The organism is Embleya sp. NPDC020886, from assembly GCF_044333915.1.
Lineage (GTDB): Bacteria > Actinomycetota > Actinomycetes > Streptomycetales > Streptomycetaceae > Embleya.
In genome coordinates, this window is the sequence record NZ_JBIRRX010000013.1 from 1 (window position 1) to 106,127 (window position 106,127).

The 106,127-nt window shown below is 72.1% G+C and carries 88 protein-coding genes; 48 read left to right on the forward strand and 40 right to left on the reverse strand.

What is annotated here, in order from left to right:
• Positions 1 to 741: 741 nt before the first annotated feature.
• Both ACH4U8_RS34475 and ACH4U8_RS34480 read right to left on the reverse strand, forming a co-directional pair.
• Complete coding sequence (locus ACH4U8_RS34475; protein ID WP_360309591.1) at positions 742 to 2,103, reverse strand: HAMP domain-containing protein; 1,362 nt, start codon at positions 2,101 to 2,103, stop codon at positions 742 to 744.
• A 164-nt stretch (positions 2,104 to 2,267) separates the two neighbouring features.
• The gene (locus tag ACH4U8_RS34480; protein WP_360309589.1) at positions 2,268 to 2,945 is read right to left on the reverse strand and encodes a response regulator transcription factor; all 678 of its coding nucleotides are present in this window, start codon (positions 2,943 to 2,945) and stop codon (positions 2,268 to 2,270) included.
• 85 nt (positions 2,946 to 3,030) lie between these two features.
• On the opposite strand from ACH4U8_RS34480, the gene ACH4U8_RS34485 reads away from it, so the two are divergent.
• Complete coding sequence (locus tag ACH4U8_RS34485; protein WP_395782374.1) at positions 3,031 to 3,618, forward strand: hypothetical protein; 588 nt, start codon at positions 3,031 to 3,033, stop codon at positions 3,616 to 3,618.
• A gap of 32 nt (positions 3,619 to 3,650) precedes the next feature.
• On the opposite strand, the gene ACH4U8_RS34490 is transcribed toward ACH4U8_RS34485, so the two are convergent.
• The 4 genes from ACH4U8_RS34490 to ACH4U8_RS34505 are packed head-to-tail and all read right to left on the reverse strand — an operon-like array spanning position 3,651 to position 7,348.
• Complete coding sequence (locus ACH4U8_RS34490) at positions 3,651 to 4,325, reverse strand: hypothetical protein (RefSeq protein WP_395782375.1); 675 nt, start codon at positions 4,323 to 4,325, stop codon at positions 3,651 to 3,653.
• A gap of 55 nt (positions 4,326 to 4,380) precedes the next feature.
• The gene (locus ACH4U8_RS34495) at positions 4,381 to 5,070 is read right to left on the reverse strand and encodes a lactate utilization protein C (protein WP_395782376.1); all 690 of its coding nucleotides are present in this window, start codon (positions 5,068 to 5,070) and stop codon (positions 4,381 to 4,383) included.
• Positions 5,067 to 6,611 (reverse strand): lactate utilization protein B, encoded by a 1,545-nt coding sequence (locus ACH4U8_RS34500; protein ID WP_395782377.1) that lies wholly within the window; start codon positions 6,609 to 6,611, stop codon positions 5,067 to 5,069. The genes ACH4U8_RS34495 and ACH4U8_RS34500 overlap by 4 nt, the downstream gene beginning before the upstream one ends.
• On the reverse strand, positions 6,608 to 7,348 hold the full coding sequence (locus tag ACH4U8_RS34505) for a (Fe-S)-binding protein (protein ID WP_360309579.1): 741 nt from the start codon (positions 7,346 to 7,348) through the stop codon (positions 6,608 to 6,610). Before ACH4U8_RS34505 ends, ACH4U8_RS34500 begins: the two co-directional genes overlap by 4 nt.
• A gap of 227 nt (positions 7,349 to 7,575) precedes the next feature.
• On the opposite strand from ACH4U8_RS34505, the gene ACH4U8_RS34510 reads away from it, so the two are divergent.
• Together ACH4U8_RS34510 and ACH4U8_RS34515 are read left to right on the forward strand one after the other, a co-directional pair.
• Positions 7,576 to 8,295, forward strand: coding sequence for a FadR/GntR family transcriptional regulator (locus ACH4U8_RS34510; RefSeq protein WP_360309577.1), 720 nt, complete (start codon positions 7,576 to 7,578; stop codon positions 8,293 to 8,295).
• A 188-nt stretch (positions 8,296 to 8,483) separates the two neighbouring features.
• Complete coding sequence (locus tag ACH4U8_RS34515) at positions 8,484 to 9,671, forward strand: phytanoyl-CoA dioxygenase family protein (protein WP_360309575.1); 1,188 nt, start codon at positions 8,484 to 8,486, stop codon at positions 9,669 to 9,671.
• 30 nt (positions 9,672 to 9,701) lie between these two features.
• Here the strand turns inward: ACH4U8_RS34515 and ACH4U8_RS34520 are convergent, their stop codons facing one another.
• A complete protein-coding gene (locus tag ACH4U8_RS34520) occupies positions 9,702 to 10,106 on the reverse strand; it encodes an STAS domain-containing protein (RefSeq protein WP_360309573.1) in 405 nt (134 codons plus the stop codon).
• Between the two features lie 281 nt (positions 10,107 to 10,387).
• Here ACH4U8_RS34520 and ACH4U8_RS34525 point away from each other — a divergent pair, with 281 nt between their 5' ends.
• Positions 10,388 to 12,121, forward strand: coding sequence for a SpoIIE family protein phosphatase (locus ACH4U8_RS34525; RefSeq protein WP_395782378.1), 1,734 nt, complete (start codon positions 10,388 to 10,390; stop codon positions 12,119 to 12,121).
• Complete coding sequence (locus ACH4U8_RS34530) at positions 12,118 to 13,113, forward strand: cobalamin-dependent protein (RefSeq protein ID WP_360309569.1); 996 nt, start codon at positions 12,118 to 12,120, stop codon at positions 13,111 to 13,113. Before ACH4U8_RS34525 ends, ACH4U8_RS34530 begins: the two co-directional genes overlap by 4 nt.
• A gap of 25 nt (positions 13,114 to 13,138) precedes the next feature.
• Here the strand turns inward: ACH4U8_RS34530 and ACH4U8_RS34535 are convergent, their stop codons facing one another.
• Both ACH4U8_RS34535 and ACH4U8_RS34540 read right to left on the reverse strand, forming a co-directional pair.
• Positions 13,139 to 14,401 carry a phytanoyl-CoA dioxygenase family protein gene (locus tag ACH4U8_RS34535; RefSeq protein WP_360309567.1) on the reverse strand — a complete coding sequence of 421 codons (1,263 nt, stop codon included), beginning with the start codon at positions 14,399 to 14,401 and terminating at the stop codon, positions 13,139 to 13,141.
• Positions 14,402 to 14,513: 112 nt separating this feature from the next.
• Positions 14,514 to 18,014, reverse strand: a complete 3,501-nt coding sequence (locus ACH4U8_RS34540; protein ID WP_395782379.1) for an ATP-binding protein — start codon at positions 18,012 to 18,014, stop codon at positions 14,514 to 14,516.
• A 326-nt stretch (positions 18,015 to 18,340) separates the two neighbouring features.
• On the opposite strand from ACH4U8_RS34540, the gene ACH4U8_RS34545 reads away from it, so the two are divergent.
• The 3 genes from ACH4U8_RS34545 (at position 18,341) to ACH4U8_RS34555 (ending at position 20,633) form a co-directional block, all read left to right on the forward strand.
• Positions 18,341 to 19,219: an alpha/beta hydrolase gene (locus ACH4U8_RS34545; protein ID WP_360309563.1), complete on the forward strand. Its 879-nt coding sequence runs from the start codon at positions 18,341 to 18,343 to the stop codon at positions 19,217 to 19,219.
• Positions 19,220 to 19,282: 63 nt separating this feature from the next.
• Positions 19,283 to 19,957, forward strand: a complete 675-nt coding sequence (locus ACH4U8_RS34550; protein ID WP_395782380.1) for a peptidyl-tRNA hydrolase — start codon at positions 19,283 to 19,285, stop codon at positions 19,955 to 19,957.
• A gap of 295 nt (positions 19,958 to 20,252) precedes the next feature.
• Entirely contained in the window at positions 20,253 to 20,633 is a 381-nt protein-coding gene (locus ACH4U8_RS34555; RefSeq protein WP_360309559.1) for an STAS domain-containing protein, read from the forward strand.
• 41 nt (positions 20,634 to 20,674) lie between these two features.
• On the opposite strand, the gene ACH4U8_RS34560 is transcribed toward ACH4U8_RS34555, so the two are convergent.
• Positions 20,675 to 21,772, reverse strand: a complete 1,098-nt coding sequence (locus tag ACH4U8_RS34560) for a hypothetical protein (RefSeq protein WP_360309557.1) — start codon at positions 21,770 to 21,772, stop codon at positions 20,675 to 20,677.
• A 106-nt stretch (positions 21,773 to 21,878) separates the two neighbouring features.
• Positions 21,879 to 22,367, reverse strand: a complete 489-nt coding sequence (locus tag ACH4U8_RS34565) for a hypothetical protein (protein WP_395782381.1) — start codon at positions 22,365 to 22,367, stop codon at positions 21,879 to 21,881.
• 487 nt (positions 22,368 to 22,854) lie between these two features.
• On the opposite strand from ACH4U8_RS34565, the gene ACH4U8_RS34570 reads away from it, so the two are divergent.
• The 3 genes from ACH4U8_RS34570 (at position 22,855) to pssA (ending at position 26,451) form a co-directional block, all read left to right on the forward strand.
• Complete coding sequence (locus ACH4U8_RS34570) at positions 22,855 to 24,555, forward strand: amidohydrolase family protein (RefSeq protein WP_395782382.1); 1,701 nt, start codon at positions 22,855 to 22,857, stop codon at positions 24,553 to 24,555.
• Between the two features lie 395 nt (positions 24,556 to 24,950).
• Positions 24,951 to 25,616, forward strand: coding sequence for a phosphatidylserine decarboxylase (locus ACH4U8_RS34575; RefSeq protein WP_360309602.1), 666 nt, complete (start codon positions 24,951 to 24,953; stop codon positions 25,614 to 25,616).
• A complete protein-coding gene (pssA, locus tag ACH4U8_RS34580) occupies positions 25,603 to 26,451 on the forward strand; it encodes a CDP-diacylglycerol--serine O-phosphatidyltransferase (protein WP_360309551.1) in 849 nt (282 codons plus the stop codon). The genes ACH4U8_RS34575 and pssA overlap by 14 nt, the downstream gene beginning before the upstream one ends.
• A 79-nt stretch (positions 26,452 to 26,530) precedes the next feature.
• Here the strand turns inward: pssA and ACH4U8_RS34585 are convergent, their stop codons facing one another.
• Positions 26,531 to 28,786 (reverse strand): ATP-dependent RecD-like DNA helicase, encoded by a 2,256-nt coding sequence (locus tag ACH4U8_RS34585; protein ID WP_379988248.1) that lies wholly within the window; start codon positions 28,784 to 28,786, stop codon positions 26,531 to 26,533.
• 161 nt (positions 28,787 to 28,947) lie between these two features.
• Between ACH4U8_RS34585 and ACH4U8_RS34590 the strand changes: the two genes are divergently transcribed.
• The 3 genes from ACH4U8_RS34590 to ACH4U8_RS34600 all read left to right on the forward strand — a co-directional run bounded on the left by ACH4U8_RS34590 (position 28,948) and on the right by ACH4U8_RS34600 (position 32,262).
• Positions 28,948 to 29,376: an SRPBCC family protein gene (locus ACH4U8_RS34590; protein ID WP_360309549.1), complete on the forward strand. Its 429-nt coding sequence runs from the start codon at positions 28,948 to 28,950 to the stop codon at positions 29,374 to 29,376.
• 184 nt (positions 29,377 to 29,560) lie between these two features.
• Positions 29,561 to 30,898 (forward strand): pitrilysin family protein, encoded by a 1,338-nt coding sequence (locus ACH4U8_RS34595; protein ID WP_360309547.1) that lies wholly within the window; start codon positions 29,561 to 29,563, stop codon positions 30,896 to 30,898.
• A complete protein-coding gene (locus ACH4U8_RS34600) occupies positions 30,895 to 32,262 on the forward strand; it encodes a M16 family metallopeptidase (RefSeq protein WP_395782383.1) in 1,368 nt (455 codons plus the stop codon). The genes ACH4U8_RS34595 and ACH4U8_RS34600 overlap by 4 nt, the downstream gene beginning before the upstream one ends.
• Before the next feature lie 22 nt (positions 32,263 to 32,284).
• Here the strand turns inward: ACH4U8_RS34600 and ACH4U8_RS34605 are convergent, their stop codons facing one another.
• Together ACH4U8_RS34605 and ACH4U8_RS34610 are read right to left on the reverse strand one after the other, a co-directional pair.
• Positions 32,285 to 32,953: a hypothetical protein gene (locus ACH4U8_RS34605; protein WP_360309543.1), complete on the reverse strand. Its 669-nt coding sequence runs from the start codon at positions 32,951 to 32,953 to the stop codon at positions 32,285 to 32,287.
• 77 nt (positions 32,954 to 33,030) lie between these two features.
• Positions 33,031 to 33,456, reverse strand: coding sequence for an ankyrin repeat domain-containing protein (locus ACH4U8_RS34610; protein WP_360309541.1), 426 nt, complete (start codon positions 33,454 to 33,456; stop codon positions 33,031 to 33,033).
• 167 nt (positions 33,457 to 33,623) lie between these two features.
• On the opposite strand from ACH4U8_RS34610, the gene ACH4U8_RS34615 reads away from it, so the two are divergent.
• Together ACH4U8_RS34615 and ACH4U8_RS34620 are read left to right on the forward strand one after the other, a co-directional pair.
• Entirely contained in the window at positions 33,624 to 34,496 is an 873-nt protein-coding gene (locus tag ACH4U8_RS34615; RefSeq protein WP_360309539.1) for an arylamine N-acetyltransferase, read from the forward strand.
• 3 nt (positions 34,497 to 34,499) lie between these two features.
• A complete protein-coding gene (locus ACH4U8_RS34620) occupies positions 34,500 to 35,171 on the forward strand; it encodes an O-methyltransferase (RefSeq protein WP_360309537.1) in 672 nt (223 codons plus the stop codon).
• A 63-nt stretch (positions 35,172 to 35,234) separates the two neighbouring features.
• On the opposite strand, the gene ACH4U8_RS34625 is transcribed toward ACH4U8_RS34620, so the two are convergent.
• Positions 35,235 to 38,033 carry a DUF6493 family protein gene (locus tag ACH4U8_RS34625; RefSeq protein WP_395782384.1) on the reverse strand — a complete coding sequence of 933 codons (2,799 nt, stop codon included), beginning with the start codon at positions 38,031 to 38,033 and terminating at the stop codon, positions 35,235 to 35,237.
• Complete coding sequence (locus tag ACH4U8_RS34630) at positions 38,030 to 39,427, reverse strand: SWIM zinc finger family protein (protein ID WP_395782385.1); 1,398 nt, start codon at positions 39,425 to 39,427, stop codon at positions 38,030 to 38,032. The genes ACH4U8_RS34625 and ACH4U8_RS34630 overlap by 4 nt, the downstream gene beginning before the upstream one ends.
• Positions 39,428 to 39,912: 485 nt before the next feature.
• Between ACH4U8_RS34630 and ACH4U8_RS34635 the strand changes: the two genes are divergently transcribed.
• Positions 39,913 to 40,779: a helix-turn-helix transcriptional regulator gene (locus ACH4U8_RS34635; RefSeq protein WP_360309531.1), complete on the forward strand. Its 867-nt coding sequence runs from the start codon at positions 39,913 to 39,915 to the stop codon at positions 40,777 to 40,779.
• A 51-nt stretch (positions 40,780 to 40,830) separates the two neighbouring features.
• Here ACH4U8_RS34635 and ACH4U8_RS34640 read toward each other — a convergent pair whose 3' ends face one another.
• From ACH4U8_RS34640 to ACH4U8_RS34650, 3 genes are all read right to left on the reverse strand, one after another.
• Positions 40,831 to 41,067, reverse strand: coding sequence for a DUF397 domain-containing protein (locus ACH4U8_RS34640; RefSeq protein WP_360309529.1), 237 nt, complete (start codon positions 41,065 to 41,067; stop codon positions 40,831 to 40,833).
• Positions 41,068 to 41,485: 418 nt separating this feature from the next.
• Positions 41,486 to 41,920 carry an ATP-binding protein gene (locus ACH4U8_RS34645; RefSeq protein WP_360309527.1) on the reverse strand — a complete coding sequence of 145 codons (435 nt, stop codon included), beginning with the start codon at positions 41,918 to 41,920 and terminating at the stop codon, positions 41,486 to 41,488.
• 406 nt (positions 41,921 to 42,326) lie between these two features.
• Positions 42,327 to 43,397, reverse strand: a complete 1,071-nt coding sequence (locus ACH4U8_RS34650; RefSeq protein WP_395782386.1) for a hypothetical protein — start codon at positions 43,395 to 43,397, stop codon at positions 42,327 to 42,329.
• A 211-nt stretch (positions 43,398 to 43,608) separates the two neighbouring features.
• Here ACH4U8_RS34650 and ACH4U8_RS34655 point away from each other — a divergent pair, with 211 nt between their 5' ends.
• From ACH4U8_RS34655 to ACH4U8_RS34680, 6 genes are all read left to right on the forward strand, one after another.
• Positions 43,609 to 44,706: an acyl-CoA dehydrogenase family protein gene (locus ACH4U8_RS34655; RefSeq protein WP_395782387.1), complete on the forward strand. Its 1,098-nt coding sequence runs from the start codon at positions 43,609 to 43,611 to the stop codon at positions 44,704 to 44,706.
• A complete protein-coding gene (locus ACH4U8_RS34660; RefSeq protein ID WP_360309521.1) occupies positions 44,706 to 45,863 on the forward strand; it encodes an acyl-CoA dehydrogenase family protein in 1,158 nt (385 codons plus the stop codon). Before ACH4U8_RS34655 ends, ACH4U8_RS34660 begins: the two co-directional genes overlap by 1 nt.
• 159 nt (positions 45,864 to 46,022) lie before the next feature.
• Positions 46,023 to 48,485, forward strand: coding sequence for a serine/threonine-protein kinase (locus ACH4U8_RS34665; RefSeq protein WP_395782388.1), 2,463 nt, complete (start codon positions 46,023 to 46,025; stop codon positions 48,483 to 48,485).
• A 190-nt stretch (positions 48,486 to 48,675) separates the two neighbouring features.
• On the forward strand, positions 48,676 to 50,271 hold the full coding sequence (locus ACH4U8_RS34670) for an ABC transporter substrate-binding protein (protein WP_395782389.1): 1,596 nt from the start codon (positions 48,676 to 48,678) through the stop codon (positions 50,269 to 50,271).
• Between the two features lie 230 nt (positions 50,272 to 50,501).
• On the forward strand, positions 50,502 to 51,665 hold the full coding sequence (locus tag ACH4U8_RS34675) for an FAD-binding oxidoreductase (protein ID WP_395782390.1): 1,164 nt from the start codon (positions 50,502 to 50,504) through the stop codon (positions 51,663 to 51,665).
• An 89-nt stretch (positions 51,666 to 51,754) separates the two neighbouring features.
• On the forward strand, positions 51,755 to 54,031 hold the full coding sequence (locus ACH4U8_RS34680; RefSeq protein ID WP_395782391.1) for an FdhF/YdeP family oxidoreductase: 2,277 nt from the start codon (positions 51,755 to 51,757) through the stop codon (positions 54,029 to 54,031).
• Between the two features lie 66 nt (positions 54,032 to 54,097).
• Here the strand turns inward: ACH4U8_RS34680 and ACH4U8_RS34685 are convergent, their stop codons facing one another.
• Complete coding sequence (locus tag ACH4U8_RS34685) at positions 54,098 to 55,285, reverse strand: FAD-dependent oxidoreductase (RefSeq protein ID WP_395782392.1); 1,188 nt, start codon at positions 55,283 to 55,285, stop codon at positions 54,098 to 54,100.
• A 108-nt stretch (positions 55,286 to 55,393) separates the two neighbouring features.
• On the opposite strand from ACH4U8_RS34685, the gene ACH4U8_RS34690 reads away from it, so the two are divergent.
• Both ACH4U8_RS34690 and ACH4U8_RS34695 read left to right on the forward strand, forming a co-directional pair.
• Positions 55,394 to 56,602 carry an ATP-grasp domain-containing protein gene (locus ACH4U8_RS34690; protein WP_395782393.1) on the forward strand — a complete coding sequence of 403 codons (1,209 nt, stop codon included), beginning with the start codon at positions 55,394 to 55,396 and terminating at the stop codon, positions 56,600 to 56,602.
• Between the two features lie 9 nt (positions 56,603 to 56,611).
• Positions 56,612 to 57,409: a family 16 glycosylhydrolase gene (locus ACH4U8_RS34695; RefSeq protein ID WP_395782394.1), complete on the forward strand. Its 798-nt coding sequence runs from the start codon at positions 56,612 to 56,614 to the stop codon at positions 57,407 to 57,409.
• A gap of 26 nt (positions 57,410 to 57,435) precedes the next feature.
• On the opposite strand, the gene ACH4U8_RS34700 is transcribed toward ACH4U8_RS34695, so the two are convergent.
• The 7 genes from ACH4U8_RS34700 to ACH4U8_RS34730 all read right to left on the reverse strand — a co-directional run bounded on the left by ACH4U8_RS34700 (position 57,436) and on the right by ACH4U8_RS34730 (position 66,646).
• Positions 57,436 to 58,275 (reverse strand): polysaccharide deacetylase family protein, encoded by an 840-nt coding sequence (locus tag ACH4U8_RS34700; RefSeq protein WP_395782395.1) that lies wholly within the window; start codon positions 58,273 to 58,275, stop codon positions 57,436 to 57,438.
• On the reverse strand, positions 58,272 to 58,616 hold the full coding sequence (locus ACH4U8_RS34705) for a hypothetical protein (RefSeq protein ID WP_395782396.1): 345 nt from the start codon (positions 58,614 to 58,616) through the stop codon (positions 58,272 to 58,274). The genes ACH4U8_RS34700 and ACH4U8_RS34705 overlap by 4 nt, the downstream gene beginning before the upstream one ends.
• On the reverse strand, positions 58,613 to 61,426 hold the full coding sequence (locus tag ACH4U8_RS34710) for a glycosyltransferase family 2 protein (RefSeq protein ID WP_395782397.1): 2,814 nt from the start codon (positions 61,424 to 61,426) through the stop codon (positions 58,613 to 58,615). The genes ACH4U8_RS34705 and ACH4U8_RS34710 overlap by 4 nt, the downstream gene beginning before the upstream one ends.
• Positions 61,423 to 62,838, reverse strand: a complete 1,416-nt coding sequence (locus ACH4U8_RS34715; RefSeq protein ID WP_395782398.1) for a lipopolysaccharide biosynthesis protein — start codon at positions 62,836 to 62,838, stop codon at positions 61,423 to 61,425. Before ACH4U8_RS34715 ends, ACH4U8_RS34710 begins: the two co-directional genes overlap by 4 nt.
• Positions 62,835 to 64,286, reverse strand: coding sequence for a glycosyltransferase (locus tag ACH4U8_RS34720; protein ID WP_395782399.1), 1,452 nt, complete (start codon positions 64,284 to 64,286; stop codon positions 62,835 to 62,837). Before ACH4U8_RS34720 ends, ACH4U8_RS34715 begins: the two co-directional genes overlap by 4 nt.
• On the reverse strand, positions 64,283 to 65,092 hold the full coding sequence (locus tag ACH4U8_RS34725) for a glycosyltransferase family 2 protein (RefSeq protein ID WP_395782400.1): 810 nt from the start codon (positions 65,090 to 65,092) through the stop codon (positions 64,283 to 64,285). The genes ACH4U8_RS34720 and ACH4U8_RS34725 overlap by 4 nt, the downstream gene beginning before the upstream one ends.
• Before the next feature lie 249 nt (positions 65,093 to 65,341).
• Positions 65,342 to 66,646 carry a DUF5685 family protein gene (locus tag ACH4U8_RS34730; RefSeq protein ID WP_360309599.1) on the reverse strand — a complete coding sequence of 435 codons (1,305 nt, stop codon included), beginning with the start codon at positions 66,644 to 66,646 and terminating at the stop codon, positions 65,342 to 65,344.
• Positions 66,647 to 66,781: 135 nt separating this feature from the next.
• Here ACH4U8_RS34730 and ACH4U8_RS34735 point away from each other — a divergent pair, with 135 nt between their 5' ends.
• The 4 genes from ACH4U8_RS34735 to ACH4U8_RS34750 all read left to right on the forward strand — a co-directional run bounded on the left by ACH4U8_RS34735 (position 66,782) and on the right by ACH4U8_RS34750 (position 71,413).
• On the forward strand, positions 66,782 to 67,324 hold the full coding sequence (locus ACH4U8_RS34735) for a low molecular weight phosphatase family protein (protein ID WP_360309493.1): 543 nt from the start codon (positions 66,782 to 66,784) through the stop codon (positions 67,322 to 67,324).
• A gap of 143 nt (positions 67,325 to 67,467) precedes the next feature.
• Complete coding sequence (locus ACH4U8_RS34740) at positions 67,468 to 69,201, forward strand: penicillin-binding transpeptidase domain-containing protein (protein WP_395782401.1); 1,734 nt, start codon at positions 67,468 to 67,470, stop codon at positions 69,199 to 69,201.
• 19 nt (positions 69,202 to 69,220) lie between these two features.
• Positions 69,221 to 70,102 (forward strand): acyl-CoA thioesterase, encoded by an 882-nt coding sequence (locus tag ACH4U8_RS34745; RefSeq protein ID WP_395782402.1) that lies wholly within the window; start codon positions 69,221 to 69,223, stop codon positions 70,100 to 70,102.
• Positions 70,103 to 70,231: 129 nt separating this feature from the next.
• Entirely contained in the window at positions 70,232 to 71,413 is a 1,182-nt protein-coding gene (locus ACH4U8_RS34750) for a hypothetical protein (RefSeq protein WP_395782403.1), read from the forward strand.
• A 20-nt stretch (positions 71,414 to 71,433) separates the two neighbouring features.
• Here ACH4U8_RS34750 and ACH4U8_RS34755 read toward each other — a convergent pair whose 3' ends face one another.
• Positions 71,434 to 71,772 (reverse strand): YkvA family protein, encoded by a 339-nt coding sequence (locus ACH4U8_RS34755; RefSeq protein WP_379989726.1) that lies wholly within the window; start codon positions 71,770 to 71,772, stop codon positions 71,434 to 71,436.
• 18 nt (positions 71,773 to 71,790) lie between these two features.
• The gene (locus tag ACH4U8_RS34760) at positions 71,791 to 73,170 is read right to left on the reverse strand and encodes an NADP-dependent succinic semialdehyde dehydrogenase (protein ID WP_395782404.1); all 1,380 of its coding nucleotides are present in this window, start codon (positions 73,168 to 73,170) and stop codon (positions 71,791 to 71,793) included.
• A gap of 133 nt (positions 73,171 to 73,303) precedes the next feature.
• Between ACH4U8_RS34760 and ACH4U8_RS34765 the strand changes: the two genes are divergently transcribed.
• A complete protein-coding gene (locus ACH4U8_RS34765; RefSeq protein WP_395782405.1) occupies positions 73,304 to 73,639 on the forward strand; it encodes a glyoxalase superfamily protein in 336 nt (111 codons plus the stop codon).
• Positions 73,640 to 74,328: 689 nt separating this feature from the next.
• Here the strand turns inward: ACH4U8_RS34765 and ACH4U8_RS34770 are convergent.
• The gene (locus ACH4U8_RS34770) at positions 74,329 to 74,961 is read right to left on the reverse strand and encodes a TetR/AcrR family transcriptional regulator (protein ID WP_395782406.1); all 633 of its coding nucleotides are present in this window, start codon (positions 74,959 to 74,961) and stop codon (positions 74,329 to 74,331) included.
• Between the two features lie 100 nt (positions 74,962 to 75,061).
• Here ACH4U8_RS34770 and ACH4U8_RS34775 point away from each other — a divergent pair, with 100 nt between their 5' ends.
• From ACH4U8_RS34775 to ACH4U8_RS34805, 7 genes are all read left to right on the forward strand, one after another.
• Positions 75,062 to 75,721: an NAD(P)H-dependent oxidoreductase gene (locus tag ACH4U8_RS34775; protein ID WP_360309478.1), complete on the forward strand. Its 660-nt coding sequence runs from the start codon at positions 75,062 to 75,064 to the stop codon at positions 75,719 to 75,721.
• The gene (locus ACH4U8_RS34780; RefSeq protein ID WP_360309476.1) at positions 75,721 to 76,041 is read left to right on the forward strand and encodes a multidrug efflux SMR transporter; all 321 of its coding nucleotides are present in this window, start codon (positions 75,721 to 75,723) and stop codon (positions 76,039 to 76,041) included. Before ACH4U8_RS34775 ends, ACH4U8_RS34780 begins: the two co-directional genes overlap by 1 nt.
• A 190-nt stretch (positions 76,042 to 76,231) precedes the next feature.
• Positions 76,232 to 77,068 carry an ABC transporter ATP-binding protein gene (locus ACH4U8_RS34785; RefSeq protein WP_360309474.1) on the forward strand — a complete coding sequence of 279 codons (837 nt, stop codon included), beginning with the start codon at positions 76,232 to 76,234 and terminating at the stop codon, positions 77,066 to 77,068.
• 9 nt (positions 77,069 to 77,077) lie between these two features.
• The gene (locus tag ACH4U8_RS34790; protein ID WP_395782407.1) at positions 77,078 to 79,642 is read left to right on the forward strand and encodes an ABC transporter permease; all 2,565 of its coding nucleotides are present in this window, start codon (positions 77,078 to 77,080) and stop codon (positions 79,640 to 79,642) included.
• A 112-nt stretch (positions 79,643 to 79,754) separates the two neighbouring features.
• On the forward strand, positions 79,755 to 80,891 hold the full coding sequence (locus ACH4U8_RS34795) for a sensor histidine kinase (RefSeq protein WP_395782408.1): 1,137 nt from the start codon (positions 79,755 to 79,757) through the stop codon (positions 80,889 to 80,891).
• A complete protein-coding gene (locus tag ACH4U8_RS34800) occupies positions 80,888 to 81,538 on the forward strand; it encodes a response regulator transcription factor (protein WP_360309468.1) in 651 nt (216 codons plus the stop codon). Before ACH4U8_RS34795 ends, ACH4U8_RS34800 begins: the two co-directional genes overlap by 4 nt.
• A gap of 126 nt (positions 81,539 to 81,664) precedes the next feature.
• Positions 81,665 to 83,125 (forward strand): TerD family protein, encoded by a 1,461-nt coding sequence (locus tag ACH4U8_RS34805; protein WP_395782409.1) that lies wholly within the window; start codon positions 81,665 to 81,667, stop codon positions 83,123 to 83,125.
• 30 nt (positions 83,126 to 83,155) lie between these two features.
• Here ACH4U8_RS34805 and ACH4U8_RS34810 read toward each other — a convergent pair whose 3' ends face one another.
• Together ACH4U8_RS34810 and ACH4U8_RS34815 are read right to left on the reverse strand one after the other, a co-directional pair.
• Positions 83,156 to 83,845, reverse strand: a complete 690-nt coding sequence (locus ACH4U8_RS34810; protein WP_395782410.1) for a hypothetical protein — start codon at positions 83,843 to 83,845, stop codon at positions 83,156 to 83,158.
• Positions 83,846 to 83,896: 51 nt separating this feature from the next.
• Positions 83,897 to 84,610 (reverse strand): TetR/AcrR family transcriptional regulator, encoded by a 714-nt coding sequence (locus ACH4U8_RS34815; RefSeq protein WP_395782411.1) that lies wholly within the window; start codon positions 84,608 to 84,610, stop codon positions 83,897 to 83,899.
• 134 nt (positions 84,611 to 84,744) lie between these two features.
• Between ACH4U8_RS34815 and ACH4U8_RS34820 the strand changes: the two genes are divergently transcribed.
• From ACH4U8_RS34820 to ACH4U8_RS34830, 3 genes are all read left to right on the forward strand, one after another.
• Complete coding sequence (locus ACH4U8_RS34820; protein ID WP_379989496.1) at positions 84,745 to 85,065, forward strand: 4a-hydroxytetrahydrobiopterin dehydratase; 321 nt, start codon at positions 84,745 to 84,747, stop codon at positions 85,063 to 85,065.
• A gap of 301 nt (positions 85,066 to 85,366) precedes the next feature.
• The gene (locus ACH4U8_RS34825) at positions 85,367 to 85,879 is read left to right on the forward strand and encodes a hypothetical protein (RefSeq protein WP_395782412.1); all 513 of its coding nucleotides are present in this window, start codon (positions 85,367 to 85,369) and stop codon (positions 85,877 to 85,879) included.
• A gap of 41 nt (positions 85,880 to 85,920) precedes the next feature.
• Positions 85,921 to 86,700, forward strand: coding sequence for an SHOCT domain-containing protein (locus ACH4U8_RS34830; RefSeq protein ID WP_395782413.1), 780 nt, complete (start codon positions 85,921 to 85,923; stop codon positions 86,698 to 86,700).
• Positions 86,701 to 86,743: 43 nt separating this feature from the next.
• Here the strand turns inward: ACH4U8_RS34830 and ACH4U8_RS34835 are convergent, their stop codons facing one another.
• The 4 genes from ACH4U8_RS34835 to ACH4U8_RS34850 all read right to left on the reverse strand — a co-directional run bounded on the left by ACH4U8_RS34835 (position 86,744) and on the right by ACH4U8_RS34850 (position 91,298).
• On the reverse strand, positions 86,744 to 87,778 hold the full coding sequence (locus ACH4U8_RS34835) for an agmatine/peptidylarginine deiminase (RefSeq protein WP_395782414.1): 1,035 nt from the start codon (positions 87,776 to 87,778) through the stop codon (positions 86,744 to 86,746).
• Between the two features lie 233 nt (positions 87,779 to 88,011).
• Entirely contained in the window at positions 88,012 to 89,685 is a 1,674-nt protein-coding gene (locus tag ACH4U8_RS34840) for an urease subunit alpha (RefSeq protein WP_360309597.1), read from the reverse strand.
• 20 nt (positions 89,686 to 89,705) lie between these two features.
• Complete coding sequence (gene ureA, locus ACH4U8_RS34845; protein ID WP_395782415.1) at positions 89,706 to 90,554, reverse strand: urease subunit gamma; 849 nt, start codon at positions 90,552 to 90,554, stop codon at positions 89,706 to 89,708.
• A gap of 126 nt (positions 90,555 to 90,680) precedes the next feature.
• Complete coding sequence (locus ACH4U8_RS34850) at positions 90,681 to 91,298, reverse strand: TetR/AcrR family transcriptional regulator C-terminal domain-containing protein (protein ID WP_360309450.1); 618 nt, start codon at positions 91,296 to 91,298, stop codon at positions 90,681 to 90,683.
• 153 nt (positions 91,299 to 91,451) lie between these two features.
• Between ACH4U8_RS34850 and ACH4U8_RS34855 the strand changes: the two genes are divergently transcribed.
• A complete protein-coding gene (locus tag ACH4U8_RS34855) occupies positions 91,452 to 93,017 on the forward strand; it encodes an APC family permease (protein WP_395782416.1) in 1,566 nt (521 codons plus the stop codon).
• Positions 93,014 to 94,606 carry an amidohydrolase gene (locus ACH4U8_RS34860; protein ID WP_395782417.1) on the forward strand — a complete coding sequence of 531 codons (1,593 nt, stop codon included), beginning with the start codon at positions 93,014 to 93,016 and terminating at the stop codon, positions 94,604 to 94,606. Before ACH4U8_RS34855 ends, ACH4U8_RS34860 begins: the two co-directional genes overlap by 4 nt.
• 78 nt (positions 94,607 to 94,684) lie before the next feature.
• Here the strand turns inward: ACH4U8_RS34860 and ACH4U8_RS34865 are convergent, their stop codons facing one another.
• The gene (locus ACH4U8_RS34865) at positions 94,685 to 95,344 is read right to left on the reverse strand and encodes an HAD family hydrolase (protein ID WP_379989503.1); all 660 of its coding nucleotides are present in this window, start codon (positions 95,342 to 95,344) and stop codon (positions 94,685 to 94,687) included.
• A 208-nt stretch (positions 95,345 to 95,552) separates the two neighbouring features.
• On the reverse strand, positions 95,553 to 96,062 hold the full coding sequence (locus tag ACH4U8_RS34870) for an inorganic diphosphatase (RefSeq protein WP_379989504.1): 510 nt from the start codon (positions 96,060 to 96,062) through the stop codon (positions 95,553 to 95,555).
• A gap of 257 nt (positions 96,063 to 96,319) precedes the next feature.
• Here ACH4U8_RS34870 and ACH4U8_RS34875 point away from each other — a divergent pair, with 257 nt between their 5' ends.
• Both ACH4U8_RS34875 and ACH4U8_RS34880 read left to right on the forward strand, forming a co-directional pair.
• Positions 96,320 to 97,102 (forward strand): enoyl-CoA hydratase-related protein, encoded by a 783-nt coding sequence (locus tag ACH4U8_RS34875; protein ID WP_360309440.1) that lies wholly within the window; start codon positions 96,320 to 96,322, stop codon positions 97,100 to 97,102.
• 192 nt (positions 97,103 to 97,294) lie between these two features.
• Positions 97,295 to 98,728 carry an amino acid permease gene (locus ACH4U8_RS34880; RefSeq protein ID WP_395782418.1) on the forward strand — a complete coding sequence of 478 codons (1,434 nt, stop codon included), beginning with the start codon at positions 97,295 to 97,297 and terminating at the stop codon, positions 98,726 to 98,728.
• 25 nt (positions 98,729 to 98,753) lie between these two features.
• Here the strand turns inward: ACH4U8_RS34880 and ACH4U8_RS34885 are convergent, their stop codons facing one another.
• Positions 98,754 to 99,746, reverse strand: coding sequence for a DUF5996 family protein (locus tag ACH4U8_RS34885; protein ID WP_379989505.1), 993 nt, complete (start codon positions 99,744 to 99,746; stop codon positions 98,754 to 98,756).
• Positions 99,747 to 99,900: 154 nt separating this feature from the next.
• Here ACH4U8_RS34885 and ACH4U8_RS34890 point away from each other — a divergent pair, with 154 nt between their 5' ends.
• Complete coding sequence (locus ACH4U8_RS34890; protein ID WP_360309434.1) at positions 99,901 to 101,001, forward strand: FAD-dependent monooxygenase; 1,101 nt, start codon at positions 99,901 to 99,903, stop codon at positions 100,999 to 101,001.
• A gap of 852 nt (positions 101,002 to 101,853) precedes the next feature.
• Here ACH4U8_RS34890 and ACH4U8_RS34895 read toward each other — a convergent pair.
• A complete protein-coding gene (locus ACH4U8_RS34895) occupies positions 101,854 to 102,834 on the reverse strand; it encodes a zinc-binding dehydrogenase (RefSeq protein ID WP_379989506.1) in 981 nt (326 codons plus the stop codon).
• Positions 102,835 to 102,982: 148 nt separating this feature from the next.
• Here ACH4U8_RS34895 and ACH4U8_RS34900 point away from each other — a divergent pair, with 148 nt between their 5' ends.
• The 3 genes from ACH4U8_RS34900 (at position 102,983) to ACH4U8_RS34910 (ending at position 105,626) form a co-directional block, all read left to right on the forward strand.
• Positions 102,983 to 103,702 (forward strand): DNA alkylation repair protein, encoded by a 720-nt coding sequence (locus ACH4U8_RS34900; protein WP_395782419.1) that lies wholly within the window; start codon positions 102,983 to 102,985, stop codon positions 103,700 to 103,702.
• A gap of 40 nt (positions 103,703 to 103,742) precedes the next feature.
• Positions 103,743 to 104,471, forward strand: a complete 729-nt coding sequence (locus ACH4U8_RS34905; protein ID WP_395782420.1) for a Type 1 glutamine amidotransferase-like domain-containing protein — start codon at positions 103,743 to 103,745, stop codon at positions 104,469 to 104,471.
• Positions 104,472 to 104,699: 228 nt separating this feature from the next.
• A complete protein-coding gene (locus ACH4U8_RS34910) occupies positions 104,700 to 105,626 on the forward strand; it encodes an NAD(P)-dependent oxidoreductase (RefSeq protein ID WP_395782486.1) in 927 nt (308 codons plus the stop codon).
• Positions 105,627 to 106,127: the final 501 nt, after the last annotated feature.

The following is a 106,127-nucleotide window of genomic DNA, read 5'->3' on the forward strand; positions in this document are numbered from 1 at the left end:
GAACTGCTGTGTATATCTCTTTGGCACGTGCTTTCTCTTTCCGGTTTCCTACAACCCTACGCGGGTCGCTGTCCGGAAGATCAAGGGCACCTCAGCACGCCCACACCGAATCCCTCTGGGACTGCCAGGAACAGGCCCGACTCCTCGGCATCGCCCACGCACCCGACAACCCCACAACCCGAAAGCGCATCGCGGAACTACGCGACGACCCGATGGAAGCTCCCGAAGTCCGAGCCGCCGCCGCTGCGGCCCGGCCGGCCACTGCCTGAACCCGTCGCAGAAGCCTGTTTCGACGGGTGTCGGGTTCGTCTCGCCCAGCGGCAACGGTGTACGTCGAGGAGGGGTGGTTCCGATCGTCGTCCACGGGTCGGTCGAAGGTGGAAAAACGTGGTGCCGGAGGACTGCTCCTCGTGGGACTTCGAGAGCGCGACCATGGTCGTGAACGGATCGGGCACGGCATCGAGCTTGGCGAGCCTCCCCGCCCGGAACATGTCATGGAGCGGTTCGACGAACGTGCCCGGATGACGGCGAGGGCGTCGTGGCGGCCCGGGTGTGGCAGCAACGCGCGGTACGCGGCGACCGGCATCAGCGGGTCCGCCGCAGGTGGTGTCGGGACAGCCCATCGTCGATCAAATGCGCGTTGACAACAGCCACTCCCCCGTCCCGACCGTCGACGATCACCCCACCATCGACATGCTCCGCCCCCTCACCCCGCCCCGTCCGTCACCTCACCCCCAACCGTCACCCCACCCCCAACCGTCGCCGCCCGCGTCCGCCCTTGCCCGCTCGGCGGCTGCGGCGCACGATCGCCTCCGTGCGGCCGGCGCCGAGTCGTACGCTGATCTCCGCGCCGCCCAGCACCGAGCGGCCCACGCCGACCTCGCCGCCGGTGGCCTCCGCGAGGCGTCGGACGATGTCCAGGCCCAGTCCCGTGGAGCCCTCGCCGCCGTGCCCGTGGCCGCGCCGCAGCGCGCTCTCCGGGTCGGCGATGCCCGGGCCGCCGTCGGCCACGAGCAGGATCACCGCGTCCCGACCCGAGTGCAGGGTGACCGAGAACGGCACGCCCTCCTCGGTGTGCCGGAAGACGTTGCCCAGCATCGCGTCGAGCCCGGCCGCCAGGTCGCCACGGGGCACCGGGACCCGTACCGGCTGGTCCGCGCCCACCAGTTGCCACGGGCGCACCTCGTCCTCGGCCAGTGCCGACCAGAAGTCCATCCGGTCACGCACCACTTCGGCCGCGTCGCAACCCACCGCCTCGATGCTCGTGCTCGATCGCCGTGCCGTGCGGATCAGTTCGTCGACCTCGCGCTCCAACTGCGCCACCGCGTTCCGGGTCTGTTCGGCCACCGGGTCCTCGCCCAGCGCCGCCGCGTTCAGCCGTAGCGCGGTCAGCGGCGTGCGCAGTCGATGCGACAGGTCGGCAGCCATCTCCCGCTCGTTGGCCAGCAGTTGCTCCACCCGATCGGCCATCGTGTTGAACGATGTGGCGGCCTCCTGGAGTTCGGACGGGCCCTGCGGCGCGATCCTGGCCGCCAGGTCGCCGGTCCCCAACGCGCGGGCCGCCGAAGCCAGGCCCCGCGCCGAGCGCACCACCTGTGCGCCGAGCCGGTCGGCGACCACCACGGAGCCGCCGACCAGGACCACCGCCACGCCGGTGAGCACCATCCACGCGGTATCGACGCCGTGCTCCAGGTCGCCGTCCGGCACATACACCTCGATCACGGTGATCCGCCCCTGGTCCAACAGCAGCGGCTGCAACAACGCCCAGCCGCCGCCCGCCCGGACCCGGAACGACCGGGCCGACCCGCGCGCGGTGGCCACGCTCTGCTCGCTCGCCCGCGGCCGCCCCAGCACCGAACCGTCCGGCAGGTGGATCGCGATCCGACCACTCGAACCGGCCGGCACACTCGCGATCGCCGGCTCCAGCGTCGCCCGATCGGTGGTGATCACCAGCGCCGGCTGCAGCGCGGCGGCCTGCCGCTCGGCGTCGGTGAAGGTACGGTCCGCGGCGATCTCCCGGATCACCAGGACCAGCGGGATCAAAAACGCCAGGGCAACCATCGTGGTGACGGCCAACGAGACCCGCACCAGCGTGCCGCGCACCCCCTTGGGCGCCCGCGGCCGCTTGCCGTCCCGGCCTGCCGAAGCCGGCGTCCGTCCCCCGGAAGCCTGCGCCCGACCCGCCGCACGCGGATCCGGCGCTCCGTCGCCACCCGTACCGCCTGCGCCCGACCCCTCCCCACCCGCCGCGGTCCCCGCGCCCGCCCTCACGCCGGCGGCTCCAGTTTCACCCCGACACCCCGCACCGTGTGCAGATACCTCGGCTCCCGCGCCTTCTCGCCGAGCTTGCGCCGCAGCCAGGACAGGTGCACGTCGATGGTCTGGTCGTCACCGTACGACTGACCCCACACCTCGGCGAGGATCTCCCGCCGCGGCACCACCGTCCCGGCCCGCGCCGCCAGGAACGCCAGCAGGTCGAACTCGCGCCGGGTCAACTCCAACTCGCGGCCGTCCAGTTGTGCCTCCCGGCGCCTGGTGTCGATCAGCAGGCCGCCGACGGTGAACACCTCCGGCGTGGTCCGCCCGCGCGCACGGCGCAGCACGGCCGACATGCGCGCGCCCAGGTGTTCGCCGGAGAACGGCTTCGTCACGTAGTCGTCGGCCCCCGCGTTGAGCAGCCGGACCACCTCGGCCTCGTCGTCCCGGGCGGTCGCGATGATCACCGGGACGTCGGATATGCCGCGCAACATCTTCAACGCCTCGGAGCCGTCCAGATCCGGCAGACCGAGGTCCAGAATGACCACATCGAAAGGGTATTGGGCGACTTCGCGCAATGCTTCGAGAGCCGTTCCGACGCTCCGAACAGCGTGTGAGGACGACGTCAGATAGCGGATCAGCGCCGAACGTACGAATTGGTCGTCCTCGACCACGAGCACCTGTGCCATGGTTCGGAACCGTACCCGTACTCTTCGATCCGGCCGGCCCGGGAGGGGAACATCGGGCCGGATCAGCGGCTGGAGGCCAGAGCACGTGCGCAGAACCGTCACCTCGATCGCGGTATGGCTCGTGGTCAGCGCGATGGCCGTCGCGCTGGCCTGGTGGGGCGTGCGCAGCGTGTTGCGCGACACCGTGTTCGAGCCGCCTCGGGCTCCGACGCTGGCCGCCGGGGACGAACCGCCACCGGTGACGAGTTCTCGGCCACCGACGCCGCTCGCGCCGCCGACGCCGGTCGCGCCGCCGACGAGCGAGGCACCCGACCTGATCTCCGCGGTCAACCGCACGCCGGCGCCGACCACGGCGTCCGCGTCGGCACCCGCGTCCTCCGCCCCGCCGACGCCGAAGAGCCCGCCGACGTCGGTGGTACCGCCGGCCCAGCTTCGGGAGGACCCGCCGGCTCCGGCCGTGCAGAGTTTCGAAGTACGGGGCGGGCGGGCGTCGTTCCGGTACTCGGCCACGAGCGCGACGCTGATCGCCGCAACCCCGAACCCCGGCTGGGCGGTGAAGGTGTGGCCCGGGGACAGGTGGATCCGGGTGGACTTCACCGCCAACCACCGCACCTCGTCGGTGTTCGTGGTCTGGAACGGACACCAGCCGATCGCGTCGACCTACGAGGACTGAGCGGGTCGCCGCCGGGCCCTCGACCCGAACGACTACAGGTCTTCCAGCACCTCGGCCGCCGTCGACCGCAGGCCCCGGGCGGCCCGGGTCGCGGTGTTGTACGCCTCGTCGCCGCGCCCGTCGGTGAACGCGTTGGCCGCCTGGATCAGGCCCTGGGCGCCCTTGAGCACGTCGACCGCCGCCGCGAGCAGCGCCTCGCCGCGTGCGTCCCGGCCGGCCTCGTCCGCCAGTTGGGCGAGTTGCCGGGTGAGCACGGTCAGCCGCATGTCCACCCCGCGGGCGCCGGACAGCGGGGCCGGTCGCGGATCACGCACGCTCGGCAGGCCCTGACGCGGGGTCGGCGCACCCTCCGGCGTCCCGCACAGCGGACACGACTCGCCGAGCGCGAGCAGACCACGCTCGGGGTGCCGGGGGCACGGCGCCGAGCGCGGGCGCGCGTCCGCCGCGTCCCGGGCCCGGCCGCGCCGCCGCCGGTTCTCGCAGAACAGGCACTTGTCCCGGGCATCCTCGTCGACCGGGCCGTACGGGTGTTCGTTGCACAGCGTGGTCGGCGTGGGAGCGGCCAGCCGGCCCAGGATCACGCGCGTGTTCGCCAGTTGCTCGGCGATCGCGTCGTACGCCTCGGGCGGGCTGGTGTTGCTCAGGAGGTCGACCATCTCCATCAGGTTCTTGGTCGACAGGACGAGTGCCTTCGTATCGGGTGCCACGCCTATGGACTGTAAATGATCGGCGGGACATCACCACACCTGAACCGGTGCGGCATCACCGCACGATCAGCACCTCCAGGGTCCTCGGCCCGTGTACCCCCTCGACCCGGTTCAGCTCGATGTCGCTGGTCGCGGACGGGCCGGAGATCCAGGTCAGCGGCCGGCCGGGGAGCAGTCGCTCCAGTGCCTGCGGTACGGACGCGACCACGTCCCGGGCGCGAACCACGCACAGGTGCCAGTCCGGGACCAGGGTCAACGCCCGGCGTCCCTGTCCCGGTCCCGCGTCGAGCACGATCGTGCCGGTCTCGGCGATCGCGACGGCGGCGGCGGTGAGGACACCGTCGGCGGTATCCAGTTCGGCGACGGTGAGGTGGGGAGCGGACTGCTTCGGCCTGTTATTAGTAGGATCATCGGACGATTCGTCGATCGGCCCGTACACCCAGCCGTCCGGCACGCACGTCCCGGGCGCGAGCCCCGCGACCCACTCCGCCGGCAGCCCCGCCGGTATCACCAGCCGACGTGCCCCGCGTCGTTCGACCGCCTGTGCGATCGCGTCCGCGAGTTCGCTCTCGGTGACCTCGTGCACGACGGCCCGATAGTCGCGCAGGTGTTCGGCGAACAGTTCGAGCACGCCCTCGACCACATGTGCCCGTGCGTAGTCGCGCGGAACCGGGAAGACCTCGTCGCGCGGCACGTCCGTCAGCGCCCGCCGTACCCGGTTCAGGATCACCTCGCGCGAATTCATCGGCTCTCCCCCTCGATCTCGTTCGCTTCGGTGCGCGCGGCCGCAGGCCCCGGATCCCCCGGGCCCATGTCCGCCTGCGGCGCACCCGCGGGCCCGCTGCGCTCCCGCACCCACCAGTCCCGGAACGACTCCGCCGGCACCGCCGGGATCGACCGACTGTCCGTCCAGGCCGCGCCCGGGCCCGGGGCCCGCTTGGGGATCAACTTGCGCGAGCGCGCCGCGACCCGCTGTACCCGGCGCAGTCGCCCGGGATCGTCGAGCACCCACTCGGCCGCCCGCATCGCCGTCCGCTCGGCCCGATGACCGCCCCCCTCGACCACCTGTTCGCGCAGATGCACCAGCACCTCGGGAATGTCGATCGCGACCGGGCACACCTCGTAGCACGCGCCGCACAGCGAGGAGGCGTACGGCAGCGACGCGGTCTGCGCGTCCACCTTCGCGGTCGCGATGCCGCCCAACTGCGGCACCAGGATCGCGCCGATCGGCCCGGGATACACCGACCCGTACGCGTGTCCGCCGGTGCGTTCGTACACCGGGCACACATTCAGACAGGCCGAGCAGCGGATGCAGCGCAGCGCCTGCCGACCGGTACTGTCCGCCAGCACGTCGGTGCGGCCGTTGTCGAGCAGGATCAGGTGGAAGTCCTGTGGGCCGTCGCCGGGGGTGACGCCGGTCCACATCGAGGTGTAGGGGTTCATCCGCTCGCCGGTCGAGCTGCGCGGGAGCAGTTGCAGGAACACCTCCAGGTCGGCCCAGGTCGGCACGACCTTCTCGATGCCGACCACCGAGATCAGCGTGTCCGGCAGGGTCAGGCACATCCGCCCGTTGCCCTCCGACTCGACCACCACGAGCGTGCCGGTCTCGGCGACCACGAAATTGGCGCCGGAGACCGCGACCTTCGCGGACAGGAAACGCTCGCGCAGGTGCCGACGCGCGGCCTCGGCCAGCGCGGCCGGCTCGTCGGTCAGACCGGCCGGTGCCGGCACGCCCCATTCGCCCATCTCGCGAACGAAGATCTCCCGGATCTCGGACCGGTTGCGGTGGATCGCGGGCACCAGGATGTGCGACGGCAGATCCTCGCCCAACTGCACGATCAACTCGGCCAGGTCGGTCTCGTAGGCCCGGATGCCCTCGGCGGCGAGCGCCTCGTTGAGGCCGATCTCCTGGGTGACCATCGACTTGACCTTGACCACCTCGGTCTCGCCGGTGGCCCGGACCAGGTCCGCGACGATGCGATTCGCCTCGGCGGCGTCGGCGGCCCAGTGCACGGTGCCGCCGGCGGCGGTGACCGCGGCCTCGACCGCGAGCAGGTGTTCGTCGAGGCGGCGCAGCGTGCGGTCCTTGATCGCCGCGCCCGCCGCGCGCAGTTCGGCCCAGTCCGCGAGTTCGTCCACCACCAGGGCCCGCTTGTCCCGGATGGTGTGGGTGGCCTTGCGCAGGTTGTGCCGCAGTTGCGCGTCGCCGACGGCGGCCCGCGCGGCCTGCGGGAACGGGGGCATGCCGACGAAGGTGGCGCCGGTCGGCGGGACGGCCTTGCTCATGCCGGCTCCTTCTCGGTGGAGGCGAGGATTTCCGCGAGGTGCAGGACCCGCATCCCGGTGCGCTGACGGTCCATCAGGCCACCGATGTGCATCAGGCACGAGTTGTCCGCCGCGCACAACACCTCGGCGCCGGTGCCCGCGGCGTGCCGGACCTTGTCGGCGCCCATCGCGGTGGACACGTCCGGGTTCTTGACCGCGAAGGTGCCGCCGAAGCCGCAACACTCCTCCTCGCCGGGCAGGCCGAGCAGTTCCAGACCGCGCACCTCGCGCAGCAGTGCGGTCGGACGGTCGCCGAGCTTCATCAGGCGACGCGAGTGGCAGGTGGGGTGGTAGGCGACCTTGTGCGGGAAGTACGCGCCGACGTCGGTGACGCCGAGCACGTCGACGATGAACTCGGTGAGGTCGTACACCTTCGGGACCACCGCCGCGACGTCGGCCGCGAGGGTGGCGTCCCGGGCCCGGGCTGCGGCGCGCGGGTGGTTGTCGCGGATCATCGCGCCGCACGACCCGGAGGGGGTGACCACCGCGTCGTAGCCGGCGAAGGTGTCCGCGAACCGGCGCACCATCGGCTCGATCCGCGGGCCGTAGCCGGTGTTCCAGTGCATCTGTCCGCAGCAGGTCTGGGCGAGCGGGAAATCGACCTCGCAACCCAGGCGCTCCAGGAGGCGGACGACGGCCTGGCCGGTGCGGGGGTACAGGGTGTCGTTGAGGCAGGTGATGAACAGCCCGACGCGCATGCGGGCGGCCTCCTTGCGGTGGTGGGATCGGGGGTGGGGTTGATCGGGGGTCGGGGGTCGGGGGTCGGGGGTCGGGGGTCGGGGGGTGGGGTCGGGGCGGGTTGTGGGTGGGTCGACCCGGCATGCGTGTGGTCAGACCACAGTGTGGTCACACGGTATGGGCATGTCATGCTGTGCCACAAGACGTGGGTGTCGGCCCGCGACCTGGATCGCTCCGAGGAGCTTTTGTGAACGACGGCCCGGACTGGCGCCCGGTCAAGCGGGTGCGCGCCTTCGAGGAGGTCGTCGCGCAGATCGAGGAACAGATCTCGACCGGCCGGCTGCGCGCGGGCGACAAGCTTCCGGGCGAGCGCGCTCTGGCCGCCGCACTCGGGGTCAGCCGCCCGTCGGTGCGCGAGGCGATGCGGGTCCTGGAGGCGATGGGCGTCCTGGTCGCGAACACCGGCAGCGGCCCCGAGGCGGGCGCGATCCTGGCGGGTTCGGCGGGGCCGGCGCTGACCGGTGTGCTGGGACTGCACCTGGGCCTGGCCAACTTCGCGGTGGACGACGTCGTGGAGACCCGGTTGTTGATCGAGTCCTGGGCGGTCGAGGCCGCCGCCCGGCACGCGAGCGAGGCCGACCTCGACCGGCTGCGCACGATCGTGGCCGCGATGGACGCGCCGGATCTGTCGGCGGAGCAATTCAACGAGCAGGACACCGAGTTCCACACCGCGATCGCAGAGTTGTCCGGCAACGCGCTGGTCGCCACGTTCATGCGCGCGCTGCGCGACACGGTACGTCGGCACCAACAACGCGCGGTTGCCGAACTGGGACCGGACACCGGCGCGTTGCGTGCGGACCACCACGCGATCCTGGCGGCGATCGAGGCCCGAGACCCCGCCGCGGCAGCGGCGGCGGTGGTCGCACACCTGCGTCGGGCCTACCCGGGAGTGGGGCGGTTGGCGTGAGGGACGGGTCGCGGGGCCGCGCGGGTCGGGGTGTTGCCGCGCGCCGGGGATGAGATTTCGCTGACGGGGCGTCATGTCGCTTGTGGGGCAAGGTGATCCGGGGTGGGGGAAACCTTGGGGCGGGGTGGTGACTCGGTGCGGTTGCGCGGCATACTGCGCGGCAACGTACAGCGCAGGAGGTCGCGAGGATGCTCGGGCACGACCGGATCGACGCGGAGACGTACCATCGGGACATCGTCCCTGGATTGCTCATCGGTGAGGCCGGGAAGCGGGCTGCGGCGGGGTTGGCGGGTCTCGAACCGCTCGGGCTGCGGGTCGGCGAGGGGGCGTGGACGTATCGGGCGCACGACTCGCGGTTGCGAGTCGTGGAGGGCGTCGATGCGGACGCCACGTGCGTGGTGCGGTTGTCCCCCGACGCGTGGACCGACCTGGTCACCCTGTTGCGGACCGCCGCCGCGCTCGCGATCGCGGGCGACGTGGCCACCGAACGAGGCGGTGTGCACGAACTGTTCCGCTGGGAGCCGGTGTTGCGGGCGCTCTATCAGGGGATCGAGATCTATCTGCCGCACGGCACACAGGTGTTCGACCGACACGGTCGATCGGTGGACACGGCCGCCGAACTGACGCTCGATCACTCGGATCGCGAACTCGCCGACCACTTCGAGGCGACCGGGGTGATGCGGGTGCGCGGAGTCTTCTCCGCCGCCGAGATCGCCGTGTTCGAAGCCGAGGTGGATCGACTCGCCGCCGAGGCGCGGCCGGACGACGACCGGTCCTGGTGGGCACAGCGCGAGAGCGGCGAGCAGGTGTTGTGCCGGATCGTCTACGCGAGCGAGCGGTCGGCGCCGATCGGTGCGCTGGCCCACGATCCGCGGCTGGTTCGACTGGCCACGTTGATCCACGAGGACCTCGCGGCGTCCACCGACCGGATGGAGGGCATCTCGGTCCTGCTCAAGCCGCCCGGTCGGCTCAAGGGCCTGGCCAACATCCCGTGGCACACCGACTGCGGGCTCGGCGGCCATCACATCATGTGCCCGTCGGTGGCGATCGGCATCCAACTCACCGGCTCCTGCGCGGAGAACGGCTACCTGGAGGCGATTCCGGGCTCCCAGGGCCGCACCTGCCCGCAGCCCGGCGCCGCCGACCTGGCCGAATTGCCGCACCTGACCGTGCCCACCGAGCCGGGCGACGTGACGGTGCACATGACCGACGTACTGCACGCCTCCCCCGCGCCCTCGGGCGAGGGCGGGCGCCGCACGATGTATGTCACCTTCCATCCACCGACCCTGTTCGAGCACGTCGGGCCGGGCGAGGCGATCAACGACCTGATCCGCAGTCGCAGCGCGAGTGAACTGGAGGCCGGGCTGGGGCGTTGAGCCCGACGGCCGGGGTCGGGGCGGCCCGCCTCAGCGCTGCGGCACGGCGGGAAGCGCGGCGGATTCCACGGATTCCACGCTGAGAATGCGGTCCAAATGGGTGATCCGCAGCACCCGCGCGGGCTGCGGTCCGACGCCGCACACCACGGTGTCGCCGTCGCGGTCGCGCAGGCGGCGGTAGCCGTAGACCAGGCTGCCCAGGCCGGACGAGTCGATGAACGGCACGCCCGAGAGGTCGATCCGCAGGCTGCGCGCGCCCTCGTCGACGAGGCGGTCCACCGCCTGCCGGAACACCGGCGCCGCCGTCATGTCCATGTCCCCCTGCACGGAGACGATGCCGCCGAGGTCGGATTCCATCGTGGTGTGCACGACGCACGGCCTGGCGGAGAACGATGTGTGATCGACGTCGTCCGGTGGGAGATCGTCAAGGCTCATGTGGAGCACTCCACCTGGTCAAGTGTCGGCTCGGTCGCGCGCCGCGCGGCCGCTCGGTACGGTTCGCACGTCTCGGGATGAATCTCCACATCCCTCCCGGAAACGACAGGACCGCATCGGCACACTACTCGTCGCGTCGGCCCGTCGTGGACCGTCTTCCCCTATAGGTGTGATTCCCGCGGAACCCACACCCGGGCGACGTTCCCGGTCGTACCGTGAAGGTTGCGCGAGCGCCGGCCCGAGCCGGCTCGAAACGCACGGACGCAAGGGATTCCGTAGCCATGACCGGACAACGCCCCTCCGGCGACGAGCGGGGCAACAGCAACACCCGGGAGCCGGCCGCCGAGGGGCGGACCAACGGCTTCAAACCGCCACGTGTCCCGGACGAGCCCGCGCCGCCCACGTGGTCGCTCGGCGAGGTGCTCGACCAGAGCGACACCGGCGTGGTCGTCTTCACGCCCGAAGGCACCGTGTGCTACCTCAACGCGGCAGCCGCGCGGTTGCTGCCGGACTGCACCGTGGGCACGGCCGAACCGATGTTGCCCGCGACCGGGACCGGTTGGCAGGGCGAGGTCTTCGAGCGGCGCATGCGCGGCCGGCGGGCGGTGCTGGGCGGCGGCCACTACGTGTGGTACGTACAGGACACCACTCCCGAACGCCGGCGCGAGGACGCGCTGTTGGCCGAGCGCAGGCGCAAGGTCTTCCTCGCCGAGGCGGGCCGCCTGTTGTCCGCGACCACCCACCCGCGCCGGCTCACCGATCTGGTGATCACGCTGCCGGCCCGCGAACTGGCCGACTGGGTGGCGCTGTCGGTGCCGAGCATGGAGGACGGCCGGCTGCGCACCACCTATGCGCCCGCCACCGGCCGCCCGATCGGCCGGGTGACCAGCGGCCTGGGTGCCGCGTGGACCGCGCCGGCGGGCGTCGGCCGGGTGTTGCGCACCCGACGGCAGGAGTTGCACCCGCTGATGGACCAGGCGTTGCTCACCCGACTGGTGCCGGACGAGGCGGTCGCGGATCTGGTCGCGGTGGACGCCCGCTGCGCGCTGGTGGTTCCGGTACCCACCGACGACGACGCACCCTCCGTACTGACGTTCGTGCGCTCGGCGACCTCGGACCCGTTCACCGAGGAGGAGATCGCGCTCGCCGTCGACTACGCCGAGCGGGTGGGGGTCGCGCTGCGCACCTCGCGGCTCTACGTCGAACAGGACCGGCGGACCATGCTGTTGGCCCAGGCGCTGGTGCCCGGTCCGCTGCCGGAGGTGCCCGGCGCGCGGATCGCCGCGCGCTACCGGCCCGTCTCGCTGACCGACGGCCTCGGCGGCGACTTCTACGCCGTGCACCCGACCCCCGTCGACGGCACCTGGGCGTTCTCGATCGGCGACGTGTGCGGACGCGGCACGCCGGTGGGCATGTTCAGTTCGCGGTCGCTGCTGATCCTGCGCACCGCGGCGAGCGCCGGCTGCGCCCCCGCGCATCGCATGGCGCTCCTGGACGCGGAGTTGACCCTGGGCGATCCCTCCCTCGTGCTCACCGCGATCACCGGTGACTGCTCCGTGCGTGCGGACGGTTCGGCGCTGGTCCGGCTGACCTGCGCCGGGCATCCGCCGCCGCTGTGGATGGATCCGGCGGGTCGGGTGCAGGCGATGGCGTTCACCGACCCGCTCGTCGCGGGCATCCCGGGCACCGTGTTCGGCGAGCGGGAGTTGGCGCTGGCGCCGGGCTCGACGCTGCTCCTGTACAGCGACGGGGTCACCGAGGCGCGGGACGCGGACGGCGAGGCGTACGGCGTGCGGGCGTTGCGGCACGACCTGGCGTCCTGCGCGGGCATGCCCGTGGACGCGCTGGTGGCCCGCCTGGAGCAGCGGCTGATGGTGCACCTGGGCGACGCCCCGGTCGTGGACGACGTGGTCCTGCTGGCCATTCACATCCCGTACCGGGACGACGACGAGGCGCTGCCGATTCTGGTCGAGCCCGGCCGCACGGATTCCGACGAACACCCGGATGGCGCATGACGCACGTGGTCCCCGACGAACTCGACCTGTTCCTGGAACACATCGGACGGGCGGACGAGGTCGAGGCGCTGACCCTGGTCCGGAACCTGCTCGGCAAGGGAGTGCCCGGCGACCGGGTGTTGACCGACCTGGTGATCCCGGCGCTGCACACGGTGGGCGAGCGGTGGGCGACCGGCGAATGGACCGTGGCGCGCGAACACGGCGCCTCGCACGTCACCGGTCGGGTGGTGCACCTGATCGCGGACGCGACCCCGCAGCCGCGGGCGGCGGCCCGGGTCGTGGTGTGCTGCGCACAGGGCGACTGGCACGGGCTGGCGTCCACCATCCTGGCCGCGCTGTTGCGGGTGCGCGGCATCGAGGCGATGGTCCTGCCACCGGGCACCGGCGCCGGCGAACTGGCCCGCGTGTTGCCCGACGCGGAGGCGGATTCGGTCGCGATCGGCTGCATGGTCTCCACCGCGCTGCCGGGCGCGCGGGCGATGGTCGAGGTGGCCCGGCGGGTGGGCGTGCCGGTCCTGGTCGGCGGCCCGGGCTTCGGTCCGGACGGCCGGTGGGCGGGCGTGGTCGGCGCGAACGGCTGGGCCCGGGACGCCCGGGAGGCCGCCGACGTGCTGGCGGGCCCGGACTGGCCCACGATCACCACCCCGGCCCCTCGGCTGCGCCACCTCCCGGACGCCGGTTACGACGGCGTCGGTCTGCTGCGCGCCCCGCTGGTCGCGGCGGGCATGGCGGCGCTGGTCCCGATCGAGGGCGAGCACTCGGACACCACGATGCGGGACGGGCTGGTGAGCGCCGTCGACGCGCTCGCGGTCTCGCTCTTCCTGGACGACCAGGTGCTCTTCGACGACTTCACCCGCTGGTTCGCCGACGTGCTGGGTCACCGTCAGGTCTCCCGGGAGGCACTCGCCGCGGCCTACCGTGCCTTCGCCGCCCGCCTGACCCACGTCCCGCGAGCGGGCGCGACCCTGACGGCGGCGCGAGCGGCGCTTTGAGGCGCCCGGTGCGGGCCCGCGTCGCCTACATGCGGGACATGGTCAGCAGATCCCCGCTGCCGTAGCCCGGGATCACCTGCTCGTAGGTTTCGTAGGGGTTGGTCACGTCGAAGATGCGGGGGTTGTCGAACTGCACGTAGAGCGTGCGACGGCGGGACGGGCCGGACGCCGCCGGGCCCGCGTGCAGGCCGCAGCCCATGTGCACGGTCACATCGCCCGGTTCGGTGGTGATGCCGACCACCGGCAGTTCGGCCCACTGGGCCGGGGTGTACCGCTCGTGCGCGACCGTGCCCCACGAGCCGGCCAGCGCGTAGAGCTGGGAGCTGTCCTGGCTCACCGCGTCCAACCGGATCCCCACGTGCACGCGCGGACAGGTGACCGGACAACCGCCGAGGGCACAGTCCTTGTGCCAGGGCAGGTCCGGGATGGACAGCGGTTCGGGCGAGGTGCCGAACTCCTTGAGTACGGCGATCTGTCCGGAGTCGCGGTCGGTCACCGCGACCACGTCCTGACCGGCCAGCCCGCACAACATGCGCACGGTCGGGTCGTCGGCCAGCGCGGCGATCCGCGGCGAGCGCATGCCCAGGTAGGTCAACCGGTAGGGCGCGCGCAATCCGCCGGGGCCGTCCGCCCACAACGATCCCCGGTCGCCCTCGCGGCACAGGCCCCGGATCCGGTCCACCTCGCCCGCCAACTCCTCGACCCGGTCCGCCTCCAAGACCTGACGCACCACCAGATAGCCGGTGGAGCGCAGGAAATGCGCCATTTCGTCGGGGTCGTCGTGGGTGGTGAAGTCACGATGCAGGTCGATCGGGCGATCCGCGAGGTCGCGCAGGTCCAGCGCCGCGGGGTGGTAGATCGGCGTGCCGGAGTACATGCAGCGGATCGCCGGCTCCCAGACGTCCCAGTCGGCGAACCCCCCGCGCACGAACCGCACCGCGTGCGACTCGACCAGGCCCCGGCTGGTGCGCAGTTCGTAGAGGTAGTCCTGCCAGGCACCGGATTCGAGTTCGACCACCAATTCGGCGTCCGCGGTGACCCCGGGCACGATCCGCACCTCGCCGCAGTCCTCGACATAGCTGTACGCCTGACCGTTGGGCATGCACAGCGCGATCGGGGCCCGGCCGGCCACGTCCCAGGCGACCCGTTCGCCCAGCCCGCCCTCCAGCCGACGCGGCAACTCCACCCGATGGAACGATTCGAAGCACACCACCGGCCAACCCAACACACTGAACGTGCCACGTTCGGCGTCGTGCGCCACCGCCGATCCGGCGCCCGCAATCCCCATTGCCCCGTCCTCCCCGTTCCGCACCCGATACACCGACCGGGTCGTCACCAACGGTAGGCAAACAGCGTCAGAACAGCGTCAGAGCAGCGCGAAAGCGCAAGGTGACAGCCAGTCAGCGAAGCGAGGAGACGCCGGTGTCCAGCGGCTCGCCGAGCAGACGCACAGCGTCCCCGAGCGTGCGCTCGGCGTGTCCGGGCAACCCCAACTCCAGACACCGGGCGTAGGCGGCCTCGAACTGCCCACGAGCCGCGGCCCCGTCGCCGACCAGCGCGGCCAGACCGCCGAGCACCCGGCGCACCGGGCCGAGCGAGGAGCCGGTCCAGTCCAGGTGGTCAGCGTACGGGGTCAGCGCCTCGCTCACGAGCAGACCGCGTTCCACATCGCCCAGTTCGATCGCGACCTCGCCCAGCCGCATCAGCGAGCCGGTCCACAGCAGGTCGACCGGGATCGTCGCGAAGCCCGGCACGCACAACGCGTGGAACTCCTCGCGCGCCGACTTGGGGTCCGTCGACGCGGAGGCCGTCCAGCACGCCTGAACCCGCCACCAGGACACGTCCCGCGACCAGTCCGCGGCCACCGCGGCGCGCCGCGCCATCATGCCCAACCGGCCCTGTTCCCAGCGCACCGCCAGGATCTGCGCCAGGTTGAACGAGCGCACCGCCTCGCGCGGCAGCCCCGATCGCCGGGCCAGCCGCAGCGCGTCGGCCAGTGCGTCCCCCGCACGCGCGGTCCGCCCGCGCAGCAGTTCCAGGCCGCAGCGGTAGATCAGCACCTCCCAGGTGAACCACGGATGCCGCAACCGCCGGGCCACCCGCTGCGCCTGCGCGTACTCGCGTTCGGCCGCCGGGATCGCGCCGTGTACCACCAGGTCGTACGCCTGGTTCAAGTGGCTGCGAAACAGCGACTCCTGATCACCGGTCAGCCCGGAGAGCACGGTCAGCTCGCTGCTCATCCGCAGTCGCTCGTCGACCAGATCCGGACCGGACGCGGCCAGGTGGTGCGCCTCCAGGCCCTGCGCCAGCGCATCGTGCGAGCCCGATTCGCGGGCCGCGTCCAACGCCTCGTAGAGCATGGTCAGCCGCGCCTCGCGGTCGTGCCCGAAGGTCAGCGCCACCGCGAGCGCGGCCAGCAGCAGCGAGCGCAGCGCGATGTCCGCGGGCAGGGCCGAGGCGATCGGCAGCGCCGCCAGCGCCTCGCGCAACAGCGCGACCAACTCCAGGTCCACGCCCACCTGGTAGACCTGCCCCAGGCGCACCATGGCCAGGGCGACCCGGCCCAGCCGGCGCGAGTCGGACAACGCCCGGGCCTCCTCGGCGGCCCGGCGCAGCACCTCCCGGCAGCGCCGGTCGCCGCACCGGTCCAGCGCCGCGCCACGGGAGAGCAGCAGGTCGCAGCGGGTCTCCGGGGCGGGGTCGGTCACCATCGGCAGCACCTCCAGGGCCTGCCGGTAGTGCTCGGCGGCAACCTCGAACGCGCCGCCGTCGCGCGCCTCGTCGCCCGCCCGCCAGGCGTAGTCCAGCGCGCGGCGCGCCTCGCCGAATCGGCAGGCCAGGCGGAAGTGGTGGGCCAGTTCCGGCAGATGCGCGTCCCGGTCGCCGCGTGCCTCCAGGGCCAGGCCGACCTTGCGGTGCAGTTGCAGCCGGCGGGCGGTGGGAAGTTCCTGGTAGAGCGTGGAGCGCACCAGCGCGTGGACGAAGGTGAAGCGGCCCGGGCGATCGGTCTCCTCGGCCCGCACCACATGGGCCCGCTCGGCGTCGTCGAGGGCGTCCACGACGGTGTCGAAGCCGCCCGGGTGCACGGCGGCGACCAGGTCGATGTCGAAGGCGGGGCCGACCACGGCGGCCACGGTGAGCGCCTCCAGGGTGGACTGCGGCAGGCCCAGCAGCCGCTGGCGCAGCACGTTGCGCACCCGGCGCGGGACGTCCGCGGGCACGCTCTTGCCCAGTGCCGACCAGTCGCTGACGTCCGCCCACTGGCGCAGCAGTTCGGTGGCCAGCAGTGGATTGCCGTCGCTGAGTTCGCGCAGGACGTGCGCCCGGACGCCCTCCGCGCGCGGCGGCAGCGGGCCGGCCAGCACGTGCGCGAGTTCGACCAGGGCCGCCACATCCAGGCCGCCCAGCGGTACGTGCACCGGGTGCAGGTCGCGGTAGAGGTCGGCGATCAGTTTGGTCATCGGGTGCACCGAGCCGAGCGCGGTGTCGCGGTAGGCGATCACCAGCACTGCCCGGGTGCCGACCAGGGCCCGGGCCACGTGGCGCAACATCAGCATGGTCGAGGTCGAGGACCAGTGCACGTCGTCGAGCAGCAGGACCAGATCGCCCTTGCCGGCCGCGTGCCGAAACACCCCGGCCACCGCCTCGAACAGCCGGTAGCGCTCGGTGTTCGAGTCGGGTGGGCCCTGAGGCTGGGTCAGGCCGGCCGGTGTCAGGGGCAGTTCGGGCAGCAGGCGGTGCAACTCGCCGCCCAGGTCCCCGACCCGCTCGCGCAACTCGTCGGCCGCGACGTCGGCGAGATGCGCGCGCAGCATGGTCACGAAGGGTTGGAACGGTGCCGCCACACCCTCGTCGCTGCGGCCGGTGAGCACCAGCGCGTCGCGGCCGGCGCGGGTGGCGAATTCGCTCAACAGGAAGGATTTGCCGATCCCGGCGTCGCCGCTGACCAGCACCACCCGCGAGCCGACCTCGGCCCCGGTGGATTCCTCCAGCAGGCGCAGTTCGGCCGAGCGCCCCACGATCGGACCGGGCGCGCCGTGCGGGAACACGTCGTGCGCCGAGCGGGTGGGTTCCGGGGCGGGCGGGGTGTCGCCGCCGGGTGCGGGCGAGGCGAAGCGCGCGGCGGGCGCGGGCACCGGCAGCGGTTGCGGGGTGGCGTCGCCGAGCAGGCGCAGGAAGGCGGATTCGGTCTCCGGGGAGGGGCCCACCCCCAGCTCGGTGGCCAGCAGGCGCCGACAACGTTCGTACGCGCGCAGCGCCGCCGCCCGGTCGCCGCCGGCCGCGTGTGCGGTCATCAGCAGGCGGTGGCTGCTCTCCCGGAACGGATCCAGGTCGACGAGTTGGCCCGCGCGAGTCACCGCCGCGTCGGCCCGGCCCAGGTGCAATTCGGTGGTCACCGACACGGCGAGGGCGCGCAGCCGGGCCGAGCGCCAGCGGGTGCGCCGCTCGTTGACCCAGTCGCCGTCCTGGCCGGGCAAAAACGGCAGGGCGAGGATCTCGTGTGCGTCGTGTGCCCGCGATCGGGCCTGGGCGAAGGCGCCGTGCACGGCGAGCGCCTCGGCCTCGATCAGCGCGCTCTCGGCCGCCTCCACGTCGACCTCGGTGCCCTCGGGCAGGGACAACACGTAACAGCCGGCCCGGTGTCGCAGCACCGAGGAGGCGTCGTATCCGGCCTGACCCAGGAAGCCGCGCACCCGACTGAGCACCCCGCGCAGCGCGCCCTCCCACGACTTGGGGGCCTGCTCGGGCCACAGCAGGGCGGCCAACTCCTCGCGCGGCACCGGATGCCTGCGCCCCAGCGCCAGCGCGGCGAACACGAGTTGGGCCTGCGGGCCGCCGAGGAGATCCTCCGCGGCGCGGCCCGCGGGGCCGTCTACGCAGACATGGCCGAGAACACGCACCCGGACCACCATGTGACGGACCCCCCTCCTGCTGTCGTCTTCGCGACAACCGATTCCCCGGCACCGGTCCGGGAGCGGTTCGAAGGACCCCGCGCGCCACATGGTACGAACCGAACGCTTCGACCGGCGGCCAATTGCGCCGGCCCCATGTCACAACCCGGCCAATCACTTGATCCCCACTCGGGTTTCCCGAAGGCTGTCGGCCGCGCCGCACCATCGGGTACGGACTCGGACGGCATCCCGTCACGGGCGTGGAGCACGCGCCGTCGGGGCAGCCGTCAGGTGGACATCGGGCGTGTGGGCACTCGGGGTTGGGAGGGGCACGGATGAGCCTGGATGGTTGGAATCTACCGCCGGTACGCGAGGGACGGGCCGCGTCGGACGAACTGGACGCGCGGCGGCGCGGCACCGCGGCGTATCGCCAGGAACCCGAACCCGGCGTGACGGTGCGTCAGGAGCTGGCGGGCGGTGTGCCGTGCACGTTCCTGGAGGTGCCGGACCCGGCGCTGACGCTGCTGTACCTGCACGGCGGCGGCTACCGGATGGGCGACGCCTCGGGCTGGTTGGGCATCGCTTCGCGGATCGCGCTGGCCGCGCGGGCCCGGGTGGTGGTGGCCGAATACCGCCTCGCGCCGGAGGCGCCGTATCCGGCCGCGCTGCACGACGTGGCGAACGTGTACAACACGATCGTGGCGGCGAGCGAGGACGCGGATCCGGCCCCGTTCGTGGGCGGCGACTCGGCCGGCGGCGGGCTGGCGGCGGCGCTGACGGTGGCGGCCCGCGGCGCCCGGGTGCCGTTGCCGTCCGGGTTGGTGCTGCTGTCGCCGTGGCTGGACCTGACCGTGACCAAGCCCACGTACGACTCGAACGCGGCCACCGACCAGCTGATCTCGAAGAAGTCGATGCGCGAGGCCGCCGAGATCTATCTGCAACTGCACGACCCGGGCGATCCGTTGGCGTCGCCGCTGTTCGCCGACCTGTCCGGCCTGCCGCCGGTGCTGCTGCTGGCCTCCTGCCACGAGGCCCTGCTCGGCGACGCCACCGCGTTCGCCGCCCGGGCCGCCGCGGCGGGAGTCGCGGTCCAGGCCCACCTGGTCCCCGACGTCCCGCACGCCTGGCCCGCGATCGACCCGACCATGCCCGAATCCCAGGAAGCCATCGGCACGATCGCCCGCTTCCTGACCACCAACGCCCTGCCGGCCTAGAAACGAGCGCGGCCTCGGGGCGCCGCCACCCGACCCCCGAGGCCCCGCGGCCACGAACAAGGCATGATCGACCCCGTGAGCACCATCGAATACGTCCTCCCCCTCGTGGCGCACATCGAGAAGGACGACCCGCCGGCCCGCACCGACGCCCTGGAGGCCGCCGCGCGCGCGGTCCTGGTCCTGTTGGCCGACCCGAGGTCCACCGACCCCGAGGGGGAATGGCACGACGTCGTCGAGGCGTGGCAGGGCCACCGCATCCGCAAGGTGGTCCGGCGCGCCCGCGGCGGTGAGTGGCGGCGGGCGAACACCCTGCCGGGCATCACGGTGGCCCACCGCACGGCGGAGGTTCGGGTGTACCCGCCGATTCCGCTCGACGGATGGCCCAAGGACCTGGCCAAGTTGCAGGTCTCGGGCACCGACCTGGCGGAGCCGACCGCGCCGCCGGCCGCCGCGTCCGGGCAGCCCGTGTTGTGGCTGAACCCGACGCTGGAGATGACCGCCGGCAAGGCCATGGCACAGGTGGGGCACGGCAGTCACCTCGCCTGGCTGGGCATGGGCCCGGCCGGGCGCAAGGAGTGGGCGGAGCGTGACTTCGATCTCGCGGTCCGCGTCGCCGAACCCGCCGCGTGGCCCGCGTTGACCACGAGCGGTCGGCCGGTCGTGCGCGACGCGGGTTTCACCGAGATCGCGCCGGGTTCGTGCACCGTGGTCGCGGATGTGCCGTGGACGATCCGCTGAGCGGGTGACGTTGTGTCATCGCGTGGGTCGACGGGGCGGAACAGGCTACTCCGGGGCGGCTTTCGGCGATCCGTGTACGCTGCAAACGAGATCCGTACGTGACCGGATCGTCACTGCTCCGGTTCCCGGGGCCCACTACGGTAGGTCACAGGCCGGGCCCACCACCCGGCTCCCGAGCCACGTGTCCAGGGCCTCCCCGGATCCGTCGGCGCATCCGATGGGGGACGGGGCGCCGATCGTTGCGGGCATCCTGCGTCGGGGCTCAGGACACCATGGGCGAGGGGACTGCCGGCGCGTGACTCTTCAGGTGATCAAGGACGATCTCCAGGGCTGGACCGTGCTGCACGTGCTCGGGGAGGTCGACTACGCGGTCGTGCCCGAGCTGCGCGAACACGTCAGACGCGCGGTCGCCGACGGCGACCACCGGATCGTCCTCGAACTCACCGAGGTGGAATTCCTCGACTCCACCGGCATCGGCACCCTGGTCGCCGCCCGTCGCCTGCTCCGCTCCACCGGGGGCACGCTGCGCCTGGTCATGCCCAGCAACAACGATCACCACGTCAACCGCGTCTTCACCGCCCTGGGCCTGCGCCGCCTCTTCGACGTGCACCCGGACCTGACCGAGGCCCTGTGCGAGGACACCCCGACGGACGAGGACCTCGGCGCCACCGGTTGACCGGCGGGCGAGCCCCGCCGGACCACCCGAGCGTGCGAATCTCAGCGTGGGGTGCGCTTGGTGACCTTGCCCTGGGCGTCCGCTTCGAGGGTGGCTTTGCCCTGCGGGTCGGTGACGGTGACGCGGATGGTCAGGGTGGCGGTCTTGGCGTCGGGCTCGAAGGTGATCCGCCACGAGGTGGGGTCGGGGATGCCGAGCTTGGTTCGCGCCTCGCGCACGAGGGCGGGGAGTCGCTCGTAGGGGATGGCGTTCAGGTCGATCACCGCGCCGGGTTGCGGCGGGGTGCCCAGCACGCCGCGCACGGCCATCAGGTTTGCGTCGATGCTGAGTTCGCTGGCATTGCTCGTGTGCATCCCGGTGATCAGCGAATCGGCGGCGCGCCGCATCTCGCCGGCTTCGAGCATCGACCCCGTCGACGTCCCGGAGACCGTCGAGGTCGACGTGGTGCGACTCTCGGTGGTCGTCGTCGAGGACGACGAGGTGGCCGACTCGGTGGGGCGGTCGTCCTCGGTGAACAGGTCCGCGCGAAAGAGCAGGACCACGACCGCGCCGCCGAGCAGCAGGCCCAGCGTGGCGAGCAGGCAGAACGCGCCCTCGCCGTCCTTCGGACCGGTCAGCAGCGCGGACTCGGGGGCCGAGTCCACCGATTCGTTCGCCGCCCGGCGGGCCCACTCCTCGGTCGGCTTGGTGACGATGGTGACGTCCCACGGTGCGTCCGGGCGGTACTCGACCACGACCACGCCGCGCGGCCGATAGTCGGGTATGTCCACCAGGTTGATGTGCTGGTTGAACTCGACCCGGTATGCCGATCGCTCGTCCGGCGCCACGGTGAGCACGAACTCGACGGGGATGTCCGCCGATTCGCCGCCGATGGCGCGGCGGCTCTCGATCACGGCCAGCGCGAGCCGCGCCGGGACGCGCGGATTGCGCGCGCGACGAAAGCGCCCCGCGACGCCCACGACGACGACGTTGAGCACGAAGAGCCCGACGCCGATCGCGACCACGGACCAGCGTTCGAGGACCGCCCCGACCACGCAGCAGGCCAGCGAGACGCCGATCACGCCCCCGGACAGAAATCCGCCCACCGCGGCCTTGAACCGCACTGCGGCGGGGTTCCTGCGGGTTTCGATGATCGCCATGGCGGCGATTGTGCCGGGCCCGGATGGACGGCGGAAGGCGGCCGGGCGAAATGCGGATCCCGCTTCCCCGGACGTGGGGAGATCCCCCGAATCGGCCGTGCTCGGGTCAGTGCCGGACCGCCTGGCCGATCTCGGCCTTGCTCGGGTCGGTCAGCTTGCGGTTGCTCTTCGCGGTGCCCTTGGCCTGCTTGCCCGCCTCGACCTTGTCGATGTTCAGCACGACCGTGTCCAGCAACTTGCCGCCGGCGTCGCGGAACTCGACCGAGAGCGTGTAATCGGCGGTCTTGGCGGTCTTGTTGTCGACGGTGACCTCGGCGGTGGTGCGATCGCCGTCGGCCCGGATCGGACCGACCGTCGCGTCGGCCGTCGCGTCGAGACCACCCTTGATCTCGGCCAGTTTCGAGGCCGCCGCCGCGCTCGCCGAGGACAGCGCGTCCTTCGCCTTCGCGCCGGCCGAGTCCAGCGCCGACCCGATCGCCGTGGGCACCGAGTCCGCGTTGCCGCCGTCGTTGTCGTCGCCGCACGCCGCCGAGGTCAGCATCAGCGCGGCGGCGATCGACAACGCGCCGACGGTACGACCGTACTTGCTCGCCATGTTCGTTGCTCCTCGCGTGGGGCCGCCGGGCGCGGCGGCGCCCGTGTACCACCAGCACCGCTGTCCGCGTGCCCGGTCGGCTAAACGCCCGACTCGCCCGTTGGGCCGTCGGTGGGACCCCTGCGCCGGACGAGCCGCGACCAGGGCGTCGGCACCGACGTGATCGCCGCCGTACCGACCCTGATCGACCGTCAGGTGGCGGCCGGGCAGGGCAGGGACGCCTTCGCTCGATCTTCGAGAGCATCCGCCGCCCGGTCGACGCCGCCTGAACCCACGACCGCGACCGAGCCCGGTGCCGCCCCCGACCGTGCGCCGGGATCGGGCTTCATCGCGTCCGAGGCGGCCCACCCCTTGAATAGTTCACCAGGTTAAGTTACAACACGTAACGTAAATCCCGAGGAGCGCACCCGGCCCCGAGACTCGCCGTCGGATCGCCCTGCCCGCGTCGGCATCCGCGATCCGGCACAAGTAATAGGGAGAACAGCCCATGGCCGACCTGCTGGTACGCGGAGGCACCGTCGTGGACGGAACGGGGGCGGCCCCGATCCGGGCCGACGTCCGGGTCAAAGACGGAGTGATCGTCGAGGTCGGCCCCGACCTGGCCCCCGGCGGCGGCACGGAGCGGGTCGTCGTGGCCGCCGGCGCCTTTGTCGCCCCCGGCTTCATCGAGGCGCACACCCACGTCGACGGCGCCATGTGGTGGAACCCGGACCTGGACCCGCTGCCCGCCTACGGCACCACCACGGTCGTCTTCGGCAACTGCGGCATGTCGGTGGCGCCGCTGCAGGAGAGCGCGCGCGGACCGGTGCTCGACCTGTTCTGCTTCCTGGAGGACCTCCCGCTCACCGCGTTCCAGGACAAGGTGCCGTGGACGTGGGAGCGCTGGCCCGAGTACAGCAGCGCGGTCAAGGGTCAGGCCGTCTCGGTCAACGTGGCCGGCTTCGTCGGACACCTGACCCTGCGCACCACGGTGATGGGCGCGGAGGCGTCCTGGTCGCGCGCGGCGACGGCCGAGGAGATCGCCGAGATGGCCACACTGCTCGACGAGTCGTTGACTCATGGAGCAATTGGTTTGTCGACCAATGTGTTCGACAAGGATCGTTACCTCAAGCCGGTGCCGACCCGGCTGGCCGAGGACGCCGAGTTCGAGGCGCTCGCCGACGTGCTCGCCCGGCACCCCGGCGCGACGCTCCAGATGATCACCCGGTTCAACGAGCCGGAGAGCATCGACGCCGATGTGGAGCGATTCGCCCGAATCTGCAAGCCGCGCGGCATCCGCGCCCAGTGGACCGCGATCCCGTCCACCGTGCGGGAGGACTACCTGCGCGAACAGACGATCGCCCTGCATCGGCGGCTGCGCGCGGACGGCGTCGACTTTTGGCCCAATGTCCCGCATAAGCCGCTGGAGCCGTTCTTCAACTTCGAGCGCGCCCTCACCTTCCAGCGGGTCGCCGCGTGGAACCACTGGATCAACGGTCCGGCCGAGACCAAGCTCGCCACGCTCGCCGATCCGCAGTGGCGGGCGCAGGCCCGCGAGGACTGGGACAACCGGGTCTCGTCGTCGACATCTCGACTGGATCGCCCCGAGTCGCTGATCTTCGCGATCTCCGAGACCGGTCACGGCCCACTGGACATCTCGCTCAAGGAATACGCGGACCGGGAGGGTCTGCACATCTCCGACGCGTTGGCCACCTGGATCGGCAACAACGGCATCCTGTCCTGCCTGCGCGGCATCCCGGACGAGTTCGACGAGCCGGTCGTGGCCGGTCTGTTCAACGAGCCGCACACACTGACCAACATCAACGACTCCGGCGCGCACCTGCAGTTGTTCTGCGGCTCGGGCGAGAACGTCTACCTGCTCACCCGCTACGTGCGCGACACCGGCCTGATGACGGTCGAGGAGGCCGTGCACAACCTGACCGGCAAACTGGCCGGCTTCTTCGGCCTCAACGACCGCGGTGTGATCGCCCCGGGCCGGGCCGGCGACCTGGTGGTGTTCGCGCTCGACGAGATCGAGGTGCGGCCCGAGGAGAAGCGGTACGACAACCCGGACGGCTCGTGGCGCTTCACCCGCGGCCCGGCCGGCGTCCGGGCCACCATCGTGCGCGGCGTGCCCACGGTGCTGGACACCGAGCCCACCGGGGAGCGGCCGGGCACCATGGTGGGTCTGGTTTCGTCGCAGGACTGACGGAACGTCACATAAGCGCGTTTACCCTTGGGGTACGGCGGTGGGTCGACCGACCTACCGCCGTGTCACGTTTTTGTGACGATCCACCATAGGCACCGTCAAGGGATGCGAGTCGAAGGGACGCTACGGCCAACGTGATCGATGCCACGGACCGCGTACGGGGAGCGGAACGTGCGGCCTCTTCACAGCAGGCATGCGCGGAGGGCAACCTGGTGGACACGGGCAACCGGTTCCACGGCCGAAATAGACTCGAACAGCGTCCGAATTGCGCCGGTTCGAGGGAGACCGGCCCGCCGTGAGCGATCACCGCCGGAAGCGCGATGGCCCTCCGTCTAGGTAGCATCCGCCGAGTGCCGCCCGTTACCGACGGGCACGCCCCCCGACAAAGGTTCTCGATGAGTGACGATTCCCCCTCGCCGGCATCGGCGGGGTTCGCGCCGAGGCAACAGCCACGCCTGGCCAAGGGAGCTTCTCCCTGGCTCGTGCCGACGGCTGTGACCGGCGCGTTGACCGGCTTGGCCGCACTGCGCAACCGGCGCTGGGCCTTCGCGGCCGTGCCGACGCTGGCGCTGACCGGTGGCATGTTGTGGTTCTTCCGTGACCCGGAGCGCACCATCCCCGCCGACGGCGTGATCGCCTCGGCCGATGGCGTGGTCCAAAGCATCGACGCCTGGCCCGACGGCCGCACCCGCATCGCGACCTTCATGAGCCCGTTGAACGTGCACGTGAACCGTGCGCCGCTCGACGGCGTCGTGAAGTCCGTGGAGCACAAAGCCGGCGGGTTCGTCCCGGCATTCAACAAGGAGAGCGAGCACAACGAGCGGGTTGTGTGGATCTTCGACACCGCGATCGGCGACGTGGAGCTGATCCAGATCGCCGGCACCGTGGCGCGGCGCATCGTGCCGTACCTGGAGCCGGGTACCGAGGTGGCCTGCGGTGACCGGATCGGCCTGATCCGGTTCGGTTCGCGCGTGGACGTGTACCTGCCGCCGGGCGTGGAGCCCGCGGTGACCGTGGGACAGCGGACGACGGCGGGAGAGACACGTCTTGACCGGGACTGATTACGACGATACGGCCGACCTGGACGCTTCCGAGCTGAACCTTCTGGGCACCCCCGTCGAGGACGATCCGCAGGCGGCCCTGTCCGCGCGGATCTCGGTGGCGGACGTGCTCACGCTGGGCAACGCGGCCAGCGGGTTCATGGCGATCTACTTCCTCGCCTGTTCGGTGATGGCCGCGCGCGGTGGCGACGTGGGCGTCTCGGCCGAGCGCGGCATGGCCGCGGCCGTGGTGCTGATGCTGATCGGCGCGATGTGCGACCTGTGTGACGGCATGGTGGCGCGCAAGCTGCGGATGTCCTCGCTGGGCGCGCAACTGGACAACCTCGCGGACGTGATCACCTTCGGCGTCGCACCGGCGTTCTTCGTGGTCACGTGGGCGGCGGTGCCGATGAACACCGGGCAGGCGCCCGCCGCCGTCCTGGTGGCGCTGTCGGTGCTGATCGGCGGCGTGTTGCGGCTGGCCAGATTCGCGACCACGCCCGGACGCCCGGGGGTGTTCCAGGGCATGCCCATTCCGATGGCCGCGATGACGGTGGTCTCGATCGTGCTGCTGGACCTGCCGTTCACTCCGGCGGCGGTGCTGATCGTGGCCGTCTCCGGACTGATGGTGAGCCGGATCGAATACCCGAAGCCGCAGGGCAACATGGCGATCCTGGTGATGGCCGGCATCGGCCTGAGCATGAGCTGCCTGATCGCCTGGGCGGCCGACGCGCCGGGCAGCGAGTGGATGCTCAACATGGGCGCCACCACCCAGGTCACCCTGGCGCTGCTGGTGCCCGCGATGGCGATGGCCCGCAAGGGCGTCGAGCGCATCGGCCTGCGGATGATCCGCTAGCCCGGGCGCACCCCGCGTACCGAAACGCCGTCACCCACCGGGTGGCGGCGTTTCGCGTGCTCCGGCCGGCGCGGGCCGGCTACCGGAGCCGGTGCGCCAGTCCGGTGAAGCGTTTGCCCGCCGAGACGGTGCGCACCGCCTGGCCCAGCGCGCGCCGCGAACCGACCAGCACCACCAGGCGCTTGGCGCGGGTGATCGCCGTGTAGAGCAGATTGCGCTGGAGCATCATCCAGGCACCGGTGGTGACCGGGACCACCACGGCCGGATACTCGCTGCCCTGCGAGCGGTGGATGGTGACTGCGTACGCATGCGAGAGCTCGTCGAGTTCGGCGAAGTCGTAGTCGACCTCCTCGTCCTCCTCGGTGCGCACGACCAGCTTCTGTTCTTCGGGAGAGAGCGCGATCACCACGCCGCCGGTGCCGTTGAAGACGCCGTTCGCGCCCTTGTCGTAGTTGTTGCGGATCTGGGTGACCTTGTCGCCGACCCGGAAGGTGCGCCCGCCGAAGCGCTTCTCCGGCAGTCCCTCGCGGCCGGGTGTGAGCGCCTGCTGAAGCAGCAGGTTGAGCGCGCCGGCGCCGGCCGGGCCGCGGTGCATCGGGGCCAGCACCTGGATATCGCGGCGCGGGTCCAGGCCGAATTTGCGCGGGATGCGGCGGGCGACCACGTCGACGGTGAGGGTGGCCGCGTCCTCGGTCTCCTCCGCGGGAAAGAGGAAGAAGTCGTTCAGGCCGTCGGTGATCGGCGGGCGGCCCGCGTTGATCCGGTGCGCGTTGGTGACCACGCCGGACTGTTGCGCCTGGCGGAAGATCTGGGTCAGCCGCACCCTGGGCACCCGCTCGGCCGCGAGCAGGTCGCGCAACACCTCGCCGGCGCCCACGCTGGGCAACTGGTCCACGTCGCCGACGAAGAGCACATGGGCACCCGCGGGTATCGCCTTGATCAGCTTGTTGGCCAACAGCAGGTCGAGCATCGACGCCTCGTCGACGACGACCAGATCCGCGTCCAGCGGCTTGTCCTGGTCGTAGGCCGCGGTGCCGCCGGGCTGGAGCTGGAGCAGGCGGTGCACGGTGGCCGCCTCGCAGCCGGTCAGCTCGGCGAGCCGCTTGGCCGCGCGGCCGGTGGGCGCGGCCAGGATCACCTTGGCCTCGCGCGCGCGGGCGAGTTCCACCACGGAGCGCACCGTGAAGCTCTTGCCGCAGCCGGGGCCGCCGGTGAGCACCGCGACCTTGGCGGTCAGCGCCAGTCGTACGGCCTGCTCCTGCTCGGGGGCCAGTGCGGTGCCGGTGCGGGCGCGCAGCCAGCCCAGGGCCCGGGTCCAGTCCAGTTCGGCGAACGCGGCCAGTCGGTCCTCCCGGGCGCCCAGCAGGGCACGCACCCGGCCGGCGAGGGAGAGTTCGGCGCGATGGAAGGGCACCAGGTAGACGGCCTGGACCGGATCGCCCTGGGTGCCCGAGACGGTGACCGGGCCGGGCAGCTCCTCGCACACCACCCCCTCCTCGGCGACCAGTTCGTTCAGGCAGGTCACCACGAGTTCGGAGGACACCTCCAGGATCTCGACCGCCTCGGCCACCAGGACCTCGGCGGGCAGGTAGCAGTGTCCGCTGTCGCTGCCCTCGGACAGCGTGTACTGGAGTCCGGCCTTGATCCGCTGCGGCGCGTCGTGCGGTATCCCCACGGCCTTGGCGATCGCGTCGGCGGTCTTGAAGCCGATCCCCCACACGTCGGCGGCCAACCGATACGGCTCGGTGCGCACCACGGTGATCGACGCGTCGCCGTATTCCTTGAAGATGCGCACCGCCGGCGACGTGGAGATGCCGATGCCCTGGAGGAAGACCATCACCTCCTTGATCGCCTTCTGTTCCTCCCACGCGGCGGCGATCAGCTTGGTGCGCTTGGGGCCCAGGCCCGGGACCTGGATGAGTCGGGTGGCGTCCTCGTCGATCACGTCCAGCGAGCGCACACCGAAGTGCTCGACGATCCGGTCGGCGGTCTTGGGGCCGATGCCCTTGATCAGCCCCGAGCCCAGGTAGCGCCGGATGCCCTGCACGGTGGCCGGCAGCACGGTGCTGAACGACTCCACCTGGAACTGTTTGCCGAACTGCGGGTGGCTGCCCCAGCGACCGTGCATCCGGATCGACTCGCCGGGTTGGGCGCCCAGCAGCGCGCCGACCACGGTGAGCAGTTCGGTGCCGTGTCGGCCGGTGTCCACTCGGGCGACGGTCCAGCCGTTCTCGTCGTTCTGGTAGGTGATGCGCTCCAGGACGGCTTCCAGAACGGCGCCTCCCCCGGCCCCGGTTTCGGCGCCGGGCGGCATTCCCGGCAGCGTGCCTGTCATGCCGCCCGACCCTAGCCAACCACAGTGACAGCAGAACTAGAACATGTTCTCTTTTTGCTCGTCGACACCATTGACTGTGTCACATAACGGCGGTACGTTCCGGGGACTCCATGCTCCGAGCCGCAGGTTCACCGCAGCTCAAAAACCGTGAGGACACACGCATGCCCGTCATCAACGAGCAGGTCGAGATCGCTGCCGCCCCCGAGGCCGTGTGGGCCAAGCTGACCGACTACAGCGTCTTCGGCGAGTGGATGGTCCCGCACGTCGAGTTCCCGGGCGGCGCGCCGGAGAAGCTCGAGGCCGGCGTGACCTACGACGAGAAGATGAAGCTGATGGGCTTCCCGGCGGACATCAAGTGGACCATCAAGGACGTCGAGGCGGGCAAGTCGCTCTCGCTCGACGGCAAGGGCCCGATGGGCGTCATCATGACCGAGGTCTTCATCGTCGAGGCCGCCGGCGACGGTTCGGTGTTGCGGATCGAGTCCGAGGTCAAGGGCGGCGCGGTGCAGATGATGGCCGGCAAGGTCACCAAGGCCACCCAGGAAGCGCTGATCGAGTCGCTGGCCAAGTTCGCCGCACTCGTCAAGTAACCGCCTCGGCACCCCCATACCCGTCGCCGCCCACCCGGCGACACCCCACACGACGACCATCCACCCGGTGTTCTTGCCCGGGCGGGTGGTCGTCGTGCGTACCGGGTCCGCCCACGCGTCTCGCGTTCGCCTGGAACAATGGCGATCCATCGTCGAGCGCCGCGACCCCCCGGAGGGACCTGACGTGCCGTCAACTTCCGCCCACTTCCCGTGGACCCTGCACCGGACCAGGCTCGACAACGGTCTGCGGGTGGTGGTCTGCCCCGATGCCACGGTGCCGCTCGCCGCGGTCAACCTCTGGTACGACGTGGGGTCACGGCACGAGGTGGAGGGCAAGCACGGCTTCGCCCACCTCTTCGAGCACCTCATGTTCGAGGGTTCGGCGCACGTGGAGAAGGGCGGCCACTTCGCCGCGATCGAGGGCTGCGGCGGCGACGGCATCAACGCCTCGACCAGTCCGGACCGCACCAACTACTACCAGACGGTGCCTTCGGGCCAGTTGGAACTGGCGCTGTGGCTGGAGGCCGACCGGATGGGCTCGCTCGGGTTGACCCAGGAGACCCTGGACAACCAGCGCGAGGTGGTCAAGAACGAGCGCCGGCAGCGCTACGACAACGTGCCCTACGGGACCTGGAGCGAGGAGATGATGGTCCTCGCCTACCCCGAGGGCCACCCCTACGCGACCTCCACGATCGGCTCGATGGCCGAGTTGGACGGCGCCGAACTCGCCGACTTCACCGCGTTCCACGAGACCTGGTACGCGCCGGACAACGCGGTGCTCACCGTGGTCGGCGACGTGCGGCCGGAGCAGGTGGTGGCGTTGGCCGAGAAGTACTTCGGCGGCATCGCCCCGCGCGGCTCCTTCACCCAGCCCACCCCCGCGCCGCTGCCGCCGCGCTTCGGGGCCGGCCGGCATCTGACGGTCCATCGGGACGTGCCCGCGCCGCGCCTGTTCCTGTGCCACCGCGCGCCGCGCTTCGGCACCCCGGACGCCGCCGCCGCGAGTGTGTTGGCGACCGCCGTCGGGCGCGGTCGGGGCAGCCGGTTGTACCGGGAGTTGGTCACCGCGCGCAATCTGGCCCAGGCGTCCGGCGCGTTCCTGTCCGCGTGGAACCACCTGCACTTCGAGTCGGTGCTGATGGGCTCGTGCGCGCCCAGCGAGGGCGTCGAGGCGCGGGAGGTGCTCGACGCCTATGTCGCGGTCTGCGACGAGGTCGCGCGCGAGGGGGTGACCGAGGCCGAACTCGACCGGGTCCGGGCGGTGTTGTCCGGCGAATGGCTGCGCGAGGTGGCCACCGCCGCCGGCCGGGCCGACGCGATCGGCCGGTTCACCACCCGCTTCGGCGACGCGGAGTCGATCCGCGACCACCTCGACGAGTTGCTCGCGGTCACCGTCGAGGACGTGCACCGGGTCGCCCGCGACCTGCTGCACCAGGACAACCGGATCGTGCTGGAGTTCCGCCCGCAAGCCGCCGAGGCCGACGCCGAGATCGACACCACCGAGCCGGAGGCCGCCGCATGAGCGAGCACATCGCCACCCGCCACACCCTGGTCGCCGAGCGACCCACCGGCGCGGCCCCGCGCCCGTACCGCTTCCCCGAGGTCCGCCGGGTCGCGGTGGGCGGCGGCGAGGTGGTCGGCGCGCACGTGCCCGGACGCAGCCTGGCCTGGGTCAAGTTGGTGATGGAAAGCGGCGCGTTGCACGAGCCGGTGGGCCTGGACGGCCTGGCCCGGATCACCTGCTCGCTGCTCGACGAGGGCAGCCTGGACCGCGACGCGGACGCCTTCGGACTCGCCATCGAGGCGCTGGGCGCGAACTGGCGGCTGGCCTGCGGCTGGGAGACCCAGGAGGTCGGCCTGGACCTGCCCGCCGATCGACTCGACGCGGGCCTGGCCCTGGTCGCCGAGGCGGTCCGGCGACCGGCCTTCGCCGACGGTGACGTCGAGCGTTTCCTCGCCGACCACGTGCGCTCGCTGAAGACCTCCTGGGCCCAGCCCGGCACCCGCGCCGGACTCGCCTTCCGGCGCGCCCTGTTCGGCCCGGACAACCGACTCGGCGGGCTGCTCGGCGGCACCCCCGACACCGCGCTCGCGCTGGACGCCGACGCGATCCGCGGCTTCCACGCCGACCGGATGACCGCGCCGGGCACCCTCGCGGTGGTCGGCGACCTGGACACGATCGACCTGGCCGCGCTGGGCCGTACCGTCTTCGCGGGCGCGACCGGCACCGCGACACGGGCGAACCTCGCCGAGTTCGCCGGCGCCCCCTCGACCGGGCGCGTGATCGTGGTGGACCGTCCGGGCGCCGTGCAGTCGGTGTTGCGGATCGGGCACACCGCGCCGCCGCGCTCGACCCCGGACCTGATCCCGATCGAGTTGTTCGCCGACGTGCTGGGCGGCGCCTTCGGCTCGCGGCTCAACCACCTGCTGCGCGAGGTCAGGGGCTACACCTACGGCGCACACGCGAGCTTCGGCCACGGCCGCCGCTCCGGCTCGTTCACGGTCTCCGCGTCCGTGCACACCGAGGTGACCGCCGCCGCGGTCGTGGACACGATCGGCGAGATCCGCCGGATGCACGCCGACGGCGTCACGCCCGAGGAACTCGCGGCCACCCGCGCCCACTCGCTCGGCAGCATGCCGATCAACCTGCAAACGCCCGGCGGCATCGGCGGCCGACTGGTCGAGGCGATCGTGCACGGTCTCCCCGACGACCACGTCACCGCCGAATACGCGGAAATCCTGGCCACCGACCCGGACGCGGTCGACCGCGCCGCGCACACGCACCTGCGCCCCGACGAACTCGCCGTGGTCGTCGAGGGCGACGCCGACCGCATCGTCCCCGACCTACGGGCGGCGAACTTCGAGGTGCTGCTCTCCGACGTGTGACCCGGTCGCCCGCTCGACGACTTCACCCGCCGGCCAGGTAGACCTGCCGGTATCCGCTCCACACCGCCGGGCCCAAGTCCGCCGGTACGTGCGGGGGGAGCGGCCACATCGGGCCGCTCACCTCGCACAGGACCACATGCAGACCCTCGCCCGCGTCGAACCAGCGCAGCCCCACCGCCCCGGGCGCGCGCAGCAGTTCGGCGACGGCCTCCTCGTGCAGCCAACGCCCCATCGCCGCGCCCGAACCGTGCGCGGTCAGGTGCAGCAGCTTGTCGCCGGCCGGGAAGAGCCGGCTCGCCGATACGTTGGGCCAGCGGCGGATCTCCCGGCAGTCCAGCCGCAACGAGGTGACCGCGCCGCTCAGTTCGGGAGGCAGCGGGGTGCCGGCGGTGTCGTGCAGGTCGCCGCCGGCGGCGGCCTGGACCCCGAGGTGCTCGAGGTCGTAGACGGTCAGGTAGCGCGCCGCTGGCGGCCCGGCCTCGATCTCACCGTTGCCGAACGCACCGCACAACACGAAGCGGCGGGCCCGCCGGAATCCGGGCAGCCGCAGCAGATCGTCGTGGTGCCGGTCGCACCACGGCGAAAACGTGCCGTCGAGCGCCTCGGGCAGGTCCGATCGCAGGTGCAACAGACCCGCACCCGTGGGGAATCCGTCCAGGTCCAGACGCGGTATCGCGGGCTGATCGGACATGGTTTGCGCCTCCCCCGGAGCCCTCGCGCCCGGTTGTCCCTGGCGCAGGCGGGAACTGACGGAGGGTCATAGCTTTGTTACCCACCGGTCGCCGAAAGCATGTCCTCTTTGCCGAACATCCGGGCCGCCTCACGCGCGCTCGGCGTGCCCGCGTCCGGGTCGGCACCGGCACCCACGAGCGCCGCGACCACCGCGCGCTCGTTCTTGAACACGGCGCCCGCGAGCGGGGTCTGACCGCGGTCGTTGGCCCGGTCCGGGTCCGCGCCGCGGGCGAGCAACGCACCGACCGCGTCGGCGTGTCCGTGGTAGGCGGCGAGCATCAGCAACGTGTCTCCCCGGTCGTTGGCCAGGTTCACCGGCAGACCGGCGTCCACGTAGCGGCCGAGCGTCTCGGCGTCGCCGGTGCGCGCGGCCTCGAACAGCCGCCCGGCCAGCTCCGCGATCGCCTGCTCGTCCGGTGCGGACCCCTGTTCCGGCTGCTGCCCCGGCTGCTGCTCGCTCATGATCGACCTCCGAGAACGCGACGACGTACGGATCCGGCGGTCGAGCCGACCCCGACCCGACCGGATCCGAACCTATCGGGTGGCGCGCCGGGGCCGCGGCGCCGCCGGCCGCGGCGCGCGTGTGAGAATCGGTGCGATCGTGGCCCCGGATCCCAAGGAGACGGCTCGTGCGCCATCCGCACCACCTCGACCTCGACGCCTACTTCGCCCGCACCGGCTGGTCGGGCGAGCGGGCACCCACCTGGGCCACGCTGCGTTCGCTGCATCTGGCGCACGTGGTCGGCATCCCGTTCGAGAATGTCGAAGTCCTCCTGGGCGGAGTGCCCTCGCTGGAGCCGGCCGACCTGGAGGACAAGCTGGTCCGTCAGGGCCGGGGCGGCTACTGCTTCGAACACAACCTGCTCTTCGCCGGCGTGCTGGAGGCACTGGGCTTCGGGGTCACCCGGTTGGCCGCGCGGGTGCGGATGGGCTCGGACGCGATCCGCCCGATGACGCACATGCTGCTCGCGGTCGAGGTGCCCGGCGAGGCGCACCCCTACATCGCCGACGTCGGCTTCGGCAGCGGCGGCCTGCTGGAGCCGCTGCCGCTGCTGCCGGGCGTGGCCAGCCCGCAGGGGGCCTGGCGCTTCCGCCTGGTGCGCGAGGACGACCTGTGGCTGTTGCAGACCGTCTACGGCGAGGACGGCTGGTTCACCGTGTACGCGTTCACCCTGGAGCGCCGCGAGACGGTCGACTTCGAGGTGGCCAACTGGTACGTGGCGACGAATCCGCGCTCGCCGTTCCGCAATACGCTGCGCGTGCAGTGCAGCGGTCCGCATCGGCGGGCGTACATCGACGACCGGCGGTTGACCGTGGTGCACAGCAACGGGTCCCGGGAGGAACGCGAGTTGGCGGACGACCACGAGGTGCTTCGGCTCCTGGTCCGCGACTTCGGGTTGCTGCTGCCCTGGGACACCGCCTTCCCCGAGCCGTCCCAGTCATCCGGGCGCCGCGAAACCTCCCGGCCCCCCGAATCCGCCACGCGACCCGAGGAGAGCTGAGCCATGTCCTTCGACAAGCAGGTGCAGGTCACCGCCGAGCTGTACGACTACGTGCTGGACCACTCGCTCGCACCGGACGCGGTCCAGCGCGAGGTGATCGAACGCACCCGGCGAATGGGCCGGTTCGCCGGATTGCAGGTGCCGGCCGAGCAGGGCGCGCTGTTGACCCTGCTGTCGGGCGTGATCCGGCCCAAGGTCGCGGTCGAGGTCGGCACTTTCACCGGCTATTCGGCGCTGTGCATCGCCAAGGGCCTGGCCGAGGGCGGCCGGCTGCTGTGTTGCGACGTGTCCGAGGAGTGGACCGCGATCGCCCGCGAGGCGTGGCGCGAGGCGGGTGTGGCGGACCGGATCGACCTGCGGATCGCCCCGGCGCTGGAGACGCTGGACGCGCTGCCCTCGCACCCGCACATCGACCTGGTGTTCCTGGACGCGAACAAGGACGGCTACATCTCCTACTGGGAGGCGCTGATCCCCCGGATGCGTCCGAACGGTCTGCTGATCGTCGACAACGTGCTCTACGGCGGTCTGGTCCTCAAGCCGAACGGCGACCCGACGCCGGAGGCGGTGGCCGCGTTCAACGCCCACGTCAAGGCGGACCCGAGGGTCGAGCCGGTGATGCTTCCGGTCGCGGACGGCATCACCCTGGCCCGGGTGAAGGAGCTGGACGAACTGTGATCCGCCGGGCCGGACGAGTCGTGGTGACCCGTCCGGCCCGGCCGCTCGACCTGCCCTGCCCACTCAGCCGCGGTCGGCCAGGATCCGGCGCAGGCGTTTGGCCTCGGTGACCGCCCGGGAGGCGCCCTTCCGGTCGGCCAGCTCGTCCAGCCCCCGGATCGCCCCGGCCGGCCCGCCGCCGGCCGCGGCGGCGGTCTCCGCGGCCACCGAAAGGGCGTCCGCGAGGCCGGTGCTCTTCGTCCCCGCGAGCAGATCGGGCAGGAAGCCGCTCAACACGCCCCACACCGCCGCTCCCGCGCCCGCCCGGGCCGCGTCCCGCAACGAGGCGACCACCCGGGTGGTCTTCAGGCCCCGGGTCCGCACCGCCTCGCCGATGTCGCGGCCCAGCGCCGCGGTGTCCCACGCGTCGCCCCGGGCCGCCAGGGTCACCAGGGCGTCCACCGCGGCGGCGCGGTCCTCGGCCGCCCGGGCGCCGAGCGCGTAGGCCAGCGCGAGCGACATGCCCGGACCGAGCGGGCCGTGCGACTCGGCCAGGGCGGGCAGGATCTCCGCGCCTCGAGAACTCCCGTCGATCCCGCGCTGGGTACGGATCGCCACGTGCGCGGCGATCGTGTCCCGATCCCGGGGCAGCAGCAGCGGCCAGCAGTGCATGTCCGGCTCGGTGTTCTCGGACCAACCGGCCCCGCGCGCGGCGGCCCCCGCGTCGGCCAGGTCGTACAGGACCGACGCGCTCTTGGGCAGCAGTTCGCGGTCGCCGGGGACGACCGTGGCCAGCGGGCCGTCGGAGTGCGCCCAGGTCCGGTCCCGGTAGGAGAACTCGCGGTGGATCCGGTCGAAGCGCCGGCGCCCGACGACTCCGGCCGGCGGCCCGCCCGCGGCCAGCACCGCGGCCACCCGCCGCCCGGCGGGCGAGGTGAGCCGGCCGGCCCGGGCGATCAGGTCGGGGTCGATGTCGGCGGGCAGCCGCAGCAGCGCCTGGTCGACGTCGCGACGCCACGGGGTGTGCTCGGACGCCTCCCACTGTTCCAGGCCCGCCACGAGGGCCCGGGGGTCCACGAAGCCGGTCGCGTCGGCGATCTCGGCCAGGTGCGGACCGCTGTACGGCACCCGCAGCCGGGTGCCCACCTCGTACAGGCGCGCGAGCAGGAAGCGCTGCGCGGGTTCGAGTCGGTCCACGTCGACCTTGGATCCGGGGATCAGGTCGTGGTCGGAAGCCTCGGTGCCCTTGCCGAACAGGCTGCGGAACCAGCCCGTTCGGGAGCCGCCGTAGCCGGTGGCGGCGGCCACCAGCGCGCCGACCGCGCCCTGCACCTGATGGATGAACCAGTGCTGCTCGATGATGTGTGCGTGCCGTTCGGTGAGCGGCAGCAGCGCGGTGTGCAACGCCTGGCGGTCGCGGGCATGTTCGCGCAACATCGCGGAGACGATCCGCTCCACCGCGAGCGGATCGGTGGCCCGGCCGCGCGGGTTCACCCACGGGTTGGCGGTGCCGGCGAACAACACCGCGAGTTCCTCGACGAGTTCGTCGAGCGAGCCGATCGGCGGCGGCAGTTCGCGCACCGGCGGCGGCGCGAGCAGCGGCAGCGAATCCGGCTCGGCGACCACGCTCTCGCCGATCAGCGCCGCCGCGTCCGGGCGCAGTGCCTCGCCCAGCAGCGGCAGTTGTGCGCGCACCTCGTCGTACACGAGGGCGGCCTGATCCGCGGGCAGCTTGCCGACGTGCTTGGCGATCAGGATCAGCGCGCGCTCCTGGAGATCGACGGCGGTCGAGCCGAACGCGGTGCAGGCACCGGCCAGCAGGGTGCCCGCGTGCTCGGGGTGACGCTTGATCGCCTGGCCGAGCCAGACGAGTTGGCCGCGGACCAGCTTCTTCTCGCTCCGGAACAACACCGCCCGGCTCGCCTCGGCGAGTCGTTCCGCGTCGAGCCGGCCCGCCGCGTCCAGTCGACGCAGCACCTCCTGGGCGGTCCCGGCCACCGGCGAGGGTGCGTCCGGGAGCAGGCGCAGGTAGGAGTCGACGCGGGCGGCGAGTTCGTCGTCGGTGGGCGCCATCGCGTCGTGCAAACGTATGAACGCCCTTGATGCGCCCAAGCGTTCGCCGCGCAACAGGCGGGAGAGGCAGCCGTCCAGGACGGTGTCCCGCTCGATCACCTTCGCGTCGGCGAGTTCGGCCAGTGCCGCGCCCCAGCGCGACTGTCCGGCCTGCTGCCAGGAATCCTGGCTCTCCAGCCGTGCGCCGACCCCGTCGGCCTCGAACAGGGCGGGCAGCAGGTCGGCGAAGTAGGGGTCCTCGCGCAACCGCTCGGCGAGCGTGTGCCCCTCCCCGATGCTCTCGCGCCCCACCTTGTCCAACCAGCGCACCACGAAGCCGGCCGTGGTCGGCGTGGGCAGGCCGCCGCCGCGCACCAGCGCGTCCACCACGTCCCAGTGGTTGCCCCAGGGTTCGACCGGCATCTTCGCGGCGAGCCGGTTCGCGATCTCCGGCAGCCAGGCCGGGTTGCGCTGGGCGAGCAGGGTGTGGACGGCGCGTTCGTCGCCACCGCGTCGGCTGGGCCAGGTCATGTCCTCGCGGGAGAGCCACTGGGCGATCCCGGCCGGCCCGCCCAGGCACGCGATGCCGGCGTAGCGCAACGAGCGCAGGCCGCGCGGGGTGTCCCGGAGCGCGCGGATCGCCTCCTTGTACTCCGGCAGCAGCTTGCGGCGTTCGGCCTCGGTGCGGCCGGCGAACAGGGCGATGATCGCCGTCGGGTCCTCGGTCCGTTCGCCCTGGTCGGGCAGGGCCGCCTGCACCTGCGCCCAGGTGAGCGGCGCCCGGGTCCCGGCGGGGGTCGTGCTCCCGGTGTTCGGTTCGGTCCCGGTCATCGGTTCGCCTCCTGCGCTGCGGGGGCCGTCGCGGCCGGGTCGCCGGCGGCCCGGCCGCGCACGATCTGCGTGGCGAGCAGATGCTTGCAGGGCCCGCGCCCGCCCCGGTACTCGGCCCACCACTGGCACGTGCAGCTCCCCGCTCCGGCGAGCCGCAGGCCGTAGGTGTTCTCGCCGCTGCGCACGGTGGCGCTCTCGCCGGTCCCGGTCAGCGTCACCGCTCCTGCGGCCACCAGGGCGTGCGCGTCCCGCAGGCGCGGGTTCATCCGCTCCACGCTGCCGGTGTCGTAAGGGAGTTCGCGGTGGTAGTAGGCCGCCTCGGCGACGTCGTAACCGATCCGACCGCCGGTGCCCAGCCGGACCAGCGCGGCCCGCACCCGGTCCGCGGCGAGTCCCGAGCGTGCGGTCAACTCGCCCACCTCGACCCGGGGTTCCCAGGCCAGCAGGGCCGAGATCAGGTCGGCGTCCGCGGCGCCGGAGTCGGCGGCCAGGCCGGTGAGCACCGCACCCTCGCCGGAGAAGCCCCGAGCCGGGTCCGGGGACAGGGTCAGGGTCAGTCGCATGCCCGGCAGTTCGATCTCCCACGCGGAGGACACCGCGCTGCTGCGCGCGTGCACGGCGGGCCCGTAGACGCGCAACGCCAGCGCGTGTCGCAACAACCGGGTCAGCGCCTGGAGTCGGTCCGGCCCCGGCAGGCACACCGCGCCCGGCAGCGGACGGGCGGTCAGCCGCAGCGAACGCCCGGCCGGGACCGCCCACAGCGGCTGCCGGGCGCCCCGGGGCAGCGCGCGCACGAACCGCACCGCCTCGCCCGCCGCGAGTTCGGCGCGCAGGTCGAACCCGGCCGAGATCACCTGGACTTCGGCGAATCCGCGCAGCCAGCGCTCGGGCAGCGGGACCTTCTTCTCCACGACCGGCCCGTCGAAGGTGGTGACGGTCACATCGTCGGGTCCGACCGCCAGGTGCAGTGGATCGGCGCCGCCGACCTTGGCCAACGCCTCGCGCAGCGGCGCGTTGACGTCCACGTTGGTGGTGCCGGTGCCGAACATCTCGCCGTCGATGCCGGCCGGCAGCACGTCCAGCCGGGCGTGCACGCCGCAACACGCGGAGAACGACTCGAAGCGCAGCCGGTCGCCGTTGCCGGTCACCACCGGATCGAGCAGACCCGGCCGCATCGGTTGGTAGTAGCGCGCCGCCGCGACGTCGGCGACCGCGAGCAGTCCGCCCGCCGCCGCCTCGGGCGCGGTCAGGAAGCCGTCGAAGAAGCGCGGGAAGGGGGTCAGGCCGTGCGAACCGAGGCCGCCGCAGGTTTGCAGCCCGAGCGAGCGTTCGCCGTCGACGGCGGCGAGCGTGGAGGACCGCAGATAGGTGAAGGAGTGCACCGGGGAGGACATGCGGAAAACGGTAGACACCCCGTCCGACAGCGGTAGTCGGCCCCGCCGGCCCCGGTTCGGCCGGTCCGCCGAACCGAACGGGTGGGCCTGCGCGGTTCTTTCGTGGCCGATTCGGGAACCTCGGCGCGCGGGCGGGCGAGCCGGCGCGGGGCCGCCGCGGCGTACTCGTACGGCGGTGGATACGACACGAGTCACGGATTGCGCGCGCAGCGTACCGATCGACTCGTTCGTTCGTCGGAAACATCCGGATTACCCGATAGTAGAGGGGGATTCGCGGTGCCGCGGCATCGATTAGGTGGTATCACCTGTGCGAGCATGGGCGGCTGGGGCCCGGGGTCCGAACATGAGCCGCGGAACTGCGGCACATGGACGACTCGGGTGGGTGGTGGCACATCGTCAAGAGAGTGCTGTTGTAACCATGATCCGAGGACGCGTGGCAACGCGCCGGCATACTATGCGCTGGTCCATTCAGCCGGAGGTAGCAGATGCCCGCAACGCAGCCGGGGAGCGGCTCGACGGTTCGCCGTATTCTCCTCGGTTCCCAGCTTCGCCGCCTGCGCGAAGCGAAGGGGATTACGCGGGAGGAGGCCGGTTACGAGATCCGTGCCTCCGAATCCAAGATCAGCCGAATGGAACTGGGGCGCGTCAGCTTCAAGGAGCGCGACGTGGCTGACCTCCTCACGATGTACGGAGTGGGCGACGAGACCGAGCGCGCGGCGCTGCTCGGCCTCGCGGCGGAGGCCAACGCCCAGGGCTGGTGGCACAACTACAACGACATCCTGCCGAGTTGGTTCCAGGTCTACGTGGGCCTGGAGGAGGCCGCGTCGGTGATCCGCACCTACGAGGTGCAGTTCGTGCCCGGCCTGCTCCAGACCCCGGACTACGCACGGGCCGTGGTGATCGCCGGTCAGCCCTCCGCGTCGGCGGCCGAGGTGGACCGCCGGGTGGGGCTGCGGATGCAGCGGCAGTCGATCCTTTACCGCGACAAGCCGCCCAGGTTGTGGGTCGTGCTGGACGAGGCGGCCCTGCGGCGCCCGATCGGCGGTCGGGACGTGATGCGCGATCAGGTCCGGCACCTGATCGAAATGGCCGCCCTGCCGAATGTCACGATCCAGATCATGCCGTTCCGGTTCGGTGCGCACGCGGCCGAGGGCGGCCCGTTCCTGTTGTTGCGGTTCCCCGAGAGCGACCTGCCGGACGTGGTCTACCTGGAACAGCTCACGAGCGCGCTCTATCTGGACAAACGCGACGAGGTCGACGCGTACACCGAGGTCATGGACCGGTTGAGCGTGGACGGCATGCCGCCCGACAAGAGTGTGGATCTGCTACAGCGGATCCTGAAGGAGAACTGACCCGGATCGACGTGCGTGGACCCACCCGGGCGGAGCGTCCCGGGCGGGCTTTCACGCGAGCAGGTTGTCGAAGTCCCCGTCCTTGGCCCCGAGGATGAGCGCCTCGATCTCGGCGCGCGTATAGATCAGCGCCGGTCCGTCGGGGTGACGCGAATTGCGGACCGCGACGTCGCCGTTCGGCAACGCCGCCATTTCGACGCAATTGCCCTGCGAGTTGCTCCGGCGACTCTTCTGCCAGGTGACCCCGTCGAGCGCGGTCGCCGATACCCCGTTGTGCGTTGCCTGCATGACGCTTCTCCTGGACCTCTCGCCGAGCGACCCGACGGCGGTCGCCCGCCCCCGGTTGCGGCACGTGTCGTTCCTTCGTCCCGGTCCGTCGCAATTTCTTCCAGAACCGGTCCGACTTACGCATGCACGTGCATCTGACCATGCATATGCAGCGTACAACGGTGATGATAGCGCAGCCCGACTTCACTCACACGGGAGGGCTCAGGCATTCCTCAAGGTTTCAAAGGAACCGTAAAAGCTGCTTAAGAGGCGGGGGACGAAACGGGCGTAAGAATGCAGAAAACCCGTCGAAGGATCGACGGGTAAACGCTTCACACCTTAATTCGGTTGCCGCTTCCGAATGTGAATTAGAACTCTCCACAAACCTGCAACGCCGGCATGGAACGCAATGCGTTCCGAAGACTGCAGAACGTGTGTGTCAGGCCGGTATCTCGAACATCGCCCAGACGACCTTTCCGGTGCGTCGGCCCATACCGTCCAGTGGGAACCAGCCCCACGAATCACTGAAACAGCCGACCAGATACAGACCCCGACCGGATTCCTCGTCCTCACCGCCGGCCTGGGTCTCCGGGAGGCTCTCACCGGGATCCTGAACCGCGCACATCACCCGCTCCCCCTTGCGCAACAGCGCGAGTTGGATGTTGTGCGCGACATCGGCGGCATCGTCGCGGCCGGCGCCGAGACCGTGACACAGCGCGTTGGTGACGAGCTCGGACACGACCAGCGCGAGGTCGTCCTCCAGGCATGCGGCCCCCCAACCGGCGAGCACCGACTGGGTGAAGTCCCGAGCGGCCTTGACCGACTCACGGCGGGCGGCGAGGGCTTGTATCGCGATATCGGATGTTGGGCCCATATCCCCGGCCAGAGGCTCCATCCACTGAAACGTCGACGTCCGGAACCCTGTGGGACTCGCGACGGTCATCCGTGCCTCCGAGCGGGTACTGGTCCCCGGCCTGTTGGGAACGCCGCCAGAGGACTCGCCTCACAGAGCGTCCATGCACATGCGCGTGCACATGCACACACTTCATTATGAGGATGCCGACCCCAACTGCAAGACCGGATGCACGTGCATCGACGATTTCTGCGTCTGCACCACGCCGATGCACGTGCATTTCGATCGATCAAGGTTCGCTTTACGTCCGGATCCCGGACATATCAGGGAACCGGTCTTTTCCTTCTTTTGGCCATACCTCGGGAATAATCCGGACAAGCTACGCGCACCGTGGTCGGCCGGCTGCCGACCGTGCACGTTCGAGCGGTCAGGCCGAGGCACCCGACGGCTGTCGGGGGGCCTGCCGGGTCGCGTCGGCCGAGCCGTTCCCGCGCCCTGTGAACTGAATCACCAGGGCCGCACCGGCGAGCAGGAAGACCGCCAGACCCGGACCGAGCAGCAGCCACGGCATGACCGAGACCTCGGTCTCCTCGTCCGGAATGCTGTCCGCGTCCTTGAAGGTGTCGACGTTCGCGCCGATGTTCTCCACCAGGGCGTTGAACTTGGCCAGGATGCGGTCCGTCTCGACCAGCCCCTTGCCGACCTTGGGGTACTGGGTGGACAACTCGGCGGTGAACTGCGGCAGCGGCTTGCGCAGCAGCGCGGCCATCGACGGCAGCGACTTGGTCTTCATCCCGGCCGCCATCTTGCCCAGCGTGTCCAGGTCGTTGTGCGCCTGCGCGTATCCGGCGTCGGTGAAGGTCGGGCGGAAGGCGGTGAACATCTTCTCGGACGCCTTGGTCTTGCCGATCACCCCGGTGGCGAAGGTGCCGATCACCATGCCCAGCCCGACCACGGCGGCCAGCGCCAGACACACCGTGCTCACCACGACCCGGTTGCCGACCAGGGAGAACAGCAGGCCGCCCGCGCCGACCACGAGCAACACGATGCCCGGGATCAGGTAGAGATAGGTGACCGCCGTATTGGGGGCGTCGGCCGTCGGAATGTCGTCGGCCTGGCGGAAGTTCGCGGCCTGCGCGTCCATGGTGCCCGCGAGCTTGTTGAACCGGGGCATGATCGTGGGCAGTTCCTTGAGGCCCTTGCCCACCTCGGGGGCGGTCACGCCCATCAGGTTGATCAGCGCCGGCGTCTCGATCCCGGCCTGCTTCGCCAGGCCCGGCAGTGTCTCCGCCTGGAGCTGGGCGAGCATCTCGTTCATCGTGACCAGATCGGTCCGGCTCTGCGCGATCGCGGCCGGGGTGAAGGCCGGGCGGAAGTCATTGGTCAGATTGTCGACAGCCTGCGTCTTCTTCGGCAGGCCGGCGGCCAGCGGGAAGATGATCAGGGCCGCACCCAGCAGGGCGATCAGCACCAGCGCCACGTGGCGGTATGCACGCACAGCGGGTTCTCCCTTCGCTTTCCGTTATTCCTCGGATCGTATGGGTGATCGCCGCGATCAGCCCGGACCCGCACGGCGGAAAGCACCTGTTCTCGTTGTTTGTCACTCGGGCAGCCGATCTTCGCAAAGAGCAACCCGCCAGTCAGCTACCGGCAAGTAATGTCATGGGATCGAGATCTCCGGCACATCGCTCGCCCCGGCGGCCGATGCCATGGATCGGTCCACCACCAGGGGCTACCTTTGCGCCCGCCGGCTCGTGCGAGCGGCGAGGTGTGAACGGAGGTCGCCGGTGGATCTTGAACCGACGGAAGATCAAAAGGCGGTACGGGCCGTCTTTTCGCAGTTCTTCACGGACCGATGCCCCATTTCCGCGGTGCGCGCGGCCGAGCCGCTCGGATTCGCGGCGGACCTGTGGCACCGGCTGGCGGCGATGGGTGCGCCCGGGATGGCGCTGCCCGAACGGGTCGGTGGCGGCGGAGCCGGCCGATCACACCTGATCCTGTTGCTGCACGAGGCCGGGCGGGTCTTGGCGCCGGTGCCGCTGAGCGGGCACCTGGCCGCGTCCCCGCTGCTGGTCGACACCCCCTGGGGTGCGGAGGCGGCCGAGGGCACCGTGATCGCGGCGCCCGCACTGCGACCGGCCGTGGACGGACTGGCCCGCCTGGTGCCCGGCGGCGCGGTCGCGCACGTCGTGGTGGCCCTGGACGAGGACGAGTTGGTCGCCGTGCGCGGCGAGCCCCCGATGACCGCGCCGGTCAACCACGCGTGCGCGCCGCTCGCCGACCGCTACGTGCGCGACGACCTGGGTGGTCGGGTCGTGCTGGCCACCGGTGAGGAGGCGGCGCGGCGCTTCGCGGCGTTGCGGCGCGAGTGGCAGTTGTATACGGCGGCCACGCTGGTCGGGTTGGCCGAGCGGGCGTTGGAGCTGGCGGTGGCGTACACGCTGGAGCGTGAGCAGTTCGGCAAGCCGATCGGTGCGTTCCAGGCGGTCCAGCAGGGGTTGGCCGATCTGGTCGGGCCGCTGGACGGGATCCGGCTGCTGACCGCGCGGGCCGCGTGGGGTGCCGACGAGGGCGATCCGGCGGAGGCCGGCCGACTCGCGGTGATGGCCTACCTGGCGGCGACCGAGGCGGCCCGCGCCACGACGTATCGCGCGGTGCACTTCCACGGCGGCTACGGGGTGACCCTGGAATACGACATCCAGCTCTACTTCCGCCGCGCCCGGGGTTGGCCACTGGTCCTGGGCGACCCGGACGAGGAGTACCAGCGGTTGGCCGACGACCTCTTCGGACCTGTGGGGAGCATCTGATGGACTTTCGACCGAAGGAGTCGGTGGAGGAGTTCCGGCGCTGGATCCGGGAGTTCGTCGCGGCGCACCTGACCGAGGACATGGTCGAACGGGCTCGGCGCACCGGCACGTTCCACGACTGGGAGTTCCATCGCGCGCTCGCCGCGACCGGGGTGATCGCCGAGGGCATGGCCGGGCCCGGGCGCAGCACCGGCCGTGATCCGTTGGAGTTGTACGTCCTGTTCGACGAACTGGGACTGGCCGACGCGCCGTTCTTCGGGCTGGCCAACACGATGCTGGTGGCGGGCATCGTCGAGCAGATCGGCAGCGCGTTCCATCTGGCCGAGGTGTTGCCCCGGTTCCACCGCGGCGAGGCGATCGCGGCGCTGGGCTACAGCGAGCCGGGCTCGGGCTCGGACGTGGCCGCGGCGGCCACTCGCGCGGAGCGGGTGCTGGGCCATCCGGAGGACGAGCCGGTGTGGCTGGTCAACGGGCAGAAGATGTTCACCACGCTCGTGCACGAGGCCGGTTACGTGATCCTGCTGACTCGCACCGACCCGGAGGTGGCCAAGCATCGGGGGCTGACCATGTTCCTGGTGCCGATGGATCTGCCGGGCATCTCCTTCCAGCCGGTCGAGACGATGGGCGGAGACCGTACCAACATCACCTACTTCACCGACGTTCGGGTGCCCGATCGTTGGCGGCTGGGCGAGGTCGACGGCGGGTGGGGGGTGATGAAGGTGGCGCTGGCGTACGAGCGCGGGGTGTTCGGCAACATGAACCAGGGGGTGTCGCTGCTGCGGCGGTTCACCCGGTGGGCGGCCGAGACCGGGGCGATGGACGACACCGCGGTGCGCAAGCGGCTGGCCCGGATCGCGATCGACAACGAGATCACCGCGCTGTTGGCGCTGCGGCCGGCGCTGATCGCCAGTGCGGGCGGGTTGCCGACCACCGAGGGCTCGATCGCGAAGTTGTTCGCGAGCGAGGCGTACAACCGCGCCGCCGAGGCGTGCCTGGACATGGCCGGGCCCGAGGGCCTGCTCGGCGAGCCCGGGGACGCGTGGTTCGTCGACCACGCCGCGCGGGACGCCCCGGTGACCACGATCTACGGCGGGACCAGCGAGATCCAGCGCAACAACATCGCCGAACATCGATTGGGGCTGCCCCGGGCACGGTAATCGTGGCCCGCCGGCGGTGTGGTGTCCGGGCTCCACCGATATGACGGGCTCGGCCGACCGACTCGGATGGCGGGCGGCCGAACGGGTGGCCGGGGCGCGGGTCGCTTCATGGCAGACTTCGGCACCGTTCACACCGGTGAGCGAAACGGAGTTTCTGCCATGCGGCCGCTGCACGACGAGGACCCTTCGAGCGTTGGTGCCTACCGATTGGTGGGCCGGCTCGGCGAAGGGACCACGGCTCGGACCTATCTGGGGGCCGCGCCCGACGACACGCCCGTCGTCGTGCGGGTGATCCGGGCCGACCTCGGGCGTGATCCCGCCTTCCGGGCCCGTTTCGGCGAAGAGGTGGACGCCGCGCGGCGGTTGCCCGGCCTGGGTACGGCGATGATCCTGGACGCGGACACCACCGGACGTCAGCTCTGGTACGCCACCACCCACCTCCCGGGCCCGACCCTGGAGGAGACGGTGCGCCGGCACGGCCCGTTGCCCGGTCATTCGTTGCGGGTGCTCGCCGGTCGACTGGCGACCGCCCTGGGTGGGTTGCACGCGGTCGGGTTGCAGCACGGCCGGCTCGATCCGGCTTCGGTGCTGCTCGGCACGGACGGGCCGTGGTTGCCCGGACTGGGGATCGCGCACGGGTCGGCCGGCTCGTCGGTGACCGCCGACGGCGTGGTGATCGGCACCGTGCTCGACTCCCCCGGTTTCCGTTCGCCGGAGCAGGTGCGGGATCTGCCGGTGGGTCCGGCCGCCGACGTGTTCTCGCTCGGGTCCGTACTGACGTTCGCCGCGACCGGCGGCGGCCCGTTCGACCGGGGCGGGGTGGGTTCGGTCGCCGATCGGGTCGCCGAGGGCGATCCCGAACTCGGCGACGTGCCCGCGTCGTTGCGCACCCTGATCGCCGCGTGCCTGGTCAAGGACCCCGCGCACCGACCCGCGCCGGAGGAGGTGGTCCGGGTCGCCGCGGGCACCCCGGGGCCGACCTGGCTGCCGGCGGCCGGCGCCGCGTGGGTGGCCGAGCGGGTGGCCAATCCGTGGGAGCCGCCGGAGCCGATGCCGGGCAGTGAGCCGTACGCGCCGGGCACCGTCCCGGCGCCGCCGCCGGGCAGCACGCCCGCGTCGGCGCCGGCGGCCGACGCCGAACCCGACTCGGCCCCGGCCCCGGCCTCGGCCCCCGAGGCCGCAACCCCGGTGGAACCGCCGGCCGCACCCGGGCCCGCCACGCCGGCCGCGCGCGCCGAATCCCCCTCCCGCGCACGTCGGTCCGGCGCCCGGGCCAAGTCCCGGCGCGGCTTCCTGGCGGTCGCCGCCGGCGCCGCGGTGCTCGGCGGCGTGGGCGCGGCCGTGGCGCTGAGCCGGGGCGGCGACTCGCCCAAGGCCGGGCCGAAGCCGAAGGCGCCGGTACCGCCGCCGAGCCCGACCGCGTCGACCGGCCCGAGCAGGCCCGCCTCGGTTCAGGAACTCACCGTCTGGACCACCGAGAACCTGGTGCCCGCCGCGCTGCTCGGCGACCTGGGCCTGGAGTTCGGGAAGAGCGGTTCCGGGGTCCGGCTGGGCAGCCGGCTCCAGTCCAAAGCCGGTTACACCCAGGCGCTGGAGCAGGCGTTGCGCGCGGGTCGCGGGCCGGACGTGTTCGAATTGGACCTGCTCTCCGTGGCCCGGTTCAAGGCGGCCGACCTGATCATGGACCTGACGCCGCATCAGAGCCGGTTCGACACCACCACGTGGTTCCCCGCCGTGCGCGCCTCGGTCACCTCCGCCGGCCGGATCATGGCGCTGCCGCTGGCGGCGAACGTGCCGGTGGTGCTGTACGACAAGGGGCTGTTCCAGGCCGCCCAGGTGGGGGTGCCCAGCGACCGGGTGACCTGGGTCGCGGACCTGGAGAAGTTGCGTCTGGCCAATGCGAGCAACGCCGACTATCGCGCGCTGTACGTGCCCGGCGGCGCGTGGCCGATCCTGGCCTCGTGCGTGTGGGAGGACGACGGCACGATCGCGGTCCAGGAGGGCGACGCGTGGCGCGGCACGCTCGACCTGCCCGGCTCGGTCGAGGGGGCCAGGTTCTTCCGCCACCTCCAGTCGTACGCGCCGGACGCGGTCGGCGTGGCCAACGACGACCCGGCGATCACCACCCGGGTGACCAAGGGCAACGTCGCGTCGGTGATCGCCGATTCGGCGCTGTACGACGCGGTGGTGGCGACGAATCCGGCGCTGCGCGCGGTGTTGGGCGCGTTCGCGATCCCGGGCCGGACGGCGGGCAAGCCGGCCGCCGTCGGGGTGCGCGGCACGGTGCTCGCGGTGTCGGCGGGGAGCCTGTTCAAGGAAGCCGCGATGGACCTGTTGGCGCTGATCGCCACCGAGCGTTGGCGTTCGCGGATCGCGACCGAGGGCCGACTGGTCCCGGTGCGCACCGGGTTGGACCGGGCGGTGCCGCCGGACAATCCGATGATCCCGGCCTCGATCGCCGCGTTGCCGGTGGGCGGGCGGGCGTATCCGGTCGCCCCCGGCTGGTCCGAGCGCCCGCTGGCCGAGTTGGCCAAGCAGACCCTGGCCGGCGCCGATCCGCTGGCCGCGGCGGCGGCGGCGAATCCGATCGTGGCTCGGGAGTTCGGCGTATCGCCGGGTTGACGCGGCCCCCGGGCCCGAAGTCGGTGGATCTCCCGACCGGGCCCGGGCCGGCCCCGCTCTAAGGTTTGGCGAACATCCGTATCCCGCCAACCGGAGGAGCCGCACAGTGCCGTCGTGGAACGACGACCCGCAGGTGTCATCGGAGGATGACGCATCGGCCGACCCACCCCCTCGGCCCACCCATGCGCCGATGGCCGTGCCACCACCCCCGCAGCCCGCCGGCGGGGCACCCGCGTACCACCCGGCCGGGCCGCCGCAGCAGCCGTACCCGGGCGGTGTGCCGCCACAGCCGTACCCCGGCGGTGCGGCACCGCAGTATCCGGCCGGCCCGCCGCAGTACCCGAACGTGCCGCCTCCGCCCGGCTGGGGGCCCACTCCCCCGCCGCCCGGCGACGGTTCCTCGCGGCGCAAGGTGATGGTGGCCGGTTCGGTCGCGGCGGTCGTCGCGGCCGGCGGCGGCGTCGCCGCGTGGCTGCTCACCCGGGGCGACGGCAAGACCGCGGCGCCCGGGCCCACGCCCGCCCCCACCACGCCGGGGCCGGTCCCCCCGCCGGCCCCGCCCAACCCGGAACCGCCCGCCGGCGAGAGCGGCCCGTACACGCTCACGTTGTGGCTGGAAAAGTTGCTCACCCCGGGTGTCGACCAGGCGAAGACGAACACCGACCTGGCCGCCGCACTGCTCAAGGCCGATCCGTTCGGGACCGCCCGCACCGAGGTCCAGGACCTGATCGACAGGCGCAAGTTGGACACCGCGCTCGCCGCCGGCAACGGCCCGGACATCTTCCAGGCGCAGACCTTCGATCTGGCCGCTCGGGTGCGGCGTGGGGAACTGCTGGACCTGACGCCGTACGCGAGCCGACTGAACGTGGACGCCTGGCACCCGGCGGCCAGGGCCGCGTGCACGTTCGACGGCAAGCTGTACGCGCTGCCGATGGACGTCTACGCGCCGGTCGTGGTCTACGACAAGCGGCTGTGCGACCCGGCCGGGTTCACCGTGCCGCGCACCCGGGACGAGTGGATCACCCAGTTGGACAAGCTCAAGCGGCATCACGCGAGCGACCCGAAGTTCGAGGCGCTGCACCTGGTCGGCAAGGCGTGGCAGACGATCACCGCGTGCCTGTACGAGGACGGCTGCGAGATAGCCGTGCGCGAGGGTGAGCGCTGGGCCGGGCGGCTGGGCAGCCCGGCCGGCCGTGCGGGCATCGGCTTTTACCAGAAGCTCCAGGCGTATTCGACCGCGCCGAAGGACGTCGAGGAGTTCAAGGACCCGGCAGGCACGATCACCGCCGTGCTCGCGGGGGGCAAGGCGGCGATGATGATCCAGCCCGACTGGGTCTTCCCGGAACTGCTGCGCTCCTCCCCCGAGACGGCGCGCAACCTGGCCGCCTTCCCGATGCCCGGGAACAGTGCGGACAAGCCAGGGGCGGTCGGCGTGTGGGGCGGGGTGCTGGCGGTGTCGGCGAAGACCGCGCATCCGGCGGGCGCGGTGAACATGCTCCGGGTGCTGGCCTCGGCGACCTGGCAGGAGCGGTGGGCCACCGAGAACGAGACGGTGCCGGCCCTGGCCGAGGTGACCACCGCCGCGGGCCGCACCAACGTGATCCGACCGGCCACGTTGGCGGCGCTCAAGCAGGGCCGCCCCTACCCGCAGGCGCCCGGCTGGACGTCCGCGCCGCTCAAGGACTTCGCCGGGAACGTGTTGGCGAAGGGACTCGACCCGGAGGCGGCCGGGCGCAGCGCGGACGCGACGATCGCCGCCGGCTTCGACAAGGACACCCGGCTCTGATCGCCGGGTGGGTGGCCCACCGTCCCTGTCACCCACACGGCGCAGGAAATCCTCAAGCGTAAGCCCGCCGCGGTTCGCCGCGGCGGGCTTCGCGCATTACCCACCCTCCGCGTTCGCACGGCCGCATACCGTCGGCTCACTTCCCCTTCGGGTGACCGGCGGTTTCCGGATTCGGCAGTACATGTCCCGCCGTCGGGTCGCTCTCCGAGCACACGAGGATGCGGTCCGTCATGTCCGGAAGTCCCGATCCCTCCCGGGCCGATCTGCTCCGCGGCAGCCTCACCGCCGTCGCCCCCGCCGCGCACGATCTGGTCTCGCACTTCTACGCCCTGTTGTTCCTGCGCCGGCCCGACCTGCGCGAGTTGTTCCCACCGGCCATGGACCTCCAGCGCGACCGACTGCTCGCGGCGCTGCTGCGGCTGGGCACCGGCGCCGACGAACCGCACGAGCTGCGCCGGTTTCTGCGCCGGTTGGGTCGCGACCATCGCAAGTACGGCGTCCTCGACGAGCACTACGACGCGGTCGGCTCCGCGCTGATCGGCGCACTGGCCCGCTACCTGGGCGGCCGCTGGACGCCCGAACTCCAGGCCGCCTGGCTGGAGGTCTACACGTGGGCGGCGGCGGTGATGATCGAGGCCGCCGCCGACGACGCCGAGGAGGCGCCGCCGTGGTGGGACGCGGTGATCACCGGCCACGAGCCGCGCGGGCGGGACATCGCGGTGATCACCGTGCAGCCGGATCAACCGCTGCCCTATCACCCGGGCCAGCACGTCACCGTGGAGACACCGTGGTGGCCGCGGGTGTGGCGGCACTACTCGATCGCCAACGCGCCGCGGGTGGACGGCCGGCTCGAACTGCACGTCCGCGCGGTGCCCGCCGGGTGGGTGAGCAACGCGCTGGTGCACCGGGCTCGGGTCGGCGACCACATTCGGCTCGGGCCCGCGCGCGGCGGCCTGGTGCTGCGCGGCGAGACGCTGCGGCGCACGTTGTGCGTCGCCTCCGGGACCGGTCTGGCGCCGATCAAGGCGCTGGTCCAGCACATGGCGCAGCGGCAGTTGGCCAACCGGGCGCACGTGTTCATCGGTGCGAAGTACGGGGTGGATCTGTACGACCTGACCGCGCTGGCCGCGATGGCGGAGATGTACCCGTGGCTGCACGTGATCCCGGCGGTCAGCCACGACCGCTCGTTCGCCGGCGACCACGGTGCGCTGCCCGACGTGTTGGCCCGGTACGGCCGCTGGCACGACCACGACGTGTTCGTCAGCGGGTCGGCGGCGATGGTCCGGGCCACCGCCCATCGGCTGACCGGCGAGCTGGGGGTGGCCCCGCAGCGGCTGCACACCGAGAGTCTGGACGCCATCGTGCCGGGGCCGCGGTTGCTCCAGGGCTGCTGAGCTGCGGACACGCCGGCGCGGGGGCGTAACGTACGGGGCAACAGGGTCGTGTCGAAGCGATCGGTTCGAGCAGCAGCAGGAGCGCCCGCATGGTCAGCAAGCCGCCCGTGGACGACGTCGGCGACGAGGGCCTCGTGGTCGGCCCGCCCAAGGAGTACGCGGCCGGGCTGCCCGCCGTGGCCTGGTCACTGCGCCACGCCGGTCGCCAGATGGGGGTCAAGCGCAGCCTGCTGACCCTGGTACGGGTCAACCAGAAGCAGGGCTTCGACTGTCCCGGGTGCGCGTGGCCCGAGCCGGACCATCGCAGCGTCGCCGAGTTCTGCGAGAACGGCGCGAAGGCGGTCGCCGAGGAGGCCACCGTGCGTCGAGTGGGCGCGGACTTCTTCGCCGCGCACCCGGTCGCCGAGTTGGCCGACAAGTCGGACTACTGGCTGGGCCAGCAGGGCCGGCTGACCGAGCCGATGTACCTCGCCGAGGGTGCCTCGCACTATGCGCCGATCTCCTGGGAGGACGCGTTCGGGGTGGTCGCCGAGGAGTTGGCGGCGCTGGATTCGCCGGATCGGGCGGCGTTCTACACGTCGGGTCGCACCAGCAACGAGGCCGCGTTCGTGTACCAGTTGTTCGTGCGCGCGTTCGGCACGAACAACCTGCCGGACTGCTCCAACATGTGCCACGAGTCGAGCGGTTCGGCGCTGACCCAGACGCTCGGGGTCGGCAAGGGCAGTGTGTCGCTGGAGGACCTGTATCAGGCCGACCTGATCTTCGTGGTCGGCCAGAACCCCGGCACCAACCACCCGCGGATGTTGTCCGCGCTGGAGAAGGCCAAGCAGGCGGGCGCCTCGATCGTGGCGGTCAACCCGTTGCCCGAGGCCGGGCTGCTGCGGTTCAAGAATCCGCAGAAGGTGTCCGGCATGCTCGGCTCGGGCACCTCGTTGACCGACGAGTTCGCGCAGATCCGGGTCAACGGCGACCTGGCGCTTTTCCGGGCGCTGAACCGACTGTTGCTCGAAGCCGAGGACGCCGCGCCGGGCACCGTCCTGGATCGGGCGTTCATCGACGAATACGCGCACGGCTTCGAGGAGTTCGCGGCGGATGTGCGGACCACGCCGTGGGCCGACGTGCTGGAGGCGACCGGGCTGGAGCGCGAACAGATCGAGCGCATCCATCGACGGGTGCTCGACTCGCGCCGGATCGTGGTGTGTTGGGCGATGGGCCTGACCCAGCACAAGAACTCGGTGCCGACCATCCGCGAGGTGGTCAACTTCCTGCTCCTGCGCGGCAACGTCGGCCGGCCGGGGGCCGGGGTGTGCCCGGTGCGCGGGCACAGCAACGTGCAGGGCGACCGGACGATGGGCATCTACGAGAAGCCCTCGGCGGCGTTCCTGGACGCGTTGGCGAAGGAGTTCGACTTCGAGCCGCCGCGCGAGCACGGGCACGACGTGGTGGACGCGATCCGGGCGATGCGCGACGGCGCGGTCGAGGTGTTCGTCGCGGTGGGCGGCAACTTCGTCTCGGCGACGCCGGACACCGCGGCGACCGAGGCCGCGTTGCGGGCCACCCGGCTGACCGTCCAGGTGTCCACCAAGCTCAATCGTTCGCACGCGGTCACCGGCCGGCGGGCGTTGATCCTGCCCACGCTGGGGCGCACCGAGCAGGACCAGTTCGTCACCGTCGAGGACTCGATGAGCGCGGTGCACATGTCGCGCGGCAAGCTGCCGCCGGCCTCGCCGCAACTGCGCTCCGAGGTGGCGATCGTCTGCGGGCTCGCCGAGCGGGTGCTGGGTGATCGGGTATCGGTGCCCTGGCGCGAGTTCGCGCGCGACTACGACCTGATCCGGGATCGCATCGAGCGGGTGATCCCGGGGTTCACCGACTTCAATCGGCGGGTGCGCGAGCCCGGCGGTTTCGTCCTGCCGCACGGACCGCGCGACGCGCGCACGTTCCCGACCACGACCGGCAAGGCGAACTTCTCCCGCAACGACCTCGCGGTGCTGCGGGTACCCGCAGGTCGGCTGATCCTGCAGACGGTGCGCTCGCACGACCAGTACAACACCACGATCTACGGCCTGGACGACCGTTATCGCGGGATCAAGCAGGGCCGCCGGGTGGTCTTCGTCAACCCGACCGACCTGGCCGAACTGGGGATCGCGGACGGCGCGTCGGTCGACCTGGTCGGCGAGTGGAGCGACGGCGTCGAGCGCCGGGCGCCGGCGTTCAAGGTGGTGTCCTACGACACCGCGGCGGGTTGTTGTGCGGCCTACTTCCCGGAGACCAACGTGCTGGTGCCGCTGGACAGCACGGCGGACGAAAGCAACACGCCGACCTCGAAGTCGATCGTGGTCCGCCTGGAGCCGCACGCGCACTGACCCGGCGGCGGCCGGGTTTCGCCTTCGTCCGCCGCACGGGCCGTCGGCCCGTGCGGCGGACGGGGCTCAGCCCTGGAAGCGGGCCGCGAGTACGGCGGCCAGGCGGCGGGAGGCGAAGCCGGTGCCGTGCACGAAGCGGACCACCGGGCCGAAGGTCGCCGCGGCCGGCGGGCCGGTGACGTACAGGCCCGGCACGGTCGTCTCGAACGCCGCGTCCAGCGCGGGCAATCCGCCGATCGTGGTGATCCGGCGCCGCACGTGCGGCGCGAGGAAGCCCAGCGCGGCCAGGTCGACCCGGTATCCGGTCGCGGCGAGCACGTGGTCGGTGTACACCGCGCGCTGGTATCCGGTGCGGTCCCGGAGCAACATCCGGACCCGCCCGTCCGGCTCCCGGCGGGCCCCGGTGACCGTCTGCGCGTCCCGCACCGACACCCGCCCGTCCAGCCGATCCCGCAACCACCACGCGGCCGACGGGCCCAGGATGCGCCGGGCCAGGTCGACCCGCACACACGCGGGCAGCAGCCGGAACGCGGCCGGCCCGCGCGCGGCGGCGGCCACCGACCACCCGGCGCCCAGCGGCGAGTCCGGGGTGAGCCGCCGGGCCCGACCCGGCACCGGCGGCGCGGCGAAGCGCACCCGCTCGGCCCGGCCGAACACGCGCACCCGCGCGGCGCCGCCCTCGTGCAGCAACGCCGCGCTCTCCAACGCGGATTGACCCGAGCCGATCACCACGATGTCCCGGTCCGCGCCGAGTTCGGCCAGATCCGCGTGCTCGGCGGAGTGCGAGACCAGGTCGGCGCCCAGGCGGTCCAGGACCGGCGGTACATGGCGGTGCGCGGCCAACCCGGTGGCCAGCACGACCGCGTCGACCTCGACCTCGCCGCCGTCCGCGCGGCCCAGCACGAAGCCGTGGCCGGCCGGTTCGAGGCCGGTGATCCGCACCCGTTCCACGCCGGGTACCAGCCGATCGGTGTACCAGCGGCCGTAGCCGGCGAACGTCTCCCGGGGCACCGGCTGATCGCCCGTCAGCGGCCGCTCGCCCCGGGCGCGTTGGTAGTCGGCCAGGTCGAAGCCCGGCCTCGGGGCGGCGATCGAGGACGCGTCCGGCCGGGATTTGAGCAGCATGCCGACCGGCATATGGCGTCGCCAGCTCTCCATCGGCTCGCCGAACACACGGGTGGTCACCCCGAGTTGGCGCAGGTGGGCGGCGAGCGAGAGGCCGTAGGGGCCCGCTCCGACGATGGCGACGGTCATGGTGCGTCCTTCGGGTGTGCGAGATGGAGATGTTGATACCGATTGCGGGGTTATCCGGTGAAAAGTCGGTTCGCGCTGCTAGAAAGGTCCGGACGGGGAGGCGACGCCATGGTCGGGCGAGGGGTCGAGCTGGATCGTTCGGTACCGGCGCTGCTGTTCAAGATCGGCCGATATCCGCTGCATCAGGGCTCGGTCGGCGCGGTGCGCTCGCTCGGCCGAGCGGGTGTCGCGGTGCACGCGGTGGTCGAGGACGCGTACACCCCGACCGCGCTCTCCCGGCATCTGAGTCGGCGACACGTGTGGCCCACCACCGGCCTGGAGGACCCGGCGGCGCTGCTGGAGCGGCTGTTGCGGATCGGTCGCGGGCTGCCCGCCCGTGCGGTGCTGGTGCCCACCGACGACGAGGCCGCGCTGCTCGCCGCCGGGGCGCGGGATCGGCTGGCCGAGTGTTTCCTGTTGCCCGAGGTGGAACCCGACCTGCCTGCCGGGCTGGCCGGCAAACGTGGGCTCTACCGGCGGTGTCTGGCCCACGGGGTGCCCGCACCGGACACCCGGTTCCCCGTCGATCGGGAGCAACTGGTGACTGACGCAGCCGAGTTGGGTTACCCGGTCGTGGTCAAGAACCTGGCGCCGTGGGACCGATTGCGCGCCCCGGTGGTGGCCGGCACCACGCTGGTGTCCGACGAACGCACCCTGCTCGCCCTGGTCGACGCCCCGCGGTCGGTGTTGTTGCAGACCTACCTGCCGCGCGAGGCCGCGCAGGACTGGATCGTGCACCTGTACGCCGCGCCGGACGGCCGCTGCGCGCCGGTGTTCACCGGCCTCAAGCTCCGGTCCTGGCCCGCGCACGCCGGAGTGACCACATACGCCCGGGCGTTGGCGAATCCGGGGCTGGCCCGCCGGTCGGCCCGGTTGTGTCGGGCCATCGGCTATCGCGGGCCGGCCGATCTGGACTGGCGGCTGGATCTGCGCGACGGGCGGTACAAGCTGGTCGACTTCAACCCGCGGGTGGGCGCCCAGTTCCGCATGTTCGAGACCGATCGCGGGTTGGACGTGGTGCGCGCGCTGCACCTGGACCTGACCGGTCGGGCGATCCCGGCGGGCGGGCAGCGTGAGGGACGGCGCTACGTCGCCGAGCATCTGGACGTCGCGGCGTGGTTCGCCTACCGGGGTCGGGCCGGAGCGGCCCGGCCGCCCGGCTGTCCGCCGGTTCGCGGCGGGGTGGAGCCGGCCTGGCTGGCCTGGGACGATCCACTGCCCGCCGCGGCGGTCGCGGTACGGGCGCTCGGCGCGGCGTTGCGTCGGTACGGGCGCTGAGGGCGTGCGGTGACCGCGAGCGGGCGGGTGCCCCGGGCGCCGGCGCTGCTGCCGGCGGCCGTGCTGCCGGCGGCCTGTGGGGCGGGGCCGCCGGCTCGGCCACGCTTGTTGTTCGCCGAGGACTTCACCGGTTCGACGTTGGCCGCCGAGCGCTGGGTGACCTGTTACGACTGGAACGTGGACGGTTGCACCAACGCGGGCAACCGGGAGCAGCAGTGGTATCGGCCCGAGCAGGTCCGGGTGGGCGGGGGTGAGGCGATTCTGAGCGCGGTGCGCCGGCCCACGCCCGGCTCGGATCGACTGGTCCACCCGTGGGCGTCGGGCATGTTGTCGACCGGGCGGCCGAGTTGGTCCGGTCGGCCGCGCTTCACCTTCACCTACGGCCGGGTCGAGGCCGAGTTGCTGATGCCGCGCGAGCCCGACTCGTTCCCGGCGTTCTGGCTGATGCCCGCCTCCCGGTACACCCCGCCGGAGTTGGACGTGGTCGAGTTGATCGGCGGGGACGGTCGGGCCCGGTCCACGGTGCACTGGCGCGATTCGCACGGTCGGGCGCGGGCGTGGGTGCACGAGTCGCCCGCGCGCGACTGGTCGGAGCGCTTCCACCACTTCGCGCTCGACTGGGCGCCGGCTCGGCTGACCTGGTCGATCGACGGCGAACAGGTGTTCACGGTGACCGATCCCGCGCGCATCCCGCACCAGCCGATGGAGGTGTTGTTCACCCTCGCGATGGGCTATCCGGGCCCGGTGCCGGAGCAGGTGCGCAGCGCCGAGTTGCGGATCCGATCGGTGCGGGTGTGGTCGCCCTGAGCGCGCCCGCGCCGGCCGCGGGTCGGTCACCGGATCCGGCCGGCCACCGGATCACGCCGGCCCGCCCACGGATCGGGGTGTCCGCGCCGGCGCGCCCGGGTGCGCCGCCAGATCCGCCAGCCCAGCGTGGGCAGCCCGTCCCGAAACGGCGCGACCCGGGCGCCGGCGCCGGCCAGCCAGGCGTCCAGGCGGGTCGCGCCGGTGTCCGCGCGCACCAGCAGGCGGGAGATCCGCCACGGATCGTCCTCGCGCGAGCTGTGCGCGTCGCGCACGGCCATCGCGGTGCGAAAGCCGGCATGCCGCACCGCCTCCCGCACGGCCGCGTTGTTGTATCCGAACGGATACGCGAACGAGGTGACCGGGCGCTCCAGTTCGGTCTCCAGCCGCTCGCGCGAATCGGTGATCTCGCGGTGCATCAGCTCGATCGGCAGGGTGTCCAGCTCGCGGTGCGTGCAGCCGTGTGCGCCGATGGTCAGGCCCGGCGTGTCGGCGATCCGGCGCAGGCCGTCCCAGGTGAGCATCGCGGCGGGCGGCAGCGGGGGCCGCCGGGTGGGCCACAGCGCGTCGGTGGTGACGTAGAGCGTCGCGGGCAGGTCGCGCTCGACCAGTTGCGGCAGCGCGTACCGGGCGAAGTCGGCGTAGCCGTCGTCGAAGGTGATCAGCACGCTGTGTCGGGGCAGATCGCGTCCGCCGTGCAGGGCCTCGGTGAAGCGGTCCAGGTCGACCGGGACCCGGCCGCTGGCCAATACCCGGTCGAGGTGGCGGCCGAACTCGGCCGGGCCGACCGTGAACGGCGCGATCCACGGCGGCGGGTCGTCGCGCACCGAGTGGTACAGCAGTACCGGAACCGCGGTCTCGGATCTCATCCGATGTCCCTTCGCGAGGCGAGAGTGTGCGCGACGATGCGGATCAGCGCCGCGAGGGTGGTCAGCCCCGCGAGCGTGCCGAGCACGCGGGGGCCGGAGAAGGCGCCGGCGAGCAGGTAAGCCTCGGCGGTCAGCGCGCACAGCGCGGCGCTGCCGACGACCGAGATCACCGCCGTCGCCGGTGCCGTGCCGCCATCCCCGGCGATCGCGTAGCCGGGGCCGAGCGCCAGGAACACGACCACCACGAGCACCCGCAGCGGCTGCCCGGCGGGCAGGGCGAGTGAGCCGAACGCCAGCCAACCGGCCGCGGCCGGCCACGCCGCGCGAATCGGGCCGGTCATCGCCGGGGGTCGCTTCGGGCCGGGGCGTCCCGGGTCGGGGCAACCTGCGCCGGCGCGGTCCCGATCGGCCGGGTGCTCGGGTCGATCCGGTAGATCACCGCGTCCCGATCGCGCCGGAGCAGGGTGAAGCGCGGCGCCGCGGCGAGCGTGCGGTCCATGCGTTCGAGCGCGCCGGCCGGCAGCAGGCCGGTCTGCTCGCACTCGGCCCGCTGGCCGGCGGTCAGGAAGAGGTACGCGGTGCTGCCGGGGTATTCGTCGGCCAGCGCGGTCAGGCCGGCGACCGGATCGTGCACGACGCCCGCGCGCAGGGTCGGCGTCTCCATCGCGAACCAGCGGTGTTGTTGTCGCTCGTAATCGGCGTAGGCGCCGGGGAAGTTGTTGGTGGCCGCGACGATCAGATCGCCGGGGGCGGAGACCGTGCCCAACCACTGCCGGGCGGCGATCTCGCCGTCGCCGAAGTGGTTCTGCCGCTCCTTGCCGTAGTAGCCGAACACGAACCCGGTGAGCAGCAGCGCGAACACCACCGGCAGCAGCAGCGCACGCGGGCGCGGCCGGCCCCGGTCGCCGAACAGCGGCGCGAGCCACGAGGCGATCAGGAAGGCGACCGCGGGGAGCGCGAACAGGTAGACGCGGAAGATGATTTCGCCGCCGTACGCACCGGCCGCGAGCAACGGCAGCGGGGCGATCGCCAACCGTGTGGCGGGCGAGCGGCGCAACCGGGGGCGGCGGATCAGCGCGGCGGCGGCGAGCACCACCACGCCGACGGTCAGCGCCCGATCGACCCGGGCCACCAGCACCTGGCCGGGTTCGGCGCTGCCCAGGTCGACCATCCCGGCGTGCGCGTTGGCCTCGAAGTCGCCGAACTGGTGCCAGGAGGAGCCGAACTGCTCGAACACGAAGGGCCGGGCCACGGTCAGGTCCCAGGCCGAGACGGCGATCGTGGTCAGCACGAGCAGGGGCAGCGCGACCCGGCGATGGGCCCGCGAGCAGGCCAGTGCGCCGGTCGCGACCACAAGCATCGGCGGGGTGAGCTGATGCGCCGTCACCACCGCGAGCACGAGCGGCGTGCACAGCGCGACGGTGCCGAGCGGGCGTCGGTCGCGGTCCAGGATCAGCGCCAGGATGCTCACGTAGAGCACGAACGCGAAGGTCTGTGGTGCGAAGTAGTCCTGGCCGACCCACGCGGTGCCGAAGTGAATCCACACCGCCGCCCAGACGATCCGCCGGTTGCGGGTGAAGGTGCGATAGAGCAGGACCAGCGGGCCGATCAGCAGCAGGTCGAAGGCGAGCGGCGACCAGGTCGCGATGGTCAGCGCGTCCTGCGCGCCGATGCCGCGGACCGCGGTGGCGGCCGCGGCGAAGAACCCCGGCCATTGGTGGTACGGCGCCAACTCGCCCGCGTGCGGGAGGGTTTCGCCGGTGCGCAGGAACTGGTCGACCACCTCGACGTGCTTCCAGGCCCATGCGTACCGCAGATGGTCGTACAGCACGGCGGGCGTCGCGTGCAGCATGGTCACCAACGCGCCGGTGTACAACGCGTATCGCGGTGCCCGGGCGGCGCGGTCGAGCAGGGTCGCGGCGAAGCCCGCGGTCAGCAGGCCCAGTGCGCACCAGTACAGGATCGGCAGCACGTCCAGCAGGCCCAGGCCGCCCATCCGGTCCACCGCGACCGGCATCCGCATCGCAAGCACCCACAGCAGTACGGCCACCGGCAGCGCGAGCAGCCCGAACGCGCGGAAGGCGAGCGCCGCCGCGGTCGGCAGCGGGTCGCGGCCCAGGCCGCGCAGCCGACCGGTCGCGTAGCCGAGCCCGGTGGTGAGCACGCCCAGGAGCAGCGCGGGGATGGTGGCCCTGGGCGGTGCGGCGTCCGGCGCGAACGGCCGGACCAGGGCCCGCGGGATGGTCGAGGCCAGGTAGGAACGCTCGGCCGCGAGCGCGGTGCCGGTGCCCGCGTGCCGGCCGACCGCGGCCTTGGACAGGCCCTCGGCCCAGCAGCGGGCCCGGAAGTAGCGCCAGGTGGCGCGCGCGGCGGGCACCCGGTGGCGAACCACGGCGGCGGGTTCGTAGCCGATCGTGCCGCCGCGGTGCCGGGCCGCCGCGCGGATGCACAGCTCGGTCTCCTCGCAGCCCAGCGGGCGGGTGCCCACCCGGCCGAGGTCGGTGCGGAAGCCGCCGATGTCGACCAGCACGCTGCGCCGGAAGGACATGTTGGCACCGATCAGGTTGCGGACCGGCGCGGCGTGTTCGGGCATGCCCCGGTAGGTGCAGCCGATCACCCAGTCGAACTCGGCCGGGAACCAGGCCGGGCGCCCGGTGTCCCAGTTCGGCCGGATCCGGCCGCCGATCCCGAGCACGTCGGGGTCGGCGTAGCCGTCGAGCAGGCGCATGGTCCAGTCGGGTTCGGCCACCGCGTCGTCGTCGAGGAAGGCCACCACCTCGCCGTGCGCGCCCTCGACGCCGGTGTTGCGCGCCCCGGAGAGGCCGCGTCGGCCGCGATTGCGCAACACGGTGACGTCGGTGAACTCGCGGGCCGCGCGGGTGGCGAGTTCGTGGCAGTGGTCGGCGACCAGGATCGTCTCGGCCGGCGGCTCGTCCTGGACCCGGATCGAGGCGAGGGCCGCGCTCAGGTCGTCCCAGCGCTCCATCGTGTAGGCGCAGACGATCACCGTCAGGGTGGGTCGGGGCGGCGTCTGCCCGGCCGGTGGCACGGCCTGCCGCAGGGCTGCCGCCCGGGCTCGCCGGACGGCCGCCTCCTCGGCCCGGATGGCGACCCAGGCCAGGCGTCGGGTGGGCGGTGGAGTCTCCGTCATGCGGGCCTCCCGGCGGTGTCGGGCAGCCAGACCCGGCGGGCGATCAGCAGCGCGAGCGCGGTCGCGGTCTGCGCACCGAGCCACGCGACGCCGGCGCCGAGCACGCCGAGCACGGGCAACAGCAGGACGGTCAGGGTCAGTACGGCGGTCGCGAGGCCGGCCTGGACGGCGACCACCACGCGCATGCGGCCGAGCACGCGGCAGGCGCTGATCGCGGTCGCGACCACCAGGTGCGGCAGCGCGGACACGGCCAACAGTTGCAGCAGCGTCGAGCCGTTGCGGGCGTAGCCGGGGCCGAACACGCGCAGCACCAGGGGTGCGCCGGCGACGAGGGCGGCGATCGCCGGGACGAGCAGTGCGCCGGTGTGGCGGAGCACCCGACGGCAGCCCGCGGCGAGGCCGGCGCGCTCGCCGGCCGCCTCGACCAACAGCGACGCACCCATGTTGAGGCTGATCAGGTAGAGCGTGTTGGCCACCACCCAGGCGAGCGAGAAGTAGGCGCTCTCCCGGGCACCGGCGTGTTCCAGCACGATGATCGACGGCAGCGTGGTCGCGGCCAGCCAGCACAGCGTGCCCAGATACTCGGCGCCGGCGTAGCGCAGGACGGCGCCGCCGAGCACGGAGCCGGACCGGTGCCGGGCGGGCGCGGGCGGCTCGAAGCGCGCGACGGGACCCGCGCCCGGACCGGCGTCGGGACGGGATCCGGGGCGGGATCCCGGGCCGGATCCGGGGCGGACCTCGGAACCGCCCTCGGACCCGGCGGGGTTGCCGCGCCGGTCGGTCGGGAGCAGTCGGGCGAACAACCAGGCGTCCACCACGACCAGCGTCGAGACCAGGGCCAGCGTCCAGGACATCAGGATCCCGATCGTGGGCATCGACCCGGCGAGCGCGGCGACGAAGACGATCTTGGCGACCGCGAAGCCGCTGTTCTTGCCCACCACCGGCCCGGGTCGGCGCAGTCCGGTGAGCGCGCCGTCCTGGAGCGCGAACAGGGCGTACGCCACGGTGGTGGCCACGAAGCAGGCACCGGCCGCCGGTTCGCGCAGGAAGCCCAGGCCCGGCGCGCACACCGGGATCAGCGCCAGGAAGCCCAGCACGCCCACCAGCGTGGCGCCGCCCGCGGCGGTGTAGGCGGCCCGGATCAGCGCCGGCCGGTCCGACCCGGCCTGCGGCAGGAAGCGCACGAGCACGTTGCCCAGGCCGAGTTGGCCCAGCCCGGAGAGCAACATCAGTGCCGACACGGCGGCGTAGCTGCGGCCCACCGTCGCGTCGCCGTACCAGCGGGTGGCGAGTGCCCAGTAGCCCGCGCCGAATGCCGAGGTGACCAGCGAGCCCACGGTCAGCACATGGCCGTTGCGCAGCAGCGGGTCCACCCCGGGCCGACTCGGCCGGCGAAGCTGGGCCTGGGTCACCGGGCCTGCCCCGGTTGCTCCCAGGGCGTGCGCACGCCGTGCATGCGCACCCGTGCGTGCAGGTAGGCGAGCGGGCCGGCGACCAGCGCACGCCGTTCGAGCCCGGTCAGGCGGGCAGGCCAGGGCACTTCGGGCCGGCCGGGCGCGCGGGTGCGGGCCAGGGCGTGGCGGATGCCGCCGGGCACGCGGCGGCAGAACGCGCCGATCGTGCGCGGCTCGCGCAGCACGGCGGCGGTCAGGTAGGCGCCCAGGCCGGTGCCGTAGCCGCGGACCTGGTGCGCCACCGCGGCGCGATCGGCGCGATGCCGGTGCCAGATCAGCGCACCGGGTTCGTAGCCGATCCGGTGGCCGCGCACGATGGTGCGAAAGAACGCGAGCAGGTCGTCGCCGCCGCGCGCGGGCGTACCGACGCCGGTCGCCGGGTCGAAGCCGCCCATCGCGCGCAACACGTCGGCTCGAAAGGCCATGTTCGCGCCCGAACCGAAGCGGCCGGCGGTGAACGGGAACAGCGGGTCCGCCGGCGGCGCCTGCGCGTCGTAGAGCACGGGTTCGAAGCCCTTGGCGAAGCCCGCGTGGTGATGCAGCATCAACTGGGCCGGGGTGCGCAGTTCGGCGGGCAGGATCAGCCCGGTGACGCACGCGGGTCGGCCCGCCCGGGCGAAGCCGGCGACCAGGCCGGCCACCCAGCCGGGGTCGGCGAGCACGTCGTCGTCGGTGAAGGCGAGCAGTTCGCCGGTGGCGGCGGCAATGCCCCGGTTGTGCGCGAGGGCCAGGCCGGCGCGGGGTTCGCGGACGTAGCGCACCAGGCCCGCGCAACCGCCGCGGACCACGCTCGCGGTGCGGTTGGTGGTGGGCGCGTTGTCCACCACGATCAGTTCGATGTCCGGATAGGTCTGCCACAGCAGGGTGCGCAGGCACGCGGCGAGCAGCTCGGGGCGCTCCCGGGTCGCCACGATCACGCTGACCCTCGGCGTCTCCCGGCGTCCGGGCGGTCCGGGGGCGTGGTCGGGTGGGGCGGGGGTGCCGAATCGGGCCGCGGCGGCGGTGATCAGCCGTTCCGGGTCGGCGCCGTAGGACTCCAGGTCGAGCAGGCCCATGGGCACGCCGTCGTGCCGGACCAGGGCGAGGACGGCGCCCGTGGGGCACTCGGCCGGCCGGCCGTCGGGGGTGCTCAGCCGGGCCGCACCGGTGGCGGTCAGGTCGAGCACGCGCACGTGCACGAGGTCGGGTTCGCCGGTGGCGGGATCCCGCCCGGGGTCGGGGGCGCACTCGACGTCGGGGGCGGGATCGAGGTCGGCGGCCGAGCGGCTCGGCGCCGGGCGCGGGACGAGTACCGGCGTCGGCTCGCCGCCGGGCTCCGGGCTCGACGTCGGGTCGGTGTGCTCGGCCGGGCGCTGCCTGGGGATCCGCGGCGGCCGATTCGGCTCCGGTTCGGGTCGCGGGGTCAACCGTCCTCCCCCGTCCGGAGCGTGCGCGCACCGCCGCGCTCGCGCAGCACGGTGCGCAGTACGCGGTGTCCGTCGCGCAGCGCGTTGAGGTTGGATCGGCCGCTGCGGCGCGGGAGTTCGAGGCTGGGCACCTCGGCGATGCGCAGCCCGGCGCGGAGCGCGCGGATGATCATCTCGGCCTCGATCTCGAAGCCGGTCGAGCGCAGGTCGAGGTGGTCGAGGAAACACCGGCGGAACGCGCAGAAGCCGTAGCACAGATCGGTGAGCCGATAGCGGTAGAGCCGGCTCACCAGCGCCATCAGCGCGTGGTTGCCCGCGCTGCGCAGCGCGGTCAGGTCGAGCGATCCGCCGCCGCCGACGAACCGGGAGCCCTTGACGAAGTCGTAGCCGTTGGCCAGGAAGTGCACGTAGTGCGGGATCTCCTGCGGCGACATGCTGCCGTCGGCGTCGATGGTGACGATGATGTCGCCGGTCGCGTGCCGGAATCCGGTGCGCAGCGCGCTGCCCTTGCCGGGGCCGGACTGCGGGATGACCCGGGCGGCGGGCAGGTAGTGGCGGGTGATCAACGACGTGGCGTCGGTGGAGTCGCCGTCGATCAGCAGGACCTCGTCGACGCCGTCGGGTATCTGTTGCAGCACCCAGGGCAGGTTGCGGGCTTCGTTGCGGGCCGGCACGACCAGGGTGACCCGGTCGCGCGGCAGCGGGTCCGATGCCGACTGCCCGGCGCGCAGTGGGGTGCCGCCGGGCAGTTCGGTGATGCGGGGCAATGGACGTGTCGCCTGTGCGGTGTGCGTCGTGTCGTGCATGACCGGCCCCCTCCCGTCTGCCGCGCGCCCCCCGGGGGGGCACACGGCATCGGGCCGGCGGAACCGGCCCGAGATCGGTGACGCCGGGTGCCGATGGCACGACACCCGGTCATCGCTGATCGTGGTTGGGCGGCGAAAGCAGGGTCAATCGGACCGAAGATGCTTTGCCAAGACGTTACGGTTGGGCGATTTCACCATCGAATGCCAGTTCGGGGAATTTCCGCACCTTTTGGGGAGGTATTCAGGGGTTCAGCAGGAGCAGTCGCAGGAGCAACATTCCCCGCATTCACAACAGTTGCCACAGCAGTCGCAACCGTCGCAGCAGTCCCCGCAGTCGCACTTGTGGCAACAACCCTGCCGCTGCCGGCCGGTGCACGGGTCCTCGAACTCCTCCCGGCAACACCACTGGCACGTACAGCACAACCCGGCCCAGATCGCGCACGCGACGAACACGTTGTGCCCGCCGGGCGGCGGCGGTGGCGGGGTCGGGCCGCCGGGCGGACCCCACGGGCTGTTCGGGTCGTACGGGCTCCCGGGCGGCTGCTGGTTCGGCGGCTGCGGGTAGGGCGGCTGCTGGTTGGGCCAGGAACCCTCGGGGCGCGCGGCCAGGCGGCGTTCGGTTCGCTCGCCGTGCTTGGCGCAGCCGTTGCCGTGCCTGCCGGCGACCGAACAGGACGGCGCCTCGACCGGGAAGCCCGCATGCCGGAAGGACCGGTCGATCGCCTCGTCGATCTCGTGCACGAGCAGCCGGTGCACGAGCACGCCGTCGACGAACTCGACCTCGGCCAGCGCGAGCCGGATCCCGGTCGCCGCGTCGCGGCACAACCGGTGCGCCTCGTCCGGTCCGGTCCCGGTGGCCAACAGCGGATTCCAGGCGCCCGCCGCGCGGTCGGCGTGGATGTCCTCGACCGCGTCGAGCAGGTGCGCGAGTCGCCCGAACAACCGGCCCGCCTCGGCCAACGACTCGGCGTTGTCCGGTCGTTCGGCCAGCACCGCGGTGTGCGCGAACGCGGCGCCGGTCGCGGTCTCGGTGGGTTCGGTCACGGTCAGCACGGACACCCCCGGTCCGGCCGACGCCTCGATCTCGACCTGCCGATCCACCGCCTCGACCAGCACGGCCGTGTCGAAGCCGACCTCCAGTGCGGCGTCCGCACCCTGCCGCGCCCAGCGCTCGGCGACCCGGCGCGCGCCACCGGCCACCGCGCGCCGCTTGTACACCCCGTCGCCGTCGTCGATGTGATCGCGCATCTTCGCCGACGCGAGCACCAGGGACACCGCACCGGCCAACCGGGCCCCCTCGCCCATCGCCACGTCGGCCCGCCGCATCGCGCGCAGCGGGCACGGCCCGGCCCGGCGTCGGCCGTCCGCCGCGGGCCGCGCGGACTGGGCCTCGACCAGGACCGAGATGATCAGCCCGTCGTAGTTGGTGGCGGCCCGGGCCGCCTGACCGTGGTCGTCACGCAGCGCGAGACACATGCCGCACAGATGCGCCATCCACTCGCTCTGCAGCTTCTCCGACAGTCGGTGCCGGCACGGCCGGATGATCCCGAACAACCCCTCGCCCCATTTCGCTGCGCCGTTCCCGTCCCCCACGGGGGGCACAGCCTACTGACCACCCGTCAGCCCCGTTGGGGATCCGCGGTCGGGGCGGCCCGGCCCGACGATCGGTGCAGCCATAGGATCCGCAGCGTGAGCGCATCGATACTGGTCGTCTGCAGCGGGAACATCTGCCGCTCCCCCCTGGTCGAGGCGATGCTGCGGCACCGGCTGGCCACATCGACGCTGCCCGTCGAGGTCTCCTCCGCGGGCACCATCGACTGGAACTCCCGGCCGATGGCGGACAACAGCGCGCTGGTGCTGCACGAGTACGGGATCGACCCGGGCGCGCACCGCAGCCGCAAACTCACCGCCGAGTTGCTGCGCGCGGCCGACCTGGTCATCGGCATGTCGCGCGAACACCACTGGGCGATCGACGCGCTCGCCGCCGAGGCCCTGCCCCGCACCTTCCTGCTCGGCGAACTCGTGCGGCTGGGCGAGCGGTTCGGCCCGCGCGGCGAACTGCCGGTGGCCGACTGGGCGGCCTCGGTCGACACCCTGCGACCGGCCAACCGTCTGGCCCGCCCCGCCGACGAACTCGACGACCCGATGGGCGAACCGCTCGAATCCTTCCGGGTGATGGGCGCCCGCGCGGACGAACTCACCGCGCGGTTGGTGGTCCTGCTCGCGGGGTGACGCCGTTGTTCGAACACCGATTCCGTTCGAACAAATGATCTTTCCTCGTGATGTGCCAACGCCCCTGGGCACACCGACCCTTTGGCTGCCTCGTACACTCGCTGTCCCGTCGTGGGGATCGGCGGTACCGGGTGGGGTGGGGCATGCGCGACGCAGAGCACGACCGGAACTACCGGGACGACCGCGAGCACGACGGCTACGACACCTACGACGACTACGACGGGCACCACGAAGACCGGCGCCGGCACGGCTGGGTGTTCCTCGTGCTGGCCCTCCTGCTGGTCGTCGGTACGGGCTACGGGGCCTACTCGTTCCTGAAGCAGGACGACCCGTTATCGACCGCGAACGCGAAGTCCGCCGAGTCCGCGACGGCGGGCACCGCGGAGCAGAGCCCGCGCAATGCCGCGCGGCGCTTCCTCGCCGAGTGGCAGACGGGCAACTGGTCCGGCGCGGGCGCGCTCACCACCGATCCGACCGCGGCGGGCGCGGCGCTGGTGGGGCTGGACGACGGGCTCCGGGTGGGCAGTCGCCGGCTGATCGTGGGCGAGGCGCGACCCCAACAGCCGGACGGCGGCGTCCCGGTGGGGTTCGAGGCCCACCTGACGCTGCGGGGCGCCGGCGAGTGGGCGTACACCGGGGTGCTGACCGTCGCCAAGACCCCGGTCCGGGGCTACCTGGTGAACTGGGCGCCGAACGCGCTGCACCCGGACCTGACCGCGACCACCCGGCTCCGGCTGGAGCCCAACCGGGACGGGGCCGGCGGCGACGTGTTGCGCGCGCGCGACGGCTCGGAGTTGTCGCCGACCGAGTACCCCTCGCTGGCCGCGATCCGGACCGGCCTGGCGAGCAAGGCCCGGCCCGGCGAACAGGCCGAGGCGGGCGGCACCGTACTGTTGGTCGACGCGAGCACGAGCGCCACGGTCAAGCAGCTCGGCACGGTCGGCGTGGTGCAGAGCGCGCCGCCCGCGGACGGCGGCGTGCAAACCACGCTCGACGCCACACTCCAGGCGACGGCCGAGCAGGCGGTCCGGAACGAGTCGCGAACCACCTCGCTGGCGGCGGTGCGGATCAGTACGGGGGAGATCGTCGCGGTCGCGAACAACCCGGCCGGCGGGCCGAACACCGCGTTCCTGGGCACCACCCCGCCCGGCTCGACCCTGAAGATCGTCTCGGCGGCGACGCTGCTGACCAAGGGCGTGGTCGACCTGGACGACAGGGTCGGCTGCCCCGAATCGGCGAACGCGGGCGGCATGCGGTTCACCAACTCCGAGGGGCGCGCCTTCCCCGAGGGCACCTTCAAGCTCGCCTTCGCCCAGTCCTGCAACACCACGATGGCGAACCTGTCCGGCAAGCTCACCGGCTCCGACCTGGCCACGATGGCGCACGACTGCTTCGGCATCGGCGGTGACTGGAAGACCGGGATCGTCTCCTTCGACGGCCGGGTGCCCGCCGCGACCGACGACACCATGAAGGCCGCGAACATGATCGGCCAGGGCCAGGTGCAGATGAACCCGCTCACCATGGCCTCGGTGGTCGCCACCGCGAAGTCCGGTACGTTCCGCCAACCGCACCTGCTCACCGACCAGGCGGACCGGTGGCAGGCCCCGCGGGCACTCTCGCCCGCGGTGAGCAGCCGGTTGCGCACGCTGATGCGGTCGGTGGTCACCGAGGGCACCGCGCGGGACTCGCTCGGCGGGCTCGGCGGCGACGTGGGCGCCAAGACCGGCACCGCCGAGGTCGGCGGCGGCAAGCCGAACAACGGCTGGATGGTCGCCTACCGCGGCGACATCGCGGTCGCGGTCTGGGTCGAGGGCGGCCTCACCGGCGGTCGATCCGCCGGGCCGATCGTCAGGTCGTTCCTGGCCGCGGCGGGCTGAGCGGCGGCCGTAGTCCATCATGGGCAGGGTGAGCGAACACGATCTTGCCGACGAGGGCCCTGGCCGGGCCGAGACCTTCCTCGACCTGCTGCGCTTGGAGCAGATCGAGGAGAACATCTTCCGGGGCTGGTGCCACGCCGGCGCGCCGCTGCGTGCCTTCGGCGGCCAGGTCGCCGCCCAGGCCCTGGTGGCGGCGGGCCGCACCGTGGTTCCGGACCGACACGTGCACTCGCTGCACAGCTACTTCCTGCGCCCCGGCAGCACCACCGCACCCATCGTGTACCAGGTCGACCGGGTCCGGGACGGGCGCTCGTTCGCCACCCGGCGCGTGACCGGCGTACAACACGGCGCGGTGATCTTCACGCTGTCGGCGTCCTTCAAGGTGGCCGAGGAGACCCCGGGGCACCGCCGGGCGATGCCGGACGTACCGCTGCCGGAGGACCTCCCGGATCCGTACGAGCAGTTGTCCGCCGAGGAGCGCGCGCACTACGAGGAGTCGCAGACCCGACTGCTGATGGACCTGCGCTTCGTTCCGGAGGACCGGTCGCCGGGCACCCACATCGTGGACGGCATTCCGCATCAGCGGGTGTGGATGCGGGCCGCGAAGCAGCTTCCGGACGATCCGCTGCTGCACGTGTGCGGGCTGACCTACATGTCCGACCTGACGCTCGCGGGCACCGCGGCCAAGCCGTACATCACCGATCCGTCGAAGCTGCAGATGGCCTCGCTCGACCACGCGGTGTGGTTCCTGCGTCCGTTCCGCGCCGACGAGTGGTTGTTGTTCGCGCAGGCGTCGCCGTCCGCCCAGGACGCGCGCGGGCTGGCGATGGGCGAGTTCTACAACCACGACGGGGTGCTCGTCGCGTCGGTGGTGCAGGAGGCGGTGATCCGGCAGCGGTAGCGCCCGGACCCGCCGCTTTCCGGCTGCCTCGAAATTCCGCCCGGGGCAAGGGAGTTACCCGATTCGGCTGGGCCGACGGGCGGCACTGCGGTTAGGCTCCCCGGATTCGGGATGAGTCGGGGGGCTACCGTGTCCGAGATATTCGAACAGACGCCCGCACCGGGGGCGGCGATCGATTCGCCCGGGGTCGCGGCCCACATCGATCGTGCTCGCGGACACGAACTCCGGACGCGGCTACGGGGGTTGGCCTACGGGCTGGTGATCTCCGGCGGGACGCTCGGCTACGGGTACGGGCTTCCGGACGCGCCGGGGGCGATCGCGTCGGCGCTGGTCGGCGTGGTGTTCACGATCGGCTTCCTGCTCGTGGTCTCCGCGAGGTTCTCCATTCACCGCGGCACGAGCCGGACGATGCGTCGGGTGTTGCGAGAACACCCGTGGGTGCCGGTGCCGTTCACCTTCACGCGGGTGGAGCACGAGGACGGGTATCCGATGGAGGGCATCCGACTGCTCAAGGGGAACGGCGAGACGCTGCTCGAAGTCGGCGTGCGCTGGAGGGCCGAGGTGTTGCAACAGGTGCGCGCGTCCGGTGTCACGCGCGTGTGGTGCGCCGGGGATCCGGCGACCCGCGCGGTCATCGCGTTGCCCGGCGGGCTGCACGCCTTCGTCTACACGCCGGACGCCGCGCCCAGTCGCGCGCTCGGCCCCACCGACGCCGGTCACGATCCGCACGGTGGTGTCCCGGCCGGCGTCGATCCCGCCGGGCTGGTCCTGCCGGCGCGACGCGGGGTGCGCCTGCTCCGGCTGGTCGCCTGGCACGGCGGCGCGCTGATCGTGCTGGCGCTCGTCGGCGGCCTGTTCGGGACCGCCGACGAGGATGCGGCCCCGATCTGGAGTTACCTCGGACTGCCCCTGGCCTATGTCACCGTGCCGATCATCATGTGCTTCATCCCGCTGACCGTGCCCACGGTGCGGATCGACGGCGTCGGCATCACCCGAACCTCCTTTCGCGGCAAGGTCTCCCACCTGGATTGGACGCAGCTGACCGAGGTCGAATGGGCGGGAGGTGTGTTGCGCGCCCACCTGCCGGCCGCCGCGAGCGCGCCGGGGTGGCACCTCGCGGCCCACGCCGGTGGCCGGCGCAGCACGCAGGTCTTCCAGGAACGATTCGGCCTGGCCAAGGCGGAACGCACGGCCCGCCGAGCGGCGCTCGCGGCCGCGCTGCCCTATTTCGCCTGGACGATCGCGGGCGCGCAGGTGCGCATCGACGTGGGCGGCGGCTCCGCCGCGGACCCGGGGCCGACGAACCGCTGAGGCCGCGATCGGGCGGTGGGTCAGCTCCGCGGCGGCCGGGTGCGGGCGAGCGCGCCCACGCCGTGCCGCACACCCGCACGGACGCCGGTACGCACGCCGCCGGCCGAGCCGAGTTCGCGCAGTGCGTACAGCAGCACCGCGATGTCGTCGATCAGGATCGGGTCGGGCAGCAGATCCACCGGGCTGATCGCGTAGATCAGCGCGCCCAGGAACAACGCCCGGTCGCGCGTGCTCGCGTCCGGGCCGCGCACCAGCCGCCAGGTCCGCCACAACCTGCGGACCAGGACGACCACGATCACCAGCGTCACCACGAACACGAGCGCCGCGACGCCGATCAGGATCCAAAGCCGGGTGTCCACGTTGGGACGTCTGCCCCGTCAGCCGCCGCCCACCCAGACCGTCTTGGCGTTGCAGAACTCGCGGATGCCCGGTCGGGCGAGTTCGCGGCCGTAGCCGCTGGTCTTGACGCCGCCGAAGGGCAGTTCGGGGTGCGAGGTGACCATGCCGTTGAGGAATACCGCGCCGGCCTCCAACTCGGCCGCGCAACGCTGCTGTTCGGCCTCGTCGTCGGTCCAGGCGTTGGCCCCCAGGCCGAACGGCGTCGCGTTGGCCAGCTCGATCGCCGCGTCCAGGTCGGCGACCCGGTACAGGCCGGCGACCGGGCCGAACACCTCCTCGCGGTACATCCGCATCTCCTGGGTCAGCTCGGCGACCACGGTCGGCGGGTAGTACCAGCCGGGGCCTGCGGGTCGCTCGCCACCGCACAGGATCCGGGCCCCCTTGGCCCGGGCGTCCTCGACCTGTTCGGTGACGTCGCGCAGGCCCTGTTCCTGGGCGAGCGGGCCGATGTCGGTGCCCTCGGCGGTCGGGTCGCCGACCCGGAGCGCGGCCATGTTCGCGGTGAACGCCGCGGCGAACGCGTCGTAGACGTCGGTGTGCACGATGAAGCGTTTGGCCGCGATGCAGCTCTGCCCGTTGTTCTGGGTGCGGGCGGTGGTGGCGACCTTGGCGGCGGCCTCGACGTCGGCGGAGGGCAACACCAGGAAGGGGTCCGAGCCGCCCAGTTCGAGCACGGTCTTCTTCAGCTCGCGGCCGGCGATCGCGGCGATCGAACGCCCGGCGCCCTCGCTGCCGGTCAGCGTGGCGGCCACCACGCGCGGATCGCTCAACACCCGCTCGACCCGCGCGGACCCGATCAGCAGCGCCTGGAAGGCCCCTTCGGGAAAACCCGCCCGGGTGAACAAGTCGCCCAGGTACAGCGCGGTCCGCGGCACGTTCGACGCGTGCTTGAGCAGCCCGGTATTGCCCGCCATCAACGCGGGCGCGGCGAACCGCATCGCCTGCCACAGCGGGAAGTTCCACGGCATCACGGCCAGCACCGGACCGAGCGGCTCGTACCGCACGTACGCCTTGCGCGCGCCGACCGCCTGCGCGTCGGCCGGCTCGTCGGCCAGGAAGGCCGCCGCCCGATCGGCGTAGAACCGACACAACCGGGCGCACTTGGCCACCTCGGCCTCGGCGGCGGTGAGCGTCTTGCCCATCTCCGCCGTCATCGTCGCCGCGACCTCGGCCCGGTCCGCGTCGAGCAGGTCGGCGGCTCGGCGCATCGCCTTGGCACGGACCTCGTAGGAGTCCCGCCGGTGCGCCCGGAACACCTCGTCGGACCGGGCGATCCGGACCTCGATCTCGGGTTCGCTCAGTTCGGCGAACTCCTCGATCGTCTCTCCGGTGGCCGGATTGACGGACGCGATGGCCATGGGTCCTCCAGATACGGCAGGTGCCAGCGGCGGGTGCGGGCATCGATCGGTGCACCCCGCCGACCCCGTTACCCGCACGGCGCCCGCTGACACAAGGGTTCGGGTGTCGGCGCCGCCTGGGACCATCCGCGCCATGAAGGAAGAAGCGATCCCGATCCTGCGCGTGGCCGACGCCGCCGCTTCCGTCGCCTGGTACACGCGGCTGGGCTTCGTCCGCGAGTGGGAACATCGGTTCGAGCCGGGCTTCCCGGCGTTCGTGTCCATCGCCCGGGGCGATGTGCGGCTGTTCCTGAGCGAACACACGGGCGACGCGCGGCCGGACACGTTGGTGTATCTGCGGGTGGCGGACGTCGACGGGCCGGCCCGGGAGTTCGGCGTGGCGGTCGAGGAAGCGCCTTGGGGCCGGGAGGTGCACTTGACGGACCCGGACGGGAATCGGCTGCGGGTGGGGGTGCCCGGCGAGGGGTGAGGCGGCGGTTTACGGATTGGACGGGATTGTTTTGGTCCTTGGTCGTCCTTGTCTGGGTGGAGGGGTGGGAGGCGCGTGGAAGGGCTGGGTCGGGGGTGGGGCTCGGACCCAGGTCGTGAGCGGAGCGAGCGGGTGGGCGGCTTTCGGCGATGCAGCGCTGCTTCTATTGGGCGCCTTCGGCGCCGGCTCGCGAGGCACCACTTTTTCTCTCCCCCGCTACGCTCCTCCGAGAAAAAGTGGCCCCTCGCTCGTGACTTCGTGTCCCTTCGCTTCGCTACGGGTCACGAAGTCTTTGTTTTGCGGCTCCGCCGCTCTCCGCGCTGCGCGCGTCGATCACTGGGGTGGGGCTGGGTCGGGGGCGCTGACGCGCCTGGGGGTGGGGCGGGTGGGGTGGTCTGGTTGGTCACCTTCGATGTCGCGCGGGACAGGGCGTGGGCGACCCGGTCGGTGAAACGGTGCATGCCGGGTGTCGGGTTTGGTCGCTGTGGTGAGGATGCGATGCACGCGCACGTCGGTCGTGCGCAGCGGCGCCGAGGAACACACCCCGGTGTGGTCGGCGTGGTGGGCCGGGACGGCGTCGCGTAGCTGTCGGCCGAGCACGCCGATGCCTGGATTCGGTTGGGCGGCGGGTGGTTCGCTCGTGGCGGGCCGACTCGTCGGTCGCGGAGGGGTGGCGTCGGGGCTGCCGATTATTCGGGGGGCTTCGCTCCGCCGCCCGTCAGTACGCCCCGGGCCAGGGTTGCCAGGGCGTTCTTGATGCGGTCGGGGGAGATGTCCTGTTCGCGCTGTCGGCGGTAGATCTCCGGGGCCAGCGGGGCGAGCAGTGTGTCCGCGAGTGCCTCGGGGTCCGGGTGATCCGCTGCCAGGACGCGCACGTGCGTGTACCAGAAGCCGTAGGCGCCGGTGCGGTAGCGCGCGCTGCCGGTCTCCGCGCCCAGGAGCAGGTGTACGTGTCGCTCCAGCAGGTCGACCATCGCCGCGTAGAAGGCCGTCAGGCGCTCCGCCGGATCGTCTTCGTCCGGGCCCAACGGGGGCGCGCCGCGCAGGATTTCGTGTTGCAGCGCGCGCTCGTGTTCGTCCAGCAGGGCACGGGCGATCGAGGCCCGGTCCGGGTAGCGGCGATACAGCGTGCCGCGGCCGATGCCCGCGGCCTTGGCGATGTCCTCCATCGTGACCTCGGCCGGGTCGCCGGCCGCGAACAGTTCCTCGGCGACGGCCAGCACCCGGGCCCGGTTCCGGGCCGCGTCGGCGCGCTCCCGCGGTCGCGCCGCACCGTCTTCGGCAACCGGGAGGCCCGTGAGCAAGTCGGTGCGTTTCGTCATGTTCCCCACCCTAACCAGCAAGTGGACATGCTGTCCACTTAGCTGTTACGGTCCTCCCAGAAAAGCGGACACCACGTCCACTTAATCTTCGGGAGCACCCATGCCGCACCTTCTGCACCTCGACTCCAGCGCCCGCGCCGACTCCTTCTCCCGGACCCTGGGCGCGGCCTTCGCCGACGCGTGGCGCACCGCGCGGCCGGACGCCGAGTACACCCACCGCGACCTCACCGCCCGTCCCGTGCCACCGATCGACCAGCCCTGGACCGAGATCTGCGACACGATGCTGCGCGAGGGGATCACCGAGATCGCCGACTACCCGCGCGCGGTCCGCACGCCCGAGCAGCGCAAGGCGTGGGACACGGTCGAACCGCTGTTGGCCGAACTGGTCGCCGCGGACGTCGTGTTGATCGGCGCGCCGATGTACAACTTCGGCGTGCCCGCGCAGCTCAAGAGCTGGATCGACCAGGTCACCTTCCCGAAGATGTCGCTGGCGCCGCGCCGCTTCGTGGTGGCCTCGGCGCGCGGCGGCTCGTACCTGCCGGGCACGCCCCGGGCGCCGTTCGACCACCAGACGCGCTACCTCGTCGACTTCTTCACCGGGCACTACGCGATCTCGGACGCGATCGTGCTCGGTACCGAACTGACCAACACACTCGTGGACCCCGGGCTCGCCGAGCGCCGGGAGCAGCACGTGTCCTCGCACGCGCAGGCGCTCGGCCGCGCCGCGGAGCTGGGGCGCTCACTCGTGGAGGCGTACTGATGGCCTGGTTGATCCTGCTCGGCGCGGGCCTCGTCGAGGTGGTGTGGTCGCAGAGCATCAAGCCCACCGAGGGGTTCAGCAAACCGCTGCCGACCGCGATCTGCGTCGTGCTCGGGGCGACGGCGGTGTACCTGCTGTCACTGGCCATGCGCGATCTGCCGGTGGGTACGGCCTACGCGGCGTTCACCGGGATCGGCACGGTCGGCGCGATCACGCTGGGCATCACGTTCCAGCACGACGCGCTGAGCGCGGGCCGGATCGCGGCGCTCGCGCTGATCGTGGGCGGACTGGTGCTGGCCCGGCTGACCTCGACGGCGTGAGGGGAGGGCCCGACGACGCGGCGGGCCCGGCAACGTACGCCGGCCGAATCGACGCGCGACGGGCCGGCAACAAAGGGCAAACAGGATGCAACTTTAGTGACAGCGCTGGGCACGTTCGCGGCTATCGAGCCCACCCGCCCGGACCGGAGGCTGAGGAGGTGTCAGGACCCCCAGTCAAGGAGCACACCGCATGCCTCCCGGAAACCGCCGGCGCCCCCCGACCACGACTCCCCCGGCGACCCGGCCCGCCGCGCCGGACGAATACCGGCGCATCGATCACGACGATCGGGCCAAGGGCAGCGCGGCCGCTTCCCGAGGGCTGACCAAGTGCTACGGCGAGGGTGAGACCCGGGTCATCGCGCTGGACTCGGTCGACGTGGAGATCGGCCGCGGTCGGTTCACCGCGATCATGGGCCCGTCCGGATCCGGCAAGTCCACCCTCATGCACTGCCTCGCGGGCCTGGACTCGGTCACCTCCGGGCAGAGCTGGATCGCCGACACCGAGATCACCGGGCTCAAGGACAAGGAACTGACCCGACTGCGGCGGGACAAGATCGGTTTCATCTTCCAGGCGTTCAACCTGCTGCCGACCCTGACCGCACTGGAGAACATCACGCTCCCGATGGACATCGCGGGGGTCAAGCCGGACCCGGCCTGGCTGGACACCGTGATCGACACGGTCGGTCTGCGCGACCGGCTCAAGCACCGGCCCAGCGAGCTCTCCGGCGGTCAGCAGCAGCGTGTGGCGTGTGCCCGGGCGCTGGCGAGCAAGCCGCAGATCATCTTCGGCGACGAACCGACCGGCAACCTCGACTCGCGCTCCGGCGCCGAGGTGCTCGGTTTCCTCCGCAGCAGTGTCTACGACCTGGGCCAGACCATCGTGATGGTCACCCACGACCCCAACGCGGCGTCCTACGCGGACCGGGTGCTGTTCCTGGCCGACGGCAGGGTCGTGGACGAGATGTTGTCGCCGACCGCGGACACGGTGCTGGCGCGCATGCAGCGCTTCGCCCGCGCGACGAGCTGAGGCGGCGCCATGTTGAAGGCCACGTTCCGCAGCTTCCTCGCGCACAAGGCGAGAATGGTCCTGTCCGCACTCGCGATCCTGCTGTCGGTCGCGTTCGTGGCGGGCACCCTGATGTTCACCGACACGATCGGCAAGACCTTCCACGACCTCTCCCGCACTGCCGCGGCCGACGTGACGGTCAAGCCCAAGTCCGAGTTCCGCGAGGACCGGCTCGGCCGCACCGGCCAGCAGCCGACGGTGCCCGAGAGCGCCGTGGCCGCCGCGCGCGCGGTGCCCGGCGTCGCCGACGCGCATCCCGACGTCGTGGTCACCAACGTGATCGTCGTCGACGGCAAGGGCAAGAAGGTCGGCCTGACCTCGGAGCCACAGGTGCAGGCGGCCGACTGGTTCCCGAACAAGCAGTCCCCGGTCAGGCTCGGCAAGGGCCGCGCACCACAGGGGCCCGACGAGGTCGTGCTGGACAGCGACGCGGCCGACCACAACAAGGTCCGGATCGGCGACAGGGTGCAGGTGATCGCCGCGCCGGGCACGTTCGCTCCGACCGTGGTCGGGCTGGCCGACTACAAGACCATCAACCCGGGCGTGACCCTGCTGTTCCTGGACGGCACCGCGGCCCGGGCCCGACTGCTGGGCAAGCCCGGCGTGGTCACCTCGGTGTCGCTCACCGCGCAGCCGGGCGTCGACCAGAAGGAGCTCAAGGCCCGGGTCGCGGCCAAGCTCGGCGCGGGCTTCGAGCTCAAGACCCGGGAGGAGGAGGCCGACGCCGCCTCCGCCGACCTGGGCCAGGCGCTCAATGTGATCAAGTACGCGCTGCTCGGCTTCGCCGGCGTCTCGCTGCTGGTGGGCACCTTCCTGATCTTCAACACCTTCTCCATGCTCGTCGCCCAACGCACCCGCGAACTGGGGCTGATGCGCGCGATCGGAGCCAGTCGGGCCGATGTGAACCGCTCGGTGCTCGTGGAGGCGCTGCTGCTCGCGGTGGTCGGCTCCACGCTGGGCCTGCTCGGCGGATTCGGGCTCGGGCAGGGGCTGTTGAAGCTGATGAGCGCGGTCGGCGTCGACCTCAAGGGCACCCCGCTGGAGATCAAACCCGCGACACCGATCATCGCCTACGCGGTGGGCGTGCTGGTCACCGTGGTCGCCGCCTATCTGCCCGCTCGCCGGGCGGCCCGGGTGAGCCCGATGGCCGCGCTGCGCGAGGCGGGCGCGCCGCCGGCGAAGTCGCTGCGCGGCCGGGCGATCGGCGGCGGTGTGGTCACCGTGCTCGGCGCGATCGGGCTGGCCACCGGCGCGTCCGCGACCAAGCTGGACCCGGCGCACGGGTTGGCCCTGGGCGGCGGCCTGGTCGGCACGCTGGTCGGGTTCATCGTGCTCGGACCGGTGCTGGCCCGCCTGGTGATCCCATGGCTCGCGGGCACGTTCCCGCGCCTGTTCGGCACGGTCGGCCGGCTCAGCCGGGAAAACGCGCTGCGCAACCCGCGCCGCACCGGCGCCACGGCCGCCGCACTGATGATCGGCGTCGCGCTGGTCGCCTCGCTGTCGGTGGTGGCCACGTCGATGAAGGACTCGGTGGGCAAGCAGATCGACCAGCGTCTGGGCGCCGACTTCACCCTGGAGAGCACCGGCGGGCTCAACTTCGCCCCGAACGTGGCGGAGACGGTGCGCAAGGTGCCCGGCGTACGCGACGTGGTGCGCCAACGCGAGACCGAGGCGAAGGTCGTCTTCAACGGGTCGGCCGAGACCATCTCGGTGACCGGCGCCGACCCGGGCATCGACGGGATGTTGAAGCAGAAGTACACCGCCGGCAACGCCGCCGACGGGCTGGCCGCGGGCCGGATCACGCTGCCCAAGTCCTATGTGAAGGGTCGTCACCTCGGCATCGGCGGCACGGTGACGCTGCGCACGCCCAACGGCAGGAGTGCGGAGCTGCGGATCGGCGCGGTGATCGACGACGAGGGCATCGGGCTGGCCACCGCCGGCGGCGGCATGGTCGGCCTGGAGACGCTGAGCAAGCTGGTCCCGGAGCTGCTCGACTCGGTGATCATGGCCAACACCGCCGACGGGTCCAAGAGTTCGCAGGTGCGGGCGGCCCTGGACAACGCGCTCAAGCCCTTCCCGCAGGTGCAACTGCGCGATCAGGCGGACTACAAGCAGACCGTGCAGGACCAGACCAACCTGGTGTTGCAAATGGTCTACGGCCTGCTCGGGCTCGCGATCATCATCGCCATCCTGGGCGTGGTGAACACGCTGGCCCTGTCGGTGATCGAGCGCACGCGCGAGATCGGACTGCTCCGGGCGATCGGCATGTCGCGCGTACAACTGCGGCGGATGATCCGGCTGGAATCGGCGGTGATCGCGGTGTTCGGCGCGGTGCTCGGGCTCGCCCTCGGGGTGGGCTGGGGGGTCGCGGCGCAGCGCATGTTGGCATCGCAGGGCCTCGATGTGTTGACCATCCCGTGGCTGACCATCACCGAGGTCGTCGTCGGCGCGGGCGTGGTGGGCCTGCTCGCCGCCCTGCTGCCGGCCCTGCGGGCCTCGCGGATGAACGTACTGGCCGCGATCTCCACGGAATGACCACCCTTCGATGATCGACACCGCCGCCCGATCCGACGGTGCGCCGGCGTCCCTCGCCGGCGCACCGTCGCTGCTGCGGCGGCCGGGGTCCGGGCCCGGCTACCGTGGCCGGGTGAGCTTCCGTGCCTGGTCGGCGACCCGCCGCTCGTTCGGGTTCGACGTACTGGTCTCGGCGATCGCCGTCGCGCTGGGCCTGGCCCTGCGCATGGGGCGGGACCCGGGCCTGGTCGACTGGCCGTACACGCACCAGGTGAGCGCGGTGCTGGCGGGCGGGCTGCTGCTCGATCGCCGGCGCGCGCCGTTCGGCTCGGGGGTGGCGATCTGTGCCGTGTCCCTGCTGTTTCCCACCCACGCGCTCTTCTTCGCGGCCTACGCCGCCGGGGCCTACCTGGAGGACCGGCGGCGCGCGGTCGCACTGATCGCCGCCCTGGTACTGACGGTCGCCCAACCGTGGAACCACCCGGACGCGCCGAGCATCGTCGGCGGCGCCGGCGTGGCGCTGGTGCCGGCGCTGCTCGGCCTCTATGTCGCCGTGCGCCGCCGATTGCGCCTGGATCGCCTCGATCGGGCCGAGCGCGAACGCGAGTTGCTCTTCGAGCAGGTGCGGACGGAGGAACGGGCCCGGATCGCGGGCGAGATGCACGACGTGATCACCCATCGGGTCAGCCTGATGGTGCTCCAGGCGGGTGCCCTGCGCACCCGGGCCCGGGAGGAGGACGTGCGCGCGACGGCGGAGGAACTGCGCCTGGTGGGCTGCAAGGCGCTGGAGGAATTGCGCACTCTGGTCACCGTCACCCGGTCGGAGCAGCAGATGGGTTCGGTGGTGGCCGCGCCGCGCGCGGTGCTCGACGTGTCCGATCTGGTGGCCGACTCGCGCTCGGCGGGCGTGTCCGTCGACGTACTCACCCTGGGCGAGCCGTACGCCACCTCGCCGGTGGTCGGTCGGGCCGCCTATCGAGTCGTCCAGGAGGCATTGACCAACGTGCACAAACACGCGCCGGGCGCGGTGGTGGACGTACGACTGCACTACGTGGGCGACGAGGTACAGATCACCGTGCGAAACTCGGCTCCCACCCGGGTCGCCGACGTCGCCCTGGGCACCGGTGGCAGCGGCCTGCTCGGTCTGCGCAAGCGGGTCGAACTGGTGGCCGGCACGCTGCGTACCGGCCCGCTGCCCGACGGCGGCTACGAACTGCTCGCCGTACTACCGGCCGGCGCATCGACCACGAAATCCGGAGACCCCGCATGATCCGCGTCCTGCTCGTCGACGACGAACGTATGGTGTGCGCGCACCTGCGCACGATTCTCGGCGTGGCCGACGACATCGAGGTGATCGGCGAGGCGTACGACGGCGCGGAGGCGGTCGAGTCGGTCCTGCGCCATCGGCCCGACCTGGTGCTGATGGACCTGCACATGCCGGGAGTGGACGGGCTGACCGCGATCGAACAGATCGTCGACCTGCCGAACGCGCCTCGGGTGATCGTGCTGACCACGTTCGGTCTGGAGCAGTACATCCTGCGCGTGTTGCACGCGGGCGCGGCCGGGTTCCTGCTCAAGGACACCCCGCCGGAGGATCTGATCGGTCTGGTTCGGGTCGCGATGGACGGACACACCGTGCTGTCTCCGGCGGTGACCCGCGACCTGGTCACCGCGTCCTCGGGACGCAACGCGGCCCGCGAGCGCGCCGTACTGGCCGTCGCGTCGTTGACCGAGCGCGAGATCGAGGTACTCACCTGCATCGGCGAGGGGTTGTCCAACGCGCAGACCGCCGACCGACTGTTCCTGAGCGAGACCACCGTCAAGAGTTACGTCTCCCGCATGCTCACCAAACTGGAGTGCGCGAACCGCACCCAGGCGGGCCTACTGGCCTACGACGCGGGCCTGATCCGCCGCTGACCCGAGTGCGGACGAGCCACCGGGCGGCGGCGGTGCGGACCGCGGGCCTCGGTGCGACGGCGGCGCGTGCTCGGTAACCTCGGAGGCGTCCGACCCCGGTCGGATCCGTGAACCGAAGGGGTGCGCATGTCGGTGACGCTCACGAAGGGCGGCAACTGCCCGTTGGCGGTGGCTGCCGTACTGGTGGAGGTCGCCGCCGAGGCGCCCGTGGACGTCTCGGCGCTGCTGCTCGCCGCATCCGGAAAGGTGCGCACGGACGCCGACTTCGTCTTCTACAACCAGCCGACCGGGCCCGGCGTGCGACTGCGCGCGGGCGCACCGGGCCGACCGGCCGCCGTGCAGGTGGACACCGCGGCGGTGCCGGCGGACGTCCAGACCATCGTGGTGACGCTGAGCCTGGACGACGGCCCCGGCACACCGGCCACCTTCGGCGGGACGGCGCCGCCGACCGCGACCGTGCGCGATGCCACCGGCGAAGCGCTGGTCACCTTCACCCCGCACGGACTGGGTCGGGAAACCGCGCTGGCGATGCTGGAGTTGTACCGGCGCGGCGGCGCCTGGAAGGTGCGCGCGGTCGGCCAGGGCTACGCCAACGGACTCGCGGGCATCGCCACCGACTTCGGCGTCGCGGTCGACGACGAACCGACCCCGCCGACCGGCCGCCCGGGTACGCCGCCGGCACCGTCAGGCGAGCCCACGCGACAGGAGCGTCCGGAGACGCCCGCACAGACCGCGCCGACGCCGACTCCGGCTCCGGCGCGCCCGCAGGCCCCGGCGCCCGATGAGCCGCCGCCGGTCCCCGTCGCGCCGCTGCTCCCGCACGAACCGCCCAGGCCCGCGCCGATCCCGCCGCCGGTGCCACGACGCCCGGTGACCGTGCAGCCCACCGCGCCCGCGGAACCGACCCCACCGCCTCCTCCGGCCCCGGTGTCGGCCCCGACTCCCGCTCCCGCTCCGACGGTGGCGGCCACCGTCCCGCTGCCGGTCGGCGGCACCCACACCGGTGGACCGATCAACCTCGACAAGGGCCGGGTCAGCCTGCGCAAGGACCAGTCGGTCTCGCTGGTCAAGACCGGCGCCCCGCCGTTGACCCGGATCCGGATGGGCCTGGGCTGGGACCCGGCCAAGGCCGGCAGCAGCATCGACCTCGACGCGTCCTGTATCGCGTTCGACGCGCAGGGCAAGAAGGTCGTCACCGTCTGGTTCATGAAGCTGTCCGGCCTCAACGGCGCGATCGTGCACTCCGGCGACAATCTCACCGGTGAGGGCGAGGGCGACGACGAGTCGATCGTGGTCCGGCTGGACGCGTTGCCACCGCAGGTCACCGGGCTCGTGTTCACCGTCAACTCGTTCCTGGGGCAGAAGTTCACCGAGGTCTCCCGCGCCTTCTGTCGCCTGGTCGACGACACCACCGACGCCGAGTTGGTGCGCTTCGACCTGTCCGCCACCGAACCGCGCACCGGCGTGCTGATGTGCAAGCTGGTGCGCGAGGGTCCCGTCTGGTCGATGACGGCACTCGGCCGCTTCGCCGACGGCCGCACCGTGCGCAAGCTGGTGGACCCGGCCCGTGAGGCGCTCGACGGCTGACCCGGCGGGGCGGCGTCGAGCCGGGCGGGGTCACGGGCAGCGTTCGCCGTACTTGACCACGCCCACGGTCACCGGGTCCGCGACGGGTTGCCCCTCGGCTGGGCGCTGGGTGCAGACCATCCAGTGCGTCTCGATCAGCACGAGCCGACTCCCGCCCAGGTCCTCGGTCTTGACGTGCGCGTCGCCGCGCAGCGCTCGGCGGACCACGGTGACGCTGCGGCCGACCAGGCCGGGCATGCGTCCGTCGACCACCTTGGGCACCCGGGTCGGCACGGCACCGGCCGGGCACTTCTCGTCGTGCCGGACCACGCCCAGGTCGACCGGGAGTTCCTTGGCCAGCGGGCCCGACTCGGGAGTCTGATCGCACACGTGCCAATTGCTGAACACGAACTGCCGTCGGCCGCGCCCACTCGCGTCGTGCGAGGTGACGGATCGGTAGCCGGCCCGGCGGGCGCCGTCCCACGCCTGTTGCAGGTCGACCCCGACCAGGTCCGGCAGTACGTTCTTCGGCACCGGTGCGGGCTTGGCCCGCCGGGTCTGCGGCGCCGCCGATACCGGCCCGGTGGGTGCCGGCGCCGTGGCGGCGACCCGCGCGCCGTCGGCCGCCGTCGACCGGGTGTCGTCCTTGCGGTCCCGGCTGATCAGCCCCACGATCACCAGCGCCGCGGCCACCGCACAGATCAACCCGAGCCGCTGCCTCGGGTTCCGCCACCACTTCATGCCCCCACGATGCGGCCGAGGCCCGCGAAACGGGGGCAATTCACCCCCGGATCACCGGTTCGTGTGGTTCACACCCGAGTCCGGTCCCGCACCCGCACCCGAATCCGCGTCCGAACCCGAATTCGCAGCCGCCTCCCCGGCCCCGCCCCCGCCCTCCGCGATCGCACTCGCGAACCCCGGCCGAGTCCCGGCCACCAGCGCCTCGCGCACCGCGAACTCGGTCGCCTGCCGCGCCATCTCCGCTCGGGACGGACCGGGCGCACCGATCACGATCCGGGTGGCCAGCCCGTCCAGCAACGCGTGCAGCCGCAGTACATATCCGTCCGGATCCGGATGCGGCGCGATCAGCGCGCGCAGGTCCGCCATCCACGGGCCCTCGATCTCCGCGCTCGCGGCCAATACCTCCGGATCGGCCGGCGACCGCGTCCACACCTCCAGCCACAACGTCCACCGCGAGTCCGCTCGCTCGTCGGGCAGGTAGAGGTCGATGTAGCCGGCGAGCCGCTCGGCGAGCGACACGCCGACGGCGGTCAGCAGCGCCCGGCGGCGCTGCGCGAATCCCTGCTCGCTCCAGCGCAGCGTCTCCACCAGGAGTTGTTCCTTGGACCCGAAGTAGTACGCGACGTGACCGCCGCTGATCCCGATCCGCTTGCCCAGGCCCGCCATGGTCAGTCGGCCCAGTCCGTGCTCGGCGATCGCGTCCATCGCCGCCTGGAGCACCACCTCCCTGGGCTGTTCCAACCGCTTGCGCCGTGTCCCCGCCATGCTCAGCACCCCTGGTTCGTTCGACGGCGGACCTCGCCTTCCGCCATGTTAGAACGTCGTTCAATACCGCGCCCGGCGAACCGGCGGCCCCATACTGGCGAGAGGCAGCGTCCACCTCGACGAGAGGACCCACCGTGGCATCCCAGCCGCTCACCGACGCCGAACTGACCAAGGCCCTCGCCGACCTCCCGGGCTGGCGGGTCACCGACGGCGAACTCACCGCGACCTACAAGTGCGCCCGAGCCGACGTCCCCGCGTTCTACGCGACCGTCGCCGCAGCCGAGGACCAGGCGAACCACCACGCCCGGATCACCATCCTCTACGGCACCCTGTCGTTCGCCCTGACCACCCACGACGCGGGCGACCGGATCACCGCCACCGACGTCGAGTTCGCCACCCGAGTAGCCTCCTTCGCCGCAGCCCACGGCGCCGAGAACGTCACCCCACAGAGCTAGGCCCGGCCCCGAGCCGATCCCGCCGCCGGCGAAGCCCCGGCCGTGGCATCACCACATCCGGCCGCCCGACGTCGAAGCACCCGTCCCGAGGGGCAGCCCCCTCGGTTCCACACCGGCGCCGTCCCGCTTCGACGCCCGGCCCGCAGCACGCGGGTGTCGCCCCCGCACGCCCGGGAAGCCCCGGCCCGCCCGCGCCCACGCGCCCACCCGCCCCGCCGCCTGCCCGCCGGGCCACACAGGCTTCACTCGGTGCTTTCTGGGCGTTCATCCGGGCGACCCGCACGCCGCCTAGCCTCCGGGCATGAGCACCGACGCATCGGCGTCCCACCCCGTTTCGGCCACCCTTCGCGGCTGGCTTCTTCCGATCGCCGGCGCCGGGTCGGCCGGTTGGCTGATCGGGACGTACGCGATCCGCGCCGCCGCCCAGGGTTCGTGCGACGACTTCGGGCAACGCGGCTGCACGGGCGACGACTTCGGCCCCTCCCTGATCGGGCTGGCCGGCCTGGTGCTGCTGCTCGCGCTGGTGGCCGGCGCGGTCGCGGCCACCGCCGGCCGGCGCGGCCTGCCCGCGTTCGCCGGCGCCCTGCTGTTCGCGGGCACCGTCGCCGTCCTGGCCGCGTTCACCGAACCCGCCGCCGACGCCGGCTGGTACGTCCCCACGGCGACCACCGTCGCCCTCGTCGTCCTGCTGCTCACCCTCGCCGCCTTCGGCACGAGCGAACGTGGCCTGGCACCCCGCCACGCCCCGACGGCCGCCGACACCGCGAAGCCGGCCGAGTCGCTCGCCGTCGGCCCACCCGCCGACCAGCACTGAGTCGTCATCCCGCATTCGCCGACGGACGCCAGGACCCGCCCATGACCATCGAAGCGCCCGCCGGCCACAGCGTGCGCGCCCACTGGATCGGGTGGCTGACACCGCTGTTCGTCGCCGGCCCGCTCGGTGCCCTGCTCGGCTCCGGATTCGACGGGTCCCCCGGCCTGTGGGCCCTCGAATTCACCGCGCTGCTCCTGGTACTGGTGATCGCCGGCACGGTCTCCCCGATCACCGAGGCATCCGTCCCGCTGGGCGTGCTGATTCCCGTCACCCTCGCCGCCACCCTGCTGGGCGCCTGGGCCGGCATCGGTTCCGCTCCCCACTGGCTGCTCGCGATCGCCGGTGCGCTGCTGCTCGTCGCCGCCGCCGCGACCCGATGGGTGCTCCGCGAGCGGGTCCATTCTCGGGAGCGTGCTCGGGCCGCGGCAGCCGTCGAGGCGCGGCTGCGCGACGAGGCGGTGGAGGTGTCGGGGCTGGTCGTCGAGGTGAGTCGGCCGTCCGAGGGGTGGACGGCGAACGAGGCCCAACCCTTCCGTCTGGAGATCGACTTCCGCCGGGCCGACGGCACGTCCGCGCGCGCCACGCACACCGAATACCGCCCCCGGTACGCCCGACCGCGCCTGGGCGCCGCGGCCCGGATCCGCTACGTCCCCGACGACCCCTCGATCCAGGCGATCACCCTCGCCGACGAGGAAACGTCGGACGCCGTACCGCACTCCACCGTCGAGGATCTGGCCACCCTGGCCCACCTGCACGCCACCGGTGCGCTCACCGACGACGAATTCGCCACCGCGAAGGCGCGCATCCTGCACGACGGGTGATCGCCCGCGGCCCCACGGCGCCCGCACCCGCACCCGCGAGCCCTCACACCTTCGGCTGCTGCTGGGTGATGCAGTGGATGCCGCCGCCGTTGGCGAAGATGTCGCGGGCGTCCACGAGTTCGATCGTGCGGCCGGGGAAGAGCTTGCCGAAGGTCGTGGCGTTCTCCTCGTCGCGCGGGTCGTCGAAGGCGCACAGGATCACCGCGCCGTTGGCGACGTAGTGGTTGATGTAGCTGAAGTCGACCCAGTCGTCGTGTGCTTCGAGCACGGTCGGCGCCGGGATCTCCACCACTTCGAGCGCTCGGCCGTGCGCGTCTGTGGAGGCCCGCAGCAGCGCCACGTTCTCCTTGCCCACCTCGTGGTCCGGGTGCGCCGGATCGGGCTGCACGTGGGCCAGGACCAGTCCCGGGCGGGCGAACGACGCGACGATGTCGATGTGGCCCCGGGTGCCGTACATCCCGTAGTCGCGGGTCAGTCCGCGCGGCAGCCAGATCACCTTGCGCACCCCGAGGAACGCCTTCAGCTCGTCCTCGACCTGCTCCCGGGTCCACCCCGGATTGCGGCCCTCGTCGAGTTGCACGGTCTCGGTGATCAACACCGTGCCCTCGCCGTCGACATGGATGCCGCCGCCCTCGTTGACCATCCGCGAGGTGTAGCGCCGGGCGCCCGCGGCCTCGATCACCTGCTCGGCGATGTCCCGGTCGTGCTCCCACGAGGCCCACTCCTGGGCGCCCCAGCCGTTGAAGATCCAGTCGGCGGCGGCCAGTTCGCCCGGCCCGCCGGTCAGGAACGTCGGGCCGATGTCGCGCATCCACGCGTCGTCGAGCGGGCGCTCCGACACGGTGAGCGGCCGGCCGACGTACCGCGCCACGGTGTCCGACTCGCCGATGTCGGTGATCATCGTCACCGGCTCGTAGCGGGCGATCGTCTCGGCCACCCGACCCCACGCGGTCCGCGCGGTGTGCAGATCCTCCTCGGCGAAGGTCTCGTTGCGGCTGGGCCAGGCCATCCAGGTGCGCTCGTGCGGAGCCCACTCGGCGGGCATCGAAAAGCCGTCTGCGGCCGGGGTGTTCGTCATCTCGAAATTCCTTCGGACTCAACTGTCCAGAGCAACGGAGCTCTGGAGCACGGATCTTTGGAGCACGACCCGCAAGGCACGGATCGGCGAAGCACGGACCCGTGAAGCACGGACCCGCAGAACGCGGATCGGAGGAGCACGGGCCGGTAGGAGCACGGGCCGGTAGCACCCGGATCGGCGGAACACGGACGCGGAACACGGACGCGGAACACGGACCCGCGAAGCACGGCGCCCTAGAGGAAGTACAGCCGGTTCAACGACACCGATTCCGCGGCCTGCGACATGACCGGTTCGCCGTCCATCGTCACCGCCCCCGTGTCCGCGGCGACTCGGACCTCCGCCAGTCGGTTGTTGTGGATCATCGCCGCCGGACCGATCCCCCGGGTGCCGCGTACGCCCACCCGGCGGCGCCGGGTCGGCATCAGGTCGCCGCCGCCGGCCGCCGCCGCCTGCGACGTGAAGGCCACCGACAGTTCCGCCGGCGCCGCGCCGTGGGCGCCGAACTGCGGTCCCAGGACCAGTGGTTCGCAGTTGTCGGTGGACGCGTTCGGGTCGCCCACCACGCCGTAGGCCGGGAATCCGCTCTTGAGCACCAGTTGCGGCTTGGCGCCGAACCACTGCGGGTGCCACAACACCAGGTCGGCCATCTTGCCGACCTCGATCGAGCCGACCTCGTGCGCCAGGCCGTGCGCGATCGCCGGGTTGACGGTCAGCTTGGCGATGTAGCGCTTGACCCGTTCGTTGTCGTGCCGTTCGTGCTCGGCGCCGCGTTCGAGCTTCATCTTCCCGGCCATCGCGAAGGTGCGCCGCACGGTCTCGCCCGCGCGGCCCATGCCCTGGGCGTCGGAGGAGGTGATCGGGATGACCCCGAGGTCGTGCAGCACGTCCTCGGCGCCCATCGTGCCCGCCCGGATCCGATCGCGCGCCATCGCGGCGTCGCCCGGCAGGTCGGTCTTGAGGCCGTGCGCGGACACGATCATGCCGAAGTGTTCGCCCAGGGCGTCGCGGCCGAACGGCAGCGTGGGGTTGGTCGAGGAGCCGATCACGTTGGCCACCCCGGCCATCCGCATCACGTTCGGCACGTGCCCGCCACCGCATCCCTCGATGTGGTACGCGTGGATGGTCCGCCCCTCCAGTACGGACAGCGTGTCGTCCACGGACAGGCACTCGTTGAGGCCGTCGGTGTGCAACGCGACCTGTACGTCGTGGTCTTCGGCCACCCGCAGCGCGGTGTCCAGGGCCCGGGTGTGCGCGCCCATGTCCTCGTGCACCTTGAAGCCGGACGCGCCGCCCTCGATCAGCGCCTCGTCCAGCGGCCCCCGTCCCGAGGACGAACCCCGGGCCAGGAAGGCGATGTTGACCGGCCACGCGTCGAACGCGGAGAACGCGTGCCGCAGCGCCCAGGGCGAGTTCACCCCGACCCCCCACACCGGGCCGAACTCCTGGCCGACGATCGTGGTCACCCCGGAGGCCAGCGACGCCTCCATGACTCGCGGCGACAACAGGTGCACGTGGGTGTCGATGGCGCCGGCGGTGGCGATCAGCCCCTCGCCGCTGACGATCGTGGTCCCGGTGCCGACCACCACCTCGACGCCGTCCTGCGTATCGGGGTTGCCCGCGCGGCCGATCGAGGCGATCCGGCCCTCGCGGATGCCGATCGAGACCTTGCGGATGCCCTGGATCGCGTCGATCACCACGACGTTGGAGATCACCACGTCGCACGTGTCGCGCACCGGGATCGCCTTCAGGTGCAGGCCGTCCCGGGCGGTCTTGCCGAAGCCGGCGAGGAACTCGTCGCCGGGCAGCGCCGAGTCGTGCTCGATCTCGATCACCAGCCCCGAATCGCCGAGCCGCATCCGGTCGCCGGCCCTGGGACCGTACGTGGACGCGTAGTCGCGCGGATCCATCACCTCGTCACCGCCGCCGCTCACCGACCGCCGCCTTCCCGGCCGTCGCCCGCATCCGACGCCCCGTCGCCGGCGACCGGCGTCCCACTCGGCTCGGCCCCCAGATAGCCGCACGCGTGCGCCTTGCGCAGTGCCTCCTCCAGCGCGCCCGGCGCGTCCAGCGGCCCGTCCACCAGGCCGGCGAAACCGATCGCCACCCGCGCCCCGCCGATCGGCACCAACCGCACCTCGACCGTCTCCCCCGGGTCGAAGCGCACGGTGGAGCCGGCCGGGACGGCCGGCCGACGCCCGTAGCCGATCGCCCGGTCGAAGCGCAGCCGCGGGTTGGTCTCGAAGAAGTGGAAGTGCGACGTGACGCTGATCGGCACCTCGGAGGTGTTGGTCACCGCGATCGACACCAGGTCGGCGTCCGCGTACGGATCCACCGCCGGTCCGCCCGGGATCACCGCGCCCGGCGCGTCGTCGCCCAGCGAGCCGGGACCGGACACCGGCGCCGCGACCGCGCCGGAGCGCGAACCGTGTCCGTGGCAGTGCACCTCGCCCTCGCCCACCGGCAGACCCTCGCCGGAGCGGAACGGGTCGGTCACCACCGCCAGCCGGGTCGCGTCGTCGAAGACCGCCTCGACCTTGACGTCGGCCAGCACGTCCACGACACCGGGCAGTACGTCGATCACCTTGAGCACCGAGCGCCCGGCGTCGATCGCGTCGGCCAACCGGGCCCCGTCCCGAGCCGCCTCGCACACGGTGTCCGCGATCAGCGCGGCGGCCTCGGGCACATTCAGGAGCAGCCCCCGGGCACGCCGCGCGCGGGCCAGCTCGGCGGCTGTGAAGATCAGCAACCGGTCCCGCTCGGTGGGCGTCAGCCGCATGCGTACCTCCGTATTGAATGGCGTTCAAAACGCATTGAACGCCATTCAATACCGCCTGTCAACGCTCTCGCGAGGTGTCGGCCGACCCGCTCTCGCGCCGCGCCGAAGCCCGTTGGAGCGAGTCGCTCAGCGGGCCAGGCGCACCGCCAGGCCGTCCAGGAGCAGCCGCAGGCCGACCTCGAAACCGCGCTCGTCCAGCGTCTTCGGGTCGCTCGCGGCCAGCGAGTCGGCGAGCGAGGGATATTCGGCCCGGTAGTCCTCGACCGGCCGGGCGAAGCCCTCGACATAGGTCTCGATCACCGACCCGACCACGAGGTAGTCCAGCGCCGCGGACACCTCAGCCGCCTCGGCCGGGCTCAGCCCGATCCGGACCAGGGTGCGGGCGGTGGCGTCGTACGCGGACAGCGCCTGCTCGGTGGACACCGGCCGGCGGGCGATCACCGGCAGCGCCTCGGGGTGACGCAGGTAGGCCGCCCGGTACCCTCGGGCGAACGCGGCGATGCCGACCCGCCAGTCGGGGTCGTCCAGCGGCGCCCGATCGATCTCCCGGGTTATCACCACGGTGATCGCGTCGAGCAGTTCCTCCTTGGACGCCACGTGGTTGTAGAGCGAGGGCCCTCGGACGTCCAGCCGACCGGCCAGCGCCCGCATGGTCAGCGCGCCCATGCCCTTCTCGTCCACCAGCTCGACCGCGGCCCTGGCGATCAGTTCGCGGTCGAGCTTGGGGCGGCTGGGTCGACCCATCGTGCGTTCACCTCTGTGCCGTTCGCGAGCACCGCCGTCGGTCACTCTGCGTTGCCAACCTAGCTCGAAGTCACCTCTTCCCCTGCACTCGGCCGGCGGTTAAGGTCCTCAAACTAACTAAGTAAGTTTTAACATCCCCGTTGCGAGGTCCCGATGAACCACGGCACTTCTCGCCCACCGACGCCCGCCGCGTCGGTGCCGCCCGCATCGAGCCGGCCGGTCGATCACGACGCCGAACAACTCGGCGAGTTGGGCTACGAGCAGGAGCTCAAGCGCAGCCTCGGCGTGCTGGGCAACCTCGCCATCGGCTTTGCGACCGTCTCCCCCGTCGTGGGCCTGTACGCCGTCGCGCAGGTGGGCACCACCATCGCCGGCCCGGCCTGGGTGTGGGTGCTGCCGATCTGTCTGCTCGGCCAGGCGCTGCTGATGTGCGTGTACTCCGAGCTGGCCTCGCAGTACCCGATCGCCGGCGGCGCCTACCAGTGGGCCCGCCGCCTGGTCGGCCCCACGTATGCCTGGCTCGCCGGCTGGGTGGGCATGTGCGCGGTCGTGTTCGCCAACACCACGATCGTCTATCTGGGCGCACCGTGGTTCTTCGCGCTGTTCGACGCCGAGCCCACGCCGGGGCGGATCGTCGTGGTGGCCGCGATCTTCCTGATGTGTTGTACCGCGATCAACGCGTTCGGCATCGACGTGCTGCGCTGGGTGCTCGCGGCCGGCATCGCGGCCGAGGCGCTGGCCTCGCTCGGGGTGGGGCTGGCGCTGCTGTTGGTCTTCCGGGAGAACGGCTTCGGCATCCTCACCGACACGATGGGCGCCGAGGCACTCTCCGGGGGCTCGACCTTCTCCGCCCTGCCGGCCGCGCTCGCGGTCGGCGGCTGGGCGTTCTTCGGCTTCGACGCGTGCGTGTCCTCGTCCGAGGAGACCAAGGACGCGGCCCGACAGGTGCCCAAGGCAATCTGGTGGACGCTGATCAGCGTCGGCGGACTGGTCGTGCTGAACGCGGTCGCCGCCGAGTTGGCCCACCCCGACCCGGCCAGGGTGGTCGCCGGCGAGGACCTCGACCCGGTCACCACCGCCGTGGTGAACTCGTTCGGCTCGTGGTCGGCCAAGCCCTTCGTGGTCGTGGTGATCATCGCGTTCATCGCGTGCGCGCTCGCCTCGCAGGCCGCCGCCGCCCGCTCGGTCTACTCGGTCTCCCGGGACGGCGTATTGCCCGGCTCGCGCGCGCTGCGCGTGGTGAGCCGGCGACAGGCACCCATCGGCGCCCTGGTGATCACCGCCGCGATCAGTTGCCTGGCCCTGCTGCTGGCCCTGAACAGCGCCGCGATCGGCAGCCTGATCACCTTCGGCAGCGCCGCGATGTATCTCCAGTTCCTGCTGATCGCGCTCGCCGCGCTGATCGCCCGGCTGCGCGGCACCTGGACGCCCGGCGGCCTGGTCCGGTTCGGCCGCTGGGGCACCCCGCTGAACGTGCTCGCGGTGGCCTGGCTGGCCTTCGAATTCGTCAACATCGCCTGGCCGCGCAAGATCCTCGCCCCGCCCGGCGCACCCGCCTACCAGGTCTGGGCCGCCGTGCTGGGCATCGTGGTGGTGGTCGCCACCGGCGTGTTGTACCTGCTGTTCGCCCGCCCGCAGGACAAGGTGCGGGTGAGCGAGAGTTTCGGCGATCGCGGCGCCGACACACCGACCTCGGTTCCACAAGGGAGCAACGCATGAAGCCCGCCGACCTCGTCGTGCTGGACGCACACGTGGTGACGATGGATGAAGACCGACCCGACACCGACGCGATCGCCGCACGCAACGGGCGGATCGTCGCGCTCGGCGCCGACGCCCGGGCACTGATCGGGCCGCGCACCGAGGTGATCGAGGCGAACGGGGACACCGTCACCCCGGGGCTGACCGACTGTCACCAACACCCGGTGATGGGCGCGGACACCACCCGCGGCGCCGACCTGGTCGGCGCGGTCACCCTGGACGAGGTGTTGCGCCGACTCGCCGAGCAGGCCGCACCGTGCGGGGACGACGACTGGGTGATCGGATTCGGTGGCGAGTACGCGGCGTTCGCCGGCCACACGATGCACCGTGACCTGATCGACGCCGCCGTGGGCGGGCGACCGGCGTTCGTGTGGATGTCGGACAGCCACACCGCGCTGCTGAGCACGGCGGCGCTGCGGATCGCCGGGCTGACCGGGCCGCGCGAGTTCGCCGACCACAGCGAGATCGTCTGCGACGAGCGCGGCCCCACCGGCGAGTTGCACGAGATGACCGCGTGCCTCCTGGGCTATCGGGCGGTACCGCCGATGCCGCGCGCCGAACTCCTGTCCCGGGTCGAGGCGTTGTTCGCCGAGCAGAACCGGTGTGGGATCACCGGCATACACATCCCGGACGACGCGCCGCGCACCGTCGACACCCTGACCGGGCTGACCCACGAGCGCCGGCTGAGCATGCGGGTGCACCTGGCCCCGTGGTGCCCGGCCGGCAACGTGGACGACCTCGCCGAGCGCATCCTCGAACTGCGTTCCCTGGACGGACCGGTCGAACTCGCCGCGGTCAAGTTCTTCGCCGACGGCGCGATCGACGGCGGCGGCGCCTGGCTGCACGAGCCGGACTGCTGCGGCCAGTCGCACCACTCGCAGTGGAAGGACTTCGACCGGTACGCCGAGGCGGTCGCGATCGCCGGCCGCGCCGGGTTGCCCGCCTGGACCCACGCGATCGGCGACCGGGCGGTGGCCCGGACGCTGGACGTATACGCCGAACACGGTGCGCCGCCGGGCACCCGGCACCGGGTCGAGCACGCCGAGGTGCTCGCCGACGCGGACGTGCCGCGGTTCGCCGCGCTCGACGTGGTCGCCTCGATGCAGCCGACCCACATGGACTGGTCGTTGCCCGACGGCTCGGACAACTGGTCCCGGCGGGTCGGCCCGGAGCGGGCGGAACGGGCCTGGCGCTACGCGGACATCCTGGCCGCCGGGGGCCACGTCGCGCTCGGTTCGGACTGGCCGGTCGCCGCGTTCGACCCGCGGCGCACCCTGGCCGGCGCGCAACTACGGCGCCCGGCGGGCGAGATCGACCGCGCGGCGTACGGCGCCTCGGCCGGCATCTCGGCCCGGCGGGCACTGGCCGGATACACCACGGAGGCGGCCTACTCGGTGGGCCGGGAAACGGTGGCCGGTCGGATCGCGGTGGGCTACCGGGCCGACCTGACCGTGTTCGGCGGCGATCCGCTCACCTGCGCGCCGGACGACCTGCCGGAACTGCCGGTCACCGCGACGGTGGTGGCGGGGCGGATCGTGCATCGGACCTGACCACCCGCCGGGACCGCGTCGCCTCTCGGCGCGGGCCCGGCGCGGGCTCGGGGAGGTCCGAGCGGTCCCGGCGCGGGCTCAGGCCCCGGCCGCCCGCAGCAGTTCCGGCAGGGCGCGCATGTCGTCGAACAACACCGCGCCCGAATCCGCCAACCGCTCCGCCGTGGTCAGTCCGCCGATGTAGCCGAACGCCCGCATTCCGGCGGCCCGCGCCGCCCGCACCCCGTAGGCGCTGTCCTCGACCACCGCGCACCGGGCCGGATCGACGCCCATCTCCCGGGCCGCGTGCAGGAACAGATCCGGCGCCGGCTTGCCCTGCGCCACGTCGTTCGCGCTGAACACCCGGCCCTCGAAGTGCCCGTGCAGCCCGACCAACCTCAGGTTGCGCTCGACCGCCTCACGCGAACTGTTCGAGGCGACGCACCACGGCCGGGGCACCTCGGCCAACGCCGCGACGATGCCGTCCACGGCGGTGAGTTCGGCGTCGAAGGCGGCCCGGTACAGGTGCCGGAACTCCTCGTGCCAGTCCGGGTCCAGCCGGCGGCCCAGGCGCGCCTCGACCAGCGCCGTGTGCTGCTCGCGCGAGCAACCGACGAACCGTTCCAGGATCTCGGCCTCGGTGAACGCACAGCCCAACGCGCCGAACACCTGCGCGTCCACCCGCACCGCGATCCGCTCACTGTCCACGAGCACGCCGTCACAATCGAAGATCACCAGATCGAACCCGGTCAGCGTCATACCCGGCAGCCTACGAGGCCCCGGTTTCCGGAGCGGGTCCCGCCCGAGCGGGACGCCGCCGCCTACGTGGCGCGCACGCCTCGGCGTCGCCGCCTCGGACCGACGTCACCCCGTACGCGCCGGCCGAGGAGGTCGCCGTCCGGCTCGGCGACGCCCTCGGCGGCTCGAACGCCCCGACCCCGAGCCGTTCAGCGCCTCGCCCGGAACCTCATCGACCCTCGAACGGCCAATCGCCGCCGTCGAGTTCGCGCCTTTCGTAGGCCGCCACGATCTCCTTCTCGGCGGCGTCGCGACCCTCCCAGTGCGAACCCTCCACCGACTTGCCGCGTTCCAGGTCCTTGTAGACCTCGAAGAAGTGGGCGATCTCGTTGAGTTGGAACGCCGGTACATCGCCGATGTCCTGTATCGCGTGTCTGCGCGGATCACGAGCGGGCACGCACAGGACCTTCTCGTCCGGCCCCTTCTCGTCGCTCATCACGAACATCCCGACGGTGCGACAACGAATCACACAGCCGGGAAAGGTCGGCTCGTCCAGCAACACGAGCACGTCGAGCGGGCCGCCGTCGCCGCCCAGGGTGCGATGCACGAATCCGTAGTCGGCGGGATAGGCGGTGGACGTGAACAACATGCGGTCGAGCCTGATGCGTCCCGTGCGGCGGTCCATCTCGTACTTGTTCCGACTGCCCGCGGGAATCTCCACGACGACGTCGAACTCCACGACGGCTCCTTAACGGCCTATGGATCAAGACCCGATATGCGCGGCATTCCGTATTCCTGACGTACCGTCGAGGACTTTCCCACGTCACCGGGCCGTTACGCACGTGAAGCACGGGACAACCGGGCCATCGGCGCCTCGCGACCACCCGATCGCATCGACCCTTGACTCGGTCAATTAAGTAAGGTTTCCTGTCCGTCGACCCACCGCACGCCCGCCCCGCACTCGCACCACCCCCACGCACCCCACCAGGAGCAGCCGTGATCCGGATCGAGGACGCCGACCGCGTCAGGACCATCACCCTCGACCGCCCCGAAGCGCTCAACGCGTTCAACGAGGCGCTGTACGACGCGACCACCGAGGCGCTGATCGACGCGGCGGCCGACCCGACGGTGGCCGTGGTCGTACTGACCGGCGCCGGACGGGCGTTCTCGGCGGGCACCGACCTGATCGAGATGGCCCAGCACAACAGCGGGACCAAGGTCCGCGGCGAACACGGCTTCGGCGGCATGGTCGACCGGCTCCAGGCGTTCCCCAAACCGCTGCTGATCGCCGTCAACGGACTCGGCCTGGGCATCGGCGCGACCGTCCTGGGCTTCGCCGACCTCGCCTTCATGGCCGACACCGCACGACTGAAGTGCCCGTTCACCTCGCTCGCGGTCGCGCCGGAAGCGGGCAGCAGCGTGACCTTCCCGCAGTTGCTCGGGCGGCAGCGCGCGATGTGGGCACTGCTGAGCAGCGAGTGGCTCAGCGCCGCCGAGTGCCTGGAGATGGGCCTGGTGTTCAAGGTGTGCCCGGCCGACGAGCTGCTCGACGTGACCATGCGGCACGCCCGCGTCCTGGCCGCCAAGTCGATCCCGTCGCTGATCGAGAGCAAGCGGGCGGTCCTGGAGGGACTCGGCGACCAGGTCGCCCGGGCCCGCCGACGCGAGGACGCGGCCTTCGGCCGGCTGCTCGGCAAGCCCGCCAACATCGAGGCCCTCACCGCGTTCGCCGAGCGGCGCGAACCCGACTTCGCGGCGATCGACGCCCGCGAGGGCTGAGGTCGCGGGGGCGGGCAGGCCCGGTGGGGCCGGCCGAGTGGGGCCCGGCCGGCGGCGGCCTCGGACCGGGCCACCCGCTCTCCCTCCGGGCTCGAACATTCATCAGTTGTCCCGATTTGCCGGAGCCGGCCGGGACTGCGGAATACTGTCTGCTCCGCACCACCGTTCCAGTCCCCAGGATCAGCGCCACCCATGAGCAGCCCAGCCGCACAGACCCCAGGCAGCGCCGCCGACAGCGGCCCCGGCCCCGAGGGCGCCCACCACCTCGGTCACACCCTCAAGCCTCGGCACATGACCATGCTCGCGCTCGGCGGCGCGATCGGGGCGGGGCTGTTCGTCAGCACCGGCGCGGGCATCCACACCGCCGGACCGGGCATCCTGATCTCCTACGCGCTCGCCTCGGTGCTGGTGTTGCTGGTGATGCGGATGCTCGGCGAGATGGCGGCGGCCGTACCGCGCAGCGGTTCGTTCTCGGAGTACGCGGGAGCCGCCTTCGGCAGGTGGGCCGGCTTCACCGTGGGCTGGCTGTACTGGTGGATGGTCACCATCGTGCTGGCGGTCGAGGGCTCGGGTGCGGCGGCGATCGCGCACGGGTGGGTGCCGGGCATCCCGATCTGGGTGTTCTCGCTGGTGATCATGCTCGTGTTCACCGGCGCGAACCTGCTCACCGTGCGCTCGTTCGGCGAGTCCGAGTTCTGGTTCGCCACCGTCAAGATCCTGGCCATCGTCGGCTTCCTGGTGCTCGGCGTGCTGGCCATCGTGGGTTGGCTGCCGGACGTCGACGCGCCCGGACTGAGCAACCTCACCGGCAACGGCGGCTTCCTGCCCAACGGTTGGGACGGGGTGATCACCGGCCTGCTCGCGGTCGCCTTCTCCTTCGGCGGCCTGGAGATCGTCACCATCGCCGCCGCCGAGTCGAACGATCCGGCCCGCAACGTGGCCCGCGCGGTGCGCACCGCGGTGTGGCGGATCCTGCTCTTCTACATCGGTTCGGTGGCGATCATCGCCACCCTGCTGCCGTGGGATTCCGACCGGCTCGGCAGCCCGTACGTCTCCGTGCTGGAGGACATCGGCATCCCGGGCGCCGCGCACGTGATGGACGTGGTCGTGTTCACCGCGCTGCTCTCCGCGCTGAACTCGATGTTGTACGGCGCGTCCCGGATGGCGTTCTCGCTGTCCCGGCGCGGCGAGGGACCCCGGCAACTGTCCCGGGTGGCGGGCAACGGGGTGCCGCGCTCCGCCGTGCTGGCCTCCTCGGCGTTCGGCTTCGTGGCCGCGCTGCTCAACGTGTGGTGGCCGGAGCAGGTGTTCAAGCACCTGCTGAACTCGGTCGGCGCGATGTTGCTCTTCGTCTGGTTCGCCATCGCCGCATCGCAACTGGTGCTGCGCCGCCGGATCGAGCGCGAGGACCCGGATCGGCTGCTGGTGCGGATGTGGGGCTTCCCGTATCTGACCTGGTTCGTGATGCTCGCCCTCGCCGCGGTGTCGATCCTGATGTTGTTCGACCAGGACGCGCGCCCTCAGTTGCTCTCCTCGGTGGTCGTGGTGGCCGTGGTACTGGGCTTCGCCCTGGTCCGCGAGGCGCGTCGGCGCGATCTGCGCAGGCGGGCGGGCGGCCGGTTCTGACCCGGCGCCCGGCCCACCCGGGCACTCACAGCCCGGCGCGTGCCAGGGCGTGGAGTTGCTCGCTGCTCGGGCACCAGTTGGAGCGCATCTCCTCGGTCGGCCAGCCCGCCAGGGTCGCGCTCGCGGCGAAGTTGGACTGGAGATAGCCCAGCAGGGTGCGGCGCGGGTCCTCGGCCAGTCGGACCACGTCGTACGCCAGCGTCGACCGCGAGCCGTCCGGCAGCCAGACCGCCTCGCGCGGCGACAGCGGCTGCTTCTCGACGCCGTCCGGCTTGGGCGCGGCGTAGGAGTAGTAGGCCGGGTGGGTGACGTTCGGGTCACCGGCCCAGAAGCCGAACGAGATCACCTCGTGCGAGTACGCCTCGGCGGTCACCGGGTCCACGCCGCTCAACGGCGGCTCCACCCGCTTGCCGGAGAACCGGGTCAGGGCGAGGTCGAACGAGTGCCAGAACAGTTGTACGGGTGAGGTCTTGCCGTCGAACCAGCCCATGAACTCGTCGAACACGTCCGCCGACCAGGTCAGGATCCGCCAGAAGCGCTGCGCGTACTCGGCCTGATAACTCGCGTGCGTGGTGTCCTCGCGAAACGGCGTGGTCAGATGCGGGACCCCGAACGGCCGCTCCAGCAACGGCACGTCGATGCCCAGGTCGGCGAGCGTCCCGTGCACCGCGACGTCGAACTCGGTCACGCTCAACCCGTCCACGAGCGCGATCTCGCGCACGTCGCCACGATCGGTACGAAACACCACACGGTGGTCGATGAAGTCGAACGCGATATCGAACGCGATGTCGGCGACGGTGATCCGGCGGGTGGTGAAGCCTCGGGCGTCCACCGTGAAGGTGATGTTCCACCAGTGGTTCTGCGGGTGGCTCGCGGCGAGCTTGACCTTGCCGACGATCTGGGCGAACAGATGCAGCGTGTCGAGAGTGTCCACCCACGCGTGGTACGGGAGTTCGGGAAGTCGAGGCGGGTCGGCGGGCGCGGTGGCCCGGGTGCGGTCGTTCGAAGGGAAGGCCATGCGCCGATTCTCGCGCCCCGACATCCCATCCGCCCCGTTTTGCTCCGCCGTCCGAGCCGGTTCGGGCGATTGTGCGCCACCCCCCGAACGGGTGAACGCGGCCGGAGCGTACCCTGCGTGCGACAACATCCCAACCACCTGTACAGGGGCACTCGTGCGCGTTGTCGTCGCCGGAGCCGGCATCGGTGGGCTGGCCACAGCCCTGAGTCTGCACACGGCGGGTATCACCGACGTGACCGTGTACGAGGCGGTCCCGGAAATCCGCCCGCTCGGTGTCGGTATCGATCTGCTGCCGTATGCGGTCCGCGATCTGACCGCACTGGGCCTGTACGACGACGTCGCCGAGATCTCGGTGGCCATCGACGAGTGGGTCCGCCACGACGGCGACGGCCGGCGCGTCCACGTCGAGCCGCGCGGTCTCGCCGCCGGCCACGCGTGGCCGCAGTTCTCGGTACACCGGGGCGAGTTGCAGATGTTGCTGCTGCGCGCTCAACTGGCCTGGCTGGGCGCCGAGTCGCTGCGTACGGGCCTGCGGCTGAGCGGATACGCGCAGACCGCGGAGGGCGTCACCGTCGAGTTCACCGACCTGGCGGGCAACACCGTCACGGACGAGGCCGACATCCTGATCGCCGCCGACGGCATCGACTCGGCGGGTCGCGCACTGATGTACCCGAGCGAAGGACCGCCCGCCCGGCACGGCCGAGTGCTGTGGCGCGGCGTATCGCCCTCGCCGGCGCTGCTCACCGGCCACAGCACGATCCTGGTGGGCGACGGCGATCGCACGTTCGTCGCCCAGCCGCTGCGGGCCGCCGAGGGCGACCGCCCCGCACTCCTGAACTGGCTCGCCGAACTCCCGCACCCGGGGCCCCCGGTCGAGCTCGGCGACTGGGAACGGCCGGCCGAACTCGACACGATCCTGGCCCACTTCGCGGACTGGGAATTCGACTGGCTGGACATACCGGCGCTGATCGCCGACGCGGACGTCGCGTACGAGTACCCGACGGTCGATCGCGATCCCCTGCCGAGCTGGTCCGACGGCCGGGTGACCCTTCTCGGCGACGCGGCCCACGCCACGTCCCCGACCGGCACCGACGGCGCCTCCCAGGCCATCCTGGACGCCCGCGTCCTGGCCCAGGAACTGGCCCTCCACACCGACCCGATCGCAGCCCTCACCCACTACGAGGAACTACGCCGCGCCGCCATGACGCCCCCCGACCCGACACCCCCCAACCCCGAGGCTCCGACCGCACACTGACCGACCCACCCCGAAACACGCCCGACGAGGCTGCCGGCACCTACGGCAGGACGCGGGCGGGCGAGTTGGTGGGGGTGGGCGGCGGGGGTGGGCCGGGCCGGGGCCGGGCCGGCCCGGGGTAGGTCCCGCGCCGGGAAGTCGAGGCGCCGGCCCGGGGCTCCCGGATGGGGCGGCGGGGGCAGATCAGCGCGGGTGACATGGGCGACGGCGAGCATCGCGTCGCCGTCGCCGATCACTTGCCATGTGCGGGCCACGGACGTATCGCCGCAACTGCCGCCGGGCTGCGTGCACGCCGCAGTCGTGCGCCCTACGACCACGCACCCGGGCTTCGTGGCGAAGGAGCGACCCGGTGCCGCGCGACCGGCCCCACCCCCGGCCGCGCGGTGAGCGGGCAACCGGCCGCCCTCTGCCATACCCATCCGACCGCGTGCGCGTCGCTGCACCTCCCACCGGACGACGTGCGCGCCACAGTCGTGCGCCTTACGACCACGCACCCGGGCTTCGTGGCGAAGGAGCGACCCGGTGCCGCGCGACCGGCCCCACCCCCGGCCGCGCGATGGGCGGGCAACCGGCCACCCTCTGCCACACCCACCCGACCGCGTGCTCCACCCGCACCGGGCCGGTCCGGCGGGCGGCCCACTCCCACCTGGCGGACGGGCAACGGGCCGCCCCTTGTGGCTCCCACCCGGCCGCGTAGTGGACGAGCGGCCGGCTGCCGGGCCGAGCCGCCCCACCGGGACGGGTGGGGCAGCCTGGTCGAGTGGCGGGGGTCGATCCGCGCGACCACCGGGCGACGCGACGTCCACAGGTTGAGCGCGCGTCACCCCGACGCGTGTGCCGGGCGTACCGCGCTCATGGGACCAGGACGACCTTGCCCATGGTTTTCCGGGTGGCGAGTGCCGTGTGGGCGGCTGCCGCGTCGGGGAGGGCGAAGGTCGTTGTGGCGGGGCGGAGTTCGTTGGCCGCGGCAGCGGCGAGTGCGGCTTCGGCGAGGGCCTTGATGCCGCCCGGCCGGTTCATCATCCGCGGACCCAGCGGGTTCTCCACCGTCACCCCGGCATCGGCCGCGGCCTCGGCCAGATCGGGGATGGCCGTGCCGGAGGACCAGCCGAACGTCACCAATCGTCCGCCTCGGCCAAGAAGTTCCAGCGCGTCCCGCCCGATATCGCCGCCGACGCTCTCCAGGACCACCGTCACCGACCGCCCGGCGAGTTCCTCGCGGACCCGGTCGGCCCAGTCGGCGACGGTGTAGTCCACCGCGAGATCGGCGCCCGACGCGCGGACCGCCTCGACCTTGGCCGCGCCGCCGGCCGCCCCCACCACCACCGCGCCGACGCGTCGGGCCGCCTGGACCAGCAGCGTGCCCAGGCCGCCCGCCGCGGCGGGGATCAGCACGATGTCGTCGGCGGTGATCCCGGCCACCTCCAGGATGGCCAGCGCGGTACGCCCGGTGCCCACCATCGACACCGCGATCTCGGCGGGCAGCCCGTCCGGCAACATCAGCAGCGCCTGATCGTCGATGATCGCGAACTCCGCATAGCCGCCACCGCGGTTGCCCAGATGTGCCACCACCCGCCGACCCACCAGGACCGGGTCCACCCCGACGCCGACCGCGTCCACCGTACCGGCCACTTCACGGCCGAGCGTTGCGGGCAACTCCGGCTTCGGGAACGGGCCCATCCCCTCACCCGCGCGCAACATCACATCGAGTAGGTGAACTCCCGCCGCGGCAACCGCGATCCGTACCTCCCCGGGCCCGGGCTCCGGAGTCGCCACCTCCTCGTATCGCAGGTTCTCGGCCGGGCCGAACTCATTCAGGCGAATCGCGCGCATCGAACACTCCGGAGTTTGGCGAAACAGAAGGAACCACAAACACGGGCGCCAGTCTCGAACCTCAAGTTAACTTCATGTCAAGCGCCACACCCGACAACACGACGACCGGCTCCGACCCCCGCAGCCTCCCGCGCCGTACCGTGGGCCCATGTTCGACGCCGAGGAAGCCGCCGCCACACTCGTCACCACCCTCGCCGCACTGGGCACACCGGAGCGCGCCGAGGCGGAAAAGGCGTACCTGAAGAGCGATCTGACCTTCCTCGGCGTCACCGTCCCGGTACTGCGCAAGGCGGTGACCTCGGCGGCGCGCGCCTGCCCGGAGCCGTCCCATCCCGAACTCCTGGCCCTGATCGCCGCGTTGTGGTCCCGACCCGTGCACGAGAGCCGGTTCGCCGCGATCGAGTTGATGCGCATCCACGTGCGGGTACTCACCCGCGCGGACCTGCCACTCGTCGCGCGACTGATCCGGGACGCGGCGGGCTGGGTGTATGTGGACGTCCTCGCGGAGAAGGTCGCCGGAGTGCTGATGGGCCGGACGCCCGCGGACTTCGGCACCGCCGACGCGTGGGCCGGCGACGAGGACTTCTGGCTACGCCGCGCGGCCCTGCTCAGCCTGCTCCCGGGCATCCGCGCGGGCGACCCCGACCTGGTCCGCTTCGACCGCTACGCGGACGCGATGCTGGACGAGCGGGAGTTCTTCATCCGCAAGGCGATCGGCTGGCTGCTGCGGGAGATCGCCAGGCGGGACCCGGCCTACGTGATCGCCTGGACCACCGCGCATCGGGCCCGGATGTCCGGAGTGACCTTCCGCGAGGCGATCCGCCGACTTCCCGCCGCCGACGCGGACCGGTTGCGCGCCGCCGGTTGATGTGTGCCGCCCGCGGTGGGCGGCACGGCAGGATGTGTCGATGACGACTCACCTGGTGGCCATGGGCGGCGGCGGCTTCTCGATGAACGAAGGCCCCTCCGCCCTGGACCGATACGTACTCGACCTCGCCGGTCGGCCCCACCCGCGCGTGTGCTTCATACCGACCGCCTCCGGCGACTCGGCCGGCTACGTGGACCGATTCCTCCGCGCGTTCGGACAACTGGACTGCAAGACAGGCGAGTTGAGCCTGTTCCAGCGCACCGGCGTCGACCTCGCGGACATGCTCGCCGAGCAGGACGTGATCTACGTGGGCGGCGGTTCCACCGCCAACCTGCTCGCACTGTGGCGCCTGCACGGCCTCGACGTCGCGCTCGCGGCGCGGGCCGCTGCGGGAGACCTGGTGGTATGCGGCCTGAGCGCGGGCGCACTGTGCTGGTTCGAGGGCGGCATCACCGACTCGTTCGGCCCGGAACTCCGCCCCCTCGCGGACGGCCTGGGCTGGGCCGCGGGCAGCGTCTGCCCCCACTACGACGGCGAGGCGGGTCGCCGTCCGGCGTACCACGCGGCGATCGAGGCAGGCGTCTTGGCACCCGGCTACGCCCTGGACGACGGCGCCGCGATCCACCTCGTCGACGGCAGGGTGCACGGTTTCGTCGCCGAACGAGCGGAGGCACAGGCATACCGGGTCGAGCCCGGGGTGGGCGGGGTGGATGGGGTGGATGGGGTGGATGGCGTGCGGGAGTCCGCGTTGCCGATGGTCCGGTTGTGACTTGGCCCGTGACGTGACCTGTGATCTCACCCGAGTGTCGCCTGGCCTTTGACCTGGATACTTACCAATCTTCTGGTACCTGAATTTCAGGTAGGTACTTGAGCGGAATGCAGCGCAGGAGCAGCATCGATACCGCGAGCCGAACACCCCCGACGGGCCTGACCCCGGGCAACCCGCCTCGCGCTCCCACCACCGCGATGGAACGAGTTCGACATGCCTGCCTTCGACATGCCCGCTTCCGACACGCCTGCTTCCCCTCATCGGCCCGATGCCCCCGATACCTCCGTGTCCGTCCTCGGTCTGGGTGCAATGGGCACCGCGCTGGCCGACGCGCTCCTTGCCGCCGGCCACCGCGTCACGGTCTGGAACCGCTCTCCGGCCCGCGCGGACGCCCTGGTCGCCCGCGGCGCCACCCGCGCCGACTCGCCCACCGAGGCGGTCGCCGCGAGTGCGCTGGTGGTGGTGTGCGTAACCGACTACGACATCGCGAACACGCTCCTGGCCGACGTCGGATCCACCGCCGACGCCGACCCGTGGGCCGGCCGCACACTGGTCAACCTGACCTCGGACACCCCCGAGCGCGCTCGGGAGGCCGCCGCCTGGGCCGCGGCGCGGGACATCCCCTACCTCGACGGCGCGATCATGGTGCCCACTCCGGTCGTGGGCACCGCCAACGGCTTTGTGCTCTACAGCGGTTCACGCCCCGCGTTCGAGGCCCACGGGGCGACGCTGCGGGCGTTCGGCCCGAACACGCCGTTCCTGGGCGAGGATCACGGCCTGGCCGCCGTCTACGACCTCGGCATGCTGGACTTCTTCTACACCTCGATGGCCGGCCTGACCCACGCCTTCGGTCTGGTCGGCGCGGACGGGGTGTCGGCAGCCGAGTTCCTGCCGTTCGCCAACATCATCTTCGGCATCCTGCCCAACATCATGACCGCCATGGCCACCGCCATCGACACCGACACCCACCCCGGCGACCAGGGCAACCTGACCATGGAAGCCGCAGGCATCGACCACATCCTCACCGCCGCCAAAACCCGCGGCCTCGACGTCGGGGTCCTGGAAGCCGTCAAAGACCTCACCACCCGCACCATCGCCCGAGGCCACGGCCCCAACGCCTTCACCGCCACCATCAAAACCATCCGCAACCCATAAGCCGAGTCGGGAACAGGGCGCGGGGAGGAGAGCAGGTGGGGGCGGGAGGCAATGGGGAGGGGGCGAGAGGGAGTGGGGAGGGGGCGGCGCGCAGCGAGGGCGGCGAGGCGCGGCGGGCGGGCCGGTGCTTTTCGGCTTCGCCGGGAAGCCTTTCGAATGGGCCGGGTGCTTTCGAGGTGCGGTGCGTCTTGGTCGGGTCGGGCACGGGTGGCCTTGTGCCAAACGGTCGGCGTGGGCTGGTGGAGGTGGGCCCGGTCCCGTGGTCACCGGCGGCCGGGAGCCTTGGACTACCCGGCGAGACACGGGCGTTGCTTGCCGGAAAGGCGCCGGCAACGGCGGAGCGGGAGGGTGCTTTCGTCGGGTCCGCCGGGGAGCCTTCCCGGGTTGGTCGGGTGTTCGCGGCCGGCGGTCGCGTCTTGGTCGGCGGCGGGAGGCTCAGTGCTAAACGGTCGGCGTGGACCGGCGGAGATCGAGCCGGTCCCGGGGTCACCGGCGGCCGGG

Coding starts and splice junctions, on each gene's coding strand:
- ACH4U8_RS34605 (WP_360309543.1), bottom strand. CDS start 32,953: ATGTCCGATCAGCCCGCGATACCGCGTCTGGACCTGGACGGATTCCCC.
- ACH4U8_RS34865 (WP_379989503.1), bottom strand. CDS start 95,344: ATGACGCTGACCGGGTTCGATCTGGTGATCTTCGATTGTGACGGCGTG.
- ACH4U8_RS34495 (WP_395782376.1), bottom strand. CDS start 5,070: ATGAATTCGCGCGAGGTGATCCTGAACCGGGTACGGCGGGCGCTGACG.
- ACH4U8_RS34685 (WP_395782392.1), bottom strand. CDS start 55,285: ATGACCGTCGCCATCGTCGGAGCGGGCCCCTACGGCCTCTCGCTCGCC.
- ACH4U8_RS34630 (WP_395782385.1), bottom strand. CDS start 39,427: ATGTCCTCCCCGGTGCACTCCTTCACCTATCTGCGGTCCTCCACGCTC.
- ACH4U8_RS34585 (WP_379988248.1), bottom strand. CDS start 28,786: ATGACAGGCACGCTGCCGGGAATGCCGCCCGGCGCCGAAACCGGGGCC.
- ACH4U8_RS34710 (WP_395782397.1), bottom strand. CDS start 61,426: ATGACGGAGACTCCACCGCCCACCCGACGCCTGGCCTGGGTCGCCATC.
- ACH4U8_RS34885 (WP_379989505.1), bottom strand. CDS start 99,746: ATGGCCTTCCCTTCGAACGACCGCACCCGGGCCACCGCGCCCGCCGAC.
- ACH4U8_RS34620 (WP_360309537.1), top strand. CDS start 34,500: ATGTCCTTCGACAAGCAGGTGCAGGTCACCGCCGAGCTGTACGACTAC.
- ACH4U8_RS34640 (WP_360309529.1), bottom strand. CDS start 41,067: ATGCAGGCAACGCACAACGGGGTATCGGCGACCGCGCTCGACGGGGTC.
- ACH4U8_RS34800 (WP_360309468.1), top strand. CDS start 80,888: ATGATCCGCGTCCTGCTCGTCGACGACGAACGTATGGTGTGCGCGCAC.
- ACH4U8_RS34740 (WP_395782401.1), top strand. CDS start 67,468: ATGCGCGACGCAGAGCACGACCGGAACTACCGGGACGACCGCGAGCAC.
- ACH4U8_RS34855 (WP_395782416.1), top strand. CDS start 91,452: ATGAACCACGGCACTTCTCGCCCACCGACGCCCGCCGCGTCGGTGCCG.
- ACH4U8_RS34860 (WP_395782417.1), top strand. CDS start 93,014: ATGAAGCCCGCCGACCTCGTCGTGCTGGACGCACACGTGGTGACGATG.
- ACH4U8_RS34850 (WP_360309450.1), bottom strand. CDS start 91,298: ATGGGTCGACCCAGCCGCCCCAAGCTCGACCGCGAACTGATCGCCAGG.
- ACH4U8_RS34895 (WP_379989506.1), bottom strand. CDS start 102,834: ATGCGCGCGATTCGCCTGAATGAGTTCGGCCCGGCCGAGAACCTGCGA.
- ACH4U8_RS34805 (WP_395782409.1), top strand. CDS start 81,665: ATGTCGGTGACGCTCACGAAGGGCGGCAACTGCCCGTTGGCGGTGGCT.
- ACH4U8_RS34530 (WP_360309569.1), top strand. CDS start 12,118: ATGACGCACGTGGTCCCCGACGAACTCGACCTGTTCCTGGAACACATC.
- ACH4U8_RS34655 (WP_395782387.1), top strand. CDS start 43,609: ATGGATCGGTCCACCACCAGGGGCTACCTTTGCGCCCGCCGGCTCGTG.
- ACH4U8_RS34775 (WP_360309478.1), top strand. CDS start 75,062: ATGCCGCACCTTCTGCACCTCGACTCCAGCGCCCGCGCCGACTCCTTC.
- ACH4U8_RS34480 (WP_360309589.1), bottom strand. CDS start 2,945: ATGGCACAGGTGCTCGTGGTCGAGGACGACCAATTCGTACGTTCGGCG.
- ACH4U8_RS34840 (WP_360309597.1), bottom strand. CDS start 89,685: ATGGATCCGCGCGACTACGCGTCCACGTACGGTCCCAGGGCCGGCGAC.
- ACH4U8_RS34760 (WP_395782404.1), bottom strand. CDS start 73,170: ATGGCCATCGCGTCCGTCAATCCGGCCACCGGAGAGACGATCGAGGAG.
- ACH4U8_RS34675 (WP_395782390.1), top strand. CDS start 50,502: ATGTCCGGAAGTCCCGATCCCTCCCGGGCCGATCTGCTCCGCGGCAGC.
- ACH4U8_RS34515 (WP_360309575.1), top strand. CDS start 8,484: ATGCTCGGGCACGACCGGATCGACGCGGAGACGTACCATCGGGACATC.
- ureA (WP_395782415.1), bottom strand. CDS start 90,554: ATGCGGCTGACGCCCACCGAGCGGGACCGGTTGCTGATCTTCACAGCC.
- ACH4U8_RS34830 (WP_395782413.1), top strand. CDS start 85,921: ATGACCATCGAAGCGCCCGCCGGCCACAGCGTGCGCGCCCACTGGATC.
- ACH4U8_RS34590 (WP_360309549.1), top strand. CDS start 28,948: ATGCCCGTCATCAACGAGCAGGTCGAGATCGCTGCCGCCCCCGAGGCC.
- ACH4U8_RS34520 (WP_360309573.1), bottom strand. CDS start 10,106: ATGAGCCTTGACGATCTCCCACCGGACGACGTCGATCACACATCGTTC.
- ACH4U8_RS34665 (WP_395782388.1), top strand. CDS start 46,023: ATGCGGCCGCTGCACGACGAGGACCCTTCGAGCGTTGGTGCCTACCGA.
- ACH4U8_RS34565 (WP_395782381.1), bottom strand. CDS start 22,367: ATGGCGAGCAAGTACGGTCGTACCGTCGGCGCGTTGTCGATCGCCGCC.
- ACH4U8_RS34770 (WP_395782406.1), bottom strand. CDS start 74,961: ATGACGAAACGCACCGACTTGCTCACGGGCCTCCCGGTTGCCGAAGAC.
- ACH4U8_RS34550 (WP_395782380.1), top strand. CDS start 19,283: ATGATCGACCCCGTGAGCACCATCGAATACGTCCTCCCCCTCGTGGCG.
- ACH4U8_RS34635 (WP_360309531.1), top strand. CDS start 39,913: ATGCCCGCAACGCAGCCGGGGAGCGGCTCGACGGTTCGCCGTATTCTC.
- ACH4U8_RS34690 (WP_395782393.1), top strand. CDS start 55,394: ATGGTCGGGCGAGGGGTCGAGCTGGATCGTTCGGTACCGGCGCTGCTG.
- ACH4U8_RS34570 (WP_395782382.1), top strand. CDS start 22,855: ATGGCCGACCTGCTGGTACGCGGAGGCACCGTCGTGGACGGAACGGGG.
- ACH4U8_RS34535 (WP_360309567.1), bottom strand. CDS start 14,401: ATGGGGATTGCGGGCGCCGGATCGGCGGTGGCGCACGACGCCGAACGT.
- ACH4U8_RS34545 (WP_360309563.1), top strand. CDS start 18,341: ATGAGCCTGGATGGTTGGAATCTACCGCCGGTACGCGAGGGACGGGCC.
- ACH4U8_RS34815 (WP_395782411.1), bottom strand. CDS start 84,610: ATGGCGGGGACACGGCGCAAGCGGTTGGAACAGCCCAGGGAGGTGGTG.
- ACH4U8_RS34525 (WP_395782378.1), top strand. CDS start 10,388: ATGACCGGACAACGCCCCTCCGGCGACGAGCGGGGCAACAGCAACACC.
- ACH4U8_RS34825 (WP_395782412.1), top strand. CDS start 85,367: ATGAGCACCGACGCATCGGCGTCCCACCCCGTTTCGGCCACCCTTCGC.
- ACH4U8_RS34625 (WP_395782384.1), bottom strand. CDS start 38,033: ATGACCGGGACCGAACCGAACACCGGGAGCACGACCCCCGCCGGGACC.
- ACH4U8_RS34500 (WP_395782377.1), bottom strand. CDS start 6,611: ATGAGCAAGGCCGTCCCGCCGACCGGCGCCACCTTCGTCGGCATGCCC.
- ACH4U8_RS34700 (WP_395782395.1), bottom strand. CDS start 58,275: ATGAGATCCGAGACCGCGGTTCCGGTACTGCTGTACCACTCGGTGCGC.
- ACH4U8_RS34610 (WP_360309541.1), bottom strand. CDS start 33,456: ATGAGCGAGCAGCAGCCGGGGCAGCAGCCGGAACAGGGGTCCGCACCG.
- ACH4U8_RS34880 (WP_395782418.1), top strand. CDS start 97,295: ATGAGCAGCCCAGCCGCACAGACCCCAGGCAGCGCCGCCGACAGCGGC.
- ACH4U8_RS34705 (WP_395782396.1), bottom strand. CDS start 58,616: ATGACCGGCCCGATTCGCGCGGCGTGGCCGGCCGCGGCCGGTTGGCTG.
- ACH4U8_RS34645 (WP_360309527.1), bottom strand. CDS start 41,920: ATGGGCCCAACATCCGATATCGCGATACAAGCCCTCGCCGCCCGCCGT.
- ACH4U8_RS34600 (WP_395782383.1), top strand. CDS start 30,895: ATGAGCGAGCACATCGCCACCCGCCACACCCTGGTCGCCGAGCGACCC.
- ACH4U8_RS34780 (WP_360309476.1), top strand. CDS start 75,721: ATGGCCTGGTTGATCCTGCTCGGCGCGGGCCTCGTCGAGGTGGTGTGG.
- ACH4U8_RS34910 (WP_395782486.1), top strand. CDS start 104,700: ATGCCCGCTTCCGACACGCCTGCTTCCCCTCATCGGCCCGATGCCCCC.
- ACH4U8_RS34670 (WP_395782389.1), top strand. CDS start 48,676: ATGGCCGTGCCACCACCCCCGCAGCCCGCCGGCGGGGCACCCGCGTAC.
- ACH4U8_RS34765 (WP_395782405.1), top strand. CDS start 73,304: ATGAAGGAAGAAGCGATCCCGATCCTGCGCGTGGCCGACGCCGCCGCT.
- ACH4U8_RS34660 (WP_360309521.1), top strand. CDS start 44,706: ATGGACTTTCGACCGAAGGAGTCGGTGGAGGAGTTCCGGCGCTGGATC.
- ACH4U8_RS34900 (WP_395782419.1), top strand. CDS start 102,983: ATGTTCGACGCCGAGGAAGCCGCCGCCACACTCGTCACCACCCTCGCC.
- ACH4U8_RS34745 (WP_395782402.1), top strand. CDS start 69,221: ATGGGCAGGGTGAGCGAACACGATCTTGCCGACGAGGGCCCTGGCCGG.
- ACH4U8_RS34505 (WP_360309579.1), bottom strand. CDS start 7,348: ATGCGCGTCGGGCTGTTCATCACCTGCCTCAACGACACCCTGTACCCC.
- ACH4U8_RS34790 (WP_395782407.1), top strand. CDS start 77,078: ATGTTGAAGGCCACGTTCCGCAGCTTCCTCGCGCACAAGGCGAGAATG.
- ACH4U8_RS34810 (WP_395782410.1), bottom strand. CDS start 83,845: ATGAAGTGGTGGCGGAACCCGAGGCAGCGGCTCGGGTTGATCTGTGCG.
- ACH4U8_RS34725 (WP_395782400.1), bottom strand. CDS start 65,092: ATGCACGACACGACGCACACCGCACAGGCGACACGTCCATTGCCCCGC.
- ACH4U8_RS34835 (WP_395782414.1), bottom strand. CDS start 87,778: ATGACGAACACCCCGGCCGCAGACGGCTTTTCGATGCCCGCCGAGTGG.
- ACH4U8_RS34785 (WP_360309474.1), top strand. CDS start 76,232: ATGCCTCCCGGAAACCGCCGGCGCCCCCCGACCACGACTCCCCCGGCG.
- ACH4U8_RS34905 (WP_395782420.1), top strand. CDS start 103,743: ATGACGACTCACCTGGTGGCCATGGGCGGCGGCGGCTTCTCGATGAAC.
- ACH4U8_RS34575 (WP_360309602.1), top strand. CDS start 24,951: ATGAGTGACGATTCCCCCTCGCCGGCATCGGCGGGGTTCGCGCCGAGG.
- ACH4U8_RS34560 (WP_360309557.1), bottom strand. CDS start 21,772: ATGGCGATCATCGAAACCCGCAGGAACCCCGCCGCAGTGCGGTTCAAG.
- ACH4U8_RS34680 (WP_395782391.1), top strand. CDS start 51,755: ATGGTCAGCAAGCCGCCCGTGGACGACGTCGGCGACGAGGGCCTCGTG.